Raw genomic sequence first — 115,343 nt, forward strand, 5'->3', positions numbered from 1 at the left:
CGGTGCCCCATCGTTGGAGCTATGGGCTAGAGCATTAAGTTTACAACGTTATTTCAGGAGCGTTCTACTAGTCTGTGCAGCCTCAAAAGGCCTGTAGTGACGGTTACGTCGCCGCAGGCCTTTTGACCTTGTATTACGATTTCTGCGTCCCCTTATGCCGCCACAGAAACAGCAGGCCAAGCAGGGAGACGTTCAGCAGCGCTGCCGACCACAGGCCGCTGTGAAGCGCCAAGGTCAGAAACAGCGATTCCAGCGTGAGCAGCAGCAGCCAAGGGATGGACAGCTCGCTGGCTGTTGAAGCGTGCGCTGGCTCGGCATATTCATCATGCATATAGTTCACGAGACTGACCATCAGCAAGGCAACCAGCCACCAGCAGAAGTAGCTGCCGATTGCGGCTGCAGGACTTGGCAGGTTCGGCCAAAGCGTGGGTGAGCTGTCTGACAAGCCAGTCGGCAGCGGCCTTGAATGCGGCTCCAGCAGCACTTGCATGGAAGCCATCAGACCGGCTGTCCAAAGGGCAGGCAGCCAGAAGCGCCGACGGTTGCGTCTGCTGCGTTCACGCCGCAGACGCGGGAGGTCCGGCGACAGCTTTTCCTGCAGCGTGAGCGCTTGTTGGCCAGGCGGCGGAGGCGCGTGAGGAGCGAACGCTTTCGCGATAACAAGCAGCATGCACCAGGCAAACGGGACGGCCAGCGGAACACCGAGCACGAGTGGTGCGAGTGCGGCACTGTCGAGCGGCGCGCCCAACCAGCGTCCGGCTTGCAGTCCAAGCCACTCAGCCGTATAGGAAAGGCTCGCGCAGATGACAAACAGCAGCAGCGCTTGTCTGGAGCCGAAGCGGCGGGTGTACCAGATCAGCGCTGTTACGCCGCCCAGTACAAGATAGAAGCGGTTTACTGCGGTCAGCCAGTGGGAGCCGTTTGCGACTGGAGCCAGTATCAGGCAGGCTGAAAGCAAAACCCCACACAGCAGCAGCAGGCGGATGAGCCATTTGTTACTCATGGGGCAGCCTCCTTGCCATCGTCGATCATCGCGATCACCTCTTCGATCCGAAGCTATTCTTATGTATATAAGATTTGGGTGCAAATGATACGAAAAATCGGACGAAGTTCCCTCCTGTCCGGCGTGGAGGCGTACTCCTCAGAAAACGGTCGGCAAAATGGTTTGTCTGACGAACGTGTATTCGTGTATAATATCGAATTAGTGGGATAGCGATGCTTGACGGAAAGAAGGAATGAGCGGATGAACCGATTGACCGGCAAGGTAGCTTCGATGAACGAACTGATTGAGCTGGTGCGCAGCACGCCCGAGCTGATGAAGCAAGTGACGTATTGGCATACGATTCCGGCCAGAGCAGGACGTTACGAGCCGTTTCCCGCAGAACTGAACGATCAGCTGCGCGAGGCGCTTGCGTCCAGAGGAATCGGACAATTGTATACGCATCAAGCTCAAGCCTTCCGCGAGGCTGCGGCTGGCCGGCATGTCGTAGCTGTAACGCCTACGGCGTCGGGCAAAACGTTATGCTACAACTTGCCGGTGCTGCAGGGAATTTTACGTGACGACAGCGCCCGGGCGCTGTATTTGTTTCCGACCAAGGCGCTGGCCCAGGACCAGGTGGCCGAGCTGCAGGAGCTGGCAACGGTGATGGGCGCCGATCTCAAAACCCACACCTATGACGGCGATACGCCGCCGACGGTACGTACAGCAATCCGCAATGCGGGTCATATTGTCGTGACCAATCCGGATATGCTGCACGCGGCGATTTTGCCGCATCATACGAAATGGGTCAAGCTTTTTGAAAATATTAAATTTATCGTGATTGATGAGGTGCACACCTATCGGGGCGTGTTTGGCAGCCATGTGGCTAATGTGATCCGCAGGCTGAAGCGAATTTGCCGGTTTTACGGCTCGGACCCGCAGTTTATTTGCGCTTCGGCGACGATCGACAATCCGAGGGAGCATACGGAACGGCTGCTCGGCGAGCCGGTCGCGCTTGTTAATGACAATGGCTCGCCTGCCGGCGAAAAGCACTTCGTTTTCTATAATCCGCCGGTTGTAAATGAACAGCTTGGCATCCGCAAAAGCAGCGTGCTGGAAACACGCAAGCTGGCCGGTCTGCTGCTGAAGCAGGGGATTCAGACGATTGTGTTTGCGCGCAGCCGGGTGAGGGTCGAAATTTTACTGACGTATTTGCAGGAGCTGGTCAAGCATGAGCTTGGACCGAAGTCGATTCGCGGCTACCGTGGCGGCTACCTGCCCAAGCTCCGGCGCGAAATTGAGCGGGGGCTGCGCAACGGAGAAATTCGCGGCGTTGTGAGCACCAATGCGCTGGAGCTTGGCATTGATATCGGGCAATTGCAGGCTTGTGTGCTGAACGGCTATCCCGGCTCCATCGCAAGCACCTGGCAGCAGTCGGGACGCGCGGGGCGGCGGCAGGAAAGCTCGATTACGATTCTTGTCGCCAGCAGCAATCCGCTCGATCAATATGTGATCCAGCATCCGGATTTTTTCATCGAAAAGGCGCCGGAACGGGCGCTGATTGAGCCGGATAATTTGATCATTCTGGTCGACCATGTGAAGTGCGCCGCCTATGAGCTGCCTTTCGAGGAGCATGAGACGTTCGGCGGGGAGTCGTTAGGGGATATTTTGGAGTTTCTGACTGATGAGCGTATTCTGCACCGGGTCAAAAATCGCTGGCACTGGATGGATCAGTCGTTTCCGGCCCATGAAATCAGTCTGCGGTCCGCGGCCCAGGAAAATTTCATTATTATTGACAGGACGGCGGGAGCAAGGGTGCTTGGCGAGGTAGACCGGTTCAGCGCGCCCACGCTGATCCATGAAGAAGCGATTTATTTGCACGAAGGCGTGCAATTTCAGGTCGAGAAGCTGGATTATGAGGAAAAAAAGGCGTATGTACGCGAGGTTAACGTCGATTATTTCACCGATGCGAATCTGGCTGTGCAGCTCAAGGTATTACATGTGATGCGTGAGGAGCAGCAGCAAGGCTTGACCCGGCAATTCGGCGAGGTCACGGTGAATGCCAAGGCGACAATTTTTAAAAAGCTCAAGCTGCATACGCATGAAAATATCGGCTCCGGTCCGATTCATCTGCCGGAGGAGGAGCTGCATACCAGCTCGTACTGGATTACGTTTGATGAGGAGACGGCTGCGCGCATGACGACCAATGACATGCAGTTTGCGCTGCTGGGGCTGTCGAATGTGCTTGTTCATATCGCTCCGTTGTATTTGATGTGTGATCCGCAGGATATTCGCGTCGTTGCCCAGGTCAAGGCGGTTCACAATAAGCAGCCGACGATTTTTTTCTATGACCGGTATCCGGGCGGCGTCGGATTAAGCGAGCGCTTGTATGAGCTGCACGGACAGCTGCTGGCCGAGGCGGCGCAGCTGATCGGAGGCTGCGGCTGTCTCAGCGGCTGTCCGGCTTGTGTCGGGCCCATGGAGGAAGTCGGGTTGACCGGCAAGAAGCTGGCGCTGGAGCTGCTTGACCGACTCAAAGGAGAGGTCCGATGAGCAGGCTGCGGGAGCGGTTGAACCGCCATCTGAAGCCAGGGGCTTCCAAGCATGGCGAGGACGGGAGCGGAAGCGGCGAACGAGACGTTGACGTCGATGGAGGAAGCCAGCGGTCGGGCGTTTCGGCCAGTGATCATGATGCGGACGGCAAAGGGCGTCTGCCGGAAGACGTGGAGACTGCAAGCCTGGAGGCGCAGCAGTGCGCCATTAGGGGCGAGGAGGACGGGAGGGCGAGCCGTCTGAATGGCAGTGACGATGCTGGCGGCATGGAGGGTCCGTTGTGGGATGCCGGTCATGCAGGACACTCGCAGCAGCCGTCGTTTGCCACAGGTGGCATTGTCGATCCCGAAGAGGCGGAATGGGCCAAGCTCGGCGCCGTTTTGCAGCCAGGAGAATGGGGCGATTACGTGGTGCGCCGCCAAGTGTTCGACTCTGAATTTCGGCATGGCTATTACGCGTTAAAGGAGCTGCGCTCGAATGTAGCTGCGCTCAAGCGTCTGCTGCAGCCGCAGAAGCAGCCGGGCAAACGCTCACGCTTTGCGGTTGTGGAGCTGCGGACCGGCGCAGAAGCCGATGAGAAAGTCGATCCGGCATCGAACGGCGGCGAACGCAGTCAAGCAGCCGCCGCACAGCCGGAAGTGATGCTGGAGCGGCTGCTGTTTATTGATACCGAGACGACCGGACTCGGCCAGGGGGCTGGCAACGTTCCGTTTATGATCGGCATCGGCTACTTCCACAACGAACAACTGGTCGTCGAGCAGATGCTGATTCGTCATCCGGGCGAGGAAACGTCGATGCTGGCTTACCTGCAGACCCGGATTGCCGAGCGTCCGATTCTGATTTCGTACAACGGCAAGTCCTTTGATTGGCCGATTGTCAGAAACCGGTTTATTTTGAACCGGATTCGACTGGCTTCAGAGCCGCAGGGGCATATTGATTTCCTGTACCCGTCGCGAAGCTTGTGGCGGACAACGCTTGCTTCCTGCCGGCTGGGGCAGGTGGAGGAGGACCGGCTTGGGGTGCTCCGCGAGGACGATGTGCCCGGTTCACTGGCGCCGGCGTTGTATTTTCAATATTTGGCGGAGCGTGAACCGACCGTTTTGGAAGGTGTATTTCGTCACAATGAATGGGACGTGCTGACGCTAGCCGGGCTGGCGATTCATTTTGGCAAGCTGCTGACGGGAGAAACGGGCTTTGAGGATGTGCGGACGTTCGGACGCGAGGAAGGATTTCGCTACGGACGCTGGATCGAGCGCTGCGGGCTGCATGAAGCGGCAATGCGGACGATGGAAGCGTTGGCTGACGAGCTGACAGCAGGGGAATACAGCGAGACGGCTGTCGAGGAGCTGCCTGAATGTGTGCTTCCGCTTGCACGCTACATGAAAAAATATGAACGGTACGATCAGGCCGTCGCGTTGTGGAAGCTGTACATTCAGCGGCGTGGGCAGGAGCGAACCGTTTTGCTTGAGCCGTTTATTGAGCTGTCCATGTATAGCGAGCATAAGCTCAAGGATGTGGAGCAGGCTTTACGTTATGCCAGAGATGCGCAGGATGCGCTCTGGCGGCGGCAAGCGCTGGAGCGCAGAAGAACGGCCATCCGGCCAGCAGTCTCTGAGCGTGGTAGCTTGAGTGGAGGTTTGTCTGCGTCAGGACAAAACGGGCTGGCAGACACCTCCGCCGATCAGGAGCTGCACAAGCTGCTTAAGCGAATCGAGCGTCTGGAGCGTAAGCGGCAAGCGGCTGCGAAGCGAAAAAGCCAGAGCGGACAAAGCTTGTCCGGGTCCGACCAGACAAAGGTGTCTGCATCCGGGTTAGCTGAAGCTGACGCGGAGAAGGGGCGGGCATCTTCAAGGCAGCCGTCGTCCTTGGCCGCTGGCGATCGGAATCATGAAGCGCGCTCTGGGAAACGGGGTAAGAAAACAGCTGATGTGTCAGGTCAGCAGCAGCTCTTTTAGGCCGGCAAGCGAAGCGGGCCTAGGGTTTTCGCGACCGGCGCGGCGGTTGCCTCCTCTTTCAGACGAAATTCTCGGCATACCGACATGAAGATCATGGGGCATAATTTTTGGCAAATACGGGCATATACAGGAATAACCCAACCAACTTGTCCGAGGAGAATTATGATGCCTGAATTGCCTGAAATGGAAAACTACCGTCGATTGCTGGGACGCCTGCTGGCGGGCAAACGCATTACGGGGACAACGGTCACCCGCGAAAAATCAATTAATGTACAGCCGGAGCGCTTCGAGCAGCTGCTGCGCGGCCAAATGTTTAAACGGATTGACCGGCGGGCAAAGCATCTGTTATTTGAGCTGGAGTCCGGCGAAACGCTGGTGCTGCATTTGATGCTGGGCGGTATCATCTGCTACGGAACGCTGCAGGAGAAGCCGGATCGGACGGTGCAGGTCCAAATTTCATTTGGCCAAACCCATCTATATCTCATTGGTCTCCGTTTAGGTTATTTGCATGTGCTGTCTCCCGAACAGCTGAACGAACGCTTCGCTCAGTTGGGACCGGAGCCGTTTGATCCGCAGCTGACGCAAACGGTATTTGATGAGCTGCTGGCGCAGCGTAAAGGAACACTTAAAAGCAATCTGGTTGATCAAAGCTTTTTATCCGGTATCGGGAACTGCTACAGCGATGAAATTTGCTTTGAAGCCGGACTTCAGCCGGAGCGTAAGCCCGCGTCCCTGCTGCCGGAGGATACGGTTCGGTTATTTCATGCGATACGGCGCGTGCTGGACGAGGCAACACAATGCGGAGGATACATGGAGCTGCCGCTGTACGCAGGGGACAGCTTGACCGGTGGCTTCGATAGCCGCTGCCGCGTCTATGACCGGGAAGGCGAGCCGTGCTTGCGCTGCCGGACGCCGATAGAACGGCGCGAGGTATCCTCCAAGAAATCGTTTTGCTGCCCGTGCTGCCAGTTTTGAAGGGGGGCTGCAAGGAATGAAGTTCGGCTGTCACCTTAGCATCCGCCGCGGGTATCTGGAAGCGGCCCGGATGGCGGTTCGTCTCGGCGCAGAAGCTTTTCAGTATTTTCCGAAAAACCCGCGCAGCCTGTCGGTCAAGCAGCTGGTCCCCGCCGATGCGGAGGCATGTGCAGCGTATTGCCGGGAGCATGAGCTTCGCGCGATGGCCCACACGCCTTACCCGACGAATCCGGCGCTGGACGCCGGCGAGCTGCGGCAGGCAACGATTGCTTCGCTGCGCAACGACCTGTTGATCGCGGATCGGTGCGGCTCTGTCGGGATCATCGTTCATTTCGGCAGCTACCGGGGAAAAGATCCGTTACAAGGTTATAAAAATATTATACAATGTATAAATGAGGTGCTTGCGGATTATTCCGGCAGCACGCTGCTGCTGCTTGAAAATCAGGCAGGTGAAGGCAGCGCGATGGGGACGACGCTAGAGGAGCTTGTCCAGGTGCGGAAGCTGTGCGAACGGCCTGAGCAGGTCGGGTTTTGCTTTGACACCTGCCATGCTTTCGCTTCCGGCTTGTGGCCGTCTGAGGAGGCGGGCGGCTGGGAGCGGCTGCAGCTGGACATGGAGCGTACCGGCTATTGGTCGGCTCTGCAGGCGATTCATTTGAACGATTCCGTGTACCCGCGAGGCGGCGGGAAGGATCGGCATGCGCCGATCGGCCGGGGGACGATGGGAAAAGAACGTTTCATCGCGATGCTCAGCTCGAAGGCGCTGCGGAAGCGGAGCGTGCTGCCCGTCGTGTTGGAAACGCCTGTTGCCGGCGGCGCGACGCATGAAGCTGAAATTCGGTATATACGGGAGCTGAGCTTGGGCGAATGAAGATAGATGTCTATCTCGATGATCTGCGGCCTTGCCCGGCAGGCTTTACGCTGGTTCGACATGCGGAGGAATGCTTGCTGCTGCTGCGTGAATACGAAGTCGGTATCCTGTCGCTGGACTATGATCTGGGCTGGGATGCGTCGAACGGGCTGGATGTCGTGCGAGCACTTATTACATATGGCAAGTATCCGGAGCGCATTTATTTGCATACGTCGAGCGATAAGGGACGCAGGCTGATGTATGAAGCATTGTACGCGCATAAGCCGCCGCAGACGGAGCTGCACGCAGGTCCTGTTCCGTTTGCGCTGCTGGCTGAGCGGGCCAGGCAAGCATGACATGGAATCAAGAAGCTAAAGAATAGGTTGTGGTCGCAAATGACAGCAAGTACAGAAACGAAGAAGCATGTTGAAATTTTGTCGCTGGACGGCATTCATTTTATTCGGGAAAACCGGCATATATTATCGAATGTAGGTTTCCGCATTGAAGCAGGAGAGCATTGGGTTGTGCTGGGCCGCAACGGGTCGGGCAAAACGACTCTGCTGGAGCTGATGAACGGCTACCAGTTCCCGTCAAGCGGGCAAGTGCGGGTACTGGATCATACTTACGGACAATGCGACGTGCGCGAGGTGCGCAAGCGGATCGGCTATATTAGCCAATCGCTGTATGAGAAGCTGAATCCCGCTGATCCGGTGTGGGAAATTGTCGCTACCGGGGAGTTCGGCTTCCTCCGATTTTACGAAGCGATCCCGCAGGGCATCCGTGAAAAGTCGCTGGACAAGCTGCATGAAGTCAATCTGCTGCATATGGCCGATCAGCCGCTTGGTACGCTGTCCCAAGGGGAGCGGAAGAAGGTTATGCTGGCCCGGGCGCTGATGACCAGTCCGACGATTCTGATTATGGACGAGCCGTGCGCAGGCTTGGATTTGTTTGAACGCGAGCGTCTTCTGGAGCAAATCAACAGGCTCAGCGAGCAAAAGATGACGGTCATTTATGTGACCCATCATCTGGAGGAAATCGTCCCGATGTTTACGCACGTGCTGCTGGTGGAGGAAGGCCAAGTGATCGCTTGCGGCGAGAAACGCGAAGTATTGACCGAAGAGAATTTGATCAAGGCGTTCCAGGTTCCTGTTCGCATAGAATGGTTCGGAGACCGTCCATGGATCAAGGTGCTCGGATGAACGGGCTGGTTGCAGTAGGAACTGCGAATCGGGGATATGCGCAGCAGGCGCAGGAGGAGCTGAAGCGGCTGCTCGGGCCGTCGGTCAAGTTTGGCTGGCTGTCTCCCGGCGAAACGTTTTGGCTGGAATCGCCGCTAGGGCGGGAGGAAACCGTTGCTGCCGTGCTAAAGCAAGAGCCTGCTTTTCTGCGGCACTTATTTCCCGCTGATGCGGCCGTCGAATGGGCTGGCACGTCAGAGGCGGCGGTGGGCGTCATTTGCGAGCTGCTCGCCAGGTATGGTGAACAGCTGAAGGGTGGCGCTGCCGTTGCTGTGCAGGTCCGCAAGCCGGAGACTGAAGCTGAGCTGCCCGCTCCGGCGCAGCTGAAGGCTGAGCTGGATGTGCTGCTGGAGCATGAATATGGCGTGATTCCGGTCGTGCGGCAGGCGGACTGGATATTATCCGTGTATATGACGCGCAGCCGTCTGTATGCCGGGCTGAGCCGGCCGGCGCATAATTTGTCTGACTGGTCGGGCGGTGCTGTACGCTTCAAGCGTGAGGAAGGCCAAGTGTCGCGTGCGAAATTCAAGCTGCTGGAGGCCGAGCAGGCGTTTGGACTGGATTTCCGCAGCTACCGTCAGGCGCTGGACATCGGGGCTGCTCCGGGAGGCTGGACGAGCCTGCTGCTGGAGCGCGGTCTTGCAGTCACAGCGGTAGACCCCGCCAAGCTGGATGCTTCGCTGCTCGCCCATCCCCGCCTTACTTACTTGCCTAAAAAAGCGGATGAGGTCAAGCTGGAGTCGGGGCAGTTCGACCTGCTCGTTTGCGATATGAGCTGGAGCCACAGGCAGATGGCCAAGCTGGTGCTGCAGCTTGCTGATGCGGTGCAAACAGGCGGAACGGCGATCATTACGGTCAAGCTGATGCACAAAAAGGCATTCCAGTCGATCCGCGAGGTAGCGGGAGATTTAGCTGAGGTGTTTGCGCTGCAGCAAGCGAAGCAGTTGTTCCACAATCGCGACGAGCTGACTTTGTTTTTCTTGAAGCTGTAAGGCGCGTAAGCAGGCTGTGAAATTCGGTTTGCAACAATTGCATGATCAACAGCTCCGGCAAGAAGGCGCGCTGCTTGGCTTGGGGCTGAAGAGCAGCAGTGGAAGTGTGTGCAAGGCCGAGGGCTGCAGGGTCAGCAGCTCCAACTGCATGTAAAGGAGTGAGCAAGCAGCGTGGCCGAAAAAGAAAAAGTGTCGGAAATGTACTGGGATACGGTGTTCGCCGCTCAGGCTGCCACGGAGCTGCGTTATGATGATTGGCTGGAGCCTTACCTTGCGAAACTGCGGCTGCAGTCTGGCACTGGACTGCCTGTGCTTGATTTGGGCTGCGGAGCGGGCAACAATGCATGGTATTTAGCGGAGCGAGAGGTGCCGGTCATCGCCTGTGACCGTTCGGCGGCGGCGCTTGCGCTGGTGAGCGAGCGGCTGCCGGAGGTGCCGACCGTTCGTCTGGACTTGCTCGAACCGCTGCCCTTCGAGTCAGGCGCAGTGTCGGCTGTAATCGCCGACCTGTGCCTGCATTATTTTCGGTGGACTGAGACGGAGCGGATGGTTGCCGAAATCAGACGTGTGCTCAAGCCTGGCGGGTGGTTTCTCAGCCGGCTTAACTCGGTGCGCGATACGGAATATGGAGCTGGGCAGGGGACTGTCGTTGAGCCTGGCTTGTACGAGCACAACGGCTGCATGAAGCGGTTTTTTGAGCGGGAAACGGTGGAGACTTTGTTTCGCAGCTGGGACATTTGTGCGATAAGTGAGCATAGGATAGATCGTTATGGGCGGCCCAAGATCGCTTGGACAATAGCAGCGCGTTGAGTGCAGCGGCCTAAACAGGTGTTGAAGCACTGGGCGTGAATGTTGCCGACCGGAACGGCAGAAGGAGGTTGGGCTTTTATGGAGACAACTACAATGCTGATGATTGGCGGAGCCATACTGGCTGCTGGGCTGGCCTGGTGGGTTTTAGTCAGGCTGGGACGAAAGCTGCGGGATAAATCAGAAGCCCGTAAAGTGATCAAGATGAGCTTGTATCGGCCTAAGCCTGGCGTGCAGCCGCCTGTCAAAAGCGGGTTGAAGGCCTGTTCATTTTGCAAAAAGAAAAGCCGCCGTCTCGCCTTTTATGCCAATGAGGCCGGGCAGGTGGTGGGCGTCTGCGACGACTGCCGACCGCAGGCAGAGCGGAGAGCTTTGCTGCGGCTTTAGGTTTAAAGAAAACTTATTTTCAGCGTTCACTTGAATTATGGAAATATTTCGTATATAATCCAGTCATAAGCTTTTCACGTTCATCGTATGTTAGCGGAAGCACCGCTGTTTGGGACAGAACGTCCCGGCAGCGCGTGCTTTTTTTGCGTCTACGTACCGTTTGAAGGCTTCCATCGTGCAGATGCTTCAGATGAGATAAGGGAGGGATGTACGATGATGAACCGGTTGCAGCTATTTTTACTCGACTCCGACGATGACTTCGGTCACATGCTGTCAGCTTACTTGCGTTCATCCGCGTATGCGCAGCGTTTCGAATTGCAGCGGTTCCGGAGCCGGGAGGAGGGCAGCGCTTATTTGGCTGAAGCAAAGGAGCCATTTATGACGCTGATCCATGAATCCTGGCTGCCGCTGCCGGACGGGGAGGTCGGGCTGCGGGCAGGCTGCACGCTGATTGTGAGCGAGTCGGAGAGATTCGGCGATGGGAGGGATTATCCGGTCATTTTTAAGTACCAGCCGCTAAATCAATTGTTAGCCGCCGCCGCTTCGCATTACAACGAATTCAGCGCAGATCGGCCGCTTGGCGGCGGCGCAGCGCAGACGCAGGTGATTGCTGTGTATGCAGCGACGGGCGGCACGGGGAAAACGGTGACGGCCGTGCATTTGGCGGCGAAGCTTGCTGCGGACGGGGAACGGGTACTTTGTTTCTCATTGGAGCGCTTACCTTCCTATGCTTGGTACGGCCACGCGGGGGCATTGCCGGAGGAGGACAGCTTTTCTCGGCTGCTGTATTATGCGAAGTCACGGCCTGAGCTGCTGACGGCCAAGCTGGAGCAAGCGAAGCATCGTCATCCGGAGTGGCGCTTCGACTGCCTTCGCCCGCTGCATGATCCTGAGGAGTGGCTGGATATGGAGCCGCTGGATCTGCGGCTGCTGCTGCAGGCGGCGCGGAACTCAGGGCTGTACGACTGGATCATCGTCGATGCGGAATCGTCGCTGGCTCTGGTTGTGCTGGAGCTGCTGCAGCAGGCTGATCTGGTGCTGTGGCCTGTCGCCGATGACTGTGTCCAGCTCAGGAAAACAAGCGACTGCTTGACGGCACTGCGCAAACGAAACGGCGAGGAAGCCAGACGGCTGTTGGAAAAGGTGCGTTTTTTGCATAACCGGCATACGGGTGAGCGCTTGAATGATTTCCGCGCCTGTTCGATTCTGATCAGCGGTCAGCTGCCCTATGTGCCGGAGTGGAAAAGCATGGCCTGCGTGGACGGGATGCTGGTCAGAGGTTTTGCGGATGACGCGGCGGCACTGGTCAGGGGCGTACAACGGGTCAGCAGATGAACCGCATGTTGGAGTACGGTTAAAATGACGGCTTGCCCGCGGGCAGGGCATGTGCCGGGATGTGTTACAGCCGAGCCCGATCCGACGAGAGCAACGTGAGCTGTAGCAGGGTTTGATGGAATTTAGCTTTTATGCGATGCCAGAAAGCCTAAACGTGGCCGAGGAGGAGAAGCGGGTGAACGACGAGCAAAGCTGGCAGGAGCTGCGCGCCGAGCTCAAACGTATCGTGCAGGAGCAGATCGACTATGGCAGCACGTTATCGGATATGGAGCTGCTCGATTTAATTGAAGCGGAGGTGTTCGCGCGTTCCGCGCGCGGACATTTGACGGCAGGCCGAAAAAAACGGCTTGTGCGCGATATTTTTAACTCCTTCCGCGGGTTGGATGTCATCCAGCCGCTCGTTGATGATCCGGATATTACGGAAATTATGATTAACTCGCACGAGCGCATATTTATTGAAACGCGCGGTACTGTGCTGGAAACCGGTCTGGCCTTCGAAAGCCGAGAGAAGCTGGAGGACACGATTCAGGCGGTCGTCGGTCGAGTAAACCGGATTGTCAACGAATCAAGTCCGGTTGTGGATGCCCGGCTGCAGGATGGCTCGCGTGTGCACGTCGTGCTGCCGCCGATTGCACTGAATGGGCCGACGATGACGATTCGGAAGTTTCCCGCCGAGCCGATGACACTTGATGACCTGCAGCGCAAGGAAGCGATTAGCGCGGAGGCGGCCGCCTTTTTGATTCGATTGGTCAAAGCGAAGCTGAATATTTTCATCAGCGGGGGAACCGGCTCAGGTAAAACAACCTTTCTGAACGCTTTGGCGCAGCATATCCCGGCGGATGAACGAATTATTACGATCGAGGATTCCGCCGAGCTGCAAATTCGGGGCGTGCCGAACCTTGTTCGGCTGGAGACGCGCAACGCCAATACGGAGGGACGCGGCGAAATTTCAATCCGGGAGCTGATTCGCGCTTCGCTGCGGATGAGGCCCAACCGGATTATTGTTGGCGAGGTGCGCGGAGCCGAATCGCTGGATATGCTGCAGGCGATGAATACGGGGCATTCGGGGAGCATGTCCACGGGCCATGGAAACTCAACCGCCGATATGCTCAGCCGCCTGGAAACGATGGTGCTGAGCGGAGCAAGCCTGCCGTTGGATGTGGTGCGCAAGCAGTTGGCATCGGCGCTGGATGTGATGGTGCATGTGCAGCGGATGCGTGATCGAAGTCGTCGGGTGACGGAAATCAGCGAAGTGGTCGGGATGACCGGAGGGGAGGTGAGGCTGCAGCCCGTGTACCGGTTCGTGGAGCGAGGGGACGCTCCGGATGGCCGTGTGCTGGGGACGCTGGAGGCAGTGTATCCGGCCATGGCTGAACCGGGCAAGCTGGCGGCAAGCGGCCTGCTGTAAGGCTTGGAGAAACCGGATCGCCAACCGAAAGGAAGCATCAACAAATTACGAAGGATATGCGGGGGAAAATCGGCATGAAGACCGGAGGATGGCCTGGCGTCCAAACTGCATGGCGGAATCGGCAGCGGTCGGGGCCGATGCTGGGGGTAAAAGGCAAAGCTGTCTCCAAGGAGGAGCAAGCGTCGCCGTTGACTGACTACGAGCAACTGGAGCTAAGCTTCAAGCAGAAATGGTGGGCGAGTTTTGCCGGAGCGTTGCTGTGCGGATGTTTGGCCTGGGTGTTTTACCGTCATCCGGCCGCTGTGCTTCTGGCTGCGCCTGGAGGCTTATGGTTTCCGCGCATGCTGCGTCAAAGCTTGCTGGTGCGCCGGAAGGCGCAGCTGAAAATTCAATTTAAGCAGCTTTTGTCTGCGATTTCGACATCGCTTGGTGCAGGAAAATCTATGGAGACGGCTTTTCGCGGTGCGATGCTGGATTTGCGGCTGCTGTATCCCGACTCTTCCACGATGATTATTCGTGAGCTGGAAATTGTTAATCGGCGCCTGGATAACGGAGAAAGCATCGAATCCGCACTGCTTGGCTTTGCTCAGCGTGCGAGGCTGGAGGAAATTGGGCAGTTTGCCGACGTATTTGTCATTTGCAAGCGGACAGGCGGCAATCTTGTGCAGGTGGTGCGGCGGACTTCCATGCTGATTCAGGAAAAGCTGGATATTGAACAGGATCTGGCGGTAACGCTGGCCCAGAAAAAATTTGAAGCAAAGCTGCTATCCGCAGCGCCGGTTGTATTTGTGGCGACGATGACCTGGACCGCTCCTGATTATATGGAACCGCTTTATGAGGGGGCGGGGCGGATCGTCATGACTGGAGCGCTGGCTGTACTGTGGCTGAGCAGGTCATGGATTGCCCAAATCATGAACATAAAGGTGTGAGCCGATGTCCTGGATGCTTGGTTTGCTGCTGCTGCAGGCTTTGGCCTTGCTCGCCGTAGCGTTGTGGTCGCATCGCAGCTATACCGTTTGGCTGGCGGAGCATTGGCAGCTGACGCAGCGCGATGCTTTGTATTGGCTGGCTGCCGCTGCGCTGGCTGTGCTGGAGAAGCTGCACCTGTCGGATAAGCTGAGCGAGCCGCTGCACAAGGTGCATCAGGTGATGCTTGGTCTGCATGGAGCGCGGCAGGCATTGGCGCGTACCCGCTGGTTTACGGTACGGGCGCTGCTTGTGGGCTGCTGCTGCCTAGCGTTTTTTACGGCGCTCGGCGCGCTGATGGACGATGAGCCGGAAATGCTGCTGTACGGCGCATTGTGCGCGGCGGCAGCGCCGTTTGTGCTGTACAAGCAGGAGCAGGTAAAGCTGCTGCGTAAAAAAAGAGCGATGCTGATCGAGCTGCCGGAGGCGCTGAATCAGCTGATGCTGCTCGTCGGCGCCGGGGAGACGGTGCAGCAGGCCATCGTGCGAAACAGCGAACGTACAGCAGGTTCCGTGAATCCGCTTCGGCAGGAGCTGAACGAGGTGGCAAATTCACTGCGGATGAATGGATCATTTGCGAAGGCGCTGGAGGAGTTCAGCAAACGGTGTTCGCTGCAGGAAACGACCTTGTTCACGACAACGCTGCTGCTAAATTACAAGCGCGGCGGCGATGAAATGCTGGTGTCGCTGCGCGAGCTGTCCATGACGTTGTGGGATAAACGCAAGGCACTGGCCAAAACGCTCGGTGAGGAAGCTTCGTCGAAGCTCGTATTCCCGATGGTGCTGATTTTTTTCGTGGTCATGGTCATTGTAGCCGTGCCGGCGCTGATGCTGGCGGGGTAAAGCTTACTGGAGGAGGCTGAAGGCGCATGAGGAAAGACAGCCGGAGACTGGCGACGGGTCAAACCGACTGTCGTGAAGAATCATGCTTACATGAGAACGAAGGAGGAACGCACGCATGAATGCTTTAACGCTATTTACGCGTAGTCATCTGTCAGGTTGGACAACAGAGCTTGTTGGGACAGGACTTTCCGGACACATGCGGACGAGCAATCCGGTGCGCGAGTCGCTGAACGAGCTTATAGATGAAGCTGTGAACAAGCCTGCTGCCCCAACGATCCTGCAGGCATGGCAGCAATTTTGGAATGAGGAGGACGGTTTGGGTACGTTGGAAATATTGCTTATCATTGCCGTTTTAATCATTATTGCAATCGCATTCAGGAAGTGGCTGATCAAATGGATGGGCGATCTGTTCAATAAAGCCGATGCCGAAATCAAGATCGAAAATGACCGCATTCGGGGAGATGGCGATATGTTAAGCCCCCCTGCTGCGAAGCCGTGATCAAAGCCGTCGAGCGGCAGCAGACAGGCGGGGAATCTTATGGCGCGGGCCCAGCCAGCCGGTTCTGGCAGGAGCGCAGCGGGCAGTTTACGCTGGAGGCGGCAATGACGCTGCCCGTTATTTTGCTGGTAACGCTGGTGCTGCTCGTTGTGGCGGCATACAGCTACCAGCAGACCGGCCTGTATGCAAGCGCCGGACGGTCGGCGGAGCGTACCGCGTACATTTGGGATAACAGCAGCAAGGACTATGTCACCGGGGCCGTTCATCCGACAGCAAGCGACGGGCTGTACTGGCGGCTTGCCGCCGATGGCTTATCCCAATGGCTGAACGTCGGCCAGTCGTTTGCGCCGATCCAGGTTCAAGTGCCCGGGGCTCGGGCGGGCGGCGGTGCGGGAGGCGCGGCGGCCGGTTCGGGGGGCGTCTCCGGCAAGCTGCTGCGGGCGGCTGGCGAACTGGATGCCCAATTGCAGGGAGGCTTGTCTTACCGGCATTACGGGTTGTTTCGGATCGTCCGTTCGAGCCTGCTGCGGCCTGTTCAGCAGCCGAATTTCGTCAGGGGCTGGTTTCAAGGCTCGTCCCGGCTGGAAGCCGATGCAGCCTCGCATGTGACCGATCCGGTCGAAATCATTCGATTGACCGATCTTACCCGTACCTTTATTGCCGAAATTCAAGGGCGAATCCAGCCCAAGGCGGCGCTGGCCTTAATGAAAGAGCCGGTGACCGGCTCGGCCAGCCGTCCGCCGATTACGTCGCATGCTTCGGCTGCCCAATATGTGCGTCTGCTCGTCAACGGTACGGAGAAGACGGTGCAGGTGGCCCCTGGCACGAAGCGGGTCATTGATGCGTTGGACGCTTCGGGCGTCGCTCATCAAGCTTATTATACGTTTAATGAAAAAAATTTGCGCGAGGTCCAGCTGCTCAAGGATGCCGAGCTGCTCAAGGCTGGTACACAGGTGAAGGGGGTCGTCTGGCATTTCTTCAAGCTTTCCAGGCAGGAGCAGGTTCAGCTAAAGCAGGCGCTGCAGCGTGAGATCGAACGGCACGGGATCGTCATTGTGCTTCATGAATAGACGGGAAGGTGGGAATTTCACATGGCTTCGGGGCCAGCCAGCCGATTCCGGCGTGAGGATGGGGCTGTATCCGTATATTTGATGCTTATTTTGCTGCCGCTGCTCCTGCTGTTCGGGCTGCTGATTGATGTGCTTCGCTGGCGAACAGCCGACCGGCAGGCTGAGCTGGCGCTGAAGGCGGGCGTCCGGTCTGTGATGGCCGGTTTTTCAAAGCCTTTGCAGCTGTACGGTTTGTTTGCGCTCGAAACGGACGGCGGCGCCGATCTCAACAAAAGGCTCACGGACACCCTAGCCCGTAATTTGACGGTTTCTGACGGTGAGGAGCGATTTGTCTGGATGGAGCAGAAGCTGGAGCCGGAGGCAGGCGTTGTTGGTGTCACCGCGATGTACCCGCTGTCCAATCATGCGATTTTGAAGCGGCACATTTTGGAGGAAATGAAATATCGCGCACCGCTCAGCTATTCGCTGGAGCTGCTGGACAAGTGGAAGAAAAACGGAGTCGCAGCTAATTTGGGGCAAACGCAGCGCTTTGGAGAACGGGCCGTTCGGCTGGAGAAGCTGCTGGAGGAACGGCACAGCCGACTGGAGGAAGCGTGGCAGCAATTTGAGCAGCTGCGCCGTCAGGCTGCGGATAGTACTCCCTTTTACCGTACACAGCTGCGTGATCTGGATGCGCTTAGCGCGAAAATAGGGATACATACGTTGGAAAATGTGCAGGCTTCGCTTCAGCAGACGAAAGCGCAAATCCAGGCCTTGGAGCAGCAGCTGCGCGGCCTGGATGCGTCAATGGCCTCGCTGGTCAAGGCGGGCACAGCTGCCGTTCCTGCCCTCGTTCAGCTGAGTGAAACAAAATCGCGCCTACAGATGGAATACCAGGCGGCGGCGCAGCTGATGGGCGATTACGAGGAGCTGCTGCGCAACTTTGCCCGGTATGCGGAGCTGCTGCTTGTCATCCGTACGAAAACACAGGCCGAGCTGCCGCAGCTTCAGTCGTTGCTGCAATCGTTTCAGCAGAGTCATCGGCTGGCTGTTGAATCCAATGCCGCCGTTGAGCAGGAGCTGGCGCGTATCCGCGGAGCCGGAGACGGTGGGGAAGCTTCGCTATTGAACGCTACCGAAACGCAAACGTATGCCGGTATCCAGATTCTCAGTCGGCAGGAGCTGGATGCGTGGCAGGCGGATGTGGTTGGGGCAGTCGCCCAATTTGCAGGGTTTGACGCGCAGATGAATGACGGCATCTGGTTTACGCAGCAAAAATCCGCCACGACGCTACAGGCGCTGGATGGCTATCAAAGTGCGATTGAAGCGACAGCGGCCCGCATGTCACCGACGGTAACGAGCCAGCAGGCGAGCAGGCGCAAGATCGGGGAAGCCCAGCGTCAGCAGCGCTCCAAGGCAGAAGCTGTATTGCATGAAGTGAAGAAGGGGCTGGGGGCGTGCAGCTTATCTGGCGGGGCCGATCCGTTTGCTGCGATGTATGAGCAGCTGGAGGGAAATCGGAAATTGTCGCCTCCGTCTGCGGGGCTGTTTCGCACCTATATGGAGCGGAATGCAGCAGCGTCGGGAGGCGAGGCGATCCCGGCCGTGCCGCTTGACAAGGCCGAGCAGGCTGGGCTCGGCGCGCTCAAGCTGGCAGCCGGTCTGGAAAACTTGCTGACGGAGCTCCGCGATGAATTTTATGTAGATGAATATGCGGTAACCAAGTTCAGTTATCGGACGCTTGGTCTGGGTATGGATGCAGCCGGCGCACCGCACGTTTCCAAGGAGCTGTCACAGCCAGAGCAGCATCCGCTGACGAACCAGGAGGTGGAATATTTAATTTATGGAGCGGATTCTTGCGCGGGAAATATATCGCTTGCTTACGCGGAAATGTTTGCCTTTCGGCTGGCGGTTGGTATGGCCGAAGCGCTGACAGAGTCGCGCAACGAAGCGCTTGCTGCCGCCGGCTCTCCGCTGCTGGTGCTGCTGGCTGCTGTCAGCGAGGGGGCGATTCGGGCCCAGCTTGACATGTCTAGTCTGGTCGCCGGCGAGGAGGTCGCGGTGTCGCGCAAGCTGAATCCGGGCATTACGATGAACTACAGAGACTATTTGCGCGTTTTTTTACTGCTGCATAGCCAAGAAAGCGTGCTGTTGTCGCGTATACAGGCGCTGATCCATCATAACACCTCCATTGATCTGTCCACCGCTGCGACGTACGCTTCAGCGCAGGCAACCAGTTCATTCCGGTTTTGGTTTATGAGCGGTATTTTGCGCTGGACGGGAGCGGACGGCTTCGGGGGCTGCGGCCGAGAGGCGTCGCGCTGCCTGGTGACGAAGTCGGCGGATTTTCGCTATTAATGCAGGATTAACGGGAGCGGGGAAACGCGAGGCAGCGTGGCGTGATGGCGAAGCGGGTGGAAGGGAGGGAGCGGATCTTGCAGGGAAGGAGAGGTCGTATGTCTACGGAAAGCCTGCCGGTAAACAGGGGCCATGCAGGCTTTATCCAGTCGAAAGAGGGCGGCATCGTGCTTGAGGCGGCGCTGGTGCTGCCGTTGTTTGTGTCGCTGCTGCTGCTGTTTGTGTCCATGCTTCGGCTGGCTCAGTGTGACATGGCGCTGCAGTCGGCAGTGTCCGAGTCGGCTAAAGTCATTGCCGCTGATATGTACCCGGTAGAGCGGCTTGTGCAGGAAGCTCGACAGCGCTGGGCTGCCAGCGGCCCGGCAGGTTGGCTGGATCAGGCCATCGCTCAAGGCAAGAGTGCTCAGGCTGCAGTGGTGGAAGCCGAGTCCTTTGCCCAGGAATACGGCCGGTTTATTCCGGAGCCGATTTTACAGCTTGTCGAATGGGAAAAAAATGTCCGGACCGGGATGGAAGCCGCGGCTGGCGAACAGACTGAGGCCTGGAAGCAGGCGGCGCGGCGTAAAGCGGCAGCGGCCGCTACGCCTGTGATCGCTCAGCTTGCCGGTTCCAGCGTGCTGCGACCGGAAAAGTTTCAGGTCACAGACCTGCAGCTCCCTGATCTGATCAACGGAACATCGGCTGATGTGGTCATAGAGGCGCAATACGAATACACGTTGCTGCTGCCGTTTTACAAGCGATCCATTGTACTGCGGAAGCAGGCCAGAGAGCGTGCCTGGATTGGGGGCTAACGGGATGGAATGGTGGGCGGTCGGTTTGCTGCTGGCGGTTGCTTTTGTGACGGATGTACGCAGGCGAATCATTCCGAATTGGTTGACGGCGACCGGCGCTGCGCTGGGACTGACGGGCCATACCTTGGCGTTTGGCTGGGAAGGACTGGCCGGGTCTGTGGCAGGGCTATTTGCTGGTTTTATCCCGATGCTGCTGCTGTACGTCTGCAAAGGTGTCGGGGCAGGCGATGTGAAGCTGTTTGCTGCTTTGGGGGCCGTCACTGGTGCAGCGTTCGTGTTGTATGCGATGGCCGTGTCGCTTTGCTTCGCAGGGCTGATCGCGTTGGCTGTATTCAGTTGGCGGCATGATCGGGTACGGCGGTTTAAAGGGATCTTTGGCGTGCTGCTGAGATTGTGGCTGTTCCGGGATTTAAAGGTGCTGACGAAGCCTGTGGATGAGCACGAACGGCTCCGTTTTCCGTTTATGTGGGCGGTGCTTCCCGGCTCGGTGTATGCTTTTTTGGCTTGGCAGCACATTTTATGAGCTTTAATTCTGAGCAGGCTGAGATCAGACAGTACGCCGGTAAAGGGTGCAACTGAAACGGGGTGAAGAAGCTTGGCGCAAACGCTGTACGGTCTCAAGGTCGAATTTGTCAGGCAATACAGGCATGAGCTGGCGATCTCGGCTGAAGCCGGGCTCAAGCGGGAAGAATTAGCGGAGCTTCAGCTGCGGATGCTGACGGCCAATCGCATTCCAAGGCTGCTGGAGCTGAAGCTGGGAGCCAGGGATGGACAGTGTACATTGTACTACGATGTATCCGGAAAACGAATGCTGGCCCAGGCGCTGCGCCTGGACCGTATTACGATGCAGCAATATTATTCGCTGCTGCTGCAGGTGGTTGAGGTGCTGGCTGACAGCGCCATGAACATGCTCCAGCCGGAACGGTTTGTGCTGCATGAGGAGTTTATATTTTGCGGAGAAGGGCGGGAGCAGCTTTATTTTACTTATTTGCCTGTCAAACAGCTGGAGGGCAAAAGCAGCGTTGCCGCCGACTTGCAGCTGCTGGCAACCAGATGGCTGCAGCGGGTTCGTGAGCTTCGGGGGGAGGGTTACCCGGAGGTGCTGCGGCTAATGCAGGAGGAGACGTTTCATTTGCCTGAGCTGAAGCAGTTGATTCATCGACAGCTGGAAAAGCTGTCCAGTCCTGGCGACCGGTCAGAAGCGTCAGCCGGATTGCGGGCTGCTGCAGCGGATTACCAGCGCAGCGGTCAGGCAGCGTTCTCCGATCCCATCATCAGAGGAAACCGTTTTCCGTTATCAGGCCAGGTGAGCCAAGTGGAGCCAGCAGCGGGGAGCTCTACTACGGAAGCTGTCGAAGCGGCGGCTTACCGGGCATGGGAGTTGCCGGAGCCGGAGCAGCCGGGTCAAGTGGCAGGCCCCGATGGATGGGGCCGCCATTTCACGGGGCATGGGGTCGAAGCGGGCGGTGTTGTTAGCGGCGGCGGACTGCGAGGGGCGTTTGGAGGGGCTGGCAGGGGCGGCAAAGCACGCTCCCCGCGGCTGCTTGTCGTGCTGGGGATGATCATGACATTAAGCTTGCTGTGGAAGCTGTATGCCGATCGTCCTGAAGAACAACTGCTGTACTTATGTGCTGGTGGCTCGGTTGTCATCGTGGGGATTGGGATGGGAATGCTGCAGCGTATGACACGTGGAGCAGAACCGAAGCAGCTGCGGGACGACGGACAAATGTTGAGTGAGTCGGGACAGCAAGGGAACATGGAGCCGAACGGGTTTGCCGGGGGCGTCAGCGCAGGGACGACGGCGCAAGCATATGCGGGCCAATCGTTGTTCACGCAGCAGCCGGGGTTTGTCGGAGGTATCCGCGTCGGGTCCCCGAATCAGTCGTATGCCGATCAACGGCCAACAACAAGAGCCGGAACCGGCCGGCTGCCGCCGGTTGCGCCGTCGCGTAACCAACCGGACTGGAGCGGGGATGGCCGTTCGTTTTTGGAAAGCGTCGGCTTGTCCGGAGCAGCAGCGCAGACGCTGCAGTCGGGTGATTTGGACGGGCGGACAACCTTGCTGCGTCAGCCTGCCCGGACAGTTGTGCTGTCCCCGGCGCAGTTGTCGGGTAGCAAGGGGGCCAAGGGCGAGGAGTGCCTGGAGACGTATCGGGCCGGAGTATTCAATAAAATTACGCTTGCCAAAGCGAGCTTTCTGATCGGCAGACAAGGTGCTGACGTAGATTATGTGCTGGAGGAAGCAGGAGTGTCTCGTTTGCACGCCGAGTTGATCCGTGAGCAGGAAGGGGTGATGATCAAGGATCTCGGCTCCAGCAACGGCACTCGCGTCAACGGGGAACTGCTGGTTCCATACCAGGCGCGTCGATTGAGCGACGGCGACCTGATTGCCATTGTCACAACTGAGTTTACGTACCGGAGCGGGGAGTGAGCGGTGTTGCAACGTCGTATAGCGAGCAGACGCGCCTGGAAAAACATTGCTTGCACATGAGGCTTACACAGGCTGGAACAGGCTGTCAATTCGCAGATCGTCAGCGAATGCATACAGCACGACAAGCTGGAGGGGAAGAAAGCCAGCCTTAGCGGGGGCATCTGCACGCCACCTCAAGCTGCCCCTCACAGGGAGCAGCCTGGGGTTCGCTTACGAGCCCGCTTACAAGCCTGCCTACAACCCGCTTACGAATCCGTTTAGAAGCCATTTGGACGGTCTGCGAGCCTTCAAGGTCCTCCCGTAAGCTTGAGCTCTGCGGCCGTCACTTCGCGAAGTCCGGTGTCCACATGGACAGGGACATGCTTCGAGCTGGAAGCGAGGAGCAGGCTATCCACCAGGAGCTTGCCCCAATGCTGCTCGTTCTCGGAGATGACCGAGGTGATCTGGCCGTTTTCGAGTGCTTTCTTCACCTCCGGAGTCATCCCCAACGTAAGCAGGTTTCGCTTTAGCCCTTGCGCCTTCCAGACAAGAATCGAAGTGGAGCTGGAGACGATATCCAGAGTAACCAGCGCGTCAAAGTGAGGGTGGGCGTCGATCATCTGCTCCAGATCGGTCAGCGCGCGCTCAGCCTGGCCTTCGTGGTGCCGAACCTCCAGCACTTGCACGCTGCTGCTGTTGGATTTCAAATAGCCGAGAATCGACTGCAGCTCGCGGTTTTTGTGAGCGGAGTTGGAAAGCCCGCTTTCGATGATGATCATCCCTTTGCCTTTTAATTTTCGATCGATAATTTCGCCCATCAGCTTGCCCTTCGCTTCAGGGTCGGCGCCGATGTAGGCAAGCCGCAGGCTTGACGGCGCATCGGTTTCGAAGCAAATGACGGGGATGCCGGCCTCGACAGCTTTATCAATCAGGGGCGTCAGCGCCTCCGGGTCAATCGGACTGATCGCAATGCCGTCCACCTTTTGCTTGATCATCATCTCCATCATCCGCATTTGCTGCTCCAGATTGACCTCGTCCGGAGCTTTGACGACGAGGCTGACGGCCTGCGGGGCGGCCTGGGCCTCCATTGTTTGAGTGATCATTTCATAAAACGGATGTGCCAGCGGATATAAAATGCCGAAGGTCAGCGGCCGAAGCGCTTCCTTGTCCTTGTCTCCGGCTGGCGCAGCGGCGTTCGGCGTTCGGGGGAAGGCGGCTTCCTCCGGAACGGGGGCGTTCTTGCAGCCTGCCGTCAGCAGCACAAGCAACACAAGCAACACAAGCAGCAGTCTGATGACCGTCCTGGCTGGTCTAGGCGTCATTGGCTCCGCCTCCCTCCATCTGGGAGAGAACGTCCTCCATATTCCCGTGTTTCTTGAATTCGCGGGTCGTCATGCCGGTTATGCGCTTGAACAGGTTCGAAAAATAATGGGCGTCATGATAACCGACGTTATAGGCGACCTCATACGATTTGGCCGAAGTCGTTTTGAGCAGCTCCATCGCTTTCCGTATGCGGACATGGGTCAAATATTCAACGAAGGTGCGGTTCATTTCTTGACTGAACACTTTGCTCAGATGACTCGGGCTTACCTTCACAAAGTCCGCCGCATCCTGCAGCGAAATTGTGTCCTTGTCATAGTGGGCTTGGATATAATCCTGCACCTTGAGCAGCATTTCGCCATATTTGTCGTTCGTTTGATTTCGCCAGGTCCAGAACTGGTTCGTCAGCTGCAGCAAATAATCGGTTGCCTCCTGCAGGGAGCGGACTGAGCGAAGCACCTGCTGCAGCAGATGCAGCGCTTCCTCGGGAGCTTCCCGGTGACGGTACATGTCCTTCGCAGAACGGAACACTTCCAAGGTCAGGTCGTTCAGGATGTAGTAGCCGATCGGAGAGGAGGACCAGTTCACGTCCTTGAGCGTCAGCACATAGCCTTGCACAAATGTCTGCAGCTGGGCAGGGGAGCCGACTTTCAGAAAATCCACAAATTTGCTGCGGTCCAGGAACACATAGTGCTCCATCGACGCCGAGGCTGATTCCTGCAAAGTAAGCAGGTTTTGCCGGGACAGCCTCCGCCAGTGCATATCCTCGACGGCTTCCAGGAAGGAAAGATGAACCCCTTGCAGCCGATCCTGGACGCTGCCGATGCCAACGGATGCGGTTACTGACATGTGGGGGTCCGGCTTGGCCGTCAGCGCTTGCAGTTCCTTATACAGCTCCAACTCCTCCTTGAGCTGCTCCAGCGAATTTCCTTGCAGCAGCCAGGCGGTTTCGGACCGGCTTCGCTTGAAGGCCAGCTGGTCGGAACGATTAAGCAACTGCTGGAGCTTATAGGCAAGCGTGCTTTCCGCCTCTGAGCTGCCGGTAGTATCAAGCAGCTGCTGAAGCTTGCGCAGGAGCGCGGTTTCCGCCGGTGTACCGTCCGCAGCGTCCGGCTGCGTCAAAGGCTGCGGAGGCGCCGAAGGCTCCGGATACCGGACATCTGCAACCACAGCAACATAAAACCGCGCCTGCAGCTGGAGGGACAACGAGGCGCTCAAATGAAGAGCTTCGGCTGTTGACATAAATCCGCCGCACAGATCATTCAGCAGCTTCTCACGGGTCAGCTGTACCTTCTCCAGCTCGGACTGCTTCAGCTTGTCGATAGCGGCCTGCATATCGCGTTCCTTGTCGATCGAATCGCTGGCTTTGCGCAGCAGCTCGATGAGATCGCGGGCCCGGATCGGCTTCAGGCAATAGTCGCTGACCCCCATGCGCAGCGCAGCCCGGGCATATTCGAAATCCTCGTGACCGCTTAAAATGATGATTTTCACGTCAGGATAACGGCTGCGAACAACCGAGCTGAGCTCCAGCCCGTTCATGAAGGGCATCATAATATCCGTAATGATAATATCGGGGCGCAATTCCTCGATCATCGGCAGCGCGATTTCCCCGTCCTGAGCGTCTCCGCAGTACAGAAACCCTTCTTCCTCCCAACGAATGCAATCACGCACCATTTCCCGAATCAAAATTTCATCGTCGACGAGCAGCACCTTTTTCATTTGAACCTCACCTCGGTTTTCATCGGAATGCGTATCGTGACTGTCGTGCCTTCCTGAGGCCTGCTTTCCACCTGAACCCCGTAAAGCTCTCCGTAATATAACCGTATCCGCTGATGCACATTGTGCAGGCCGAAGCCGCCCGATACTTCATTGCCTGTTTCCTCGGGAGGATGGGATTCGCACAATGCGCGCCGAACCTGCTCAAGCCGGCTTTCCGGCATGCCGACGCCGTTATCCTCGACTACCCAGGTAATGATCTGGTTATCGTCGGTATAGCAGCGGATGGAGATTCGACCTTGTCCCCGCTTGTTTTTAATTCCGTGATAAATCGCGTTTTCAACGATGGGCTGCAGGGTCATTTTCAGAATGGGAAAGCTTGTAAACCGCTCCTCGACGGAAATGTCGTACGTCAAAATATCCCGATACCGCATTTGCTGGATCGTCAGGTAGCTTTGCAGATGCTCCAGCTCCTTGTCGATCGTGATCCAGTCCCGTCCTTTGCTCAAACTGATTCGGAACAGCTTGGATAAGGACATGACGAGCTGAATGACCTGATCCTTTTTGTTCGCTTCGGCCATCCAGATGATGGACTCCAGCGTGTTATACAAAAAATGCGGATTGATTTGCGCCTGGAGCGCGCGCAGCTCCGCTTTTTTGATCTGCTGCTGCTCCTCGATGCTCCGCTGCAGCAGCGTGCGAATTTGATCAAGCATCGTATTGAAGCTTCTGCCCAAATCGGCAATTTCATCGCGGCCGTCCGGGGTTACCTTGGCTTCGAAAAAGCCGGAGGCGGCATGCTGCATTTTGTTTTTGAGCACATGCAGCGGCCGGGTCAGCCGGGCGGAGACGAAGAAATGCAGCGTAATCGCAAACACGATGCTGAGCGCCACGCTGACAATGATCAATTGCCGGATTGAATTGGCTTCCCGGACAATTTCCTGCAGCGGAACGCTGCCGACAATGCTCCAGCCGGTTTTGTCGGAGGCGGCGGTGAACAGGAAGATCGGCTTGCCGCCCGTATTCAGGATATAGCCGTTGTCCGACGCCTGCAGCTCCTGTAGCAAATGCAGCGTCTTCGGAAACAGCTCTTGCCCCTCCTGATGCGAGGGGACAAAGATGGGGGCTCCTTCCGCGTCGACAACAAAGAAAAAGCCGCTCTCGCCGATGGAGGCATGATCGACAAAGGGCTTGACGATGTTGTCGTCGAGGTCAATGACCATAAATCCGATCACCTCATGCGTAATTCGCTGCTTCACTGTCGCCATGATCGAGATGACATTGCCTTCATAATGAAAGCCGTCCAGCGGAGCCAGCCTGGAGGATGACGAGGGAAGATTCAGCACCGCGTTCGGATGCTGCAGCAAATGCGCAAAGTGGGGATTGCGCAGCGGGTTGCGATCCAGCTGAAATACGCCCTTGCGCTCGCTGATCCCACGGCCGTACAAATTGATCATCGTAATGTTCAGGACGTTTTCATACTGGTACGTTTGCCGGTACGAATCCATTGTCCGCAGCACATCCTTGGCCTCCTCGTACGTATCGCTATTTTGCGAGAAAAGGAATTTCAGCACATGCGGATTTTTTTCCAGCTCCAGCAGCTTGCCTGTATCCTCGAACAACGCGTCCATATTTCTCGCCATCTGCTCGGCGACAATCATTTTGTCCGCTTTGCTGTTGCGCAGCACGGTATCGAATGATTTCTGATAAGAAACAAGCCCTACGATCATTAAGGGGAGACAGGTGAAGACCACAAACATGGTCAGCAGCTTGGCTCTCAGGCTGGAGGAAATGCGTCCGAACAGGTTCATGCGTATTCATTTCCTTTCCATATCATGATCATGTCATGGCTTCTAAATTGGATGATCTGTGAATTGATTATGTACCAACGTAGATGAAAACGCAATCATCGGATAAAATAACACAAAGTTTTTGCAAAAAAACGAACGTTTGCTTGATTTCACCCAAAAATTTATAAAAACGCGACCATAAAACTCCGTATAACTGTTTTTCCGATCCGCTTATAATCAGCTTACACCGACACGAAAAGGTGAATGAAAGGGAGGAACAGACATGAAGCAGAAGAAACTGGGGATGATGGTGGCAGCGGCGATGGTGATGCTGCTCGCAAGCGCTTGCGGTAACGGAGGGGCAACAGGTACAAGCGGAGCAAGCGGCACAAGCGGAGCGGCGCCGGCCGAGAAGGCCAGCGAGTCGAAACCGGCTCCAGCGGCCGACAAAAAAATTACGCTCGGCTTTTCCCAGGTCGGAGCGGAGAGCGGCTGGAGAACGGCCAATACGAAGTCGGTTCAGGATTCGGCGAAGGAAGCGGGCTTCGACTTGAAGTTCTCCGACGCGCAGCAGAAGCAGGAAAACCAGATCAAAGCGATCCGTACCTATATCCAGCAAAAGGTTGACGTCATCGCCTTCTCGCCGGTTGTAGAGTCCGGCTGGGATACGGTGCTGAAGGAAGCGAAGGATGCGAAAATCCCGGTCATTTTGACCGACCGTGCCGTTGATTCGAAGGATACATCCTTGTATGCGACCTTTATCGGCTCGGACTTCGTCGAGGAGGGCCGTCGCGCCGGCAAATGGCTGACTGACAAATATAAGGATGCGAAGGAAACCGTCAACATTGTTGAATTGCAAGGAACGACAGGCTCCGCCCCGGCCAATGACCGCAAAGCGGGCTTCGAGGAAATTATCAAGTCGAACACGAACCTGAAAGTAATCGCTTCGCAGACGGGCGACTTTACACGCGCCAAAGGTAAAGAAGTTATGCAGGCGTTCCTGAAAGCGCACAAAGATATTGATGTGCTGTACGCCCATAACGACGACATGGCGCTCGGCGCGATTCAGGCGATCGAAGCGGCCGGTCTGAAGCCGGGGAAAGACATTATTATCATCTCGGTTGACGGCGTCAAGGACGGCTTTGTAGCGGCCAGCGAAGGAAAAATCAACTTTATCGTCGAGTGTAACCCGCTGCTCGGACCTCAACTGATGCAGGCTGTGAAGGATGTCGTTGCCGGTAAAGAAGTGCCGAAGCGCATCGTGACCAAAGAGGGCGTGTTCACATCGGAGGACGCGAAGCGCGAGCTGCCGAACCGCCAATACTAAACGTTAGCCTCTCGTATTTAGCATGATATACAGAAGGGAAGCCGCTCCTGAACCTGCGCGGGATCGGAGCGGCTTCCGCATGGAGGGAGAGACATGACCGTGAACGCCAATCAACCGATTCTGCAGATGTCGGGAATCCACAAACAGTTTCCGGGAGTCAAGGCGCTCTCGAACGTAAGCTTTCGAATGTTTCCTGGGGAAGTACACGCCCTGATGGGCGAAAACGGCGCCGGAAAATCGACCTTGATCAAGGTGCTGACCGGCGTTCATCCGATTGATCAGGGCAGTGTCGTTCTGGACCGGAAGCCGATTCATATTCATAGTCCGCAGGATGCTCAATCCGCAGGCATCAGCACGGTGTACCAGGAAGTGAACTTGTGTCCCAATTTGTCGGTCGCCGAAAATATGTTCATCGGCCGCGAGCCGCGTCGTTTCGGCCGTATTTTATGGAAGAAAATGAATCAGGAAGCGCAGCTGCTGCTGAAAAAACGCATGAATCTTGATATTGATGTGACACAGCCGTTGAATGCTTATTCGGTCGCTGTTCAGCAGTTGATCGCCATCGCGAGGGCGGTCAATATTTCGGCCAAGGTGCTGATCCTGGACGAACCGACCTCCAGTCTCGACCGCGGAGAAGTCATGCAGCTGTTTGCGGTGATGAGCAGGCTGAAGCAGGAGGGTATGGCGATTCTGTTTGTTACTCACTTTCTGGATCAGGTCTATGAAATTTCGGATCGAATAACCATTCTTCGCAACGGAGAATTTATAGGGGAATATAAGGCCAAGGAGCTGCCCCGCATAGAGCTGGTGTCCAAAATGATCGGCAAGGAGCTGCATCTGCTGGAGGAGCTTCCGAAATCGTCCGGCGGCGTCAAGGCCCGGAAGGAGCTGCTGCTGGAGGCGGTAGCCCTTGGTAAAAAAGGAACGATCGAGCCGATCGACTTGTCGATTGGCAAAGGGGAAATCGTCGGCCTGGCCGGACTGCTCGGTTCCGGGCGCACCGAGCTGGCACGGCTGATTTTTGCGGCAGACCGCGCGGATACCGGGGAATTCAAGCTGGCGGGCGCCAAAGCGACGATTCAGACCCCGCGACAGGCGGTCGACCACGGCATCGCCTTTTGCTCCGAGAACCGGAAGACGGAAGGCATTATCGACGATCTGACCGTCAGGGAAAATATGATTCTCGCCTTGCAGGCCTCGCAGGGCCTGTTCAAGACGATTTCGCGCAAGCGGCAGGATGAAATCGCGGATACGTATATCAAGGCGCTGAATATCAATCCGCCGAATCCTGAGCATCTGATCAAAAACCTGAGCGGAGGCAATCAGCAAAAGGTGCTGCTGGCGCGCTGGCTGCTGACAGAGCCGCAGCTGCTCATTCTGGACGAACCGACGAGAGGCATTGATATCGGCGCGAAGGCCGAGATTCAGAAGCTGGTGCTGTCCTTGGCGCAAAAAGGAATGTCGGTGCTGTTTATTTCCTCCGAGCTGGAGGAAGTGCTGCGGGTTAGCGACCGGATCGCGGTTCTGCGGGACCGCAGGAAGGTGAAGGAGATGTCCGGAGACGAGATGAGTCAAAGCCATGTCATGCAGGCGATTGCGGGAGGATGAGAATGATGCTGAAGCACCACTTGTTTTGGCCTTTGGCGATATTGGGCGCGTTGCTGTTATTTAACTTGATTTATTCACCGGACTTTTTTTCCATCAAGATGAGGGACGGTCATCTGTATGGAAGCTTGATCGACATCCTGAATTTCGGGGCGCCGTTAATGCTGGTGGCCATTGGGATGACGCTGGTAATCGCCACCAAGGGGATCGACTTGTCCGTTGGCTCCGTCGTGTCGATTGCGGGAGCGATATCGTGTCTGATCCTCAGCAAAGGAAGTAACCAGGATGCAATCAGTCTTGTGTTTATGGCCGTGGGGGCCGCACTGCTGCTGTCCATCCTGCTTGGCGTCTGGAACGGCGCTCTGGTTGCAGGCGTCGGCATTCAGCCGATTATCGCCACCTTGATTTTGATGGTAGCCGGTCGCGGCATTGCGCAGCTGATCACAAACGGTCAGATTATTACCGTATCCAGCTCGCCGTTCAAATTTATCGGGGCAGGCTCGGCGGCGACGCTTCCGTTCTCTGTTTTTATCGTGGCTGCCGTGTTTATCGCCGCTGTGCTGCTGACCCGCAAAACGGCGCTCGGCCTGTTTATCGAATCGGTCGGCTGCAAGCCAACGGCAAGCCGTCTGGCCGGCATTCGGTCGAGAACGGTCATGCTGTTTGTGTACATGTTTTGCGGGCTGTGCGCAGGGATCGCCGGGCTGATTTTAAGCTCGAACGTGTCGAGCGCGGACGGCAACAATGCGGGCTTATGGTACGAGCTGGATGCGATTTTGGCCGTTGTCATCGGAGGCACGTCGCTGAACGGCGGCCGGTTTTATTTGACCGGGACGCTGATCGGCGCGTTGATCATCCAGACGCTGACGACGACCATTTATATGATCGGCGTGCCGCCGGAAATTACGCTCGTGGTCAAGGCGTTTGTCGTACTTGCGGTTTGTCTCATTCAATCGGAGCAATTCCGCACAGCCATCATGAATCGCAAGCGCAGCCGTGTCCAAGCGGCCGATCAGCAGGAGGTGAAGCAGCATGCTTAAACGGCAGTATATTCCCATTGTGGTGACAATCGGGTTATTTATTTTGATGGTGGCAGTCGGCTCCTTCCGCTACACCGGTTTTTTCTCGGCCCAGGTCTTTTTAAACTTGCTGATTGACAATGCGTTTCTGTTCATCGTAGCGGCCGGGATGACCTTCGTCATCGTGTCCGGAGGCATTGACTTGTCGGTCGGCTCGATGATTGCGCTGGTGACGATGGTTTCTGCCAGTCTCGTGCAGGCCGGTTGGCCGCCGCTGGTCGTCATTCCGCTTGTGCTGCTGATGGGGGCGGCGTTCGGAACGGTGATGGGAGCGATCATTCATCATTTTAACATTCAGCCGTTTATCGTGACGTTGGCTGGCATGTTTCTGGCTCGCGGGCTCTGTTATGTGATCAGCATCAATACAATTACGATTGACAACCCCTTCTACACCAGCATCGCGCAAACGAAGGTCCAGCTGCCGGGCGGCAACTTCGTCTCGATTAGCGTCATTATTGCGCTGCTCGTGGTGCTGGCTGCCCTGTATATCGCTCACTACACTCGCTTCGGCCGCAACACCTATGCGCTGGGCGGCAGCGAGCAATCCGCATTGCTGATGGGTCTGCCGGTTGGCCGCACGAAAATTATGGTGTATACGTTCAGCGGCTTTTGCTCCGCGCTGGCCGGCGTTGTATTTACGTTCTACATGCTGTCCGGCTACGGCTTGCATGCGATGGGCATGGAGCTGGACGCGATTGCGGCGGTCGTCATCGGAGGCACCTTGCTGACCGGGGGCGTCGGTTATATCGCAGGCACCTTCTTCGGCGTCATGATTCAAGGCATCATTCAGACGATCATCAGCTTTGAGGGCACACTCAGCTCCTGGTGGACAAAAATTGTAATTGGCTTCCTGCTGTTCCTGTTTATTGTACTGCAAAAGGTGCTGAGCGAGCGCCGCTGGGCGCAACGGGGCTAAGCAAGCGAAAGGAGCGGTAAGCGACCGACTTATTGCTTCTTTTGCTTTCCGCCGACGATCGGTTACAATGTCTACGAAGGCAGGTGTTATCGGTGAGAAAGCGGTTAAAAGTTGCGATGCTTCTGTTGCTTTGCTTGCTCGGCTTGCTGGCGGGCTGTGAATCGGCGGTGCAGCAGAAAGCGGACCGGCCCCGTGAACGGGCTGAAGAAACGCTCCCCCAAACGGCGTCCGATACAGCGGGGAACGGCCGGCCGATTGTGCTTGGCTTTTCCCAATTGGGCACGGAAAGCACATGGCGTCTTGCAAATACGCGCTCCATTCAGGAGGCGGCGCAGGAGGCGGGCGTTACGCTGCTGTTTGAGAATGCAGAGCAGTCTCAGGAAAAGCAGTTTGAAGCGATTCGTTCGTTTATCAAGCAGAAGGTCGATGTCATTGCCATTGCGCCTGTGATTGAGCAGGGGTGGGAGTCGATTTTGGAGGAGGTCAAGCGGGCCGGAATTCCGGTCATTATCGTGGATCGCTTGATGGAAATGTCGGACTCGTCGCTATACGTCACCTTTATCGGCTCGGACTTTTACGAGGAAGGCCGCAAGGCGGGCAAGTATGCGCTGGACAAAATGCTGGAAGGCCCGAAGCCGACAGGTATCGTGGAGCTGAAGGGGACGGAGGGGGCGACGCCTTCGATTGGCCGGGGCAACGGCTTCCGCGATATTATTCGGGCGAGACATGATTTAGTCATTCTGGAAAGCGCTTATGCCGACTTTACGCCCCGTCGCGGGAGAGAAGTCATGAAGCAATTTTTGGAAGCTCACGGCCGCGATATTCGTCTCGTATTCAGTCACAATGACGATATGGCGATCGGGGCTATTGAAGCGATTGAGCAATACGGGCTGCAGCCCGGAAAGGATATCGTGATCGTATCGGTGGACGGTACGCGCCACGCGCTGGAGAAGCTGATCGAGGGGAAGCTGAATTTGGTTGTGGAGTGCAGCCCGCTGCTCGGGCCTAATTTGATGCAGGCTGTGAAGGAAGTGATGGAGGGCCGTTCGCTGCCCAAGCGGATCGTGACCCGGGAGACGGTGTTCACCGAGGTGACGGCTGTCGAGGAGGTTAATAACCGATCTTATTAGCATGGAGATTGAAACGGAGTTCAGGGAGGCTGAAGCATCATGACGCTGGAAGAAAAGCTCGCAGAAATAAGGGAGAAGCATGCCTGTATGGTATGGGAGCCGGTCAACGCCCACAATGCGAAAGGGCTTGTGGCCAGCTTGAAAAACCGGCTGCTGCAGGAGCACCATTTGTCCGAGGACGACAACATTTCGTTTACGGCGTACGCGCTTGAAGCGAGTCACGTGCTTGTGCTCGTGGCCGATCAGCGGACAGGCAGCAAGGAAATGTTGAATATACCTTGAATTGGAATCGCTTTCATTTGGCGGAAACGATCGACAAGCCCGCTCTGGCATTAACCGAAGACGTAGGGGGAACACCCGATGAAGGAAGCTACGCAATTGCTGCGCATGCTGCTTCGCAAGCCCAGCCGGTCGTTAGGAACCAAATTGTTTGTTATTTTTTTTTCATTCGTCAGCTTGTCCGCAGCCTCGCTCGGGCTGTATGCGTACGAAACGGCCAAAGAGGCGATGATCGGACAGATGAAGCAAAGCTCGCGCGATTCGATCATCCTTGCGGGCGAGAAGCTGGATATGAAGCAGCAGTTTTACATTGAGCTGTCCAATCAATTGATTCATAACAGCAGCTTTACCGAAAATTTGTTTCACCTGTCCAATGACAGCTTGCGTGAGGATGAGCGAAGCAAGCGGGTCGCGGAGCTGCAAGGGATGATGGATCAGGTGGCGTTGTCGGACCCGGACATCCGCAATATTACCTTGTTCCCTTTGGAGGACGCGCTGCATCCGAATCCGATCAGCACCGAACGCGAGGGAGTCAAGCCGCAGAGCGGGCAGGCCTGGATGGAGACGATCCGCCAGGCGGGAGGCAAAGCGGTTTGGTTGCCCGTCGCTGCCAGCGGGTATGCGATGGAATCGCCCAAGCCCTTGTTTGCCTTCGGCAGACTGCTCGGCAAAAGCAACGTTGGCTCCGATGATTTCGTGCTGCTCGTCCAGGTCGAGGCAACGGTGCTGGAGCGGATGACCGGCGGACTGGAGCTGAGCGAGCATGGGCAAACGGCGCTGCTGTCGCCGGCGGGCGAGCCGATCGTTGGCGCGGCCGGCCAGACCATCGCTCAGCGGGTGCTGGCCGCCATCGCGGAGCAGCCTTCCGGCAGCCTGATTTTGCCGGACAGCCCGGACGGCGAGTGGCTGGCGGCGTTCCGCCGATCGGATGTAAGCGGCTGGACGCTGGCGGGCGCGGCTCCCTTGTCGGAGCTGACCGGCTCGGTGCTGCGCATTCAAACGACGACGTATGCGTTTATTTTCGGCAATATGCTGATCGCGCTGGTTATCGGCCTGTGGATCGTCTGGCTGACCGGCAGGCCGTTAGCGCGCATGCAGGAGCTGATGAGAGAGGCGGCAAACGGCAATTTGACGGGTCGGCTTCCGCTTGACGGCCGACAGGACGAGATCGGTCAGGTCGGCGGCGCTTACAACCAGATGATGGATAGCATCGGGCGGCTCATCAGGGAGGTTCGCGGCTCGGTGCTGGAGGTAGCCGGGTCTAGCAGCCGGATGCTGGAGGCAGCCGGGGAAACGGCGTCATCCGTTCAGGAAATTCGTTCAGCGACCGATCATATCGCCCGCGGGTCGTCTTATCTGGCTCAAAGCTCGGAGGAAGGCCTTACGCAAACGGCTCGCATCGCAAGCCGGTTATCCGAGGCCGTGGCGCTGCAGGACGAAACGGCCGGCTCTGCGCGTGAGGTTGACCGGGCGTGCGGGCAAGGGGGTGACGCCGTCGAACGGCTGATGCGCAAAACGGCGAGCACGGAAGCGTATTTCGAAGGCTTGGCGGACAACATTGTGCAGCTCCAGGAGCGGGCTTACTCCATCGAAACCTTTCTCAAGCTTATGACGGATTTGGCGAAGCAGACGAAAATTTTGTCGCTGAACGCTTCCATTGAAGCGTCCAGGGCCGGACTGCAGGGAGCCGGCTTCAAGGTGATTTCCGATGAGGTCCGTTTGCTTGCTGACCGTTCCCATGCCTCCATCGGGCAAGTCGGTCTATTGACCACGGCTATACAGGAAGAAGTGGAAGCAACCGTTGTGGCGATGAAGCAGGTCATTCCTTTTTTCCAGGATGTGATTCGGGAGGTTCATGACGTGCGTCATGTGTTCGCCCATATTGAGCAGCAGATGGGTGAGCTTTTGCGGAAATCAGGGGCTGTTACGGAGGCGTTGGCCCAACTGGACGGCGTGCAGTATGCGCTAGGCCGAACGATGGGAGACGTGACGGCCGTTGCACAGCAATCCTTGGCAGCTGCGGAGCAAACCACCCTGCTGTCCGGCGCGCAGTATGTGATCGGCCAGCAGCTGATGGATCTGTCCCACTGCATGAATGAGATTTCCCAGCAGCTGGAGGAACATGTGAGCCGCTTCCAGATTGCCTGATTGCGGGACAAAGGCGGACAAAAAAAGATGACAAACGCAATAAAAAAACAAACCATTGGCAGAGGCCGCGCGCGGAAGCTAAAAATATTCCAAGAAAGTGGAGAGGTTACTCCGTTTGAATTGCGCTGTAAGCGTTTTATACTTAACTCCATGAAGCGCATTCTCGCCAGACGATAAAAAAGGGAGTTGGTTTAATTGAAATCCAGATTAGTGTTACTCAGCCTGCTTGTGCTTCTATCTTGCGTCTGGTCGCCGTCTGCGAGCGTTGCAGCGGACGACAGCCCGTCCTTTCGCTTACTGCTCTCCAATGACCGTCCGGTCGTCGGAGACGAGGTGAAGGTGGAGGTGACGGCGCAGCATGTGCAGGATGTATTCGCCTTTGAGCTGAATGTTGCCTTTAACCCCGACCTGTGGGAAACGAGTGATCCCGCTGCGTCGATCCGGTTTCAGCCGGAGCTTGTCGGCTTCGGGGCGAGCGTGAATCCGGAGCTGTGGAGCAGCGGTCATCTGCGGGTGATTTTCACCAAGCTTGGCCGGGCTGCCGGAGAAAGCGGAAACGTGTCGCTCGGCACCATTCGCCTGAAGTCCAAAAAGTCAGGGTCAGACACACTGACGCTCGAACAGATCAAGATTGGGCAGTCCAGCGATACATGGAGCGACTATGCGCCCAAGGTACAAGCGGCGCTTGTCATTCAGCCGAAGCCGACCGATTCGGGCGGAGGCACGGACGGCGGAAGTTCCGGAGAGCCGGGCACAGGCGCTCCTGGCAGCGGCGCAGGTACGGGCACAGGCACTGGCCAGCCGGGAAGCCAGCCGTCAGCGCCGTCCACGGCCAAGGTGGAGCTGACGGCTGCGCCGGATGCAAGCGGCACAGCTCAGGCGAAGGTTGACGCGGGCAAGCTGCAAACGGCGATTGAGCAGGCGCAGCAGGGTATGCTGACCATTGAGGTGCGGCCGGAAGCGGGAACGAAGCGGGTACTCGTCGATGTGCCGACGGAGCAGCTTCGGACTACGCAGGCGCAGCATGTTCGTACAATCGAGATTCAAACGGGTCTTGCGACCGTTTCGTTGCAGCGGGACTTGCTCGGGCCGGAAAATGCGGCATCGTCCAGCCTCCAGTTGTCCGTCTCGCAGGTCGACCCGTCCGGCTTGCCTCAGGAAGTTAGGGAGCAGCTGGGCGACAGCCCGGTTATCTACGACTTTGAGCTGGCGGTGGATGGAAAAAGCCAGCGCACCTTTGACAGAAAGCAAATCACGGTCAAAGTACCGTACACGCTGCAGGCCGGCCAGGCTCCGGGCAAAGCGATCGTCTACTACATTGCGGAAGACGGCAGTCTGCAAGTCGTGAAAAGCAGCAAATATAATGCGGCGGACGGCACGCTGACCTTCAGCCCGCTGCATTTCAGCAAGTACGCTCCGGGTTATGCCCAAGTATCCTTTGCCGACCTGGCGGACGCGGACTGGGCTGGCCCGTACATCGAGGCGCTGGCGGCGCGGGATGCGGTTCACGGAATCGGCGGCGGCTTGTTCGACCCGAACGGAGCGATTACCCGGGCGCAATTTGTTACCATGCTCGTCAATCTGTTCGATCTCTCCGACGCTGGCGCCGCAAGCTCCCTGGCGGACGTAGACAGCCAAGCGTGGTATTACGGTCCGGTTGCGTCGGCTCAAAAGCTCGGAATTGTGGAAGGAAAGGCGGACGGGACATTTGGCGTCAACGATCGGATCAGCAGACAGGATATGGCTGTGATGATGCATCGGACGGCGAAGCTGCTCGGCATCGAGTGGAAAACGACGGGCGCGCCGGTCAAGTTCGAGGATGAAGCGGCGATTGCGGCTTATGCGTCGCAAGCGGTATCCGTGCTGCAGCAAGCGGGCATTGTCAACGGCGTAAGCGACGGCCTCTTCGCCCCGCAAGGCTCGTCGACCCGGGCGCAGGCGGCAGCCATGCTGTACCGCATTCACGAGAAGCAATAACATTCCAACATCAGGAGGGCGTTATGAGACGATATGTTCATCTGTTATTAGCTTTGCTCGTCGCTTTGGGCAGCCTCGCGGGCATTACGCCACGCATATCCTATGCGGCCGGTCAGGATACCGGGGCAGGCTCAGACGGGTCGGTGACCCAATCCGTGTATGAGGCCGTCTATGCAAGCGCTGCGCTGGTGCTCCGCTACGACATGAAGACGACGGCGACGGCCGCCGGGGAAATTAGCATCAAGGACGTCTCCGGCAACGCGCAATTCGACGGCAAGCTGAAAAACGCCGCCAACGGTCAGTTGGTAAGCAATGCGGAGGTTGGCTTCGCGGGCTTCAACGGCGGGGCTACCGCCGCCAACAGCGCGTACATCGAAATTCCGAAAAGCCGGAGCGGAGCCGACGTGCTCACCGGGTTGAACGAAGCGACGGTATCTACCCTGGTCAATTGGGACGATGACGGCGAGAACCGCTGGATTTTTGGCTTCGGGATGGTTCACAGCAATATTGAGACCGGCAACAAATATTTTTTCGCAACTCCGCGCCACGGCGTCAATAATTCGACAAGACCGATCGCGGCCGGCATTTCCAAGGCAGGCTGGCGCAATGAAGCGCTGGTGACGGGACCGTCTACGCTGCCGCCGGGCAAGTGGAAGCTTGTTACGGTCACGTTTTCCGAGGCAAGCAACACGATTACGATTTATGTGGACGGGGCCAAGGTAACGTCTGGCGCGGCCAAGGGCACGAAGCTGTCCGAGCTGATCGACGCGAGCGCCGGCTTCTCGGGATTTATCGGCAAATCCATCTTCCAGAACGACCCGTATCTGAAGGGCAAGGTTTCCGACTTCCGCTTCTATAACCGGGCGTTCAACGAGCAGGAGGTCGCCGCCCTGTATACCGAAGCGTCCGCTGCGATTCCGAAGCTGCAGCAGCTGACGATCGACCATGCGAAGGGCTCCCTTGAGCTGCAGGCTTATTTGGGAGCAGGCGACGCAAGCGCGCGTCAGGTGACGAAAAACTTGACACTGCCATCGAGTCTCGCGAACGGCGTCGCTGTAACCTGGAACTCCAGCAAGCCGACGGTGCTGGCCAATAACGGCAAAGTGACGCGGCCTGCGATCAGCGAGCCCGACGCCGACCTGGAGCTGACGGCCAGCCTGTCGTACGAGGGCTTGACGGCGCAGAAGGTGTTCCCGGTCACGGTGCTCAAGGAGTTTTCCGATGAAAGCGTGACCCAGTTCGATGTATCCAAGCTGACAATTCCGAATATGAGTAACATCAAGGGGAACGTCCGGTTGCCGTCTGCGGGAGCCAATGGCACCGCCATTACGTGGACGTCCAGCCACCCGGCCATTGTGTACGGCACGACGGAGGCCGCAGGACAGGCGTCGCGGCTCGGCAAGGTGGTTCGTCCGGCTGCCGACACGGTCGTCACGTTGACGGCGAAGGCGACGAAGGGAAGCGCTTCCGCGCAAAAGACGTTCGAGCTGACGGTCAAGAAGACGACGGGTCCGCTGACGTACGACGCTTATTTCTTCGCTTATTTTACAGGAGAGTATGAAGGCGGGGAGGAAATCTCCTTCGCTACAGCGCAGGACCCGTTGAAATGGAGAGCCTTGAACAACGGCAAATCGGTGCTGAAATCGACGCTCGGCGAGAAAGGCATCCGCGATCCGTTTATCATCCGTTCGCCGGAGGGCGACAAATTTTACTTGCTGGCGACCGATTTGAAGATGGGCGAAAGCACTAATTTTGATCAGGCGCAAATTACAGGCAGCCACTACATGATGATCTGGGAGTCGGATGACCTCGTCAACTGGAGCGAGCAGCGGATGGTCGAGGTAGCTCCGAAGAAGGGCGGCAATACGTGGGCTCCGGAAGCGTTCTACGACGAGCAGACCGGCGAGTATGTCGTGTTCTGGGCGTCTTCCATGAAAAAGGAGGACACGTACGGCAAATACGCAAACGGCCGTCCGTCCGGGCAGTATAACGTCATGTATTACGCGACGACGCGGGACTTCTACACGTTCTCCGAGCCGAAGGTGTATATCGACGAGGCGTTCCCGACGATTGATACGACGACGATCCAGCATAACGGCTCGATTTATCGCTTTACCAAATCGGAGATCAACTTCCGCCTGTATTACGAGAAGGCGAGCAGCATTTTCTACGACAAGGACGGCATTGCCGATAACGGCTTCCAGTTCGAGCCGATCGCCGGGACTCGCAATGGCAACCAGGGCTTGATCGGTCATGCAGGCAATAATGAAGGGCCGACTGTCTTCAAGGATTTGCACGAAAACAAATGGTATATGTTCCTCGATTCATGGCCGTATCACGTCCGGGTATCGACGAATCTGGATGACGGGGAGCAGTTCAAAAACAACCTGCTGCCAGCTTCCTCCTATGCGCTGCCTCCGGGCCCGCGCCACGGCACGGTTATCCCGATTACAAGCGCGGAATACGCGGCGCTGCAAACGAAGTATGGCGTTGCAGGACCTGCATCATCGGACGCTCCTGTCGTTCACTATACGTTCGACACGCAGGATGTGAGCGGCACGACGGTCAAGGACGTATCGGGCAATGGCTACGATGCTCAATTGAAGGGCGGCGCGCAGCTTAAAACCGAGGATAAGGTAGGTAAAGCCGGCGCTTCGGTGGAGCTGGACGGCTCGACCGGCTATGTGGAGCTGCCGCAAAATTTGATCCAAAAGCTGAACCTGGAGAAGATGACGCTTTCCACCTGGTTCAAGGCGGATCTGAACAAAGCGAACCAGCGGCTGCTCGATTTCTCCTCGCCGACAGGCCGCGCGGTGAATCGGAATACGATGTATGTCAGCACGCAGGGCGATACGGGCAGTCTGGAGTACGCATTGGTGACGCCGTTCACCGAGAAGTTTGCCAATGAAGCCTCGACGCTTGCTTCCGATTACAAATATGCGCTGCGCAGTAAAACACCGGATGCGAAGGCGTGGCATCATGTGGCGATTACGCTGGATGGATTTGACGCGATTTTGTATGTGGACGGCGTAGAAGCCGCCAGAAGCTCGACCTTCAATGTTGAGCCGAGAATGCTGCTGAACACGTCGCTCAACTATATCGGGAAGTCGTGGAACTCAGCGCATAGCTTGTTCGACGGGAAAATCGACGATTTCCGGATTTACAATCGGGCGCTGGGCGCAGCGGATGTTGCGGCGTTGGCCGATGAAACGGTGCCGCCGCCGGACGTTACCGAGCCGACGCAGGCGAATCTGATTTTGCATTACGATATGAAAAATGTGGAAGGAACGACCCTCAAGGATTCGAAGGGCTCGTTCAACGGCACTTGGGTCAATCCGGGCAACGCAGCGCTGCTGCAGCATGGGGAAGTCGGCGCGCTGAGTTTTGGCGGCGGAACGACCAGCTCTTATGTCGAAATTCCGGCAGGCGTGCTGAACGGCTTAACGGACGTTACCGTCTCCTCGCTGGTCAACTGGAAGGGCGCCAATACGAATGAATGGATCGTTGCGCTCGGGCAGGACAGCAACAAATATTTGTTCGTGACGCCGCGAGGCGGCAGCGGGATCACCCGGACCGGACTTGGGGTCACGAGCTGGAATAATGAAGCGGGCGCTGACGCAACCGCAGCTTTGAAGACCAATGAATGGAAGCTTGTGACAGCCGTCGTTTCAGGCAGCGAGCAGAAAATTACGTATTACCTGGATGGCGTGGAGGTCGGCAGCGGCTCGACCAAAGGGTACACGCTGGCGCAAATTCATAACGGAACCGGACGCAGCGGGTATCTTGGACGTTCGTTCTACGGAACCGACCCGTATTTTGGCGGCATGATCGCCGATTTCCAGGTGTACAACGGCGCGCTCACGAGCGCTCAGGTCAGTACGCTCAAGCAGGCGGCTGACGCCAAAATCGGCAAGCTGAACGAGCTGCTGCTGGCCCAGGCGGCCAATAAGCTGGATTATGCGGATTTCATCGGAGCAAATTCAAGCAAGGACAGCATCAAGACGAAGCTTGCGCTGCCTGCGGTCAAGGACGGAGCAGCGATTACGTGGAAGTCGCAGGACGAAGCGGTCATTACGAGCCAAGGGGTCGTGACGCGTCCGGCGTACGAGCAAGGAGACCGGACGGTTGTGCTGACGGCGACCTTGAGCGACGGGACACGCACGATCGACAAGACGTTTACGGTCGTCGTCGCGCGCAAGCCTAAGGATTCGGATGCGGTGCTGTGGGATGCCCAGGCGCTGTCCGTGCATAATGTTCACGATGTGCGCGGCAATTTGACGCTGCCGGGCTCCGGGGCGAACGGCTCGACCATTACGTGGACTTCCGAGCAGCCGGGCGTCATTACGGCCAGCGGAGTCGTATCCAGACCGGCAAACGGCAGCGGCGACAAGCAGGTGAAGCTGACGGCTACGCTGACGCTGAATCAGGTTTCGCTGACGAAGGGCTTCACGGCGACGGTGCGCGAGCTGCCGAAGGCCGAATCGTACCAGGGCTATGCGTTCACCTATTTCACCGGGGAAGGGACAGCGAACGGCGAGCAAATTTACTTTGCACTGAGCCAGGGCAATGATCCGCTGCGCTGGCAGGAGCTGAACGGCGGCAATCCGGCGATCACCTCCAATTTGGGTGAAGCGGGGCTGCGCGATCCGTTTATCATCCGCTCGCCGGAAGGGGATAAATTTTACCTGATCGCCACCGATCTCAAAATTTACGGCAATGGCAACTGGGGCCGGGCGCAGCAGAGCGGAAGCCGCTCGATTATGGTGTGGGAATCGACGGATCTGGTCAACTGGTCGGAGCAGCGGATGGCTGAGGTTTCGCCGCCTGAAGCGGGCAATACATGGGCTCCTGAGGTCATTTACGACAAGCAGCGCGGTGAATATGTCGTCTTCTGGGCATCCAAGATGTTTGCGGACGCTACAAGAACCGGCAATGGCTACCAGCAGATGATTTATGTGACGACGCGTGATTTCCATACCTTCTCGCAGCCTGCGGTGTACATGGACTACGGCTATTCGATTATTGATACGACCATGATCGAGCATGAAGGGAAAATTTATCGGATTACGAAGGATGAGCGAAATAACACGACGTCCTCGCCTAACGGAAAGTTTTTGTTCCAGGAGGTCGGCGACTCGGTGCTTGCCCCGAACTTCACGATGATCAAGGAAGGAATCGGCAAGGGCTCACTGGGCGCAGGGGAAGGTCCGACGATTTTCAAATCCAATGTGGAAAACAAATGGTATTTGTTTATTGACGAATTTGGCGGTCGCGGATATGTGCCGTTTGAGACGACAAATCTCGCTGGCGGCGAATGGACGATGTCCGCTAATTACCAGCTTCCGTCGAAGCCGCGCCACGGTACAGTTATTCCCGTGACGCAGACGGAGTACGCGAAGCTGCTGACGACGGTACCGCGTGTGCAAGCTCCGGGCCAAGGAGTGCGTGTGACGGGCGTCACGCTGGACGCTTCCCAGGCAACGCTGAAGGCCGGGGAGCGCAAGCAGCTCACTGCAGCCGTAGCGCCGGCCAACGCCTCCAATAAGGCTGTCATCTGGAGCAGCAGCAACGAGCAGGTAGCGGTCGTCGATGCCGCCGGTCAAGTGACTGCGCTGACGGCAGGCAAGGCTTCCATCAGTGCCGCTACGGCGGATGGCGCTTTCCTCGCCGTCGCGGAGCTGATCGTAGGCGGGGCCGATTCGAGCACGCTGCTTGAGCTGATCGCTCAGGCGGAGAAGGCTGTGGGCGAGGCGAAGGTCAGCCCGACGCGCTGGGGCCATTACCCGCAATCCGCGGTGGATGCGCTGCAAGCGGCTGTAGCCAAAGCCAAGACGGCAGCAGGCCAGCCGACACCGACGCCGGAGCAGCTGGCAGCGGCAGCGGAGCAGCTCGGAAGCGCGCTGCAAACGTTCCGAGGCTCGGCGAACACGACAGCCAGCATCGGCGATTTGGGGATCATGGCCGCCAACTACGGGGCAACGTCCGCGCAGGCAAACTGGTCTGAGCTGGCGTTGTACGATATCAACAAGGACGGCAAGCTTGATTTGCCGGATCTGTCGGCCTTGGCGAAATGGATTATCGAATAAGTCCGGATGTAAGCTGTAAATCTACGTAAACGTCCGCCCAAGGGCAGTCGCAAGCTCATCGCCGATGACGAAGCGGCTGCCCTTGATTTGCGGCGAAAAGCGGTAGGAACGCTTGGAAATCGACAACGAATGAAAGCGCTTAACAAATGAGCGACGGATGCTAATGAAAGGGAGGTTGAAGCAAAGATGAAGAAAAAAGGGTTGCTAAGCACGCTGCTTGCCGCAAGCTTGTGCCTCGGCTCGTTCGCACTTCCGGCGTCGCCTGCGCAAGCGGAAGCCGTGCCGAACCTGAAGCTGTGGTACCAGTTCGACGAGGCAAGCGGGTCAACCGTTACCGACAAGTCAGGGAATGGGCGAAATGGTACGCTGGCCGGCGGAGCCGCACGTACGGAGGGGGTAAACGGCAGCGCTGCCGTGGCGTTGGCGGGCAATAATACGTCTTACGTCACATTGCCGGACGGCGTACTCAATGGCTCAACGGATTTGACGGTTTCGTCCTTTGTCAACGTCGATCCTGCCAATGGAAACAACACCTGGCTGTATGCGCTGGGCAACAGCAGCTCGGCGGGTTACTTGTTCCTGACGCCGGTCGGGGGCGGCGCGACGACACGCTTCGCGCTGACGAAAACGGATTACACCGGGGAACAGGCGGTCGTACGCTCCGCCGCAGTAGCCAAGGGGGTCTGGAAGCATCTCGTGACCGTGTTCTCCGGCAGTACGGGAACGATGACCTTGTACGAGAATGGCACGGCAATCGCAACGAGGTCGGATGTAACGCTGCGTCTTGCAGACCTGGGCAGTGCTACGAAGGGATACATCGGCCGCTCGTTATACGGGGCTGACCCTTATTTCAAGGGAAAGGTCAGCGACTTCCGCATTTATGACAAGGCGCTGTCTGCTTCCGAGGTAACCGGTCTGGCGGCGCAGTTCGATACGGAGGCCGTGGCGAAGGATCGGGAGGCGCTCAGTCTGGGAGATACAAGCGCGGTCACGTCCCAGCTGACGCTCCCCGCCGCAGGCGCGATGGGCTCGACCATCGGCTGGGCGTCCAGCAATGAATCCGTAGTCGCACGCACCGGAGCGGTTCACCGTCCGTCCAGCAGTCAGGGCAATCAGACGGTCACCTTGACGGCGACGATTGCCAGAGGGACTCAGCAGGCGACGAAAACGTTTACCGTGACGGTGCTCAGCAAGCCAGATGATCAAGCTTCCGTGCAGGAGGCGCAGCAAGCGCTGACCGTCCAGAACATCGGAGCGGTGCGCGGCCATTTATATTTGCCGGCCGCCGGATTGCAGGATACGGTCATTACTTGGAGCTCCGACAAGCCTGCCGTAATCACGGAGACGGGCGTCGTGCGCCGTCCTACCCACGGTCAGGGCAATCAGGCAGTGACGCTCACGGCGGAAGTTCGGAAAAACGCCGCTTCGGTGACCAAGACGTTCCAGGCCGTTGTTCTGGAGCTGCCGAAGGCGGAAGAGCTGTCGGGGTATGTGTTCCCTTATTTCACAGGGGAAGGCACCAGCAACGGCGAGCAAATTTATTTCGCGCTAAGCAAAGGCAATGATCCGCTGCGGTTCCACGAACTGAACGGGGGCAAGCCGGTCATCACCTCGAAGCTGGGCGAGCAGGGGCTGCGCGATCCGTTTATTATCCGTTCGCCGGAGGGCGACAAGTTTTATATGCTGGCGACCGATCTGAAAATTTACGGCAACGGGGACTGGGACCGCTCCCAGCGGAACGGGAGCCGCTCGCTGATGATTTGGGAGTCTACCGATCTCATTCATTGGTCCGATCAGCGCATGGTGGAAATTGCTCCGCCGGAAGCGGGCAACACGTGGGCGCCTGAGGCGTTCTACGATGAAACGACAGGCGAATACGTCGTGTTCTGGTCGTCCAAGATTTACCCGGACGCGAGCCACACGGGCAATACGTACCTGAAAATGATGTATGCGACAACACGTGATTTTTACCACTTTTCGGAGCCCAAGGTGTATGTCGATCTGAATGGCACGCCGCTGCTTGATACGACGATGATCAAGCACGACGGCCGCATTCACCGGATTTCCAAAGCAACCAATATTATTCATGAGGTCGGCTCCTCCGTGCTGGCGACCGACTTCAAGATGGTCAAATCGGGCGTCGAGGTCGGCAAGCTGCAGCAAGGGGAAGGCCCGACCGTGTTCAAGTCGAACACCGAGGAAAAATGGTATCTCTTCATTGACGAATACGGTTTGAGAGGTTACGTTCCGCTTGAAACGACCGACCTGAACTCAGGCAACTGGACGGTATCGCCAAGCTATGATTTGCCGAAAAGCCCCCGTCACGGGACGGTGCTGCCGATCAAGAAATCGGAATATGAGGCGCTGTACCAGCATTATATCGGGGCGCCGCCTGTCACAGGCGTTACGCTCAGCCAGAGCTACATGACGCTCGCCCCAGGAGGAGAGAAGCAGCTGACGGCAACAGTTGCTCCGGATACGGCCCAGAACCGGCAGGTCGTGTGGACGTCCGATGCCGAAGGCATAGCGACGGTCGGGACGGATGGCGTCGTGCGGGCCATTTCGCCGGGGACGGCAAACGTGACGGTCAAAACCGTGGACGGCGGCTTCACCGCCTCCGCGCGCGTTAACGTCATGGAGACGACAAGCGAGTCCGGACTGCTGCTGTGGTACAAATTCGACGAAGCGTCCGGCGCCCAGGCGATTGATTACTCGGGGCGCGGCAATGATGGGACTTATGGCAACACGCCGGCCTTCGGCACAGGAATGTCGGGACGCTCGCTGCAGCTGGCAGGCGGCTCCGGCTCGTCCGCAGCGCCGTATGTGAAGCTCCCCGGCGGGCTGATGAAGGGCAACGACAGCTTGACGATTTCAACCTTCGTGAAGTGGAACGGCGGAGCGGCGAATCAATGGCTGTTCACGCTCGGACAGGACAGCAATCGGTATTTGTTCGCGAATCCGCAGGGCAAGTCGGCCATAACGACCGGCAGCTGGCAGGCGGAGCAGGGCTTCTCCTCGTCGCGCGCGCTGCCGACAGGGACGTGGAAGCATGTGGCGGTCGTGATCAATGCCGCAGACCAGTCGGCCACCCTTTATGTGGATGGGATTAAGGCGGGGCGCAATGCGAACATCACGATCAAGCCGTCCGAGCTGCACAACGCCGCCCTCGATTATTCGGGTTATATCGGCAAATCATTTTATGGCGTCGATCCGTATCTGAGCGGCGAGGTGGACGACTTCCGCATTTACGACCGCGCGCTTTCCCAAGCGGACATTGCGCGGCTTGCAGGCAACACGACCTCGGTGCTTGACGTGCAGGCTGAGCAGCTGAGCGCAGCAGCGATTGTAAATGAGGACAGCTCCAAGGTGCTGCTGATGGTCAAGCCGGACGCCGATCTCGCCAAGCTGGCGCCGAGCTTTGTTTTGCCGCCTGGCTCGGTCATCCAGCCTGGCTCTGGAGTCGTGCAAAACTTCACCAGCCCGGTCACGTACACGATTACCGGCGCGGACGGAGCGAAGCGAACGTGGATCGTGGAAGCGAAGCGCAAGCGCAGTCCGGTTTTGCCGGGCTTGTATGCCGATCCGAATATTGCGGTGTTCGGCAACAAGTTTTACCTGTATCCGACGACGGACGGCTTTCCCGGCTGGTCCGGCACGCAGTTCAAAGCCTTTTCTTCGGATAATCTGGTCGATTGGACGGATCACGGGGTGATTCTCGACCTGCCGAAGGATACCGTCTGGGCGCCGGGCAACGCTTGGGCGCCTGCGGCAGCGGAGAAAAACGGCCGTTATTACTTCTACTTCAGCGGAGCGCAAAATATTGGCGTGGCGGTGGCGGATTCGCCAGCAGGCCCGTTTGCCGATCCGCTGGGCAAGCCGCTTGTCGCCAAGGGACAATACAGCGGACAGATGATCGACCCGGCCGTCTTTACCGATGACGACGGACAGTCCTACCTGTATTTCGGCAACGGCCGGGGATATGTGGCGAAGCTGAACGACGATATGATCTCGTTGAACGGCACAGCCAAGGATATTACCCCGAGCGGGTTCCGCGAAGGCTTCTTCGTCTTCAAGCGGGCGGGCAAATATTACCTCATGTGGTCTGAGAACGATACGCGCGAGGAGGATTACCGTGTTGCCTATGCAATCGGCGATTCGCCGCTGGGGCCGTTTGTGAATCAGGGAATTATTTTGGAAAAGGATTTGTCGCTCGGCATCAAAGGCCCCGGCCACCATTCGGTCGTGCAGGTGCCGGGGAAAGATGACTATTACATCGTCTATCATCGGTTTGCGATTCCGAACGGGGACGGCATGAATCGGGAAGTGACGATAGATAAGCTGGAGTTTCAGGCTGACGGCCTGCTGCGGAAGGTCGTGCCGACGCTGGAAAGCATCGAGCCGGTCACGATTCCCGGCAGCGGTCAGCAGCCGGCTGCTGCGCTTGGCGGCGTCGATGCGATTCGAAGCGGACAGCCGTTTGCCCTGACCTACGGCCTGACTGGAGCACCGGGCAACATTTATGCGCAGGAGCTGCATCTCGCCTATGATCCGGAGCAGGTCGAGTTTGCGGGGGCCGAGTCGCTGTCGGGCAGCCTGCATGTGTTGGCGGTGTCCGATCCGGCTGCTTCTCCAGGCAAGATCAAGCTGATCGCAGCCAGTGTGACGGGTAGCACCGGCAGCCTCGACGAGCTGATCCGGCTCAAGTGGGTCGCCAAATCGGCGGCGCCTGCAACGGCTGCGATCCGCTTGTCCAAAATTGTGCTGGCCAATAACCGTGGCGAGGAGCTTGAGCTGGCTGGCGTCACTCGTCAAGTGGCCATTCAGGTGCTGGACCGCTCTGCGCTTGAAGCGCTGATCAAGCAGGCGCGTTCCAAGCACGAACAGGCGGTGGAAGGGACGCGCGAAGGCGAATACAGGCCGGGAGCCAAAGCGCAGCTGCTGGCTGCCGTGGAGCGCGCCCTGGCGGCCGTCGGCGATTCGGGCGCCGGCGAGCAGCAGCTTGCAGAGGCTGCGGCTGAGCTGAGTGCAGCGCTGCAGCAGTTCGAGGCGGCCCGAAACGTGGCGAAGCCGGGCGATCTGAACGGGGACGGCGTGTTAACCGTCGGCGATCTTTCGCTGATTGTGGCTCGTTACGGCATAACGTCCGCAAGCCCGGATTGGCCTTTGTATGCGAAGGCTGACATCAACCAGGATGGAAAAATTGACATTGTTGATTTGTCGGGTATTGCCCGCTGGATCGTAGATTAGTTCAGGCAGGCATCACACGTTTTCCGCATGATCTCAACCTCCACGATGACGTGGGGGTTGAAGTCGTTTTGTTGCAATTGGGCTAAAAATGATTTAAAATCGTATCAAATGATGTGATTTTATATCAAAAATTAAGCTCAGAGGGTTGATCATGAAAAAAGAAATGTCGCCGATCAAGCAGCTCCGGCTGAACGCCATCCTGGATGCGGCCACTTCGCTGCTCATCGAGAAGCCCGGCGCGTCTATGGCGGAAATTGCGGAGGGCGCTGCGATCGGCATCGCGACCTTGAACCGTTATGTCGAAAGCCGAGAGCAATTGATGGCTTACCTGGGGTTTCGGGCGATCGAGGTGGTCAGTGAAACGATGAACCGGCTTCCCTTGGATGAAGCGAGCTGCGAGGATTACATTCCGAAGCTGATCGAAGCTCTGATTCCGTTGGGGGATAAAGTTTATTTCCTCGCTCACGACGCTTCCGTGCATTACAACAAGGAAATTGAGCAAGCGGATCAAAGGCTGCGCGAGCCGTTGCATCAGGTCATCGGCTTGCTGCAGCAGCGAGGTTACTTTCGCTCGGGAGTCAGCAAGGAATGGGTGTTACATGTGCTTTATTCGCTGCTTTTCCTGACATGGCAGCAGGTTCAGGAAGGTCAACTGGCGAAAAATGCGGCGGCGCCGCTTGTGCTGGAAACCTTTTATTACGGATTTAAAAAGGAGAGGGACACATGATGATACGTAATGTGCTGGGCACCGTTCAAATTTCGCATGATGCCGTATCGAAGGTCATTGGCAAGGCGGTCGAAGCTACGAGCGGGATTGCGTCGATGTCCGCGGGGATGGTGGAAGGCTTGGCGAACATGCTCAGCGGCAAAACCTTGCAAAACGGCATTGAGATCAAGGATGTCGAATCCAGGCTGGACGTTAGTCTGACGATTGTCGTTCATTACGGGGCCCGCATCCATGAGGTCTGCCGCCAGCTGCAGCAAAATGTCAGAGAAGCGGTAGAAAGCATGACCGGCTTGTCCATTCATACGATTAATGTCAACGTGCAGGGGATAACCGGCAAATCCGTTTATCCAGGCTGATACGACGTATATCTGAACACAAGCATGCAGCCGGTCAGCGCGACCGGCTGCATGCTTGCTGCTGCGGGGAGACGCTGTTCGCCAACCGCGCTCGCTGCCGGGACGGCTGCCGTGCCAACCCCAGCTCCTACAAAAAATCCTCCGTTTGCTCCGCCTCCGTATAAATGGAAATCAGCACAAGCGCTACGTCATCGCCGATGTTTTTGACAAAATGCGGCGTACACGCATTCCAGGAAAAGGAATCCCCTTCGGCAAATTCGGCGCAATCCTCGCCTTGCTCGGCGTAAATCCTCCCTTTCAGCACCACATGTATTTCCTGTCCCTCATGCGCATGAGGCGCTTCGCCGGTCGATGCTCCCGGAGGGAATTCGACAAGTCGCAGCTTGGCGTTTTTTGTCGAGCTGAGGTGCTCCACCTTGAGCTGCTCGATGCCGCTGGTCGTCTGCTTTCTTTCCTCCTTGCGCACAATTTGCATCCGCTCCGCCTTTTTCAGCAGTAAATAAGCGAGCGGCACGTCCAATACTTCGGCGATCCGTTCCAGTGTCGAGATGGAGGGGGACGTTTTGTTGGTTTCGATCTGGCTTAGGAAGCCCTGGGACAGGCCGGTTGGTTCGCAGATTTGCGCAATGGTCAGCTTTTTTCGCTTGCGGATGGACCGTATGTTCGAGCCGATATCCACGGGTGCTCACACGCCTTTCACACTTAAATATTAGTAATAACAACTATAAATTAATATTAACAATCTTTCAATTGACAAATTAGCCGCAGCTGCTTTAAATTGTGTATATAGAAAAAACATTTCTATTACAAATATTTCAGGCGGTGATGCATACACTACAGGTGCATGCATACGCACGATGACCTGCAAGGGAGGCAGTCCGATGAATGCTGTTTACGCTTATGATATTCAACTGCCGGAGCCGCTCCAGCCGGGGCAAACGTATCCGGTTTTGTTTACGCTGCACGGGAAAGGCTCGAATGAACAAAACATGTCTAATCTCGTCGCGCCGCTCGGGTCCGAATTTATCAGGATTCATATCCGCGGCAACCTGCCGCTGGGCGCAGGCTACCAATATTATGAGCTGAAAAGCCTCGGCAATCCGATTCGCGAGCTATTCGATCAGGCGGTGCAGCAGCTGGAAGCCTTTATTCAGGAGGCGACGGACACGTATCCGATCGACCCGAACAGGCGGTATGTGCTGGGCTTCAGCCAAGGGGCGATTTTGGCGATGACGCTTGCGCTTACGATGGGCGATCAGCTCAAAGGAATTGTGGCGTTAAACGGGTACGTGCCTGAGTTTGTCAAGCATGAATACAAGCTGAAGCCTGCGGATGACACCGCGGTGTTTGTATCTCACGGCGAGTTCGATTCCGTCTTCCCGATCCGGATCGGACACGAAACGGCTGCCTACTGGCAGCAGATGACGCAGCGGCTGACGTTCCGGACGTACCCGACCGACCACGGCGTGTCGGAGAATAATCAGCGCGATATGCTGGCATGGCTGAAGCAGGATGCAGACAGCCGCCGTCATGCAGAACAGGAAAAGGAGGAGCTGCCGCAATGATACCCGCTTATTTTTTCGCGCACGGCGCGCCGTCGATCGTACTGGAGGATAATGGCTACACCGCTTTATTGAAGGATTTCAGCAAGCGCCACCCCAAGCCGAAGGCCATTGTGCTGTTTTCCGCGCATTGGGAGCAGCCTGTGCAAACGGTCAGCACGACAGAAGCTTACAGCACCATCTATGATTTTTCCGGATTTCAGCCGGAGCTGTACGAGATGACGTATCCGGCCCCGGGGGATCCGCAGCTTGCGTTGCAGGTCCATTCGCTGCTGACCAAGGCAGGCATTCCGTGCGAGGTGAACGGAGAGCGCGGGCTGGATCACGGCGCTTGGGCCGTGCTCAAGCTGATGTATCCGGACGCGGACCTTCCGGTCATTACGCTGTCTGTGAACCGTCATCTGACCAACGAGCAGCAGTATGCGATCGGTCGCTCGCTTGCGGAGCTGCGCGAGCAGGACATTTTGATTGCGGGCAGCGGCGGCACGGTGCACAACCTGCGCAGATTGAACTGGCAGACGCAGCAGGTTGACGCGTGGGCCGAATTATTCGATAATTGGCTGCAGGAAAAGCTGGAGACTTGGGATCTTCCCTCGCTGTTTCAATACAGGGAGCTTGCTCCGTATGCACAGGATGCGGTGCCGACCAACGAGCATTTTATCCCCTTGCTGCTGGCGATGGGCGCCGGAGATGCCCGGCGGCAAGCCAACTTGCTGCACCGCAGCCATCAATACGGAAATTTAAGCTTGAGCTGCTGGCAATTTACTTAACAGGTTAGAAGGCGAATGACATGAAAGCAGCTTTACCGGCTTCGACAGGCCGTATGTTTATCGGGTTACTTGCCCTTGTTTTTATCGCGCAGCAGATCACCCATTGGGCGCCGTTGTCGGCGGTGCTCGGCGGGCTGGCGCTGGTCACCATTTTGCTGCTGCTGCCCCAGCTGCAGGGGGTGTCCAGGTGGCTGACGGTTTTTTTCATGGTCGCCGGGGCGGCATTCCTGCTTACACAGCAGGCGCCGGCTGCTAATTGGTTGCAAGCGGCTGGCATGAACGCCACGCTTGTAACCTTGTTTGTGTTTGCCCCGTTGTTCGGTATTCCGGTCCGGCTGCCCGCTTACGTGGAGGCGCTGAAGCGTTTCTATGAAACAGGACTTCGCAATCGAACCGCCTTGTTCGCCGGCACGCAGGTGCTGACGCAATTGCTGGGCGGATTTATCAACGTCGGCTCGATTCCGGTTGTGTACCACCTTGTTTTTGTCAAGCCGAGATCGGCGAGGATGTCTTTATTGCTGGCGAATGCGATGAATCGCGGGTTCGGGGGAGCGATTGTCTGGTCGCCGTATTTTGCGGCGATGACGCTTGTGACCTCCGCGCTTTCCCTGGGCTGGTCCGCGCTGCTGCCTGACTTGATCGGCCTGGCGCTGCTTGGCTTGCTTGTCAGTGTCGCCGTGGAGTGGAGAGAGCTGCACCGCAAGCCGGACGGAGCGGCCCGTGCGGAAGCGGAGCAGGAGCAGGCGGCAGGCAGCGAGGCGGCAGCTGAACCGCAGAGTCCGGCGACGCACGCGCGGGCGGCTTTTCCGCTGGGACTGGGGCTGTATTTGCTGCTGGCAACGGCCGCTATTTTACTGCTGGAGCAGCTGGTCGACTGGCCGATGGTACTCATCACATGCCTCAGCGCGGTGCTGTTTCCGCTCGTCTGGTGCCTGGCCAAGGGCGCGCTGCCCGTGTTCCGGCAAGGACTGGCAAACCATGCGAACGTCACCTTGCCCGCGCTGCAAAAGGAAATTACGCTGTTTTTGGCGGCCGGCTTTTTCAGCGGCTCGATTAGCGCGACGGGATTTGGCGCCGTCATTCCGGGGCTGCTGAGCCAGCTGCCCTTGCCGCTTTCGTTGTCCTTCTCGCTGTTTACGATTGCTGTTATTGCCGCGACCTCGTTGATCGGGCTTCATCCCATTGTACTTATTACAATTTTGGTCACAAGCATTGATCCGGTTGCTGTGCACATCAGCCCTGTTTATTTTGCGGTGCTGCTGCTGGGCAGCTGGTCGCTGTCCAATCCGATCTCGCCGGCGTCAGCAGTCAACAACCTGCTGGCCGGCTTGTTCGACAAGCCGGTATTCGAGCTGGCGAAGCCGAATTATAAATTTGCGGCCGGCATGGCCGTGTTGCTGCTGGCATATCTGACCTTGCTTTAACAGGCATAAACCGAGCTGCGTTCAGGGAAAGGCATACCCTGAACGCTTTTTTAGTTCTCTGTTCACCATTAAATGATGCCGCAAATGGCAAAAGCAGCCGTCACAGCCGCCAAGAAATATGATAGGATAGAACAGAAAGTAGTCCAGACAGCGGCGTTCGAGCTGACAACATTGATCTTTCGGGGAGCCAGTGAGCCATTGAAAACGACATTTGCAGTACATTGGCACTACGGCGCGGCTACACATAGCGGCTGGCAGCGCGCCTTTAATGATGACCGCTCCTTGCTGCGCATGGGGCTGACGGAGCAAGGTCAGCCGTATGCCGTAGCGGCGCTGGCGGATGGGATGGGCGGTCTGGCCGACGGCGGAAAAGCGGCTGACGAGGCGCTGGACCGGCTGCGGGCCTGGCTGGAGGAGGAACTGCCGCAGCTGCTCGGGCAGCGGAACCGCTGGGACGCGCTGGAGTCGTCCGCGCTGCGGCAAATCGGCCGCATTCAGGAGGCGCTGCGCGGGCAAGGACGCAGCGCCGGACAGAGACAGGGAACAACGCTGACGCTGCTGGTGCTGGTCGATTCGGTATACTGGGTTTTCCATATCGGCGATTGCCGCGTGTACAGGCTGGGCCGCCGGAAGAGCCGCATCTCCCGGCTGACCCGGGATCATAGCTGGGTCGGGCGTCAGGTCAGGCTTGGGCTGATGTCTGCCGCTACGGCAGACCGGCATCCGAAGCGGCATGTGCTGCTCCGGTATCTCGGGATGGCGGGCCGGGTGCGGGTGGACGTCCGCTGCGGCATGTATGATCCGCTGACGTTATTTGTGTTGTCCAGCGACGGGCTGCATGGGCCGCTGACGGAAACGGTCATGTCGCAGCTGCTGCTGGAGGGCAACAACGGCAGCGGCGACGTGCAGACGATCTGCGACAGCTTGCTGTCCATGACGCTGGAAGGCGCTGCGCCCGATAACATCAGCGTCATCGCGCTGCGGCCGCGGGATCGGGGCCAGACAGGGTGGAGCCGCCTGCAGACGCGGCTTGCGTTGATCTCGCACCGGCTGCTCCGCCTGCGGCCGGCGCTGCCCGCCAGCCCGGCCGCAAAGCCGGGCGGGATGAAGAAATAAGCCTGCGCCCTGCGAGGCAAGCTTTGTATTCGGCTGTGCGGACGGGCAGCGACGCAGCTCTTTTTGCGTGCTCTCTGGATTCGCGCAGGCGGGAAATGCTATAATGAATTGTCAATCTTAGCGTAAGTAAGGAGAATCGGAACTTCCATGAGTTTGTTAACGGTTGAGGATTTGAGCCACAGCTTCGGCGGACGCGTGCTTTTCAAAAACGTTTCCTTCCGTTTGCTGCCTGGCGAGCATGTCGGTTTGGTCGGGGCGAACGGTGTCGGCAAGTCGACGCTGATGAACATTTTGACCGGCCAGCTGGTACGGGATTCGGGCAAGGTGGAATGGACGCCCAAGGTTCACTATGGATACTTGGACCAGCACACGAAGCTGACGCCCGGCAAGACGGTGCGCGAGGTGCTGCAGGATGCGTTCCTGCCGCTGTTTGAGCTGGAGAAGGAAATGAACGGGATTGCCGAGCAGATGGGCGACGCCGATCCGGATAAGCTGGAGAAGCTGCTGGAGGAGATGGGCGAAATTCAGGACCGTCTCGAAAACAGCGGATTTTATTTGCTGGATATCAAGGTGGAGGAGATGGCGAACGGTCTCGGGCTTGCTGCGGTCGGGCTGGACCGCGATGTCGCGCAGCTGTCCGGCGGACAGCGGACGAAGGTGCTGCTGGCGAAGCTGCTGCTGGAGCAGCCGACGGTGCTGCTGCTTGACGAGCCGACCAACTACCTCGATGTGGAGCATATCGACTGGCTGACCACCTATTTGCAAAACTATCCGTATGCGTTCATGCTGATCTCGCATGATACGGAATTTATGGATAAAGTCGTCAGCGTCGTCTACCATCTGGAATTTGCCAAGCTGACGCGCTACACGGCCAACTATGAGCGGTTCCTGCAAATGGCGGATATGAACAAGCAGCAGCATATCGACGCCTATGAGAAGCAGCAGGAATTTATCAAGAAGCAGGAAGATTTTATCCAGCGCAACAAGGCGCGGTATTCGACGTCCGGTCGGGCGAAGAGCCGCCAGAAGCAGCTGGAGCGCATCGAGCGCATTGATCGTCCGGAGGAGGCGATGAAGCCGACCTTCGGCTTCAAGGAAGCGCGGGCGAGCGGACGTCTCGTATTTGAAGGTAAGGATTTGGAGATCGGCTACGGGCATGCGCTGCTTCCTGCGATGAATGTAACGGTGGAGCGCGGTGATAAAATTGCGGTTGTCGGCTGCAACGGCGTCGGCAAATCCACGCTGCTCAAGACGATTCTTGGTCTGATTCCGGCGTACAGCGGGAAAACGTATCTCGGCGATTTCCTGTACCCTTCCTACTTCCAGCAGGAGGTCAAAGCGCCGAATTTGACGCCGATCGACGATGTATGGAATGAGTTTTCCCACATGAACCAGCATGAGGTGCGGGCGGCGCTCGCGCGCTGCGGGTTGAAAAACGAGCATATTACACGTCCGATCAGCAGTCTGAGCGGGGGCGAGCAGGCGAAGGTGCGGCTGTGCAAGCTGCAGATGCGCGAGAGCAACTGGATCGCCTTCGATGAGCCGACGAACCATCTGGACGTGGCGGCGAAGGACGAGCTGAAGCGCGCGTTGAGGGAATTTAAAGGAACCGTCATCCTTGTGTGCCACGAACCGGATTTCTACGAGGATTGGGTTACAAAGGTATGGAATGTCGAGGAATGGTCGATTGCCGCGGCAGGCAAATAACACAAGCGAGCCAAGGGAGCTGGAAGCGGATGCTGACTCATGTTGTATTTTTCAAATTAAAGGATCGCAGCCCGGAAGCGATTGAAGCGACAGCGGATGTGCTGCGCAATATGGAAGGCAAAATCGAGGTGCTGCGTCACATTGAGGTCGGGCTGGATGTGCTGCACTCGGAGCGTTCTTACGACATCGCCTTGATTACGCGGTTTGACTCGCTGGCGGACTTGTCCGTCTATGACAACCACCCGGTGCATGTCGAGGTTAAGGCTCATATGAAGCAGGTGCTGGACGGAACAAGTCTGGTGGTTGATTTCGAAAGCTGATGCAGCAGGAGAGGGCAGGGCTGATCCGCAGCTAACCTGCGGGTCAAGCTCCGCCTGACGGCCAGACAGCAAGACAACCAGGCGGCATAAGCCATTCGTCCGCCCAGGCGGCGCGTCCGGCCCCGCCGGTTCCCGGCTGTGGCGCCGTCTACCATAAAGCGGGCTTCATGACCATCAGGCCGAGCATCACAAACAGCACGAGCAAGTACAAATAAAGGGAACGGCTCAGCTTGCGCACAAGGGCAGCCCGGTCGTGGTCCGGCAGGCGAAAGCGGCGGATCGTGGGCGAAAACGCGCGGGCCATAAAGAGCAGCGACGCAAACAGCACGACAAAGGTGCCGAAAATCCAGGGCGTCGTCCACGGATAGCCGCCGATCCACATCAGCAGCAGGCCGGAGGCGACCAGAACGTGACCGGTATGCTTGGACAGACGCACGACAAATGAAAACGAGTCGAGGTACACGTCAAGCCGCTCACCCTCCGCTGTCCGCAGCTTGCGGAGCATAGGCATCAGCACGAAAAAAGGTCCGATGGACACCATCGCGCTGACTACGTGAATATAGACAAGCCAAGTATACATAAGTGCTGTGACCTCCAGAGGAAAATGGGCAGGTGAACAAGTGTAGCGGGCGGGCCGCATCCGCTCCGGCGCGAGCCGGGGCTGGCGGCTTGTCCCGCTGCACTGTTTGCATTTAAGCGACTGCAAAATGCTGACGCTGGTCTACAGGGCGCGGAATTCGTGCACCCATACCTTCATCTGCGGCAGCCAAGGCATCCCCGCGTGCATGGACATGATGTACGTTTTGTACGCCTCCACATTCGGGTAGCCTTCAGACTGGATGTTCTCGTCCGTCAGCTCGCCGAGCGACTGCGGGTATACCCGCGTTACCTCGAAGCGCTGGCCGCGCAGCTCCATAATTTCGCCGGGATCTGCGTAACGGCCGTTGCGGCGGGTTGCGGTTTTGCGACCGCTCAGCACCAGCTCGATATCGGCTTCGACGGTGATCATGCGGTCGATGGTACAGGTTTTGGGCGGCAAGGCATGAGCTTCAGTTGACATGGTTAGTTCCTCCTGGTAAGGGCTGGGAATCGCCCGGATGTAATTCCATTCCACAGCTTACACGAAATCAAACAACGAATCAAATTAGGGAGGTAGCGACGATGGCAGCAACAATGGATGAAGGCTACATGGCGCGGCTGCTGAGCAGGCTGCTTGAAACGCCGAGTCCGACCGGCTATTGCCGGACGATTATGGAGGTGCTGCGCCAGGAGGCGGCAGCGCTTGGATTTCCGCTGGCGCTTACGCCCAAGGGCAACGGCATCCTCCGAGTGAACGGCAGGGAGACGGGACCCGCGATTGGGGTGAGCGCCCATGTCGATACGCTCGGCGCGATGGTGCGGGCAGTCAAGCCGGGCGGCACGCTGCGCTTTACGCTGATCGGCGGCTACATGCTTGGTTCGGTGGAAAATGAATATGTCGTCGTGCACGCCCGGGACGGACGCTCGTTTACCGGGACGATCATGACGACGAAGCCGTCCGTGCATGTGTATGCCGATGCTCGCGAGCTGAAGCGCGAGGAGGCTGTGATGGAGGTGCGGCTGGACGAGCCGGTCAAGTCCGCTGCGGATGTCAGCGCGCTTGGCATCGGGCCGGGCGACTTTATTTCCTTTGACCCGCGGGTGCAGATGCTGACGAACGGATTTATCAAGTCGCGGCATCTGGACGATAAAGCGGGCGTGGCGGCCGTTTTCGGCCTGCTGGAATGGCTGAAGCGCACGGGAACCGTACCGGCCCGGCCGCTGCAGCTCGTATTCAGCACCTACGAGGAGGTCGGCCACGGGGCGGCCTGGCTGCCGGATGAGCTCAGCGAGCTGCTTGCTGTCGATATGGGCGCGATGGGCGACGATTTGTCGTGTACGGAATTTGACGTATCCATCTGCGCCAAGGACTCATCCGGTCCCTATGATTATGCGATGACAACCCGGCTGATCGAGCTGGCGAAGCGGGACGGCTTGTCTTACGCCGTGGATGTATATCCGCAGTATGGCTCAGACGCCTCGGCGGCGCTGCGCGGCGGCCGTAATATCCGGGCTGCGCTGATTGGCCCCGGCGTTCATGCGTCCCATGCGATGGAGCGCACGCACCGGCAGGCGATTGTCCAGACGGCGGCGCTGCTGGCAGCCTACGTTCAGGAGCCCGCGGACCGCTACGCCTGAGCCGCAATCCAATCACAAAGCTGAGCACCCGATGTAGAGAGAGGAGCTGCCCGATGAATATCTTGTCGGTGGAGGATTTGGTTAAAAGCTACGGGGAGAAGGTGCTGTTCGACGGCATCGCCTTCCAGATTAACGAAAGGGAACGCATCGGCCTTGTTGGCGTGAACGGCACGGGGAAATCGACCCTGCTGCGGGTGATGGCCGGTTTGGAGCCGACGGAGCGGGGCAGGCTGACGCACGCCAATCATTTTCATGTTGAATATTTGCCGCAGCAGCCGGAATTTGATCTCGACTCCACCGTGCTGGAACAGGTGTTCCATGGCGACACCCCGCTGATGCAGGCGCTGCGCGACTACGAGGGAGCGCTGGCGGAGCTGCAGCTTGCGCCGGAGGACGAGAAGCGGCAATCCCGCCTGTTTGCGGCGCAGTCGCGGATGGACGCCACCGGCGCCTGGGAGGCGCAGACGACGGCGAAAACCGTGCTGTCAAAGCTCGGCATCCGGGACTTCAGCCAGCGGGTCGGCGAGCTGTCCGGCGGACAGCGCAAACGGGTGGCCATGGCGCGCGTGCTTATCCAGCCAGCCGATCTGCTCATTCTGGATGAGCCGACCAACCATATCGACCATGAGACGGTCGAATGGCTGGAGGGCTTCCTGAGCGCCTGGAAGGGCGCGCTGCTGCTGGTCACGCATGACCGCTACTTCCTCGACCGCGTGACGAACCGGATGTTTGAGCTGGATCACGGGAAGCTGTACAGCTATGACGGCAACTACGCGTCCTTCCTGGAGAAAAAGGCGGAGCGGATGGAGCGCGAGGCGTCGATGGAGGACAAGCGGCAAAATTTGCTGCGCCGGGAGCTGGCCTGGCTCCGCCGCGGCGCGAAGGCTCGTACGACGAAGCAGAAGGCGCGGATCGACCGCGTCACCGAGCTGCGCGACCGCAAGGTAAACGGACCGGCGGGCCAACTGGACATGTCTCTGGGCGCGAGCCGGCTCGGCAAAAAAATTATGGAGCTGGAGGATGTCGGCAAATCGTATGGCGAGCGCCGGCTGATCCGCGATTTCAGCTACATCGTGCTGCCCGAGGACCGGATTGGCATCATTGGTCCGAACGGCTCCGGCAAGTCGACGCTGCTGAACATGCTGGCCGGACGAATAATTCCTGACGAAGGTCAGATCGACGTCGGCACAACGGTCAAGCTCGCTTATTATACGCAGGAAAATGCCGAGATGGATGAGAAGCAGCGGGCCATTGAATACATCAAGGAAGCGGCTGAAGTGATCCGTACAGCGAGCGGCGAGGCAATTACGGCGGCGCAGATGCTGGAGCGCTTTCTGTTTACGCCATCGCAGCAGTGGACGCCGATCGGCAAGCTGTCCGGCGGCGAACGCCGCAGACTGTATTTGCTGCGGACGCTGATGGGCGAACCGAACGTGCTGCTGCTGGACGAGCCGACGAATGATCTGGATATTCAGACGCTGACGATTCTGGAAGAATATTTGGAGGACTTTCCCGGCGTCGTCGTCACGGTATCCCATGACCGCTACTTCCTGGACCGGACGGCGGAGCATCTGTTTGTGTTCGAAGGGGCGGGCCAGGTGCGCAAGTTTCATGGCAACTATACCGAATACCTGGAGAAGGCGAAAATCGAGCGCCAGCAGGAGACGGAGGCGGCAGCCGCAGCCAAGGGCGCGGCGGTGACGGCTGCGGGAAGCCAGGCCGCTGCGGCTCCGGCCGAAAGCAAGCGTCCCCGCAAGCTGTCCTTCAAGGAGCAGAAGGAATGGGACGAAATCGAAGGCCGGATCGCGGCGATGGAGGACAGGCTCGCCGAGATCAAGCGCCAGATTGAGCAGGCAGGCAGCAATTACGGCAAGGTACAGGAGCTGTTCCGCGAGGAGCAAACGCTTGGCGAGCAGCTGGAGCAGGCGATGGAGCGCTGGTCGGAGCTGTCCGAGCTGGTCGAGAGCATCGCCAACGCAAAATAACGCGGCGGCGCTAACATTTCCGTGGGAAACACGCGCTGAATATGCTATAATTAACGTTTGGAAGCGGTTGGATGTTAGAACGCCGCCTCAGTCTATAACTGAAAGTGGGTCAGCACATATGATTACGGTAACCGATGTCACCTTACGATACGGCAAACGGGCGTTGTTCGAGGACGTCAACATCAAGTTTACGCCAGGCAACTGCTACGGCCTGATCGGCGCCAACGGCGCAGGCAAGTCGACCTTCCTGAAAATTTTGGCCGGTGAGCTGGAGCCGAACAAGGGAGAGGTCAGCATCACGCCGGGCGAGCGAATGGCCGTCCTGAAGCAAAACCACTACGAATACGATGAAATTGAAGTGCTCAAAACGGTCATCAAAGGGCATGCGCGTTTGTTCCAGATCATGGAGGAAAAAGATGCGCTGTATGCGAAGGCCGATTTTTCCGAAGAAGACGGGATGAAGGCGGCTGAGCTGGAGGGCGAGTTCCAGGACCTGGACGGCTGGCAGGCGGAGTCGGATGCGGCTGAATTGCTGATCGGGCTTGGCATTGTGAAGGATCAGCATGATCTGAAGATGAAGGAGCTGGACGGCAACGAGAAGGTTCGCGTATTGCTGGCGCAGGCGTTGTTTGGCAATCCGAACATCCTGCTGCTCGATGAGCCGACCAACCATCTGGATATTGAATCGGTGCGCTGGCTGGAAAACTTCCTGTCCCGCTACGAAGGCACGGTTATCGTCGTGTCCCATGACCGTCACTTCCTGAACCAGGTATGTACGCATATCGCGGATATTGATTTCAGCAAGCTGCAGCTGTACGTGGGCAACTACGACTTCTGGTACGAGTCCAGCCAATTGGCGCTCAAGCTCGTACGCGAGCAAAACAAGAAGACCGAGGAGAAGCGCAAGGAGCTGGAGGAATTTATTCGCCGGTTCAGCGCCAACGCCTCCAAGTCAAAGCAGGCGACCTCCCGGAAAAAAACGTTGGAGAAGCTGCAGCTGGAGGATATCAAGCCGTCCACCCGCAAATATCCGTTTATCAAGTTTACGCCGGAGCGTGAAGCAGGCAAGCAATTGCTGACGATCGAGCGGCTGAGCAAAACGATTGACGGACAGAAGGTCATCAACGATATTTCCCTGACGATCAACAAGGGCGACAAGATCGCGCTCGTCGGACCAAACGGCATCGCCAAGACGACCTTGTTCCAGATTTTGATGGGCGAAATCGAAGCCGATTCCGGTGAATTCAGCTGGGGCATTACGACGTCGCAGGCGTATTTCCCGAAAGACAACTCCGCGTACTTCCAGGACGACGTCAGTCTTGTCGATTGGCTGCGTCCGTTCTCGAAGGATCAGGATGAGTCGTACTTGCGCGGCTTCCTGGGCCGGATGCTGTTCTCCGGCGAGGAAGCGCTCAAGAAGGCGAGCGTGCTGTCCGGGGGCGAGAAGGTGCGCTGCATGCTGTCCAAGATGATGATGAGCGGCGCAAACGTGCTGCTGCTTGACGAGCCGACGAACCACTTGGATCTGGAGTCGATTACGGCGCTGAATAACGGGATGATGGACTTCGACGGCACGATGCTGTTTGTATCCCATGACCATCAGTTCGTGCAGACGGTAGCGAACCGCATCATCGAGCTGACGCCGACCGGCTTGATCGACAAGGTCATCAGCTACGACGAGTTTTTGGAAAATGAAGATATCAAGCGCCAGCGGGAGCTTGCGTACGCGTAAGCGCAGCGAGCGACAACGGGGCCGTCTGGCAACAAGAAAAAGGATGAGCGGCTCCCCGTAAGGGAAGCGCTCATCCTTCTTTCGCACCTGCGGCCGATTAGCTTCCACCGGTACGGCGACGCTGATTGTTCGGCTTCTTGTTATTTTGGCTGCGCATGGTTGCATCGCTGCCTGCCCGCAGCTGCGGATTGTTTTTGGCATCGGCTTGCTCCTGCTTCTTCTGAGCGAGCTTTTGCTTCATCGCCTCAGCCAAGCTGATCTTGCGCGGTTGTTCCGGTTGATTCGTCTCTGACATGAATTCACACCTGCCTGTACGTCAATATGGTACCATCATACCGGATTTCTCTACCGGGAAGCAACTACCAATCCATCATGATCCATGCAGAAGGAGGGGCTCCGCTTGAAATTGCCTGAATGGACGGAGCGGGACCTGCTCGGCCATGACCGCTTGCTCAGCTTGAACGAGCATAAGGAGGGCCCGCGGTACGTGCTGCTGTATACGCCGTTTTGCGGAACGTGCCAGGCCGCCAGACGAATGCTGGACATCATCGCGGTTATGGACCCGCAGCTTCGGCTCGGGATCGCGGACATTAATTTATGCCGGGAGCTGACCCGGCAATGGCGCATCGAAAGCGTGCCCTGTCTCGTGGAAACGCGGCACGGCCGTGTATTACGTAAGCGTTACCGCATGGAGGGCGTGCCTGCGCTGCGCGAATGGCTTGCCTCGCGGTGAACGACCATCTACGAAGGAGTGAACCATTTGTCAACCCAAGCATGGAATCCAGGCCAGATCGTCAAGGCGGCCTATAAAACCGGAGAATATATCGGCGAAATTGTCGAGCTGATGAACAGCGGCAAGCTGGCCGTCCGCATTTTGGCTGTAGCCTCGCATCCGACGCAAGGAGACCTGCACAATCCGATGGACCCGGACGTGCCGTTTTTCCACGAACGCAGGGCGCTTGCCTACCAGGAAATCGCCCTGATGCCGCCGCAGACGGTGTCGCCGTATTACGGCGCCGTTCCGGATTACCGCACGTCGCTGCTGCAGGCGCTGGAGGACGAATACGTACGGCTGGACCGGCTGCGCCGCTGGGCGCAGCGCGGCCAGGAGGAGCTGGACAAGCTGCGGGCGGCCTATACCTAGAGACGGAAGTGATCGGTTATGCTCTTTGTGCTCGTTGGCCTATGGACGATAGGCCTGCTGCTGATCGTGACGGATCCGAAGCGGCTGACGACCCGCTGGATCAGCAGCATTGCCTTCACCGGAGGCTCCGGCGGGCTCTCGGCCGTCATTGCGGAGCAAATTAATCCCGCTCTTGCGGAGCAAGGCTGGCTGAGTGATTCGTCCGTGCGGCTGCTGGCTTATGCGGAGCGGGCTGCATCGCTGCTTTGTTATTACGGGCTTCCGTATACGTTTCTGATGTTTGCGCTGGTGTATCACCCGAACTACCCGCTCTGGCGCAGAGGCCGCTGGCTGCCGTGGCTGCTGCTTGCGCCTGTAGCGGGCTCGCTGCTGTTTGACACGAAGCCGGGCGAACCGATTCCTTACGGCTACGTGACCGCATGGGCGACGCCGTACATGCTCGCAGGCATCGGGCTGCTGCTGTCGGTGACGCTGCGGGAGCGCAACTCGTTTTTGCGCCGCAACCGGCTGCTGGTTACTGCGGCAGCGGTGCCGACCTTGCTGTTTGCAACGTTTACGTTGTACTTGCTGCCGACGTTTTTCGGCGTTTACGAGTGGTGGCGGTACAACACCGTGGTTATTGCCTTTACGATTGCCGTGATCGTCGGCTCCAGCTTTCGGTACGGATTTATGGGGCTGCAAATTTCGATCCAGAATCAGAAGCTCGATTATACGCTGCGTGCGATTACATCGGGGACGTCGATCCTGAACCATGCGATTAAAAACGATGTCGGAAAAATTCGGCTGTTCGGCGAAAAGATCAAATCGGATGCGGAGGACGGCTTGACGACTCCGGAGGAGCTAACCCGCGATGTCGAGGTCATTATGCGCGCCTCCCAGCATATTTATGACATGATCTACCGCATTCAGGGGCAAACCCAGGAGGCGGTGCTGCGCATCGAGGAGCTTGAGCCTGCCAGGCTGATGAAGGAATGTCTGGATATGCTGGCGCCTAACTTGCAGCATGTTGCAGTAAGCGAGCGGTACGCCTACGGGGGATTGCTCGCGGGGGACCGCGTCCAGCTTGGCGAGGTGTGGACCAATGTGCTGAAAAATGCGCTGGAAGCGATGCCGCAGGGCGGCGAGCTGGCCGTCGCGATTTCCGAAACGAAGCGCAAAATTGTGGTCGAGATCAAGGACAGCGGACACGGGATGGAGAAGCAGCAGCTCAAGCGGGTGTTTGATCCGTTTTATTCAACCAAAAGCGGCAAAAAAATGAACTTCGGGCTCGGCTTGTCCTATTGCCACACGGTTGTGCAGAAGCATAAGGGGACGATTACGATCCACAGCAAGCCGGGGGCGGGTACAAGTGTATTCATGCAATTTCCAAAGCCCAGGACCGGTACGAGCCGTCAGGCGGATGCGTTCAAGCCAACCGATGAGCAGGCGGAGCAGCCGCCGGAGAGGGGATGAGCAAGTATGGACCAGCAGCAGGCGATCCGCGTGGTGATCGTGGAGGATGACCCGGAATGGCTGGCCGGGCTGAAAAGCTATTTGCGCAGGGAAAAGGACCTGGACATCGTCGGGACCGCCTCCGGCGGCGTTGAAGCGGTACGGCTGCTTGAGCAGCTTGAGGCGGATGTCGTGCTGATGGACATTATGATGTCCGACAATCCCGAGGGCTTGTGGGCGGCGGCCGAAATTGTCAAATGCAGCGGAGCGCGCGTGATTATGCTGTCTTCGATGGAAGAGAAGGAACTGATTTTCGAGGCGTTCAAGGCGGGGGCCGTCGATTATATGGTAAAATCGGATTTCACGGACATCCCGCGGCTGATCCGCAGCGCTTATGCGAATCGCAGCGCCATTCATCCCAGCGTAGCGGAGCAGATGCGCGAGGAATTTCGACGGCTCAAGCAGCTGGAGCAGGACGTTCGGGCACGCGAGCTGCGGGAGCTGCTGACGCCGACCGAAATCCAGGTGCTGGATCTTATTGAGAAAGGATACACCCAGACGCAAATTGCCGAGACGTTTGTCGTATCCATTCGTACGGTCAAGGTGCATGTCGGCAACATCCTCAAGAAGCTCGGCGGCAAGAGCAGCAAGGAAGCGGCGCAGAAAGCAAAAGATATGGGCATTCTCTAGCATCCTGTGCTATAGTTAGGTACGAAATTCAGGCTGTTCAATCCAATTTTGCATCACCAACTGAACGAACGGGGGCAGACGCGATGGCTGCAAATGATCACATTCAAGTCGGCATTATTGGTGCCGGCGGCATCGGCAATGAGCATATCAAAGGATTTCAGGCGGCGGGCGCGGTTGTCGCTGCAGTAACCGACGTGTTTCAGCCGCTGGCGCTGGAGCGGGCGCAGCAGCACGGCATTCCGAAGGTGCATACGACTTATCAAGAGCTGCTGGCTGATCCGCAAATCGACGCGGTCGTCATCGCGGTTCCGAATGACGCCCACGCGCCGATTGCCATCGAAGCGCTGGAGGCGGGCAAGCATGTGCTGCTGGAGAAGCCAATGGCGCTGAATGCGGCGGCGGCCAAGCAAATTGTCAAGGCGCACCTCAAATCCGGCAAGGTGCTGATGATGTCGCATCAATACCGGTGGGAGTCGGTTTACCTGCAAGCGAAGGAGCAGATCGATAAGGGCGCGCTGGGCCATATTTATAACGCCAAGACCGGCTGGCTGCGCCGCAAGGGCATTCCGGGCTGGGGCACCTGGTTTACGCAAATGAATAAGGCGGGCGGCGGTCCGCTGATTGATATCGGGGTACATATGCTGGATCTGACGCTGCACTTTATGGGAAGTCCGAAGCCGGTGTCGGTGTTTGGCTCGACCTACGCGGAGTTTGGGCCGCATAAAAAAGGAATTGGCACCTGGGGCAAGCCGGACTGGAACGGCGTCTACGATGTGGAGGATCTCGCCTCCGCGCTGATCAAGCTGGATAATGGCAGCACCATTACGCTGGATGTGAGCTGGGCGGCGCATACGTCCTTCCTGGACAACGGCCCGTACGTTCATCTGATGGGCACACAGGGCGGCGCCTCGCTGAACCCGCACACAGGGACGCTGCATACGGAGCTGTTTGACCGGACGGCGGATGTGGCGCTGACGACGCCGGCAGGCGATAACGGCGCGCGGCTGCGGATGACGACTCATTTCCTGGAATGCGTCCGCGACAACCGCGAGCCGATGACGTCTGCGATGTCGGGACTGGCGAACAGTCTCGTGCTGGAAGCAATCTACGAATCGTCGCGCACCGGGCAGCTGGTTACGCTGGATTGGAGTTTGGACTAGACGCATGGACGAACTGCTTCAATTGAACTTACAGCTATTCAGCATGATTGGCACCATTGCGTTTGCCATCTCGGGGGCTGTTGTCGCGATGGAAGAAGAGTACGATATTCTCGGCGTGTTCGTCCTGGCCCTCGTCACCGCATTTGGCGGCGGGGTCGTTCGTAATGTATTAATCGGCATCCCGGTTACGACGCTATGGGAGCAAGGCAATTTATTCAAGACCGCGCTGGTCGCTGCATTTCTTGTATTTATCGTGCCGGTCAGCTGGATTCGCCGCTGGAAGACGTGGGAATCCTTGTTTGATGCGATCGGCCTGGCGGCGTTTGCGATTCAGGGGGCCTTGTACGCCAAGCAAATGAATGTGCCGATCTCGGCCGTCATGGTGGCGGCGATGCTGACGGGCATTGGCGGCGGGATGATCCGTGACGTGCTGGCCGGACGTAAGCCGCTTGTGCTGCGCGACGAAATTTACGCCGTCTGGGCGATGCTGGCAGGCTTGCTGATCGGCTTGGGCTGGGTACAAGGCTCCTGGCAGCTGCTGGTGCTGTTTGTCGTCGTCGTCGGGCTGCGGATGCTGTCTGTAGTCCGGAGGTGGAGGCTGCCGCGTCGCGCGCTGAAGCTGACGGACGAGCCGTCGATGGAAAAAAGCTGAGTCGAAGGGAGTCGTGAGCGGTCAATGGAACAGAAAACGGAGCTGTCCTGGACGGCCTGGAAGCGGATCGCTTCCGAGATGATGCAGGAGCGGCTGGAGACGGTCCGGTCGCTGCGCGAGGATGGACTGGAGCTGTATGAAATCGGCAAGGACCGCGTGACCGGCGAGCATTATTTGCATTATGCGTATCTTCATCGCAATGTGAGCGGCATCGGTACGGACGGACAGGAGGAAGTATTCCATCAGCTGCTGCCGCTGGAATCGGACGATGTGCTCGGCATGCTGTTCGGCGAGCAGCCGTATACGTACCCGGAGCATTGGCATAAGCCGTTTTTGCGCAACGGCCCGGATGGCGATTACGTCTGGTTTGATCCGACCTATGCGGAAGCAGAGGGCGACTATGAAGCGCTCGGGCAGCAGATTATGGAAGAGCTGGCCAAGTTTAAAGCGCAGGGGGATTTGTCCGAGGAAGCGGTCGAGCGTCTGCTGCGGCGTCTGGAAGCCGAGTCCGGCGAAAGCTGACGGGCGGAGCGCAAGGAGCGGGAAAACTTCAGGACACGTCATCCTGTCGCGTATAAATTTCCCTCTGTGATTCATCCTAAGCCTGAAGTCTCCTCAGGGCAGGAGCGACAGGAGGAAATGCAGGATGAAGCTTAACGTTTGGGGTCGGATGCTGCAGGGCGCAGGGGCGGCTGTTGCCGCCAGCCTGCTGCTGGCGGGCTGTGCGGGAAGCGGCGGCGCTACAAGCCAGTCGTCTGCCGGAGGCGGGTCCGGACTGCTCGATCATCGCCAGCAGGCGCTGTATGACCGCGATTCGCGCAACAATGAGGACCCTTCGCTTGGCGTCAAGGACCGGTGGATCGCGGAGCAGGAACAGAACAAGGGGCCTGAGCGAACCGGCCGGGTACAGCTGGATATGACGAACCGCCATTTGGCGAACACGATGGCCTTTGACCCGGGTCTGGCCGCCCGTATTGCCGACCTGCCGGGTATTCAGGCTGCACAGGTGCTGCTGACGGACGTCCATGCTTATGTGGCGATCGTCATGGACGGCCACCAGCCGGACCAGGAAGCGAATCCGGACACGAAGCAGCACCGGATCACGGCGCAAGGCGGAGCCGGCCTGTTTGCCGTCGGATCGCCGCTGCGCCTCTCCTGGACGGAGCACGGAGGTCTTGGGCACAGCAAGGCGGATGAAATTCGCAAGCTGGTGCTGTCGCAGGTGACGACCCAGATTCAGGATGTGTACGTGTCGGCCAATCCGAATTTCGTGCAGCGGGTGCGTCTGTACGCGGAGGAGGAGCAGCGGCCCGGCGGCCTGACGCCGTATATGAGCGAATTTAACACGATGATTCAGCATGTTTTTCCCGACAATGCCAATACCCGCAAGTGATCCGGATCAGCAGCGGGCTCCAGCTTCGCGTTAACCGCAGAACGCAATTCCGGTTCAGGCAGTCACAGGCAAATCAAGGCTAACCACTCTTCAGGACTTGCTCCTGAAGAGTTTTTTTAATGGTACAGGGAACCTGACTCCTTATTGCCTGATGGCGCCGGAATGTGCCGGGAATCACGTATCCGCCAGGCAGGCTGACCGTTTTAAACGAATTTTAACTTCCGATCCGCCCGGCTATCGCCTAAAATGTAAGGAACAAAACGCAATCCTATGGACGATGGAGCTGCTGTGAATGAAAACAATTCTGTACATTGAGGACGATCGGGAGATCGGGGAGTGGGTCAAGCATGATCTGGAGAGACGCGGCTATAGCGTGCATTGGCTGACCGCGGGCCAGGGAGCCGTTGAGCTTATCAAGCAGGCGGATGTCGTGATCCTTGATGTGATGCTGCCTGGTCTGGACGGCTTTTCGGTCGGTCAAAGGCTAAAGCGGGAGGCGCCGCGTGTGCCGATCCTGATGCTGTCTGCGCTCAGCGCGGTGGATGACAAGCTGCAGGGCTTGAGTTTTGCTGATGATTATATGACCAAGCCGTTTCATCCGGATGAGCTGGCGGCCCGGCTGGAGGTGCTGCTGCGCAGGTCGGGGGATCGCTTTGGCGAGGAAATCGCGGTCAGGCATCTGACCGTCAGGCCGGTGCATCAGACGGTTGTGGACAACCGGACAGGGGAAGAAATTGCGCTGACGGCGAAGCAGCTGCAAATTTTGCTTTTTTTCCTGAAGCATGGCAATCAGATTGTGACGAAGGAGCAAATTTATGAATCCGTCTGGGGCGAGCCGTATATGGACGGCGACAAAACGGTGATGGTGCATATCCGTTACCTGCGGGAGCGGATTGAGCTGGACCCGAGTGAGCCCACGATCATTGAGACCATCCGCGGCCTCGGTTATCGGGTGCGGCGATGAGGACGAACAGCTCACGCTCAAGTCGCTCGCTGGAGGAAGAGCTGAAAACGCGCCTGGCAGGCCGGATGAAGCTGCGGCTCCGCGGCTCACTGCTGTCAAAATATGTGCTGATCGTCTGCTCGGCTATCGTGCTGCTGCCGCTTGCGTTCATTCTGGTGCCGCTGCTGCTGACCATTTCCGTGCAGACATTCGGGCTTGAGGAGCAATCGGCTGTGCATGAGCGGTATTCGAATGCTTCGGAGCTGGAGCAAATGTGGCATCGGGAGGCGGCCCGGCTCGGCGGCGCTTCCGACGCGGAGGTGGACGCCCGGCTGCAGGAGCTGAAGGGCAGCTATCCGGAGGCGTCGATGTTTTGGGTGGACGGCGGCGGCGCAACCCGGCTGCAGCTGCCGGAGCAGTCGACGCTGCCGCGAAGCTGGTCCGCGGCATATACCGTGCAGTTTATGAAGGAACGGATTGACGGCGATCCGTTTACGGTTGTCGCATTTATCGGCGGCTCAAACGATGCGGGGTTCATCGTGCTGGAATTGCCGCGCGAGCTGATTTTGCCGCCGGGACAACGCTTGTGGAAAGGCTATGGGACGATGATAATTGCCGGAACGCTGCTTATACTGATCGGCTTCCTGTTTGTGTCGTTTGTGTTTTTTATCCAAATCCGGCGCAGGCTCGTCCGGCTGCAGACGGCGATGACGCAATCGTCGGCCAGCGGAATACCGGGGCCTTTGCCGGTGCGGCAGCAGGATGAAATCGGCCGGCTGGAGCTGACCTTTAACGTGATGGTGCAGAAGCTGGAGGACGGCCGCAAGCGAGCGGCTGAGGAGGAGGAGCTGCGGCGCGATCTGATCGCCAAGCTGTCGCATGATTTGCGTACGCCGCTCACGACAATTCAAGGACACGCGTACAGCCTGCGCAGCGAACGGTTGTCCGACAAGGGGATAGAATCGACGCTGCTGATCGAGCGGAAGATCGAGCATGTGAGCCGCCTGATCGAAAACCTGTTTTCGTATTCGCTGCTGTCGGCGGGCAAATATCCGTATCATCCCCGGACAGTCGACATGGTGCGGGCTGTGCGTACGTCGTTTGCAGGCTGGTACCCGGTGTTCGAGCAGGCCGAATTTACGATGGAGCTGGACTTGCCGGAAACGGCGGTGTACTGGGAGGTAGATCCGGCCTGGCTGGAACGGGTGCTGGATAATTACGTGCAAAATGTGCTGCGGCATGCAAAGTCGGGCCGTTACATCGGTCTGCGGGTAACCGGCGAGGCCGGCGGCACGATTGAGCTTACCGATCATGGGCCCGGTCTGCATGTACAGTCCGGTGAGCGCGGCGCAGGTCTGGGTTTGTCGATCATAGCGCTGATGCTCAAGGAAATGAAGCTTGTCAGCCGTGTCGAGCACAGCGACGGCAAGACGATCATCCGACTGACTCCAGCTGCTCTTTTAAACGAAATTTAACCGTTGGCCTGCTGTCGCTTTAACCTTGGGACGCTACGATAGGTCTGAGGTGATGAGCACATGCATACATGGATGGTGCAGACGGAAAAGCTGACGAAAACGTTGGGCGGCAAAGCCGCAGTCAGCGATCTGAACTTGCGGATTGGCCAAGGTGAAATTTACGGATTCCTCGGTCCGAACGGGGCGGGCAAGACAACGACGATTCGCCTGCTGCTCGGGCTAGCGAAGCCTACACACGGGGCGATCCGGATTTTCGGGAAGGAGCTGCGGAGCGAGCGGCTGGCGATCTTGCGCAAGGTCGGTTCACTGGTCGAATACCCTTCGTATTACGGGCACCTGAACGCCCGGGAAAATTTAGAGACGGTCCGCCGTCTGCTGCCGGGTGTGCCGCCTTCCCGGATCGGAGAGGTACTGGACATCGTCCGACTGACAAGCGAGTCCCAGCGTCCGGTCAAAGGCTTCTCGCTCGGGATGAAGCAGCGGCTTGGCATCGCAACGGCTCTGCTCGGCCAGCCGGAGCTGCTTATTCTCGACGAGCCGACCAATGGGCTTGATCCGGCGGGCATTTTGGAAATGCGCGAGCTGATCAAGCGGATGCCCCGCGAGCAAGGGATGACTATCCTTGTCTCCAGCCATCTGCTGTCCGAGATCGAGCAGATGGCTACACAGGTAGGCATCATTACGAAGGGCAAGCTGATCTTCCAGGATTCGATCCACACGCTCCGGCAGCGGGCGCAGACGCGTATCCGGCTCGCTGTCAGCAATCCTGAAGCGGCGTGGCTGCTGCTGCTGTCGGCAGGCTACCAGGCGGACTGGGACCGCCGCCAGCTTACCGTAAGCGGCGCTTCGGAACAGACGGTGGCGTCGATTGTAGCGACCCTCGTCCGCGACGATTACGACATTTACCGCGTGGAGGCGGAGAACGCTTCGCTGGAGAGCATCTTCCTTGATATGACGGGCGGGGAGGGGAGCTTGTGATCGGACGTGTATTGTCGGTGGAGCTGCTGAAAATTCGCCGCAAGCTGATCTGGTTTCTGATCGTGCTGGGCCCGCTGGGCGTGCTAGGCATGCAGGCGGCGAACTTTGGTCTCCGCTATGACTATTTGGTGAAGCGCTATGCGTCGGACCTGTGGGGCGGCCTGATCGGCAACATTGCGATGCTGGCTGTGCCGACCTTGTTTATCGGACTGACGCTGATTGCGTCCATGACCGCAGGCATTGAGCATCAGATGAACGCCTGGAAGCAGACGCTGGCGCTGCCGGTCACGAAGGCCCACGTTTTTCTCGGCAAGTTCCTGCTGACCCTGCTGCTGCTTGGCTGTTCGGCGACGCTGCTCGTCGCCGGGACGGTGGTACTCGGCGGGCTGCTCGGCTTTGCGCTTGCGGACATTCCTTATCGTGAGCTGCTGCAGCTTGTGTATTACCCGTATATGGCGATTGTGCCGTTTATTGCGCTGCAGGTGTGGCTGTCCGTGACGATGGCGAACCAGGCGCTGCCGTTGACCATCGGTATTGCAGGCGTTGTGTTTTCGATGTTTTCGATGCGCTTCGGCGACTGGATGCCTTACAAATGGCCGTATTTGCAAAATGCCGCTGACGATCCGCGTGTCTCCGTTGCTTACGGCCTGCTGGGCGGCCTTGTCCTGCTGCTGCTCGGCCTGGCTGATTACGTACGAAAGGATGTGAGGTAGCATGCTGGCTATGATTCGCTCAGAGTGGCTGAAGCTTCGCCGCACCGTCCTTTGGCTGCTTGCAGCGGCGAGTCCGCTGCTGGCGGCGGCGCTCGGCTTTGCGGGCAACGGGCAGGAGGCTGACGAATCGCTCTGGATGCATACGCTGGCCGTGATGTCGGTGCTGCATGCGATGCTGTTTTTGCCGCTGCTGACCGGCGTGTTCGCGGCGCTCGTATGCCGGTATGAGCATATTGGCGGAGGCTGGAAGCAAATGCTGGCGCTCCCGGTTACCCGCAGCCGGGTGTTTCTGGTCAAGCTTGGCTTTGTCGCGCTGCTGCTCGCGCTGACGCAACTGCTGTTCCTGCTGCTGCTGCTGACCGGCGGTCTGGCGCTGGGGTTTCCGGCGCCCATTCCGTGGGAAGCGCTGCTGCGCTCTGTGCTGGGCGGCTGGCTGGCCTGCCTGCCGCTGGCCGCGCTGCAGCTTGGCGTCTCCATCGCGTGGTCCAGCTTTGCCGCGCCGCTGGCTGTCAACGCTGTCTTCACCATTCCGAATATCCTGATTGCGAATTCGGCGGATTATGGCCCGTATTATCCTTGGGCGCAGCCGATGCTGGCCATGGTGCCGCGTGAAAGCGGCGCATTCGGGGCGTTTAACGTGTCGCTGGAAACGCTGCTTTTCATTATAGCGGGCGGTTTTGCGCTGTTTATGGCCGTTTCGATGACCTACTTTGCTCGAAAAGCGATTTAATCGCGCCGCGATTCCGACAGCAAAAGAAGCCTGCGCTTCCCATGAGTGTCATGAGGAGGGCAGGCTTCTTTTGCTACCGTTTACATGCTGCTGCTGTTACATTTCGAACTTATAGCCGACGCCCCACACCGTTTTGATATGCTTGGGCTCCTTCGGCTCGGCCTCTACCTTTTTACGCAGGTTCGTAATATGCACGTCCACCGACCGCTCGGTGACAAATGAATCAATGCCCCTGATTTTGTTCAGCAATTCCTCGCGCGAGTACACCTTGCCGGGGTGGAGCCAGAAGTTTTTCATAATTTCAAACTCGGAATACGTCGTTTCGATCGGCTGCTTGTGGATGTAAATGCAGCGCTTCTCCATATCCAGCACGATGTCGCGCGTATCCTCTGCCGGCGGCTCGCTTGCGGCAGGCTGGTTCGTTTGCTGGGTCAGGGCGGAGCGGCGCAGCAGCGCCGTCGTTCTGGCGGCCAGCTCGCGCATGCTGAACGGCTTGCACAAGTAATCGTCAGCGCCGTTCATCAAGGCGTTGACCCGTTCGCTGACCTCGTTTTTGGCGGAGACGATCATGACCGGGACCGAGGAGACGGTGCGCAGCTGCTTGCACAGCTCAATGCCGTTCAGATCGGGAAGCATCAGGTCAAGAATGATAACATCGGGCTGATGCAGGTTAAACAACCGGATGCCTTCTTGCCCATCCGCAGCACGGTGAACGGTGTAGCCTTCCTCGCCTAAATAAATGGACATCATATCTGCGATACTATGATCATCTTCAACCAGCAATATTGTAGACAAGATAGCCACCTCAACGATTAAAATATTAGGAATCGGTTAGCAATCTTCATAATTCTTAAATTCCAGACTGCAACTTTTCAAATAATTACCATGTATACTGGACGTAGCAGGTGAAGCAGCAGCTTTACCGCAATCGGAGCCGCACCGTGGTTCGTAACCGCGAACGCCGGCAGCACAGGGGGAAGCTACCTTGATCATAACAAGTGTCCGTTTGCAACGTCAAATTCAAGCCTGTATCGAGGACCTGAATGCGCTTGTCAGCGAACAAGGTCTGCTGCTTACCGATCCCAGTGTGGTCAGCAAAAGCATGGAGCTGGATCAGCTTGTTTTGCGGGCGATGCGGCTGGCTTGCCCGGCGCGCCAAACGTCCCGGAGCGGTTGTTGATCCCGCAGCGCCTCTGATTTCGTCAATTCTGCCAATCGGCAGCCATACTTGCGTATTGCGGCGGGGCTCCCAGGTCCCGTCTTGTTGCCGTTCAGGCTGTCGCCCGGAAACAGCAGGCTTCCGCCGAGCCGGAAAGCCCGGCGAGAGCCTGATCTGCTGATACGGGTGTGGATCAAGAAGAAGGAAGAAGCGCGGTTACTTCTGAATACACCACGATTCTCCCCAATGCTGCACAGCGTCCATGACGGGCTGCAGCGCCTTGCCTTTTTCAGTTAACTGATATTCAATCCGCACCGGCGTCTCCGGATACACATGCCGGCTGATCACGCCGACAGCCTCCAGTTCCTTGAACCGCTCGGCCAGCATACGGTCGCTCATCCCGGGAATCATCTCCGAAATATCCTTAAATCTCCGCGGGCCTTGCAGCAGCGCCCGTACAATGAGTCCCGTCCAGCGTTTTCCCAAAATTTCAAAGGCCGCTTCAAACCTTGGACACATCGTCTGTGGATGGTCTGACATTGCTCTCACCTCTTCTGGAACTATTTTAACATAGTAGCTTCGTTAAAGTAAGATTTTTGTGAGCCGAATGGGGCCAATCGGTGTAGTTTTCGCCCGAAAAAGCCAGTTTACGCAATTTCATGGCATCTTTCAGACATTTCAGGTTGAAAAAACCGGACAAATCCAGTATAAATGCGGTAGGAGTCAGCAACATACCCGACGGGAGGAATTTGGATTCATGTACGGAGCACCCTACACAGGACAAGCCCAGAAGATGCTTCTGCTCGGTTCAGGCGAGCTGGGTAAAGAGGTTGTGCTGGAAGCACAACGGCTCGGAATCGAAACGATCGCGGTGGACCGCTACCCTCACGCCCCGGCGATGCAGGTCGCTCACCGCTCGCATGTCATTGATATGCTCGACGGGGAAGCGCTGCGGCGTGTGATCGAGTCCGAGCGTCCGGATCTGATCGTACCTGAGATCGAAGCGATTGCGACCCAGACGCTGGTCGAGCTGGAGACGGAGGGCTACCGCGTGGTGCCGACGGCTACGGCGGCCCGGCTGACGATGGATCGCGAAGGCATCCGGCGGCTGGCAGCGGAGATTCTCGGCTTGCGGACGGCCCGCTACGCGTTTGCAGACAGCCTGGAGGAGCTGCAGGCGGCAGTCGCTGACATCGGCACGCCTTGTGTCATCAAGCCGATTATGAGCTCGTCAGGCAAAGGCCAGAGCGTTTGCCGCAAGCCGGACGATGTGGAGGCTTCCTGGAATTACGCGATGGAGGGCGGCCGCGCTAAGCGGACAAGGGTGATCGTGGAGGAATTTATCCATTTCGAATCCGAAATTACGCTGTTGACGGTGCGTTCGGTCAGCGGCACGACGTATTGCGCCCCGATCGGGCATATTCAGAAGGACGGCGACTATATCGAGTCCTGGCAGCCTCATGCGATGAGTGCCGCGCAGATCGAGCAGGCGCAGCAAATTGCCGGGGCGATTACGGAAGCGCTGGGCGGCTACGGCACCTACGGGGTGGAGCTGTTCCTTGCGCCGGACAAGGTGTACTTCAGCGAAGTCAGTCCGCGGCCGCATGATACGGGCATGGTGACGATGGTGACGCAGGATTTGTCCGAGTTTGCGCTGCATGTCCGCGCGATTTTGGGCTTCCCCGTCCCGGGCGTGCGGGTGCTGACGCCGGGGGCGTCCTACACGCTGAAGGCGGACCGCGACAGCGCGGATTTCCGCATCGGCGGCCTGGAGGAAGCGCTGGCGCTGCCGGATACGCAGGTGCGCGTGTTCGGCAAGCCGGAGACAAAGCCGGGCCGCCGAATGGCCGTCGCGCTGGCCTCCGCGGAGCAGGTGGACGAAGCGCGGGCGCGCGCCAAGCAAGCGGCGGGCTTGCTGCGTATTACTTATCCAGCAGGGGAGGTTATTCATGAACGCGCATGAGATTGATTACCGGATCGAGGGCTCGGAGATGCAGTATGTCGAAATCGAGCTGGACCCGGGCGAGAGCGTCATTGCCGAAGCCGGCAGCATGATGATGATGGATCAAAATATCGCGATGGAAACCATTTTCGGCGATGGCAGCGATCAGGGCAGGGGGCTTGTCGGCAAGCTGTTCGGCGCAGGCAAGCGGCTGTTGACCGGCGAAAGCCTGTTTATGACGCTATTTACGAATCGCGGTGCGGGTAAGGAGCGCGTCAGCTTCGCTTCGCCGTATCCGGGCCGTATTTTGCCGATGGATTTGTCCGAGCTGAACGGCAAGCTGATTTGTCAGAAGGACGCCTTTCTGTGCGCGGCCAAGGGCGTTTCGATCGGCATCGACTTCCAGCGCAAGCTGGGAGCGGGCTTCTTCGGCGGCGAAGGGTTTATCATGCAGAAGATCGAAGGCGACGGACTGGCGTTTGTCCATGCGGGCGGGGCGATCTGCGAGCGTGTGCTCCAGCCCGGCGAGCTGATTCGCGTCGATACCGGTTGTCTCGTTGCGATGACGCAGGATATTGATTACGATATCGAGTTTGTCAAAGGGGTCAAGACGGCGTTGTTCGGCGGCGAAGGGCTGTTTTTTGCGACGCTGCGGGGTCCGGGCCGGGTATGGATTCAGTCGTTGCCGTTCAGCCGGTTGGCGGACCGGATGATGAGCGCTTCACGGCCGGGCGGACGCAAGGAGGAAGGCGGCTTGCTGGGCGGGTTCGGCAATCTGCTTGACGGCAACCGCTAAGAACGTTATCATTCATAATACAGCGTTTTTGACTCTCAATATGCATAGTGGAAAAGGAGTGCTGAAGATGGCATATAACCCACAGGTCGTCGATGCCAAAATCGTCAGCCACAATCCGAAGAATGGATTGTTCGAGATTGTAGCCCAGCTTAAAGACCGGACGGTGTGCCGCTTGATCTATGGTACGGACGCAACCGGCAGCCCGCAGCCGACTCATATCAACAGGCTTCTCAAGGAGCCTTGCCCGATTTGCCGCAAGGATTTCTTGTGCAACTGCATGTCCAAGTTCAAGGGAACGATCTCGGCGCAAGCGCTGGAGATTGCAGGCAACCCGAGCTGACGTGAGCCGTCAGGTCTGACAGGCAGCAGCGCGAGCCGCATTGCGCAATAGCGCAGCTCGCTATGGAATCGGGAGAAAGAAACCCGCTCGGCCCCACGCCGGCGGGTTTTTTGGCGTGCAGCGAAGGGCTGCCGTGCGGGTGGTACTACATAAAGATAGTACTGGTCGGCCGCCGAAAAGCTGGTAATATGTAACTATAAGCAGCAGGTACTAATAGCTTATCATAAATCATACATCGAAAATCGAAACCAAGAGGAGCGGGACATGATGAGAAAACGGAATACAGGAGCGTTTACATTTCTGGCTTGGGCGTCGTTCGGATTCGCGCTGATTGCGATGTTTGTCGGCATTTATACACTGGAGGAAGTGCTGTCGGTCAAAGGCTATTATGCCGTCAGCGCGCTTTACTTGACGATGGCTTCGTTTGTTCTGCAGAAGACGATCCGCGACAACCAGGACGATGCCGGAGACGGCCGCAAAAGAAACACCGGAGCGTTCACGTTTCTGTCCTGGGCCGCCTTCGGAACGGCGCTGGTCGCGATGTTTATCGGGATCATGAATTTGAATCAGCCGCTCTCCGTTCAAGGGTATTACGCCGTAACCGCGCTGTTCCTTACGATGTCCGCCTTCGTGCTGCAGAAGACGGTGCGGGATAACAAAGAGGATGAGCACGCCCAAGGCCCTTCCGAGCTGACGGAGTGAGGCAGAAGAGAGCAGCAGAGGCAGAAGAGGTATGCGGCAAGCCGAACGAGAAAAGTAGCCCTCGCTGCATGAAGCGTTCGCCCCCGGGCGGCGCTTTTTGTTCTTCAACGGATAATTATGCTAAAATGAAAAACAGAGCGGCAAAGGAGATGAAGCATGCGAATCGGGATCGTGTCGGATACACACTTGGTTGATCATAAGCCCCGGCTTCCGGCCGCCTTGATCGAAGGACTGCGCGGCGTGGACCTCATTCTCCATCTGGGGGACTGGATGGCGGAGTCGGTCGTGGACCAGTTTGCCGCGATTGCTCCGGTGGACGGGGTGGCCGGCAACAATGACGGACCGGAGATCGTCAGCCGGTTTGGCCGACGCAAGGTGCTGGAGCTGGCCGGTTACCGGATCGGCCTCGTGCATGGCGATGGCGGGCGCTCGACGCCGGATACGGCGTACCGGGCATTTTGCGGCGCGGACGGCGAGCCGACGGTCGATATCGTGCTGTTCGGGCATTCGCATAGTCCGTTTTCGGAAATGCGCGGCGGAGTGCTGCTGTTTAACCCCGGCTCGCCGACAGACAAGCGGCGTCAGCCGTTATTTTCATACGGGCTGCTGGAGCTGGCGGATGAAATCTCAGTTCGTCATATGTATTACGCTGACCGCAGCGCGGTCATTTAAATCAGGAGATGGAGGACGGTACAGATGGCTAACTGGAAAGAAATTACAACGAATGAAGAATGGGTGCAGGCGCTCGAAAATAGCGATAAAAAGGCGTTTGTCGTGTTGAAGCACAGCACGGCTTGCCCGGTCAGCTTTAACGCGCTGCAAGAATATGACGCTTACCTTGGCAAAACGCCAAACACAGACGTTGACTACCTGCTGGTGAAGGTCATTGAATCTCGTCCCGTGTCGAATCAGATTGCAGAGGATACGAGCGTGAAGCATGCTTCGCCGCAGGTGCTGTATGTGAAAAATAAAGAGACGGTATGGAACACGTCCCATTGGGCCATCACCGAGGAGCATCTGCACGCCGTGCTGAGTTAAATCGGCCAAGCGGCGAAAGGGGAGATTGCGATGGGCATACGTCCGTTTTCATTTTTTTCCGGCGCGCTGTTCGCCCGGAAGGTGTGTCAGGTGTACGTGCCTGCCAGCTATGACGCAGGAGATGACCGGCGGTATCCGGTCGTGTATTTGCTCCATGGCATGAATGGCGATGAAACGAGCTGGGCGGTCAAGGGGAATGCGGCGTCCACTCTGGATGCGATGATTGCCTCAGGCGAGCTGAGCGAAAGCATCGTGGTGATGCCGAATGACGGAGGCTACGGCCACGGCACGTTTTATATGAATTGGTACGACGGCACTGGAACGTTCGAGGACTACATCCTGTATGATCTGATTCCGGTAATCGACCGTGAATTCCGTACGATCGCGGACCGGACCCGGCGCTCGGTCGTCGGCTTGTCAATGGGCGGCTTTGGCGCTTTTTCGCTCGCTTTGCGCCATCCCGACCTGTTTGGCGCTGCCGCCAGCATCGCGGGAGCCTTGATGTCCGCCCCGCTGCTGACGCCGCAAAATTTGCGCAGCGACGTGCTGCGAATGCTCGGACCTGTACACGGGCCATACGCGAAGCAGTGGGATTTGCATCTGCTCGCAGCCCAGCGCGTTCGCGAGGAGCAGCGTCCGGCACTGCATTTTAACTGTGGACGGGAAGACTTCCTGTTTCCGGCCAACCAGGCGTTTAAGCTGTTGCTTGATCAATTGGGCTATGAGCATGAGTATCTGGAGTTCGAAGGGGAGCATGAGTGGTCCTACTTCGGCGGACATCTGCCGGATGCCTTGCGGTTTGTGGAACGCTCGTTGCCTGCCTAGACCAGCCTGACGCGGTCGCGATGGCGGTGACCGGAGAAACATCAAAAAACAGCCAGTGTGCTCGCCAGTCCGGCCATCGGAACGGAAGCGTGCGACAGGCTGTTTTTTTGTATCAGGACCGGATAGCCGCCAGCCCCGGTCCCTCCCTCAGGAGGATCGGAGCGTCGTTTTCGATTCTCGCAGGTCGGTCGGGTGGTTAAGGTCTTTTTTACGCTTAGGCAAATAGACCGAGAAGGAGGTTCCTTCCTGCGGCTGCGACGCGCATTCGATCCAGCCTCCATAATGCTCGACATAGTTCTGGACGATATGCAAGCCGAGTCCTGAATTGGTGGATTCCGGCTTTGTGGAGTAGCCTTTACTGAAAATTTGCGTGAGCTGCTCCTTCGGAATGAAGGAGCCGGTATTAAATACCGTAATTTTGTACGTGCTCAGCTGCTCCTCCAGCGTCAGCTTCACCGTACGCAGTGCATCCTCCTCGCCGATGGCCTCCACCGCATTTTTCAGCAAATTATGCATGATGCTGGAGAAATAGCTGATCGGCAGCGCCAGCTGCTCGAACGTGCAATCGACATCGCCGCTCACCTGCAGCTCGATTTGTTTGGAAATGCATGTAAGCGACAGGTGGTTCAGCACGGCGCCGAGCACCGGAAATTTAACGGAGCCGATGATCGCCTGGTGGACAATTTCCTTGCACCAGACCGAGATATAGTCTTTGGCCATGTCATATTTGTCCATCACCAGCAGCGCATGAACGGTCTGGATGTTGTTGATCAGCTCATGCTGCGACTTGCGGATGTTCAACATCGTCGACTCGGAGGACTGCACCCAGCGTTCCTTCTCGTTGAGCTGCAGCCGAATCGCCTGCTCCTGTTCCTCCAGCATTTGCAGCTTGCCGTCCTTCATTTCCAGATGATCGCAGAGCTTGGCGTTTTCGATCAGCATCGCAATTTCCGAGGCCAGCAGCCGGAGCGTCTGCAAGCTTTCCTGATGGAAAACATGCGTTGCCAAATTGTTCTCCAGATACAACACGCCGACAAGCTTGCCTGAGCGGGTCAGGGGCACGCTTAATATCGAGCTGGGCCGATGCAGCCGTATGTACGGGTCGCCCGCGAACAGCTCGTCTTGTGCCGCATCATGGAGCAGCACCGTCTCGGCCGAGCGGGCGGCGTATTGGATGACGGATACCGCCGCATGCTGGCAGCTTTCGAGCGGAGCTGCATGCAGCGCTTCAAACGGAGCCCGGATCGCCTTCTCCGCTTCGATGTACAGTCTTCCATCCCGCATAAGCGCCAGCAGTCCGCGCTCTGCGCCCGCACGTTCGAGGGTAATGCCCATGATCATATCAAGCATCTGCTGGAAGACGGCTTCGTTGGAGATGGCTTGAGATGCTTTGATCACGCTCAACAGGTCGATGGAGGCTTCCACTTGTCCCCGATTGACGAGGTAAGGATACCGTTCATCGAGATCGGCCACCTTCCGTACCGCTCCGTTCTGCGCATACAGGGAGCGCGCTTCGACGAGGTAGGATCGGGCAATTTTCAGCTTGCCGCGCTGCAAATAATGGCGGGCCGCGCATTCGCTGGCCAACGCCTCGTAGTTGGTAAACCGATGCTTGCCGGCATAATGAATCGCCTGATCGTACTGCTCCTCGGCCAAGCTGCGATTTCCTGTAATCCGCTGCCATTCCGCCCCCAGCAGCAGCTTCAGATGAAGAAAGTTGTCAGGGGAATGCTGCGCCCATTTGTTCAGCAGCCGCATGCTTGCTTTGATGCGCGCCCGGTACCGTTTTTTCTCCGCAATGGTCGCCTGATCGTACAGAGCCGCAAGCACGAGCGCATAATTGAAATGATGCAAATTCACATGAAGCAGCCCGAACACCGTCAGCAGCGAAGCCTCGGCTTCCTCCAGCAGCTTCTTGGCGTCATGCAGCTGATTGAATATATAATACGTGTGGGCTTGCAGCGCATAATACGTATGAATAACCGCCTTGTTGGTGTAGCCGCTCACCAGCTCCAGCTCCTCGGCTGACATGAAGCATGAGGAACGCGGAGCGTCCGGCGAGGCGAGCAGCGGCGACGGCTCCTTCAGGTCCAGGATGTAGCGCTGCAGGACCGTCAGGATCATGGAGGTGTCCCCGTCCTTCGCTTTCAGGATGAAGTTTTGGTATTGCTCCGTGTCCTTGAACACATCCCCCAGATGATCGCCTTTAAACAGCCGGAGAAAAAAGCTGAAGGTGATCGAGTAGCCCGCGTAAACAAAGTCGCCCGATTCGATTCCGTATTGGTATGCTTTGCGCAGCTGCTCGACATTGGTTGCGACCGGCGCCTTCAGCTGGCTGGCGAATGCCCCGTAGCCAAAGTATACCTTGCACTTGACGGGCAGATCGTTGAAGGAATCGCTCAGCTTGACGCCCAGCATCCCGTAGTCATAGCCGGCTTGCAGACGGCCAAGCAGCGAGCTCATGATGACCCCGTAAGTCGAGTAGGAGAGCGCGCTTGCTTCCGTATGCCCGTTTAACAGCGAGTAATTAAACATCCGCAGCATGAGGTAAATGTACAGTCCTGAGTCCAGGTAATACGCCGGTGCGACCAGATGAAGCAGCAGCCGCATGACGGCCATATGATTCGGCTCGGTAATCGGGGGAATGTCCAGCAGGTCATCGACGCTGCGTGTGCCTTTGCGCAGCTGGGACTTAAACAGCTCCCAGACGATCAACGGCTTGCTGACGGGCGGTCTGATCTTGATTCCGAACAGCTGCAGACCTTCGAGCCCGATCCGGAGCGATTCCTCATGCTCGCCCATGTTCGTGCAGAGCACCATCATCAGCGCGTAGGCGTCAGCCTTCTCCAGCCGTGTCCGGGAGCGGCTGACGGCAAGGGCGAATGAAAGCTTCGCTTCCTCGAAGTAGCCGGACAAATATTCCAGCTCCGCCTTCTCCAGCTGCAGCGCGTAGGCCAGCGTATATTGCGACTCCCAGTGATCCGGCTCCAGCAGGTCGCAGCCGTGCAGCGCGTAACGGAGGCTGGTGTCATAAGCCGAGCTCGTTTTGGCATGCCGGCATGCCTGCAGGTTAAGGGAAGCAAGCTGCTCGCGCTCCTCGCGCGAGGTCAGCAGCGATATCCCCAGATTCAGCTGATTGACGGCCTCGAATAGCTGATTGTTTCCGCCGTCCGTCGTCCCTGAGGTAGTCCGCTGCTCCTCCAGCAGCCGTCCGATCCGCAGGTGGATGCGAGGCTTCTGATCCTTCGGTACAAGCGAGTAGATCGCCTGATAAACTCTGTCGTGCAAAAATTTATAGACGACCGGCTCCTCGGCAGCATCGGCGCGCGCGCTTTTCAACGCATGGATCAAGCCGTCCTTCTCGGCAGCGCCCAGCTCATGCTGCAGGTCAGAGGGAGAGGCGCCGCTGCAGAGCGCCAGCAGGCTCAGGGAAAACTGATGGCCGATGCAAGCGGCTTGCATGAGCAGCACCTGAAGCTGCTCCGGCAGACGTACGATTTTGTTGATCATAAAATCAACCACGTTGTCGGTCATGTGCAGCTCTTGAATTTTCGCTTCATCCCATGTCCAGAGGCAGGTGTCGTAATCAAACCACAGTAGCTGCTGGTCAAAAATGGAACGGAAAAATTGTTTCGTGAAAAACGGATTTCCTTTTGTTTTCTGCATCATCAGCTGCGACAGCTTGCCGGTAGATTGCTCGCTCGGCTGCAAACTGTCTGCCAGCATCCGCTCCAGATGCTCCGGCTGAAGCGGGTCCAGGTGAATTTCGGTATAGGCGATATGCTTGCTGCGCTGGAAGTAGGCCATCATCTGCTGCAGCGGATGCGTGTGGTCCAGCTCGCGTTCACGGCAGGCGGCGACATAGACGCAATGCCGGGCGCTGCTGCCGAGCGTCAAGTCCTTGAGCAGCTGGATCGAGGAGGCATCCGCCCACTGCAGATCGTCCAGAAATACCACAAGCGGCTGCTCCGCGGAAGAGAAGACGGACAAGTAGCTCTGGATCGTCAGCACCATGCGATTGTACATTTCCGCAGGAGGAAGCTTGGGCAGCGGCTGATGCGTACCCAAAATCGGGGCAAGCGCCGGATTCATATCGAGCAGCACCTGGGCGTTTGCGCCGATGAGCTCCAGAATTTGCTGGCGCTTGGCTTCCAGGTCGTCTTGACTCAGCGTCAGCAGATGCTGCACAAGCTGTTTTCCCGCCTGGTGCACGGCGTAATACGGCGTATCCCGCTTGAATTGGTCAAATTTGCCGGTGACAAACAGTCCGCCTTGCTGCACAACCAGCTTCTGAAACTCATGGATCAGGTACGATTTGCCGATGCCGGAGATGCCGGACACAAAGACGACTTCAACGCTGCCTTGGCTTCCCCGCCGGTAAGCCTGCTCCAGCAGCTCCAGCTCGGCTTCCCGGCCGTAAATGGATTCGGATATGATAAATTGATCGGAAATATGGTTGTCGCTGATCGCATAGTCGGCCAGAAAGCCCTCGGTCAGCAGCTTGTCCAGGGCGATGCTCAGATCACGCTTGAGTGCGAAGGCGCTCGAATAACGCTGATCCGGCTGCTTCATCAAGCATTTGCCGATGATATCGGCTATCGGTCTCGGAATATACCGGATGGCAGGCGGCGTCGGTTCAACAGCCACATGCGCATGGACAAGCTCGGAGATGTCCTCACTCTCGAATGGAGGCTTCCCGTACAGCAGCTGGTAGAAGATGATGCCCAGGCTGTACAAATCCGCCCGATGGTCCACCCGGCGGCTTAGCCGCCCGATTCGTTCGGGGGCGGCGTACAGCAGAGCGGTTTTGTTGGTTGCCAGCTCGGCCAGCGCATCATAGCCGGCCTCAGGCACGGAGGCGAAGGGCGTGGTCTGATGCAGCTCGGTCAGCTTGCACATTTTCCGGCCGGGCTCGACAAAGAAGGCGTGCGGCGACAGCGCCAGATGGACATGCTTCAGCTGATGCAGCCTGATGACGGCTTCCGTCATCCCGACGGCCAGATGAAGGAAACGGTTCAGCTCCAGCGGAGCGCCTGTGTGCAGCTCAGCCGTTAGCGGCTGGCCGTCCGCCTGCTGCATCAGAAGGGCGGGAGCGCCGTTCCACTCGCCCGACTGCTCCGGCATCCAGACGTCGGCAGCCGCCAGCTTCCTGGCCTGCTGAAACTCGGCCTGCAGCTGCTGCAGCAGCGGATCAAGCGCTTGTTCAGGCAGCAGCGCCTTGAAATAGCGTACTTGGCCCGTGACCTGCTCCGTGGCGCGAAACAAACCGACTGAGCCGTATTGATCAACCGGTTCAATAGAGGTTTCATTCAAATTCCATACCACTGCTGCGTCCCCCGATGCTAGATGGTCTAATGATGTTTATTTTACTGGCATTATTTGACCGAAGCAACCGTCAGAGCAAATCAATTGCGCGCCGGGAAGGCTATTTCGCATCGCAGCTGTTATGGGTTATAATGTAGGGCATAATCGGGTTCATGGAATCAGGCGGAGGAATAGACATGAAGGTAGCCATTACCGGGGGAACCGGGTTTATCGGCAAACATTTAATTCAATATTTTATTGCGCAGAAGACGAGTTTGATTGTGGTGACGCGCCGCAAGCCGAAGCAAAGCCATGCGCTCGTTCGTTATGTAACTTGGGAGGAATTGGACAAAAACGCCCAATTGCTGGACGGCGTGGATGCGATCGTCAACCTTGCGGGCGAAACGATCAACCAGCGCTGGACGGCTGAGGCCAAGAAGCGGATCTTGCAGTCCCGGCTTGATGCGGTGGCCCATGTCCGGAAATGGATCGAGCGGGCGGAGACGAAGCCTGCGCTGATCAACGCATCGGCGGTTGCAATCTACGGCGTGTCCGAGACGGAGTCGTTTATTGAAGAGAGCGAGTGGAAGAAGGACGATTTCCTCTCCAGCGTTGTGGACGAGTGGGAATCGGCCGCCGAGCAAATTCCCGATGCCCGTGTCGTGCTGCTGCGGCTTGGGGTTGTGCTGGGCAAAGACGGAGGCGCTTTTCCCAAGATGACGGCCCCCTTCAAGTTCGGGATGGGCGGGCGGATCGGCACCGGTCGTCAGCAGCTGTCGTGGATTCATATCGACGATCTGTGCCGACTGATCGACTTCTGTATCGGGCAGGACGATCTGGAGGGCCCGGTGAATGCGACGAGTCCCGTGGGACTCAGCAATGATGAGTTTGGCCGGCAGATTGCGCAGCGGATGAACAAGCCGTATCGGTTTCCTGTACCGGCATTTATGATGAAGCTGCTGTTTGGCGAGATGAGCATGCTGCTGCTGCAGGGTCAGCGCGTGCTGCCGAAGGTTGCGCTGGAGCGTCATTTTCATTTTAACTACCCGGTGCTGGAGCTGGCGTTAATGGAGCTGCTGCCGGAGCAGAAGTAGGGGGAACGGAAGATGCTGACGTATGGAAGTGTGGAGATCACGGAGCTGCAATTCGTCGCGATGACCCATATGGTGGACGTGCGCGATTCGCATTGGTTTGATATCCAAATCCGGTTCGAGGTGGCGGATGCTTCGCTTGTGCCGGATTCGGTGACCGATCTAGGGGCGCTGCTCGTAGCAACGTCGGACGGCTTGCTGATGGACATCGCGGTTCAGGATGAAGGGCGCGACTGCGAGTACCAGTTCACCGAGTCGGAAAAGGAGCAGCTGCGGCGTTATTATGAGCAGCAGGTGCGGCCCATGCTGCCGGTGGCGCGTTAGCAGGCTGCAAGCGTTAGCAGGCTGCAAGCGAGAAAACAGATCGTGTACAGCACGGGGCCTGGCCGCTCCCAAGCGGCTAGGCCTGGTTAATAACGACCTTAACCTCCACGGTGAAGTGGAGGTTAAGGTCGTTCGCATGCTCAGGCCAGCCCGAAATTTCGGGCTGGCCTGACTTTGTGCGGGCAGCTTCGTTATTTTTTCTTCTCCATGGCGGCGCGCAGCGCCTCCTCCAGGCTGGAGCCCATCGGCGATTTGTCGCTGTATTGCTCGGCCAGCTTGCTCTGCTCGCGCTTGGCATTGCGTCCGCCCCGGCCGCCACCCGGCGAATCGCCAAGCATTTCAATCACATTGCAGGGCTTGCACTGGGCGTATTTGCCGGCCTTGCCGTCATGCAGCTCCATTTTTTTGCGGCATTGCGGGCAGCGCTTGTTCAGCAGCGGAGCTTCGGCATTGCGTCGATAGCTGCACTCGCGATTGCTGCAGACAAGCCGCTTGCCGTGCTTGCCCTTGATTTCCTGCAGCAGCTCGCTGCATTCCGGACAACGCGATCCTGTCAGGTTATGCGGCTTGTAGGTGGCGCTGCTGACCTTCACCTCGCGGACAAGCGTCTCCGTCTGCTGGCGGATGCGGCTCATGAAGGCGTCGGCGTCCCCGTGTCCGGTTGAGATGCGCTGCAGCTCCTGCTCCCAGGCGGCGGTCAGCTCGGCCGAACGGAGGTCGGCGGAGACGAGACTGAGCAGCTGGGCGCCTTTGCCTGTAGGCTGCAAGGTATTCATTCGGCGCTCAATCGTATCGGTCTGCAGCAGCTTCTCAATAATATCGGCGCGTGTCGCCGGAGTGCCGAGGCCGTGCTTTTCCATAACGGTCAGCAGCGCTGCTTCCGTGTACCGGCCGGGCGGGCGGGTCATCTGCTTGTGCAGCGACAGACGGCGCGTGTCGAGCTTCTGTCCTTGCGTCAACGGCGGCAGCGGCTGGGCGGCTCCGCCGGTTTCCGCGGACGAGCTGTCCGGCTCGTCGTTGTCGGTCTCTGCCCATACAGCTTCCGTGTACAGCTGACGCCAGCCCAGGTCGCGGACGACTCGGCCCTTGGCGTGAAAAGCTTCACCGCCGAGCTGGACCATGACGGCTGTCTCATCATACCGGTGCGGGGGATAAAACAGCGCCAGAAACCGTTTGACAATCAGGTCGTACAGCTTGCGCTCATCCGCGCCGAGCAGGTGGAGGGCCGGTCGCTCATCGGTCGGAATGATCGCGTGATGGTCGGTTACCTTGCTGTCATCGGCGATGCGCTTGGTGACGGTCAGCGGCGCGGCCAGCAGCGGCTTGATCAGGCTGGCATACGGCGCCACCTGAAGCGCCCGAAGCCGTCCGGCCAGCGTCGGCACGATATCGGTAGACAAGTAGCGGGAATCGGTGCGCGGATATGTGACCAGCTTATATTGCTCATACAGCCGCTGCAGGACGTTGGACGTTTGCTTGGCGGTGAATCCGTACCGCTTGTTCGCATCGCGCTGCAGCTCCGTCAGATCGTAGGCGAGCGGGTGCGGCTCCTGCTTTTCGGTTCGCTTGAGCTGCGCTACCTGAGCGGTCGCCGCGCGTTCAAGCTTGGCCGCCAGCGCTTCCGCCGCCGTGCGATCGAACAGGCGGCCGTCCGGCACGGCCCCGCTGCGCCATTGGCCCTGGAAGGAGCCGAAGTCGCAGCGCAGCAGCCAGTAGTCTTTGGACTGAAATGATTGAATATGCTGCTCGCGCTCCATTAGGGTAGCCAAAGTCGGGGTTTGCACGCGTCCGGCGGCGAGCTGCGCGCCATGCTTGCAGGTCAGCGCCCTCGTCAAATTCAGACCGATCAGCCAGTCAGCCTCGGCGCGGCAAACGGCGGCGCGGTACAGCCGGTCGTAATCACGGCCGGGTTTGAGCGCGGCGAAGCCGTCGCGGATCGCTTTGTCCGTCTGCGACGAAATCCACAGCCGCTTGAACGGCTTGCGCCATTGCACCAGCTCCATAATCCAGCGGGCGACCAGCTCGCCTTCCCGCCCGGCATCCGTGGCGATGATCAGCTCCTTCAGATCACTGCGCTTGGCGAGCGCGGAGATCGCCTTGAACTGCGGCGTCGTTTCGCGGATGACTTTGAGCTTCATGCGGGCAGGGACAAGCGGCAGATCCTCCAGCCGCCATTCCTTGTAGGTCGGGTTGTAGTCCTCCGGCTCCGCGAGGGTGACGAGATGGCCGAGAGCCCAGGTGACGACATAACCCGGCCCTTCGAAGTGATGCTTCTGCTTCTGGCTGCAGCCGAGCACGCGGGCGATTTCTTTGGCCACACTCGGTTTTTCGGCTAATACAAGCGATTTCATTGGAATAAGTGCTCCTTTTCTTGGTCCTGCTGATCAGGCGTTGTCTAACCCTTGTTGTACCATATTTTTGCGTCAGGCGCTAATGATGACAACTTTTGTCTTAGTAACGGGGTATAACTAAACAAAAATGAACGGTCTGCTGCAAAGGAGCCGGAAGAACGCGCGAGCAGAAATGGAGCGGTACAGAGATGAGCAAATCGAAGCGGTTGCTGGAATTGATGATTGCGGTAAATAAAAAGCGGAAATTTACGGTGCGGGAGCTGGCTGAGGAGTTTCAGGTGTCGAAGCGCACCATTATGCGGGATTTGCAGGTGCTGGATGAGCTGGGGCTGCCGCTGTATGCGGAATACGGTCCGCATGGCGGCTACCGGGTGCTGAACGAGCGGCTGCTGCCGCCGATTATGTTTTCGGAGCAGGAGGCGGTGGCGATGTTTTTCGCGTACCAGTCCTTGCAGCATTACGGAGCGCTGCCGTTTGATCAGGAGGCGGTAACCGCCCTCAACAAATTTTACTATTACTTGCCCGAGGATACGAAGCTGAAAATTGATGCGATGAAGCAGCGAATCGTGTTCTGGTCGCCTCAGCGGCCGGTGACGATGCCGTTTTTGAGCCTGCTGCTGGATGCGGCGATGCAGCAGCGCCCGCTGCGGGTTACGTACGATTCCAAGGATGGAGCGAAGGATCGGGTCATTCAGCCGATTGGCGTTTATTCCCATAACGGGTTCTGGTATGCTCCGGCGTTTTGCTTTCTCAAGGAGCGGACGCAGCTGTTCCGGGCGGATCGGCTGCTGGAGGCGGACTGGGCCGAGGAGGGGCATCCGGTGATGGAGCAGGGCGGCTGGTCGGTCAGCCAATGGCTGAAGTCGCCCGGCCAGCTGCCCGGCACGCCGGACCCGCAGGAAGGCGGCTCCACGAAGCTGGAGCTGGAGTTGCGTCTGACGGCGGAGGGTGTCCGCAAGCTGCGCTGGGAAAGCGGGTTTGATCAGGCGCTGCAGGTGGACGACCAAGGGGCGGGCCGGCTGCGGTTGAGCATTGATGCAAGCGAGACGGATTTTTATGTGCGGTATTTCACCGGGCTTGGTTCGGATGTCGTGATCGTCAAGCCGGAATCGGTGGTCGCGGAGGTTCGCAGCTGGCTGCGCGAGCTGAGGGGAGCGTACGGGGATTAAGGGGGAAACAGGGGCGTATAGCGGTGAAATAGGCGGGGGATAGGTCATGGCATGGGGAATAAAGGGGGCTGCACGGCGAATAGCCGCCCGAACGGGCGGCTTATGCAGCGATGCGGGTTGTTCTGCAGCTTACCGCACCGGTTACGTAGTGCAGGGTGTCCATCGGCTTGTCGCCCGGCTGGTCGGCTAACGAGATGCCGAGCGTAATGCCGCGGAAGCCTTGAATGTCGCCGATTCGCTGCATAAATGCGGCCCACTGCGGAGGGATGGTCGGCATAGGACCGCCTGGCTGGAAGGCGTGCTTCTGTGCAACACCGACGACAAGCAGCTCGTCAAACGTGCGGATAACGGGCGGTTGGAAATAAATGGTCGCAGAATCAGCTCCTCTGGGAATCTGGGATCAACGACTTCAGCCAGTATTGCATCTAATGGTGACAAGTTCTGGAGTCATTGGACAAAAATCATTCTTTTTCGTGCGTTCATATTGTCATTTTGGAAGAAAAAAACTATAATGGAATTAATAATTGTGGTTAATTGTTCTAATGTTATAAGAAATTGAGAGATTTACATTGTTACTGGATCTTTCCTTCCTGGGGCGAATCATTCGTGCTAGAGGTAATCAGGATGCCGGGCAAACAGGTAAGAAATTTTGGGTACGGGACAGGGGTGTGGTTAATCGCTCGGGAATTGGATACAGGAATACTTGTAACCCTTTCAGCGATGTTATCCTTTTAGAAAGAGAACAAAAGGATAGCATAGAATCGTCTGTTCGGGTTATTTTTTGTGAGGCGGACGGAATTTATTCCGTTTGTGCCTGGAGCGAATCGAACGAAAGGAATGGATATAACGATGCAAGAGCAGGTCGGCGTGAACCAAGAGCAGCGTAATCGAAAAGTTTCTTTTTTTAGCAGGATATCCGTAAAATTAACGACTATCGTGGTGACTCTGGTTATTTTACTTTGCGTCGCCTTTGCAGGAGTGGAGAGTGATACTAGCAGTAAGCTGGTCAGACAGCTGGAGCAGCAGATTACATTAAGACTGAACGTAGGCATTCAGGAGGTAAGTACGGCTTTAGCTTCTGTTTCGGGGAACGCAAGTACAATTGATAGCGCCAAGCATCCGGCTTACGCTCAAATTGAAGCGCAGTTTGAGCGGACCAAGCGTGAAAATGGTTTTGAAAATGTCTTTATTCTGGGACGACTGCAAAACAAGGAGCAAGTTATTTACGCATCCGTTGCGGAATATGGCACCGAATATGCATTTACGCCATTCATGAAGGAGGCGATGGAAACCGGAGCAACCGTTTTCAGTCCAATTTATAGCGATGAATACGGCACTTTCAAATCGGTGTTTATACCTGTGAAGGATAGCAGCGGACAAGTTTTTGGCGTGGCGGGTATTGATATTGACGCATCGGTTGTCGAACAGGTCAAAGCGGATGTTTTGCGGGCAACGTTGATCCTCATTGCGGTAGCGGCGGTGTTGGGTATACTGGTCGCTTATTTGTTGAGCCGCAGTATAACGAAACCCATTCTAACGCTTATGCGCGAGATGGAAAGGGTTGCTGCCGGCGATTTGTCGCAGCAAACGGAAATCCGGCGTAAGGATGAGCTGGGCAAGTTGGGTGAAGCGTTTTCGGACATGCGCAGCAATCTGGATGTGTTGATTCGGAAAATTTCCGAATCGGCGGTTACCGTAAAGGGAACCAGCGGGCAGCTTTACCATTCCGCCACGGATATGAGCGCAAGCTCGCAGCAGGTTGCTGCATCAATGAACAGCATGAATGAGGGCACCGCCGAGGTGGCGGCATCAATTGTCGACAGCACGTCTTCAATTGCTGAGGTAAGCGCCGATTTGAGCAAGGTGGCGTCCGAGGTGCAGACGATGCAGCAGCTGGCGGCTACGATGTCCGAGCATTCAAAAAGCGGGCAGCGACTGGTTGAAAATACGCTGGGACAGATGGGCGAGGTTCAGCAAAAAATGAGAGATTCTCAGGAAGCCGCTGTCCGGCTTGGCTCCCGCTCCAAGGAAATCGGAGATATTATTGATATGATTACCGGCATTGCAACGCAAACCAATTTGCTTGCGCTGAACGCTTCAATTGAGGCAGCCAGAGTTGGCGAGCAGGGCAAGGGCTTTGCTGTGGTGGCGGGCGAGGTAAGGAAGCTTGCCGAGGAATCGTCGCGGGCGGCCGGCTCCATCGCGGGGCTGATTTCCAGCACGCAGCTGGAGAGTGCGCGTGTGCTGGAGAGCATTGAGCAGGGCAATCATGCAATGGAAAATGGACAAAGCTGGATCCAGGAAATGCAAGGAAATTTCCAGCTGATCTTTAACGGAATCGCTTCGTTTTCTGCCCCTATGACGGGGTTGAGTCAGGCGATTAAAAAGGCGGAGCATTCGTTTGAAAGCATTTCCGGCAGGATGCAGCAAATTTCGGGCATTACAGAGGAGCAGTCTGCCGGATATGAGGAGATTGCAGCAGCGGTGCAGGAGCAAAGTGCAACGATGCAGCAGATCACGGCGTCCTTTCGCAGCCTGTCAGATATGGCAAGCGAATTGCAGCAAACCGTCCAGAAATTCAAGCTTTAGCGCATAACGCCGCCTTAGCTGAATTTTTGCGTACTTGGCCGGGCCATTTGTTCGTAATCACGCACTACACAAAACCGATGAGGAGAATAGAAGATGACATCCTACAACGATTACCCGCCAGTACCCGGTATTGATACCAAGCTGTTCGAACTCGGAGAACAGGCGCTGCCTGCCGTCCAATTTAATGAAGCGTTGGGTCAATTGAAGGCGTATACTCAGCTCTACAAATCCAATTTCTTGGGCTATCAGGCCAATCAGGCGTTAAATTATAAGGACGATCTTGCCGACTACCTCAACATGCATTTGAATAATATCGGAGATCCGTTCCAATCGGGCAATTTCATGCTGAATACCAAATGGATCGAGCGGGCGGTGCTGGACTATTTTGCCAAGCTGTGGAATGCCAAATCGCCGCATAATGACAAGGATGGCGACTCTTACTGGGGTTATGTTGTCTCCATGGGAGGCACGGAGGGCAATCTTTACGGCTTAAGAAATGCAAGAGACTATTTGTCGGGCAAGCTGCTCGCATCCGATATTGCAAATCCGAATGCCGACGGCGAATTGCAGCGGGACGATCAGCCCGTTCAGCTTCGCAGCAAGCTGTATCAAGGTCGGTTTTTGAAGCGGCAGGAGGCGAGGGCTGAAGGCGGCCAGACTGCTGAGCCGAATGGCAGTGTGTCTGGAGAAGAGCTGCATGAGGACAACCCCAACGCCTACATTCCGATCTTGTTTTATTCGGAGGATACGCACTATTCCATTGACAAAATCAAGGATTTGCTGCTGCTGCCCACCTTCTCGGAATATGGAAATGCACATTACCCGAAGGAATCTCCCGTTGGCGGCGATTGGCCGGAGAAGGTTCCGTCCAACGATGACGGCTCCGTCAATCTGGATGCGCTCAAGGAGCTCGTAGCGTTTTTTGCTGCCAAAGGCCATCCCATCGTTGTCAATTTTAATTTCGGCACAACGTTCAAGGGTGAGTACGATCAGGTGGAAAAAGCTGTGAATGAGTTACTGCCGATTCTGAAGGCCAATCATTTGTTTGAGCGTGATCTGCACGTCGTGGTTGGAGACAAAACGGTCAGCAGCCGACGCAACGGTTTCTGGTTCCATGTGGACGGAGCGCTTGGCGCCGCTTATATGCCTTTTCTGGAAATGGCCAAGAGGCAAGGACGATATTCCGGAGATGTGCCTGTTTTTGATTTCCGAACTTACGTCCATTCGATTTCCGTTAGCGGACATAAGGAAATTGGAGCGCCGTGGCCAACGGGCGTCTATATGAGCAAAACAAAATATTTGCTTAACTTTGTCGATGTCAGCTATGTCGGGGCTCGCGATTCCACCTTGTCGGGATCACGTAACGGATTTTCCGCCTTGCTGCTGTGGCATTATTTTGCCAAGCACTCCTATGCCGATCAGGTGGACAAAGCGATTCGGCTGGAAAATTTGGCGCAAAGAGCCTACGAAGAGCTGCAGCTTTTGCAACAGACCGTATGGCGCGAACTGGATTTGCATATAGGTCGTTCGCCAGGTGCGCTGACCGTAAGGTTTTTGAAGCCGAATCCGTCTATTGTCACCCGCTTTTCCTTGTCAACCGAGCAGTTGGACGGGGTTAGCTACGCTCATATTTTTACAATGGAGCATGTGACAGATCAGTTGATTTTAACGCTGATGGATGCTCTCAAGGCAAGCGATGCCTTCGATCAGCCGAAGACCATCGGAGACGTCTTTACCCATGAACAGGGATTGGGCTTTAAATAAGCCGACAGCTTATATTTTGGTATTTCAGCTTTCATCCGTTGGGCCCGCGGCGTTTGCCGTTGGGCCTTTTCGGCCTGCACGTGCGGATATCCGGCGCAAAAATCAGGTGAAGGCGTGGAGCCGGACGACCGAATCATGCTATAATACCGTACAACGCCTTGAATTGGAAGAGAGTGAGCGGGGGCATGAATCCTAGAGAGCAGTTCGGACTTATCGATATTTACTTGTTCGATCAGTTATTGAAGGGCCGGATTGCGCCTGGCATGCAGGTCCTGGATGCAGGATGCGGAGAAGGCCGCAATCTTCGTTATTTTATACGGGAGCATTACGACGTATATGGCGTTGACCGCTCTGCGGAGGCGATTGAGGCTGTGCGCCGCATGGCCGGGGAAATTGGCTTGCCGCCCGAGCAGCTGGAGGAACGGTTCCGGGTGGAGCCGCTAGAGAAGCTTAGCTTCGCCAACGACACCTTTGATGTCGTGATTGCCTGCGCGGTTCTGCATTTTGCCGAACACGACGAGCAATTCAGGCAAATGCTGACCGAGCTGTGGCGCGTGCTGAAGCCGGGAGGGCTGCTATTTGTACGTCTGGCCTCGACAATCGGGCTGGAGCAGCAGGCTGTACCGCTCGGCAATCGGCGGTTTGCGCTGCCCGACGGCAGCGAGCGATATTTGGCTGATCTGGACATGCTGCGCAAATGGACGGAAAAGCTGCACGGGCTGCTGCTGGAGCCGATCAAAACGGTTCAGGTCGAGCAGCTGCGCTCAATGACGACGTGGTGCGTGAAGAAGCCGCGCCTGTTATTTTTCGACCCGATTGCCGAACAGACGGGGGAGTATGGAGAACAAGGAGAGAGACAAGAACCATGAAGATGAGAGTTTCGGCGGTACAATATCATTTGCATACCGTGGCAAGCTTCGAGGAGTTTGCCGATCAGGTTGAGCATTACGTCAAGACGGCAGCTGAGTTTGAAGCCGACTTTGTGCTGTTTCCGGAGCTGTTCACGACACAGCTGCTGTCGATCGGCACGCCGGATAATCGCAAGGTCGGACTGCCGATTACGGCGCTGCCCGGCTTTACGGAGGATTACGAGGCGCTGTTCCGGCGGCTGGCGACGACGACAGGGATGCACCTGATCGGCGGCACCCACATCGTGGAGGAGGGCGGGACGCTGTATAATGCGGCGTACCTGTTTTATCCGGACGGCCGGATCGCAACGCAGCGCAAGCTGCATATTACGCCGTCCGAGGTCAAGGAGTGGCGGATGGGCGCGGGTGATTCGCTGGCCGTTTTCGATACGGATAAAGGGAAAATTGCTTTGCTGATTTGCTACGACATTGAATTTCCAGAAATTGTGCGGATGGCAAAGGCACGCGGAGCGGACGTTATTTTTTGCCCGTCGTGCACGGATGACCGGCATGGCTTCCACCGGGTGCGTTATACGTGTCACGCTCGCGCGATTGAAAATCAGGTGTATGTGGTCACGACCGGCACAGTCGGTTCGCTGCCGACCGTTGACTTTATGCGGGGCAATTACGGGCAGGCAGCCCTTATCACGCCGAATGATGTGCCGTTTCCGCCGGCTGGCATCATGACCGCAGGCGAAATCAACGGGGATATGATCATCACCGGCGATCTGGACCTGCATCTGCTGTACCAGGTGCGGGAGAAAGGCTCCGTGACCACGTGGCGGGATCGTCGCACCGATTTGTATACCGACTGGAGCTAGGAGGGAGCAGGCATGCACAGGTTCAGCTACCGCAAGGAACTGTACGTGATGGACGGCGACCATCCGGTGAAGGCGGTGATCCGCCCGTATACGAAGGCCGACTTTGCCGGCATGATTCGCATTCAGCAGGAATGCTTCCCGCCGCCGTTTCCTGCGGAGCTGTGGTGGAATGAGGAGCAGTTGGGCAATCATGTGAGCCTGTTTCCGGAAGGAGCATTATGCGTCGAAATCGAAGGCGAGCTGGTCGCCTCCATGACCGGTCTGCTGGTGAATTACGAGCCGGGCGACCCGGACCACAACTGGGTGGAAATGACGGATGCCGGATATATTTCCAACCATCGGGCTGACGGCAACACGTTATACGTCGTCGATATCGGGGCCAGACCCGCCTATCGCAAGCTGGGGCTGGGCAAATGGCTGATGCTGTCGATGTACGAGGTCGTTGTGCGCTTGAACCTGGATCGGCTGCTGGGCGGCGGGCGGCTTCCGGGCTACGACCGGGTTGCCGCTGACATGAAGGCGGAAGCTTATGTGCAGGCTGTACTGGCAGGGCAGCTGAAGGACCCGGTCATGACGTTTTTGCTCAAATGCGGCCGGACGCCCGTCAAGCTGGTGGCGAATTATCTTGAAGATGAGGAATCGCACAATTACGCGATGCTGATGGAGTGGCGCAACCCGTTCCGCGCCGGGTAGCAGCAAGCTGCTTGCAAGGCAGAGCCATGCTGATTGTAATGTCCGAAGTTTCGCTCAGAAAGGTTGGGGGAGCGGTCGAGAGACCCGTTTCCTCCGGCTTATTTGGCAATTCCGCTAAACCGCGAAGGCAGCTTCGCCGAATTGGCCTCGTGTAGAAGCTTCCCTGATTGCGTGCGGCTTCGCACAAAAACTTAATATACTTTTTTGTTGACTAAGTCTGTCATCGGCGTGATAATAGAACGAGTACAGGCAAACCCATGCTCCCGGAGAGAAGACGGAAGCGGCGCAAAGCAAGCCGGGATCGCTTGGAAAGCGCAGGAGACAGGAGCCAGGAACGAAGAAAGCAAATGCGAGCCAGGAAGCAGCATTTGACCAGACTGAGAACGAAAGAAGGAAAAACGTATGAACGACCCTACTCACCCGCAGCAGGCTCAAGCCGGAGAGAAGCTGCTCCGCGTACTGGTTTTCACCTTGATTTTATCCGTGATGAACGCCTCGATGTTTAACGTCGTTTTGCCGGAAATCAGCCGGCAGTTTCAATTGAACGCCTCGCAGGTCAGCTGGATTGTAACGAGCTATATGATTGTATATGCAATCGGCTCGATGACCTTCGGCAAGCTGGCGGACAAGTACAAGCTGAAGGACTTGCTGACGATCGGCTTGATTTTTTTCGCGCTTGGCTCGATTGTCGGGCTGGCGGCGACGCAGTTCTGGATGGTTATCGCTGGACGGGTGCTGCAGGCGGCAGGCGCTTCGGTCATTCCGGCGACGGCGATGATTATCCCGATCCGCTATTTTTCGCCGGAAAAACGGGGCCGGGCGTTGGGAACGACGGCTATCGGCTTGTCGCTTGGAGCGGCGCTTGGTCCGATTGTTGCCGGCTTCGTGACGAGCTTCGCCAGCTGGAGGCTGTTGTTTGCGTTGTCGATTTTGGCGCTGCTGACGCTGCCGTTTTACCGCAAATATTTGGATGATGAGCGTGGAAGCGCGGGCCGGATCGACTTTGCCGGCGGAGGGCTGCTGGCAGCTGCCGTCGCTTCACTGCTGCTTGCCATTACGTTGTCCTCGCTGGCGCTGGTCGGCGCGGGCGTCATCCTGTTTGTTTTGTTTATGCTTCGAATCCGGACGGCGGCTGAGCCCTTTGTCCAGCCTGCGCTATTCCGCAACAAAGCGTATGTAAGCGGCTTGCTGATCGCTTTTCTGGCTACGAGCTTCAGCTTCGGCATCGCCTTCACCATTCCGCAGCTGCTTGCCAATGTGAACCACGTCAGCCCGGCCGCGATCGGTTTTCTGATGTTTCCGGCGGCCATTTCCTCTGCGCTGCTGGGGAAGAAGGGCGGCAAGCTTGCTGATGACAAAGGCAATTCGTTTCTGGCGTACGCCGCGTCCTTTCTGCTGCTGGGCTGCTTTCTGGCGTTGTCTACGGTAGCCGGACTGTCGCCGTACTGGGTTGCGCTGTTTCTGATTATCGGGTATATCGGGCAAATTTTTATGCAAATTGCGATGTCCAACACGGTTTCCCGCACGTTGGCCAAGGAGCAGGCGGGAATTGGCATGGGGCTGTTTTCCATGCTGAATTTTATTGCGGGAGCAGCAGCTACAGCCGTGCTCGGCAAGACGCTTGATTTGGGCACGCCTGCCTTCCAGCTGAATCCGCTGTTTACCGCACAGGATGGACTGATCTTCAGTAACATTTTCCTGATTTTGGGTCTGCTGCTGGTCGGAGTGATTGTGCTGTACCGAAGCCTGTTTGGTCAAAGGCTGAAGCCAGACGCCAGCCAGGCCAGGACGTCTCCGCTTCGTTAAACCGGTAAGCTGGGTCGGGCTGTGGGATCGGGTTGGGATCGCGCGCAGCGCACAGGCTTCGCACAGGTTTAAAGCGGCTTTTCTCCGGCAACACTGGACGTAAAGCCGTGGATGCCAAAGGAGGAGAAGATACCTATGCGTATGCTGACGCACAAACGAAGTCTGGCCGGAGCGGCGGCGCTGTCGCTGCTGCTGCTCTCAGGCTGCGATAACAGTCTGTTGACCTGGATAAAAACCGATGCGAAGACGAAGCCGGGCTACGATGCGCCGCATGGCGAAGGCAGCACGGCGGTGATGGCGGCAGAGAGCCGGGACGCATCCGTGCGAGTGAAGCTGCTTGACGCGAAGGGGCAGGCGGCTGGAGAGGTTGTCTTGACGCAAACCCCGGAGGGCGTGCGGCTGGAAGGAGAAGCCCGCGGCTTGACGGCCGGGGAGCATGGCTTCCATGTGCATGAGCGGGGAAACTGTCTGGCGCCTGATTTTCAGTCGGCAGGCGGTCATTTTAACCCGGGCGGCCATGCCCACGGCACCCATAACGCAGACGGCGGCCACGCAGGCGATCTGCTCAATGTGACGGCGGATGCGCAAGGCGTTGCGCCGATCCGGTTTGTGGCGTCCGGAGTGACGCTGGAGCCGGGCAAGCCAAATACGCTGCTGAGGCAAGACGGAACGGCGCTGGTCATTCATGAGAAGGCGGATGATTACAAGTCCGCGCCTGCCGGCAATGCCGGGGCGCGAGTTGCTTGCGGCGAAATTAAGCAGGGCTGATGACAGACGGCCGTTTGCACAGATTGAGACGTACAGAAAAAGACGTGTTCATTCCCATTCGGATGGTGATGAACACGTCTTTTTCAGTTAAGCGCTTGGCTGTAGAGCAAGCGGCTCTTCGTGCTTGCCCGCCCGGTTCGCGCCGAGCCGCTTGCGACTTCAACGACGATGCTTAGCTTACGCTTCGTAGATCTGATTTAACAGCGCGCGCTGCTCCTCGATCAGCCGCAGCGGCTTCTGCAAGCTGTCCGCATAGGGGAACTGGGCGGACAGCAGATGGTAGAGCTGCGCAGCGTCGCCGAATTTGCCGACGGAGCGGGCGATATCGGCGATGGAGGCATCGGCCTTCCAGCGACCGATCTCATAATCCGGGCTGACGGCGCCGCGGTACGTAGAGAAGCCTTGCTTCGCCTGCCTGAGGCTTGCTTCGGCTTCGCGGTACAGCGCGTAGCCTTGCTTGAGCTTGGCCAGCGCAAGATAGAAGAGCGCATCCGGGAAATCAGGATGCAGCTCAAGCGCCTGCCGACAGCTTGCCTCGACGGCGGACCAATCGGCGTCGGCCGCGCGAATTTTGGCCGTCAGCATATGCACATCCAGCATACGCGCGAAGACGGGGACATGACGGGCGGCCGCAGCCGCTTGCTCCAAGCTGTCCAGCGCTTGTGCGCGCAAGCCAAGCGCCAGCGATTCGCGCGCATGGTAGAGCCACCAGCCGGGATGCTCCGGCTGCTCGCGCACCATCAGCTCCAGCAGGTGCAGGTTGCGCTGCAGCTTGTGCTTGGCGGCAACGATGGTCGGCTCGTAGCCGTCATGCAGCAGCCGGATTCGTACCGGCTGCCGGTAAGCGGCAAAGTCAGCGAGCAATCCTGCTTCCGGCCCGATCTGCTCATGCACGCGGCCGTGATAGCGAAATCCCCGGCGCAAAGGGAAAAACCGCGCCTGGGAAAATTCATGCATGATCGCGCCGCTGACCTGGTTAACCTGCCAAATCGAAAGGATCGGCGGAAGCGGCAGCTCATCGAATAGCCCGGCGGCCTCCCGTACAGCTGCCAGATCGTCCTCATGTAAATATTCGTCGGCATCGACCCACAGCACCCAATCGGCGTTGAAATGCCGCAAGCCTTCGTTGCGCAGCTCGGCAAAGCTGTCCTGCCAAGTCGTACGTACGATCCGCACCTGCGGAAAGCTGGCGGCGATGTCCAGCGTCCGGTCGGTTGAGCCGCTGTCAATCAGGACGATTTCGTCAACGGCTTCGACGAGGCTGGACAGGCAGCGGGCGATCGTACGTTCCTCGTTGCGGGCGATAATGCCCGCAGCGACGGATACTTGCTTCGGACGGAGCAGCTCGCGCACGTCCTCGCGGGATGGACCCGGCGGGATGTGCTGCAAGCGGCGGGTCACCTGATCCATCCAATCCGCTTGCGGATCAAGCAGCCAGGCTCGATCGAACGCCTGCCGGGCTGCAGCGCCGAAGCCCTGATGCATCAGGGCTTCGCCAAGCAGACACCAGCTTTGCGCCGCAAGCGGCACGCTGCGCAAAGCGGCGGCGGCGGCTTGCTGAGCCTCTGCATACTGCTGCTGCTGCAAATACGCGATAATCGGCGCGAACACCGTGTCGGGCGGCTGAGCGGGAGCGGCTACCCGGTCATGTTGAGCGCTGTTCATACGTTCGGAAAGTAGGGAATTTCATAGATCATTCCCACGCTGCCGTCAGGCAGTGTCGTTTTTAAGGTAAAGGTGACCATCCCCATGTTCATATTTTCGAACGTAATGACGAATTTGATCTTGCCCGCATCGGAATCCGGGGATAGCGTCGCCGTATACGCCTCATTGCTCGACTCGATCTGGGTGCCGTTAGCGACGACATCAATGCCGAACGGATTAAGCACTTCATAAGGGCTGCCCAGCGGCGAAGGCGTAGCAATTTTTACAATAAACTGATCAATGAAGCCGATTGTTCCGTCCTCGGACGTCGCGATGACCGTCACTTTGGCAGGCTCCTCGGTTGGCGTGTTCGCAGCCAAGGTCAGATGCTGGCTGTCTTCGGACATGCTGACGTCGAGCGCCGGGCTTTCGGTGTACGCCTTGAAGGTATAGGAGCCGATTAGTCCATAGTGCTGCTTCAGATTTTTCAGCGTGAAGGTGCTGCTGGTCGCCATCTGTGTGTCCGGCAGCTGTTGAAGAGCTTCGCTGGCCTTGCGCATCATGACCGTTTGCGTCGTGGTCTGGTTGTGATTGTCTGTCGCAGTGAACACAACGGACGCTGTCGTGTTCGCAGACGCATTGTGATTTGCCACAGAAATGATCTGACCGTACATGCTCATCGTCGTACCCAGCCAATTGGCCGGGTTGCCTTCATACGGAATGGACGTGTTCACCGTGAAGTCATCTTCATCCGGGTCGGCAAACAGCTTTTTGGAAATCAGCTTCTCAATGTCCGGCGCAACGTCAACCGTTGACGGCAGCAGGCTTGACGGCGGTTGATTGAGCATAAAGCGGAAGGTCGCCTCGGCGTAGCCCTGCGCATCATGGGCGCGCACTCTGACTGGAACGACAAGCGCTTCCTCCGTGACGGCATCCGTTTTGCGCAGCTGCAGCTGCATCTGACCAGACGGATAAAAAAAGCGCGCTTCATACCCAGGCAGCGGATGCTCATCGACAAGCTCCCAGTACAACTCATCATCATCCCGGTCTGAAAAGTTGCTAGCGACATTGGCAGAGGCAACCACGCCCGGCGGCTTGTCTTTCAGGTAGCTGACGGGAACAATGGCGCGGTTAACGGCAGGCACTTCGTTGACACGTCCTTGCAGCGTAAAATTAAACACGCCGCCCTTGCCGTCGAGCGCCGTCAGGTATACGTACAGGCTGGTATAGCTGCCCTCTTGTTCCGTGACTTCCCCTGCGAACTTCAACTCATTGCCGCTAACATAAATATTTTCTAGCCCTGCGTAGTTGGAGGCGACCTGATCGCCCCAGTGCTCTGCGGAATCCAGCACAAACGTCAGCGCATCACCGTCCTCGTCCTTAACGAGCGAGTTCAGATTCACGTTATGCGCCTGGCCTTCGTGATTGACGAATATGTAGTGCTGTGCGTTCGGATTAAATCTAGGCTTGTGATTGCCCAACAGATAGAGGGTGAGGGAAACCGACTCTCCGTCCGGATCGGTAGCTTTCAGAACAAATTCCGCCCTGGCGTCCGCTTGCTCCGGAACCCCCTTAATCGACAACTGCTTGTCCGATGATTCGTCGTTATTGATAAGCTGAGCCGTCAGTCCGTTCGATTGAACCGGTATGACCTCGTACGTCAGCAGATCGTTGTTAGCATCCGTGAACAGCGTCGACAACGGCTCGCTTGTATAGGCGATCCCCTCGCCCGTCAGCAGGTAATAGTCCGTAACCTCCGACATTTCAACAGTAGGAGCATTGTTCACTGCATAAAGCGTGACCTCGGCGGTTGCCGACAAAGCAGGCTTGCCGTCGCTTCGCTCCTCGGTCGCCGTCACCAGGTAGCTGGCGTTGGCCGTGATCGGGCTGGTGAACATCAGGAGATTGCCTGATACCATCATCTGCAAAGTGCCGGATTCAATCGTCTCCACCTGGTAGCTCAGCGTGTCGCCGTCCTCTTCGGTGAACAGGCTTGACAAGGTAATGTATGGCACGTAGGTGTTTCGACTAATCTCCCTGGTGTAAGGAACACCGACCGGCGCGCGGTTCACAACCGTGAGGGTGAACGTTGTCTCGGTCGAAAGTCCGCGCTTGTCGGTCGCTTTGACGGTGATATCCGTCGAAGCGGCAATGTCGCCGGTAAATGCCAGCATAGCGCCCTCGATGAAGGCAGAAAGACCTTGATTCGGCATGGAGGTGATTTCGTAGGTCAAAACCTCTTCATCCGGATCGCTAAAGTAGCTGTTCAGGTCAATTGCGGCCGGCGTATCCCCCTTGTATAAATTGAAGCTGCCCGCTGTGCCGACCGGCGGCTGGTTCACCTCGATGACCGTATACAGCACGGTTTTGGCCGCGCCCATCGGGTCAGTTGCGGTCACCTCGAACTCGGCCTGACCGGTTTGATAGCCAGTGAAGCTCAGCTGATTGCCGTTGATGTGAGCCGCCAGCCCGCCGTCCGCGACGGCGGAAACGGTGAATACCAGGGAATCGCCATCGACATCCTGAAAATTGGCCGACAGGTCGACCGCAGCTGGCGTTGTGTTGTGTGCGCCGTTGATCGTCTGCGGCTCGGCGGTCGGCGCGTTATTGACCGGCACGAGCTTGTAGACGGCGCTGACGAAACGGTTGCGTCCGTCCGTTGCGGTCACGGTAAAGCTGATGGTGTCCGTCGGCACGCCGGTGATGATCAGCTCGCTGCCGATGATCGAAGCCTGGACCGTGCCGTAATCCGACGGGTCGACCGTATACGTCAGCGCATCGCCATCCGCATCGGAGAAATTGTCGGCGAGCTGGATCGGGTTGACCTTGTTGTGGACCTCCAACGTCAATTCGCTCTGTGCGGCAACCGGCGCGCGGTTGACGACCGTGAAGGTGAACGTAGCCTTGGTCGAAAGTCCGCGCTTGTCAGTCGCTTCGATGGTGAAATCCGTCGAACCGGTAATAGATCCGGTAAAGGTGAGCAGCTGGCCGTTGATGCGGGCCGAAAGACCTCGACCTGGCTCGGCCGTGACCTCGTAGGTCAAAACCTCTTCCTCAGGATCGCTAAAGTAGTAGCTCAGGTCAATCGCGGCCGGCGTATCGCCCTTGTAGACGTTGAAGCTGCCCGCAGCGCCGACCGGCGGCTGGTTGATCTCGACGACGGTATACAGCACCGTTTTGGTGGCGCCCTTCGGGTCGGTTGCCGTTACCTCGAACTCGGCCTGGCCGGTTTGCTTGCCGGTGAAGATCAGTTCATTGCCGCTGATCCGGGCCTCCAAGCCGCCGTCTGCGATGGCGGAGACGGTGAACACTAGGGAATCGTCGTCGGCATCCTGGAAATTGGCGGTCAGATCGACAGCGGCTGGCGTCGTGTTGCGTGCGCCGTTAATCGTCTGCGGCTCGGCGGTCGGCGCGCGGTTCACGACGGTAAGCGTGAAGGTTGCTTTCGTTGAAAGTCCGCGCTTGTCAGTCGCTTCGATGATGAAGTCCGCCGAGCCGGTAATGGCCCCGGTAAATGTCAGCATATGGCCTTCGACAACAGCAGAGAGGCCCTGGCCAGGTCCGGTCGTAAGCTCGTAAGTCAAAGCCTCTTCATCCGGATCGCTAAAGTAGTGGCCCAGGTCAATCGCGGCCGGCGTATCGCCCTTGTATAAATTGAAGCTGCCCGCAGTACCGACCGGCGGCCGGTTGACCTCAATAACGGTGTACTGCACGGTAACCGTTGCGCCCATCGGGTCGGTTGCCGTTACTTCAAACACGGCCTGGCTCGTTTGCAAACCTGTAAAGGTCAGCTGATTGCCGTTGATGTGAGCCGCCAGCCCGCCGTCCGCGACCGTGGAAACGGTGAATACCAGGGAATCGCCATCGGCATCCTGAAAATTGGCCGACAGGTCGACCGCAGCTGGCGTTGTGTTGTGAGCGCCGTTAATCGTCTGCGGCAAGGCGGTTGGCGCGTTATTGACCGGCACCAGCTTGTACACGGTGCTGGCGGAAGCGTTGTGGCTGTCGGTCGCCGTGACCGTGAAGCTGACCGTATCCGTCGGCATGCCGGCAATGATCAGCTCACTGCCGACAATCGAAGCCTGAACCGTGCCATGGACAGGCGGGTCGACCGTATACGTCAGCGCATCGCCATCCGCATCGGAGAAATTGGCGGCGAGCTGGATCGGATTGACTTTGTTATGTACCTCGACCGTCAGCTCGCTGTGCTCCGCGACCGGAGCGCTGTTAACCAGCAAAATCGTGTAGACGACCGTTGTCCGGCCGCCCATCGGGTCAACAGCGGTGATCTCAAACGACGCTTCGCTCGTTTGCTGGCCGCTGAATCTCAGCTCGTTGCCCTTGAGCATCGCTTGGAGTCCGCCGCTTGTGGCCGAAGTCACGCTGAACACAAGCGGGTCGCCTTCCGCATCCTTGAAGTTATCGGTCAAATCAATTGCGTTAGGCGTTGTGTTGCGCGCGCCGTTGATCGTCTGCGCTTCCGCCGTCGGCGCCGTATTGGCCGGGGTAAACTGGTAGACGGCTTGCACGGAAGCCTGGTGGCTGTCGGCAGCCGTGACGGTAAAGCTGACCGGCTGCGACAAGTCGCCGGTGACGATCAAATATTTGCCTTCGATCCTTGCGTGGACGGACGTGACCTCCAGCGGCTCGACGGTAAAGGTCAGCGGTTCGTCATCCGGATCGCTGAAATTGTCCAGCAGCGAGATGACCGGAAACTGATTGTTGTGTACATTGGAGCCGATCCACGTCAGCGCGGCGACGGGCGTGCGGTTGCTGACCGTGTAAACGAATTCGGATTCGACATAATGACCGTCCGTGTCGGTGGCCCGCACGGTGAACCGGCTGGAAGCCGTGATGCTGCCGGTAAACAGCAGGCGGCCATCGACAATTTTCGCCGTAATGCCGTTCAGCGCTTCGGGCGAGCCCGGCGTGACCGTGTAGGTCAGCTCATCGCCGTCCGGATCTGCGAAATAGGCAGCCAGCTCAATCGGCGCAAGCTCGTCCCGTATGGATACCGGCACGCTTGGCGGCGTCAGCAGCCGGATTGGCGCGCGGTTCTGCGGAGTAAAGCTGACGAGAGCGCTGCCGCTGCCTCCGCGGTTATCGGAGGCGGTGACCGTGAAGGTTGCTTGGCTTGTAAGTTTGCCGTTAAAGGTCAGGACGCCGCTCTGAATCGTTGCCGTGATGCCGCCGGAGGACGACGGGGACAAGCTGTACGACAGCGCATCGCCATCCGGGTCCGTAAACATCGTAGATAAAGACAGGCTCGACAGGGAGCTGTTTTTATAAACGGACTGGCTGACCGAGGCGCCTACCGGCGGCCGGTTCGCTTGCACATACCGATACGTAAAGACGGCGTTGTCTGTAGCGCCGAGCGGGTCCCGGGCGATGACGGTAAACGAAGCGTCGCCCGTCAACTGGCCGGCGAAGGTCAGCTTTCCGTCAAGGATCGTCGCCAGCAAGCCGCCGGAGCTTTGCGGTGTGACGGAATACGTCAGCGGATCGCCGTCCGGATCGTCAAAGTAAGTGGCCATCGTCACCGAAGCCGGCGTTGTGCCTCCCGGCGTATCCGCGGAAAACGATCTGCCGACCGGGGGCCGATTCGTGGTTGCCGCCACAGGGCTAAGCACGAGATGAAACGGACTTGATTCATACAGCCCGTCGCTGGCGACCAGTGAAATTTCCGTGCGGCCGGCGAGCTGTCCGCTAAAACGCAGGAGGTCTTGCTCGACATACGGAGTCAGCGGAGCGAGTGCTCCCGTATACGTGGCATCCGTCACGGCGGTACCGGTGATCCGATACGTAAGCGCATCGCGATCGAGATCGGTGAAGTAAGAGCTGAGCGGAATCGGCTGAGGCTGCGTGTACACCACCGCCTGCACCGTGACGCTGTCCGCAACCGGTGTCGGCGCTGCATTCGGGAGCAGCTTGATCGAAGCAAACGCGCCCTTCGGATCGGACGCATACACGGTAAACGCAGTGCGCGCCGTCTGCGTGCCGCTCAAGGTCAGCCGGCTGCCGTTCATCGACGCCTGTACGCCGTTCATGGATGCCGGGAGGACGAAGTAATCCAGCGGATCGCCGTCAGGGTCTGCGAAAAAGCCGGCCATTTCCAGAGAGAAGTCCGAGCTGTAGCGCAGCGTATACGTCGCCTGGGTGACGGTTGGCGTCTGGTTGGTGATGACCTCGCCCGGAGCAATGGTTTGCAGGTAGGTGGACACGGACGCGCGGTCTGTAAATTTGGACGGATTGGCGCCCATATAACGCACGAGATCGCCGATATCCATCTGGCCGTCATCGCCCGCATCCAGTACGTTGACGGCTACCTCGCGGGAGGCGCCGTTGAGCGTAACGGTAAATGTAGCCTGACCGGGCTGACGGAAAAACAATTGCAGGTCGTCGGCCTGCTTGTCGTAGGAGACAACATCGCCGTTGCTGCTGTCGGTAATCTGGAAAGCGCCCGCGTTGCCGTCAAACAAATCCTTGAGCTGCAGCTTCATCTGCTCGCCGGGCAGCGCCACGATATCATGGACGGGCTGCGGGGTGAGCGCTGCATGGACGGGGGCAGCGGGATAAACGACAGGAGCTATAAGCAATGAGGCGGCCAACAGCGCTTTCCAGGCTTTGGTTGGAGCCGAAGAGGATGAATTGGGTAAGTTGGACATGTGGAACCTCATTTCGTCAAATCTATATGCCTATTCTACCATGAATAAAGTGGGAAATAGAATCAACCTTTCGTTAAATTTCGGGCAAACGTGATAAATTTCACGGAAAGCCGCCACAGCAGACCGGGGCAGGAGCCTGCCAGCGGTTTGGGGCTAGGAGGGGAGCGCCGGCTGTTGTATACTAAAACGATCATTTCCTGACAGAGTCATAGAATCGGACTCGGCAGGACGGAAAGAGGGGACAACTGTGAAGTTTGATGTTGACTATATCTCATTTTTTGTCATCCAGGTGGATGGGGAGGAGGGACAGGGCGGCAAGCGCAGCAAGCATTTTCAGACGATGGACGGCGAGGACTACGCGGACAGCGAGCTGAGCGGGTTTTTGGACGGGGAATTTTCGAAGACGGCCAAGCGCAAGGCGGAGCGCCATCCGAAGGCGGAGCAGGTGCCGACGAAGATCGGGCATTTTATCGTGGAGCCGGGGTACGAGCTGGACAGCAACCCGAACTATAACTTGTTCGCACGGCTGCGCACAGCCGGATCGGCCGCTGAATTTATGGGGCACGCCGACGAGCTGGTGACCGCTTATATGGATGCGAGCGCCATCCGGGGCGGGGCGATGTTTATCGTGCGCGCCAAGCTGAATGAGCTGTTTGACGAGCCGTTTTTGTTTGTGTTCAAATGCGATTTCGAGCAGAAAATTGCCCGCGTCACCGACGAGCGAAGCTTGTTGAACCGGGTCGAGATGGCGATCAACGCCAAAAATCTCAAGTCGATCATGTATCCGCATATGCCGGAGCCCGGGATGCTGGAGCCGGGCGAGCTGAAAATTCATCAGGCGTCGCATGCGCGGTATTTTGAGGATTTTCTCAAATTTGTCGATTACGAGAAATCTGTTCCGGAGCTGATGAATGAGCAGGTGCTTGGCTTCGTGCAGCAATATGTCGAGCAGGTGTATGAGGAGAATACGGAGGCGAAGGAGCGCGAGCTGGAGGAGATGGAGTTGTGGGCGCACAGCGACAAACGCGAGCTGCAGGAAAAGTGGGAGCCGGCGCAGGTGATCGAAGCGACATCCATCATGGTGGAGCAAAAGCCGGACCTGGACATGAAAATCGACCTGGGCGGCCACATGAGCGTGCGCGCGCTGCTCGCGGATTATGGAGACCGGCTGCATATCGCCAAGCTCGGCGGCCGCTATGTCGTCGTGATGGAGGCGGAGACGCTGCAATTCGACCGCGGCATCTCGCCGATTGAGCTGCTGCTGCCGGAATCGCTGGAAACGCTGGTCGAGCGGCTGCGCGACAAGGTCCGGGCTGAGGGCAGCGAGGCGGCGCTGCCGTATTGACGGGGGCTTGCGGCTCGTTGGCGTCGGCCGCATAAACGAAAAACGTATTTAGGAACCAGCATATTGGGGAGGAAAATCAATGAGCAACCTGAGCCTGCAATTTCAAAAGCCTGCTGTACATTGGACGGAAGCTTTGCCTGTCGGAAACGGCAGACTTGGCGCGATGATATTCGGGGGAATCGAGCGGGAGCGGATCGGGCTGAATGAAGATACGCTTTGGTCCGGCTATCCCAAGGCATGGAACAATGCTGCCGCGAAGCAGCGGCTGCCGGAAGTACGCAGTCTGATTGAGCAGGAGCGTTATGCGGAAGCGGAGCTGCTCACCAGGGAGATGCTGGGACCTTATACCCAGTCGTACCTGCCTTTTGGCGACTTGAACCTGACGATGGAGCATGGAAATCTGGCGCGGGACTACAAGCGGTCGTTGGATCTGGCCACAGGAATCGTCACGGTCCGTTATCGGATCGGGGACGTTGCGTATACCCGTGAAGTTTTTGCTTCGTATCCCGATCAGGTCATTGTGGTCCGGTTGACGTCAAGCGCAGAGGGGATGCTCCGTTTGCGGGCCAGGCTGGACAGTCCGCTCCGGGCGGTCTCGTTTACGGAATCCGGCCAATATGGATTGTCCGGTCAAGCTCCGGAGCATGTGTCGCCCAATTACTGCGATGTTCAGGACCCTGTTCAGTATGGCGAGGCCGGGGCTTCCAGAGGGCTCCGCTTCAACGGGCGTCTGGCGGTCGCCTATGACGGAGGGACGTGCAGTGCGGATGCAGACGGCCTGCACCTGGTTGGCGCAACAAGGGCGGTCTTATACGTGGCTGCAGCAACGTCGTTTGATCCGGCGCTTGCTGCTTCAAGCCCTGAGCGGAAACCGGAGTCGGTTACGGCGGAGGCTATCGAAGCCGCGCTTCAATGGAGCGAAGAGGAGCTTGTGAATCGTCATATTGAAGATCATGCGCGTTTGTTTGAGCGTGTCAAGCTGCATCTCGGGGAAAGCATCGCCCCTGCGGAGCTGCCCACGGATCGCCGGATTGCCGAGTATGGCAGCCGTGACCCCGGCTTGGTGGAGCTCCTGTTTCATTACGGACGGTACTTATTAATTGCCTGCTCCCGCCCCGGAACGCAGCCGGCCAATCTGCAGGGCATCTGGAATCAGGATACGCGCGCTCCGTGGAGCAGCAATTACACTCTTAATATTAATACGGAAATGAACTACTGGCCCGCCGAGGTTTGTAATATGGCCGAGCTGCACGAGCCGCTGTTTGATTTTATCGGCAGGCTGGCGGTGAACGGGAAGCAGACGGCTGAAACCAATTATGGCGCAAGAGGCTGGGTCGCCCATCATAATTCCGACCTGTGGGGTCAAAGCGGACCCGTAGGCGATTACGGGCATGGTGATCCGGTGTGGGCTTTTTGGCCGATGGGCGGCGCATGGCTGACCCAGCATCTGTGGGAGCATTATATGTACAGCGGAGACAAGGGTTTTCTGCGGGACAAGGCTTACCCGATCATGAAGGAGGCTGCGCTTTTCTGTCTCGATTGGCTGGTTCCAAATGAGGATGGGCTGCTGGTCACCTCACCCTCCACCTCGCCTGAGCATAAATTTCGGATCGGGGACAAGGTTCATGCGGTAAGCGCGGCTGCCGCGATGGACTTGATCTTGATCGAAGAACTGTTTGACAACTGCATGCTGTCAGCCCAAGCGCTCGGGACGGATGAAGCGTTTGTCCTGACGCTGCAGGAGGCCAAGCGCAAGCTGTTTCCGGTTCAAATCGGCAAAAACGGACAGCTGCAGGAGTGGTTCAAGGATTTTGAGGATGAACAGGTCCATCACCGTCACGTATCGCATCTTGTCGGCGTGTATCCGGGACGGGTGATTACAGAGCGTTCCAAGCCGGAGCTGTTCGAAGCGGCGAAAACATCGCTTGCGATCCGGGGCGACGAGGGGACCGGGTGGAGTCTTGGCTGGAAAATTGGATTGTGGGCCCGCTTCAAGGATGGAAATCGCGCAGAACGATTGATTTCCAACCTGCTCAACCTCGTCAAGGAGGGAGAAACGGTCAGTCAAAAGGGCGGGGTTTACGCAAATCTGTTCGATGCGCACCCTCCTTTCCAAATAGATGGAAATTTCGCGGCAACAGCAGGGATTGCCGAAATGCTTCTGCAGTCCCATCAGGGCTATTTGGAGCTGTTGCCTTCGCTGCCCGACGCGTGGAGGGATGGCTATGTGCAGGGGCTCCGCGGCAGAGGCGGATATGAAATCGACATTCGCTGGAAAAACGGGTCTTTGTGCGAAGCTGCGATTACGGCTAAAGCGGCCGCAGCCTGCGAAATTTTTGTTCATGCGCCTGTCCGTATTTTTTGCGAGGGTGAGGAAATGGACGTTGCCACGTCGAAGGATGGAAGGCTCTTGCTTCACTTGGAGGGCGGAAAACGTTACGTTTTGTCAGCGCAATCAAGGTTCGGCCTCTGACACAAGGTGACGGGCAAGCAGTCTCCTGAATACAGAGGACCGGCGTCAGTCTGAGCGTGAGCATTCTGAACCGGGGCGGGGGGATTCATCCCTCAGCCAACTGTCGCCGGCCGCTCTTTATTTCCTCGCCAGCAGCCTGAACGTTTGCACGGGGCTGCACGCATCGGGCAGCTGCGGAATACGCTGTGTCAGCGGCTCGTGAGCAGCTTAGTGACGGAGGGGATCAAGGTGACGAAGGTACGAGGGCGGACATCTCCTGACCGGGGTGAGAAGCTGATTACGAAGGGCTTGCAGTTTCGCGGGAGGCCATACCGCTTGGGCGCAAAGTCCAACAGCACCAAGATGTTCGACTGCAGCTCGCTTACCCAGTATTTATTCCGCCATTTGCAGATCGAGCTGCCCCGGACATCCCGCCAGCAAAGCAAGCTGGGAACCCTTGTGCAGCGCAGACGCATCCGCCGGGGAGACCTTCTGTTTTTTACGAACCGGGCACGCAAGCGTGAACGGGGCATTAAGAAGATCGGCCATGTCGGAATTGCCGTGGGGAAACATAAGATGCTGCATTCCTGCATAAAGGACGGCGTTACGATTACGAGGCTCAAGGAGAAGGTGTCTGCGCGGCAAACGACACGCTGGATCGACTATTTGTTGTTTGCGAAGCGGCTGTAGCGGCGAGCGAGGAGAAGGCGCGGCCGGCCGATGGCGGCCGCGCTTGGATGAAGCGGCAAGAAGCCTCCCCGGTGCAGGGAGGCTTCTTGCCGTAGATCGAGCCTGCAGGCAGCGGCTGATGCGGCCGCTGCCTGCAGGCTCAGGCTCGCGCCGCCGGGGCTGGGCGGCGCGGTCAAGCCTGTGGCAGCCCCGCCGGGCCGGGCTGCCGGGAGCTAGCGGCGGCCGCGCGGCCGGGCCGCCTGCTTCTCGCTGCCGGGCGCGCGCCGCGGCTCCGGCCGGAGCACGTCCAGCAGCAGATCATGCTGCTGCTGGGTTTCCCAGGTGGCGGCGAAGCGCACCTGGTGGGAGACGCCCGGCAGATCGTAGCGCTGCGCCAGATGCTGCCGGGCGGAGCCGACAATGAGCGTGTGCAGCCGCACGCGCCGGGTTTGTCCGAGCGCGGCGAGCGCCTCGCGCACAGGCGGGGAGACCGCTCCGACGCCATCGGTCACCATGACAAAGTCCGCGTCGCGGTAGCGCGGCTCCGCGTCGACCAGCTCGATGCCGCGGCGCAGCGGCGCGTCGAAATGCGTGCCGCCGCCGAAGGCAAGCTGCGAGAGCGCGTAAAACGCGGCCCAGTCCGGCTTGCGCCAGGCGAGCGGCCGCTCCAGCAGCTCGCCGCGCGCGCCGAAGAGCAGCAGCAGGAAGTCGCGTTTCTCCAGCATGCTGTAGGCGGCGAAGGTGGCGACAAATACTTGCGCCAGCCGCAGCTTGGCTCCGCGCATCGAATGCGACGTGTCCAGCATGCAAATGACCGGACCGCGCTCCGGCTCACGGTCCCAGCCGGCGAGCGTATAGCTGAGCAGCTTGCGCTCCATCCATTTGACGAAGAAATAATCCTCGTAAGCCGGATCGGCGAGCAAGCTGGCTTCGCTCGGCAGCATATGGCCGATATCGCCGGATTGGCGCAGCTCGTCGTAGCTTTCCGGGACATGCGGCACGCGCACCCGTTTGCGGGCAGCCTTGAGCTGCTGCAGCTGCCGTCCGACCTCCTGCAGGAAGCCGAGCAGGTCGGGATAACGCTTGAGCTTCTCGGCCCATTCCAGGTAATGCGCGTACTGCTGCCGGTGCAGACGGCCGAGGTCGCTGCCCCAACGGCGGTTGGCGATCTGCTGGCTCGCCTTCAGCAGCTCGGCGAGGTCGGTTTCCTCGCGGACTTCGCGGGCGAGCGATTCGGCGAGCGCCCGGCCGATCCAGTCGCCGAGCTGCTCATCCAGCTGGCGGAACGTTTCCTGCTCCTTGCGCCGCAGCCGCTCCGCCTGCTTCTCCGCATCCTTCAGCTCCTGCTCCGCGCGGGCCAGCTTCTGCCGCAGCTTGTCCCGCCGCTGGAAATCGGTGCGCATCTCCTCCTGCAGCGAGCGAATGCGTTCCTTCAGCGCCTGAACCTCCGCAGCGGCAAGCGGACGCGCATCCAGCGCCGCCTGCTTGTCCTCCACGCGCTGCTTGCCTTGCTGCAGCGTGTAGCCGACGAGCCGCAGCCGCTCGATTTGCTTGTCCGACAGATGCTCCTGCACGGTCGGCGCGTCCTGCTCCTGGCGGCCCTGCTGGCGCTCGCGTTCGCTGAGACCGATCGTGCGCAGCTGCGCGGCTTCCTGCTTACGCCGCTTCACCTCCTCCTCGAAGGTAGCCGTCAGCCACATCAGCGCCTTGAGCGCCGTGCGGAAGGACGCGTTCGCCTGCCCGATCGTTAGCGGATGAAGCTGGCGGTAGAAGTGCTGTCTGCGCAGCTCGCGCACCATCCAGCGATGGAAGGGCTCGGCGTAGGCCGCAGACTCCTCTTCGGGCCGCGCCAAATAAAAGCAATGATAGAAGTCGGCGAACAGCTCGACCGTAAACCAGGCGGTGCGCGCCTGCACGTCCCGCATCCACTCCTGGGCG

Annotated in this window: 90 protein-coding genes and 1 pseudogene (1 of these 91 running past the window's edge); 75 read left to right on the forward strand and 16 right to left on the reverse strand. The window is 57.8% G+C overall.

Annotation, left to right across the window (positions count from 1 at the left end):
- Positions 1-133 precede the first annotated feature (133 nt).
- Positions 134-1,003: a carotenoid biosynthesis protein gene (locus tag AC6ROY_RS10045; RefSeq protein WP_500100189.1), complete on the reverse strand. Its 870-nt coding sequence runs from the start codon at positions 1,001-1,003 to the stop codon at positions 134-136.
- Between the two features lie 240 nt (positions 1,004-1,243).
- Here AC6ROY_RS10045 and AC6ROY_RS10050 point away from each other — a divergent pair, with 240 nt between their 5' ends.
- The 19 genes from AC6ROY_RS10050 to AC6ROY_RS10140 all read left to right on the forward strand — a co-directional run bounded on the left by AC6ROY_RS10050 (position 1,244) and on the right by AC6ROY_RS10140 (position 22,416).
- Positions 1,244-3,532 carry a DEAD/DEAH box helicase gene (locus tag AC6ROY_RS10050; protein WP_500100191.1) on the forward strand — a complete coding sequence of 763 codons (2,289 nt, stop codon included), beginning with the start codon at positions 1,244-1,246 and terminating at the stop codon, positions 3,530-3,532.
- The gene (locus AC6ROY_RS10055; RefSeq protein WP_500100192.1) at positions 3,529-5,487 is read left to right on the forward strand and encodes a ribonuclease H-like domain-containing protein; all 1,959 of its coding nucleotides are present in this window, start codon (positions 3,529-3,531) and stop codon (positions 5,485-5,487) included. The genes AC6ROY_RS10050 and AC6ROY_RS10055 overlap by 4 nt, the downstream gene beginning before the upstream one ends.
- 165 nt (positions 5,488-5,652) lie before the next feature.
- Positions 5,653-6,462 (forward strand): Fpg/Nei family DNA glycosylase, encoded by an 810-nt coding sequence (locus AC6ROY_RS10060; protein ID WP_500100194.1) that lies wholly within the window; start codon positions 5,653-5,655, stop codon positions 6,460-6,462.
- A 16-nt stretch (positions 6,463-6,478) separates the two neighbouring features.
- Complete coding sequence (locus AC6ROY_RS10065; protein ID WP_500100195.1) at positions 6,479-7,333, forward strand: deoxyribonuclease IV; 855 nt, start codon at positions 6,479-6,481, stop codon at positions 7,331-7,333.
- The gene (locus AC6ROY_RS10070; RefSeq protein WP_500100196.1) at positions 7,330-7,668 is read left to right on the forward strand and encodes a cyclic-phosphate processing receiver domain-containing protein; all 339 of its coding nucleotides are present in this window, start codon (positions 7,330-7,332) and stop codon (positions 7,666-7,668) included. The genes AC6ROY_RS10065 and AC6ROY_RS10070 overlap by 4 nt, the downstream gene beginning before the upstream one ends.
- Positions 7,669-7,707: 39 nt before the next feature.
- Positions 7,708-8,511: an ABC transporter ATP-binding protein gene (locus AC6ROY_RS10075; RefSeq protein WP_500100198.1), complete on the forward strand. Its 804-nt coding sequence runs from the start codon at positions 7,708-7,710 to the stop codon at positions 8,509-8,511.
- Positions 8,490-9,542, forward strand: a complete 1,053-nt coding sequence (locus AC6ROY_RS10080; protein WP_500100199.1) for an SAM-dependent methyltransferase — start codon at positions 8,490-8,492, stop codon at positions 9,540-9,542. The genes AC6ROY_RS10075 and AC6ROY_RS10080 overlap by 22 nt, the downstream gene beginning before the upstream one ends.
- A 171-nt stretch (positions 9,543-9,713) precedes the next feature.
- Positions 9,714-10,352, forward strand: a complete 639-nt coding sequence (locus tag AC6ROY_RS10085; RefSeq protein ID WP_500100200.1) for a class I SAM-dependent methyltransferase — start codon at positions 9,714-9,716, stop codon at positions 10,350-10,352.
- A gap of 78 nt (positions 10,353-10,430) precedes the next feature.
- Positions 10,431-10,736 carry a hypothetical protein gene (locus AC6ROY_RS10090; RefSeq protein ID WP_500100202.1) on the forward strand — a complete coding sequence of 102 codons (306 nt, stop codon included), beginning with the start codon at positions 10,431-10,433 and terminating at the stop codon, positions 10,734-10,736.
- A 213-nt stretch (positions 10,737-10,949) separates the two neighbouring features.
- A complete protein-coding gene (locus AC6ROY_RS10095; protein ID WP_500100203.1) occupies positions 10,950-12,071 on the forward strand; it encodes a nucleotide-binding protein in 1,122 nt (373 codons plus the stop codon).
- A gap of 115 nt (positions 12,072-12,186) precedes the next feature.
- Complete coding sequence (locus AC6ROY_RS10100) at positions 12,187-13,479, forward strand: TadA family conjugal transfer-associated ATPase (RefSeq protein WP_500100204.1); 1,293 nt, start codon at positions 12,187-12,189, stop codon at positions 13,477-13,479.
- A 74-nt stretch (positions 13,480-13,553) separates the two neighbouring features.
- Positions 13,554-14,408 (forward strand): type II secretion system F family protein, encoded by an 855-nt coding sequence (locus tag AC6ROY_RS10105; protein ID WP_500100205.1) that lies wholly within the window; start codon positions 13,554-13,556, stop codon positions 14,406-14,408.
- A 4-nt stretch (positions 14,409-14,412) separates the two neighbouring features.
- A complete protein-coding gene (locus tag AC6ROY_RS10110; RefSeq protein WP_500100206.1) occupies positions 14,413-15,288 on the forward strand; it encodes a type II secretion system F family protein in 876 nt (291 codons plus the stop codon).
- A gap of 115 nt (positions 15,289-15,403) precedes the next feature.
- On the forward strand, positions 15,404-15,787 hold the full coding sequence (locus AC6ROY_RS10115) for a Flp1 family type IVb pilin (protein ID WP_500100207.1): 384 nt from the start codon (positions 15,404-15,406) through the stop codon (positions 15,785-15,787).
- Positions 15,784-16,857, forward strand: a complete 1,074-nt coding sequence (locus AC6ROY_RS10120; protein ID WP_500100209.1) for a hypothetical protein — start codon at positions 15,784-15,786, stop codon at positions 16,855-16,857. Before AC6ROY_RS10115 ends, AC6ROY_RS10120 begins: the two co-directional genes overlap by 4 nt.
- A 21-nt stretch (positions 16,858-16,878) precedes the next feature.
- Positions 16,879-19,194, forward strand: coding sequence for a hypothetical protein (locus AC6ROY_RS10125; protein ID WP_500100210.1), 2,316 nt, complete (start codon positions 16,879-16,881; stop codon positions 19,192-19,194).
- A gap of 98 nt (positions 19,195-19,292) precedes the next feature.
- Complete coding sequence (locus AC6ROY_RS10130) at positions 19,293-19,985, forward strand: TadE/TadG family type IV pilus assembly protein (protein ID WP_500100212.1); 693 nt, start codon at positions 19,293-19,295, stop codon at positions 19,983-19,985.
- Between the two features lie 4 nt (positions 19,986-19,989).
- Positions 19,990-20,508, forward strand: coding sequence for an A24 family peptidase (locus tag AC6ROY_RS10135; RefSeq protein ID WP_500100214.1), 519 nt, complete (start codon positions 19,990-19,992; stop codon positions 20,506-20,508).
- Positions 20,509-20,580: 72 nt separating this feature from the next.
- Complete coding sequence (locus AC6ROY_RS10140; protein WP_500100216.1) at positions 20,581-22,416, forward strand: DUF6382 domain-containing protein; 1,836 nt, start codon at positions 20,581-20,583, stop codon at positions 22,414-22,416.
- 287 nt (positions 22,417-22,703) lie between these two features.
- Here the strand turns inward: AC6ROY_RS10140 and AC6ROY_RS10145 are convergent, their stop codons facing one another.
- The 3 genes from AC6ROY_RS10145 to AC6ROY_RS10155 are packed head-to-tail and all read right to left on the reverse strand — an operon-like array spanning position 22,704 to position 27,242.
- Positions 22,704-23,717 carry a sugar ABC transporter substrate-binding protein gene (locus AC6ROY_RS10145; RefSeq protein WP_500100217.1) on the reverse strand — a complete coding sequence of 338 codons (1,014 nt, stop codon included), beginning with the start codon at positions 23,715-23,717 and terminating at the stop codon, positions 22,704-22,706.
- A complete protein-coding gene (locus tag AC6ROY_RS10150; protein WP_500100218.1) occupies positions 23,707-25,434 on the reverse strand; it encodes a response regulator transcription factor in 1,728 nt (575 codons plus the stop codon). The genes AC6ROY_RS10145 and AC6ROY_RS10150 overlap by 11 nt, the downstream gene beginning before the upstream one ends.
- Complete coding sequence (locus AC6ROY_RS10155) at positions 25,431-27,242, reverse strand: sensor histidine kinase (RefSeq protein ID WP_500100220.1); 1,812 nt, start codon at positions 27,240-27,242, stop codon at positions 25,431-25,433. Before AC6ROY_RS10155 ends, AC6ROY_RS10150 begins: the two co-directional genes overlap by 4 nt.
- 262 nt (positions 27,243-27,504) lie before the next feature.
- Between AC6ROY_RS10155 and AC6ROY_RS10160 the strand changes: the two genes are divergently transcribed.
- From AC6ROY_RS10160 to AC6ROY_RS10215, 12 genes are all read left to right on the forward strand, one after another.
- On the forward strand, positions 27,505-28,548 hold the full coding sequence (locus AC6ROY_RS10160; protein WP_500100222.1) for an ABC transporter substrate-binding protein: 1,044 nt from the start codon (positions 27,505-27,507) through the stop codon (positions 28,546-28,548).
- Between the two features lie 93 nt (positions 28,549-28,641).
- The gene (locus AC6ROY_RS10165) at positions 28,642-30,156 is read left to right on the forward strand and encodes a sugar ABC transporter ATP-binding protein (RefSeq protein ID WP_500100223.1); all 1,515 of its coding nucleotides are present in this window, start codon (positions 28,642-28,644) and stop codon (positions 30,154-30,156) included.
- A 2-nt stretch (positions 30,157-30,158) separates the two neighbouring features.
- Positions 30,159-31,193, forward strand: a complete 1,035-nt coding sequence (locus tag AC6ROY_RS10170; RefSeq protein WP_500100224.1) for an ABC transporter permease — start codon at positions 30,159-30,161, stop codon at positions 31,191-31,193.
- Positions 31,186-32,148 carry a galactofuranose ABC transporter, permease protein YjfF gene (gene yjfF / locus AC6ROY_RS10175; RefSeq protein WP_500100226.1) on the forward strand — a complete coding sequence of 321 codons (963 nt, stop codon included), beginning with the start codon at positions 31,186-31,188 and terminating at the stop codon, positions 32,146-32,148. The genes AC6ROY_RS10170 and yjfF overlap by 8 nt, the downstream gene beginning before the upstream one ends.
- A 92-nt stretch (positions 32,149-32,240) precedes the next feature.
- Complete coding sequence (locus AC6ROY_RS10180) at positions 32,241-33,278, forward strand: ABC transporter substrate-binding protein (RefSeq protein ID WP_500100227.1); 1,038 nt, start codon at positions 32,241-32,243, stop codon at positions 33,276-33,278.
- A gap of 39 nt (positions 33,279-33,317) precedes the next feature.
- Positions 33,318-33,560, forward strand: coding sequence for a hypothetical protein (locus AC6ROY_RS10185; RefSeq protein WP_500100228.1), 243 nt, complete (start codon positions 33,318-33,320; stop codon positions 33,558-33,560).
- Between the two features lie 78 nt (positions 33,561-33,638).
- Complete coding sequence (locus AC6ROY_RS10190) at positions 33,639-35,705, forward strand: methyl-accepting chemotaxis protein (RefSeq protein WP_500100229.1); 2,067 nt, start codon at positions 33,639-33,641, stop codon at positions 35,703-35,705.
- A gap of 195 nt (positions 35,706-35,900) precedes the next feature.
- Positions 35,901-37,682, forward strand: a complete 1,782-nt coding sequence (locus tag AC6ROY_RS10195; protein WP_500100231.1) for an S-layer homology domain-containing protein — start codon at positions 35,901-35,903, stop codon at positions 37,680-37,682.
- A gap of 23 nt (positions 37,683-37,705) precedes the next feature.
- Positions 37,706-43,768, forward strand: coding sequence for an immunoglobulin-like domain-containing protein (locus AC6ROY_RS10200; protein WP_500100233.1), 6,063 nt, complete (start codon positions 37,706-37,708; stop codon positions 43,766-43,768).
- Between the two features lie 186 nt (positions 43,769-43,954).
- Entirely contained in the window at positions 43,955-49,015 is a 5,061-nt protein-coding gene (locus AC6ROY_RS10205) for a family 43 glycosylhydrolase (RefSeq protein WP_500100234.1), read from the forward strand.
- 151 nt (positions 49,016-49,166) lie between these two features.
- Complete coding sequence (locus AC6ROY_RS10210; RefSeq protein ID WP_500100235.1) at positions 49,167-49,742, forward strand: TetR/AcrR family transcriptional regulator; 576 nt, start codon at positions 49,167-49,169, stop codon at positions 49,740-49,742.
- Positions 49,739-50,098: an Asp23/Gls24 family envelope stress response protein gene (locus AC6ROY_RS10215; RefSeq protein WP_500100236.1), complete on the forward strand. Its 360-nt coding sequence runs from the start codon at positions 49,739-49,741 to the stop codon at positions 50,096-50,098. Before AC6ROY_RS10210 ends, AC6ROY_RS10215 begins: the two co-directional genes overlap by 4 nt.
- A 127-nt stretch (positions 50,099-50,225) precedes the next feature.
- Here the strand turns inward: AC6ROY_RS10215 and AC6ROY_RS10220 are convergent, their stop codons facing one another.
- Positions 50,226-50,777: a helix-turn-helix domain-containing protein gene (locus AC6ROY_RS10220; RefSeq protein WP_500100238.1), complete on the reverse strand. Its 552-nt coding sequence runs from the start codon at positions 50,775-50,777 to the stop codon at positions 50,226-50,228.
- A gap of 202 nt (positions 50,778-50,979) precedes the next feature.
- On the opposite strand from AC6ROY_RS10220, the gene AC6ROY_RS10225 reads away from it, so the two are divergent.
- From AC6ROY_RS10225 to AC6ROY_RS10250, 6 genes are all read left to right on the forward strand, one after another.
- Positions 50,980-51,663 (forward strand): alpha/beta hydrolase, encoded by a 684-nt coding sequence (locus AC6ROY_RS10225; protein WP_500100240.1) that lies wholly within the window; start codon positions 50,980-50,982, stop codon positions 51,661-51,663.
- A complete protein-coding gene (locus tag AC6ROY_RS10230) occupies positions 51,660-52,430 on the forward strand; it encodes a DODA-type extradiol aromatic ring-opening family dioxygenase (protein ID WP_500100241.1) in 771 nt (256 codons plus the stop codon). Before AC6ROY_RS10225 ends, AC6ROY_RS10230 begins: the two co-directional genes overlap by 4 nt.
- 20 nt (positions 52,431-52,450) lie before the next feature.
- On the forward strand, positions 52,451-53,854 hold the full coding sequence (locus tag AC6ROY_RS10235; RefSeq protein ID WP_500100242.1) for a hypothetical protein: 1,404 nt from the start codon (positions 52,451-52,453) through the stop codon (positions 53,852-53,854).
- A gap of 198 nt (positions 53,855-54,052) precedes the next feature.
- The gene (locus AC6ROY_RS10240; protein ID WP_500100243.1) at positions 54,053-54,970 is read left to right on the forward strand and encodes a PP2C family protein-serine/threonine phosphatase; all 918 of its coding nucleotides are present in this window, start codon (positions 54,053-54,055) and stop codon (positions 54,968-54,970) included.
- A 147-nt stretch (positions 54,971-55,117) separates the two neighbouring features.
- Positions 55,118-56,677, forward strand: coding sequence for an ABC-F family ATP-binding cassette domain-containing protein (locus tag AC6ROY_RS10245; protein WP_500100244.1), 1,560 nt, complete (start codon positions 55,118-55,120; stop codon positions 56,675-56,677).
- Between the two features lie 29 nt (positions 56,678-56,706).
- Positions 56,707-56,997 (forward strand): Dabb family protein, encoded by a 291-nt coding sequence (locus AC6ROY_RS10250; protein WP_500100245.1) that lies wholly within the window; start codon positions 56,707-56,709, stop codon positions 56,995-56,997.
- A 148-nt stretch (positions 56,998-57,145) separates the two neighbouring features.
- Here the strand turns inward: AC6ROY_RS10250 and AC6ROY_RS10255 are convergent, their stop codons facing one another.
- Together AC6ROY_RS10255 and AC6ROY_RS10260 are read right to left on the reverse strand one after the other, a co-directional pair.
- A complete protein-coding gene (locus tag AC6ROY_RS10255; RefSeq protein ID WP_500100246.1) occupies positions 57,146-57,577 on the reverse strand; it encodes a hypothetical protein in 432 nt (143 codons plus the stop codon).
- Between the two features lie 141 nt (positions 57,578-57,718).
- Positions 57,719-58,057, reverse strand: coding sequence for an ASCH domain-containing protein (locus AC6ROY_RS10260; protein WP_500100247.1), 339 nt, complete (start codon positions 58,055-58,057; stop codon positions 57,719-57,721).
- Positions 58,058-58,158: 101 nt separating this feature from the next.
- Here AC6ROY_RS10260 and AC6ROY_RS10265 point away from each other — a divergent pair, with 101 nt between their 5' ends.
- From AC6ROY_RS10265 to AC6ROY_RS10275, 3 genes are all read left to right on the forward strand, one after another.
- On the forward strand, positions 58,159-59,214 hold the full coding sequence (locus AC6ROY_RS10265) for a M42 family metallopeptidase (protein WP_500100248.1): 1,056 nt from the start codon (positions 58,159-58,161) through the stop codon (positions 59,212-59,214).
- 53 nt (positions 59,215-59,267) lie between these two features.
- The gene (locus tag AC6ROY_RS10270) at positions 59,268-61,199 is read left to right on the forward strand and encodes an ABC-F family ATP-binding cassette domain-containing protein (RefSeq protein WP_500100249.1); all 1,932 of its coding nucleotides are present in this window, start codon (positions 59,268-59,270) and stop codon (positions 61,197-61,199) included.
- Between the two features lie 118 nt (positions 61,200-61,317).
- Positions 61,318-62,931, forward strand: coding sequence for an ABC-F family ATP-binding cassette domain-containing protein (locus AC6ROY_RS10275; protein WP_500100250.1), 1,614 nt, complete (start codon positions 61,318-61,320; stop codon positions 62,929-62,931).
- Positions 62,932-63,028: 97 nt separating this feature from the next.
- Here the strand turns inward: AC6ROY_RS10275 and AC6ROY_RS10280 are convergent, their stop codons facing one another.
- Positions 63,029-63,226, reverse strand: a complete 198-nt coding sequence (locus tag AC6ROY_RS10280; RefSeq protein ID WP_500100251.1) for a hypothetical protein — start codon at positions 63,224-63,226, stop codon at positions 63,029-63,031.
- A gap of 105 nt (positions 63,227-63,331) precedes the next feature.
- Between AC6ROY_RS10280 and AC6ROY_RS10285 the strand changes: the two genes are divergently transcribed.
- The 13 genes from AC6ROY_RS10285 to AC6ROY_RS10345 all read left to right on the forward strand — a co-directional run bounded on the left by AC6ROY_RS10285 (position 63,332) and on the right by AC6ROY_RS10345 (position 74,240).
- Entirely contained in the window at positions 63,332-63,664 is a 333-nt protein-coding gene (locus tag AC6ROY_RS10285; protein ID WP_500100253.1) for a thioredoxin family protein, read from the forward strand.
- A gap of 27 nt (positions 63,665-63,691) precedes the next feature.
- Positions 63,692-64,075 carry a sporulation phosphorelay system protein KapB gene (gene kapB / locus AC6ROY_RS10290; RefSeq protein WP_500100254.1) on the forward strand — a complete coding sequence of 128 codons (384 nt, stop codon included), beginning with the start codon at positions 63,692-63,694 and terminating at the stop codon, positions 64,073-64,075.
- Between the two features lie 18 nt (positions 64,076-64,093).
- On the forward strand, positions 64,094-65,527 hold the full coding sequence (locus AC6ROY_RS10295; protein ID WP_500100255.1) for a sensor histidine kinase: 1,434 nt from the start codon (positions 64,094-64,096) through the stop codon (positions 65,525-65,527).
- Positions 65,528-65,533: 6 nt separating this feature from the next.
- Positions 65,534-66,196: a response regulator gene (locus AC6ROY_RS10300; protein WP_500100256.1), complete on the forward strand. Its 663-nt coding sequence runs from the start codon at positions 65,534-65,536 to the stop codon at positions 66,194-66,196.
- Between the two features lie 83 nt (positions 66,197-66,279).
- On the forward strand, positions 66,280-67,356 hold the full coding sequence (locus AC6ROY_RS10305; RefSeq protein ID WP_500100260.1) for a Gfo/Idh/MocA family protein: 1,077 nt from the start codon (positions 66,280-66,282) through the stop codon (positions 67,354-67,356).
- A gap of 4 nt (positions 67,357-67,360) precedes the next feature.
- Positions 67,361-68,008, forward strand: a complete 648-nt coding sequence (locus tag AC6ROY_RS10310) for a trimeric intracellular cation channel family protein (protein ID WP_500100262.1) — start codon at positions 67,361-67,363, stop codon at positions 68,006-68,008.
- A gap of 24 nt (positions 68,009-68,032) precedes the next feature.
- On the forward strand, positions 68,033-68,530 hold the full coding sequence (locus AC6ROY_RS10315; protein WP_500100263.1) for a hypothetical protein: 498 nt from the start codon (positions 68,033-68,035) through the stop codon (positions 68,528-68,530).
- Between the two features lie 124 nt (positions 68,531-68,654).
- Positions 68,655-69,401, forward strand: a complete 747-nt coding sequence (locus tag AC6ROY_RS10320; RefSeq protein WP_500100264.1) for a YhcN/YlaJ family sporulation lipoprotein — start codon at positions 68,655-68,657, stop codon at positions 69,399-69,401.
- 292 nt (positions 69,402-69,693) lie between these two features.
- Entirely contained in the window at positions 69,694-70,365 is a 672-nt protein-coding gene (locus tag AC6ROY_RS10325; RefSeq protein WP_500100266.1) for a response regulator transcription factor, read from the forward strand.
- Positions 70,362-71,819 (forward strand): sensor histidine kinase, encoded by a 1,458-nt coding sequence (locus AC6ROY_RS10330; RefSeq protein ID WP_500100267.1) that lies wholly within the window; start codon positions 70,362-70,364, stop codon positions 71,817-71,819. Before AC6ROY_RS10325 ends, AC6ROY_RS10330 begins: the two co-directional genes overlap by 4 nt.
- Positions 71,820-71,879: 60 nt before the next feature.
- Positions 71,880-72,797 (forward strand): ABC transporter ATP-binding protein, encoded by a 918-nt coding sequence (locus tag AC6ROY_RS10335; RefSeq protein WP_500100269.1) that lies wholly within the window; start codon positions 71,880-71,882, stop codon positions 72,795-72,797.
- A complete protein-coding gene (locus AC6ROY_RS10340) occupies positions 72,794-73,510 on the forward strand; it encodes an ABC transporter permease (RefSeq protein WP_500100270.1) in 717 nt (238 codons plus the stop codon). The genes AC6ROY_RS10335 and AC6ROY_RS10340 overlap by 4 nt, the downstream gene beginning before the upstream one ends.
- Before the next feature lies 1 nt (position 73,511).
- The gene (locus AC6ROY_RS10345; protein ID WP_500100271.1) at positions 73,512-74,240 is read left to right on the forward strand and encodes an ABC transporter permease; all 729 of its coding nucleotides are present in this window, start codon (positions 73,512-73,514) and stop codon (positions 74,238-74,240) included.
- Positions 74,241-74,336: 96 nt separating this feature from the next.
- On the opposite strand, the gene AC6ROY_RS10350 is transcribed toward AC6ROY_RS10345, so the two are convergent.
- The gene (locus AC6ROY_RS10350; RefSeq protein ID WP_500100272.1) at positions 74,337-75,035 is read right to left on the reverse strand and encodes a response regulator transcription factor; all 699 of its coding nucleotides are present in this window, start codon (positions 75,033-75,035) and stop codon (positions 74,337-74,339) included.
- Between the two features lie 190 nt (positions 75,036-75,225).
- Between AC6ROY_RS10350 and AC6ROY_RS10355 the strand changes: the two genes are divergently transcribed.
- Complete coding sequence (locus AC6ROY_RS10355) at positions 75,226-75,420, forward strand: Spo0E family sporulation regulatory protein-aspartic acid phosphatase (protein WP_500100273.1); 195 nt, start codon at positions 75,226-75,228, stop codon at positions 75,418-75,420.
- Between the two features lie 195 nt (positions 75,421-75,615).
- On the opposite strand, the gene AC6ROY_RS10360 is transcribed toward AC6ROY_RS10355, so the two are convergent.
- On the reverse strand, positions 75,616-75,939 hold the full coding sequence (locus AC6ROY_RS10360; RefSeq protein WP_500100274.1) for a winged helix-turn-helix transcriptional regulator: 324 nt from the start codon (positions 75,937-75,939) through the stop codon (positions 75,616-75,618).
- A 217-nt stretch (positions 75,940-76,156) separates the two neighbouring features.
- Between AC6ROY_RS10360 and purT the strand changes: the two genes are divergently transcribed.
- The 8 genes and pseudogenes from purT to AC6ROY_RS10400 all read left to right on the forward strand — a co-directional run bounded on the left by purT (position 76,157) and on the right by AC6ROY_RS10400 (position 81,042).
- Positions 76,157-77,362: a formate-dependent phosphoribosylglycinamide formyltransferase gene (purT, locus tag AC6ROY_RS10365; RefSeq protein WP_500100275.1), complete on the forward strand. Its 1,206-nt coding sequence runs from the start codon at positions 76,157-76,159 to the stop codon at positions 77,360-77,362.
- The gene (locus AC6ROY_RS10370) at positions 77,349-78,137 is read left to right on the forward strand and encodes a TIGR00266 family protein (protein ID WP_500100276.1); all 789 of its coding nucleotides are present in this window, start codon (positions 77,349-77,351) and stop codon (positions 78,135-78,137) included. Before purT ends, AC6ROY_RS10370 begins: the two co-directional genes overlap by 14 nt.
- 67 nt (positions 78,138-78,204) lie before the next feature.
- Complete coding sequence (locus AC6ROY_RS10375; protein ID WP_500100277.1) at positions 78,205-78,477, forward strand: hypothetical protein; 273 nt, start codon at positions 78,205-78,207, stop codon at positions 78,475-78,477.
- A gap of 267 nt (positions 78,478-78,744) precedes the next feature.
- Positions 78,745-78,939 (forward strand): annotated as a pseudogene (locus AC6ROY_RS10380) (YiaA/YiaB family inner membrane protein); the annotation flags it as partial.
- Positions 78,940-78,981: 42 nt separating this feature from the next.
- On the forward strand, positions 78,982-79,179 hold the full coding sequence (locus AC6ROY_RS10385) for a YiaA/YiaB family inner membrane protein (protein WP_500100432.1): 198 nt from the start codon (positions 78,982-78,984) through the stop codon (positions 79,177-79,179).
- Between the two features lie 156 nt (positions 79,180-79,335).
- The gene (locus AC6ROY_RS10390) at positions 79,336-79,851 is read left to right on the forward strand and encodes a metallophosphoesterase family protein (RefSeq protein WP_500100278.1); all 516 of its coding nucleotides are present in this window, start codon (positions 79,336-79,338) and stop codon (positions 79,849-79,851) included.
- Positions 79,852-79,875: 24 nt separating this feature from the next.
- A complete protein-coding gene (gene ytxJ, locus AC6ROY_RS10395) occupies positions 79,876-80,217 on the forward strand; it encodes a bacillithiol system redox-active protein YtxJ (protein ID WP_500100279.1) in 342 nt (113 codons plus the stop codon).
- 30 nt (positions 80,218-80,247) lie between these two features.
- Positions 80,248-81,042 carry an alpha/beta hydrolase gene (locus tag AC6ROY_RS10400; protein WP_500100280.1) on the forward strand — a complete coding sequence of 265 codons (795 nt, stop codon included), beginning with the start codon at positions 80,248-80,250 and terminating at the stop codon, positions 81,040-81,042.
- Positions 81,043-81,189: 147 nt separating this feature from the next.
- Here the strand turns inward: AC6ROY_RS10400 and AC6ROY_RS10405 are convergent, their stop codons facing one another.
- Positions 81,190-86,367 (reverse strand): AAA family ATPase, encoded by a 5,178-nt coding sequence (locus AC6ROY_RS10405; protein ID WP_500100281.1) that lies wholly within the window; start codon positions 86,365-86,367, stop codon positions 81,190-81,192.
- Positions 86,368-86,543: 176 nt separating this feature from the next.
- Between AC6ROY_RS10405 and AC6ROY_RS10410 the strand changes: the two genes are divergently transcribed.
- Positions 86,544-87,440 carry a TIGR01777 family oxidoreductase gene (locus tag AC6ROY_RS10410; protein WP_500100282.1) on the forward strand — a complete coding sequence of 299 codons (897 nt, stop codon included), beginning with the start codon at positions 86,544-86,546 and terminating at the stop codon, positions 87,438-87,440.
- A gap of 12 nt (positions 87,441-87,452) precedes the next feature.
- The gene (locus AC6ROY_RS10415) at positions 87,453-87,761 is read left to right on the forward strand and encodes a hypothetical protein (RefSeq protein ID WP_500100283.1); all 309 of its coding nucleotides are present in this window, start codon (positions 87,453-87,455) and stop codon (positions 87,759-87,761) included.
- Positions 87,762-87,952: 191 nt separating this feature from the next.
- Here AC6ROY_RS10415 and AC6ROY_RS10420 read toward each other — a convergent pair whose 3' ends face one another.
- Positions 87,953-90,112, reverse strand: coding sequence for a DNA topoisomerase III (locus AC6ROY_RS10420; protein WP_500100284.1), 2,160 nt, complete (start codon positions 90,110-90,112; stop codon positions 87,953-87,955).
- A 188-nt stretch (positions 90,113-90,300) separates the two neighbouring features.
- On the opposite strand from AC6ROY_RS10420, the gene AC6ROY_RS10425 reads away from it, so the two are divergent.
- Positions 90,301-91,281 carry a helix-turn-helix transcriptional regulator gene (locus tag AC6ROY_RS10425; protein ID WP_500100285.1) on the forward strand — a complete coding sequence of 327 codons (981 nt, stop codon included), beginning with the start codon at positions 90,301-90,303 and terminating at the stop codon, positions 91,279-91,281.
- A 100-nt stretch (positions 91,282-91,381) separates the two neighbouring features.
- Here the strand turns inward: AC6ROY_RS10425 and AC6ROY_RS10430 are convergent, their stop codons facing one another.
- Positions 91,382-91,558, reverse strand: coding sequence for a hypothetical protein (locus AC6ROY_RS10430; RefSeq protein WP_500100286.1), 177 nt, complete (start codon positions 91,556-91,558; stop codon positions 91,382-91,384).
- A 701-nt stretch (positions 91,559-92,259) separates the two neighbouring features.
- Between AC6ROY_RS10430 and AC6ROY_RS10435 the strand changes: the two genes are divergently transcribed.
- The 7 genes from AC6ROY_RS10435 (at position 92,260) to AC6ROY_RS10465 (ending at position 100,630) form a co-directional block, all read left to right on the forward strand.
- Entirely contained in the window at positions 92,260-93,870 is a 1,611-nt protein-coding gene (locus AC6ROY_RS10435; RefSeq protein ID WP_500100287.1) for a methyl-accepting chemotaxis protein, read from the forward strand.
- A gap of 93 nt (positions 93,871-93,963) precedes the next feature.
- Positions 93,964-95,634 carry a pyridoxal-dependent decarboxylase gene (locus tag AC6ROY_RS10440; RefSeq protein ID WP_500100288.1) on the forward strand — a complete coding sequence of 557 codons (1,671 nt, stop codon included), beginning with the start codon at positions 93,964-93,966 and terminating at the stop codon, positions 95,632-95,634.
- Between the two features lie 185 nt (positions 95,635-95,819).
- The gene (locus AC6ROY_RS10445; RefSeq protein WP_500100289.1) at positions 95,820-96,503 is read left to right on the forward strand and encodes a class I SAM-dependent methyltransferase; all 684 of its coding nucleotides are present in this window, start codon (positions 95,820-95,822) and stop codon (positions 96,501-96,503) included.
- On the forward strand, positions 96,500-97,363 hold the full coding sequence (locus AC6ROY_RS10450) for a carbon-nitrogen hydrolase family protein (RefSeq protein ID WP_500100290.1): 864 nt from the start codon (positions 96,500-96,502) through the stop codon (positions 97,361-97,363). Before AC6ROY_RS10445 ends, AC6ROY_RS10450 begins: the two co-directional genes overlap by 4 nt.
- 12 nt (positions 97,364-97,375) lie before the next feature.
- Entirely contained in the window at positions 97,376-98,056 is a 681-nt protein-coding gene (locus tag AC6ROY_RS10455; RefSeq protein WP_500100291.1) for a GNAT family N-acetyltransferase, read from the forward strand.
- Positions 98,057-98,458: 402 nt separating this feature from the next.
- A complete protein-coding gene (locus AC6ROY_RS10460) occupies positions 98,459-99,862 on the forward strand; it encodes an MFS transporter (protein WP_500100292.1) in 1,404 nt (467 codons plus the stop codon).
- A gap of 135 nt (positions 99,863-99,997) precedes the next feature.
- Positions 99,998-100,630, forward strand: coding sequence for a superoxide dismutase family protein (locus tag AC6ROY_RS10465; protein ID WP_500100293.1), 633 nt, complete (start codon positions 99,998-100,000; stop codon positions 100,628-100,630).
- A 177-nt stretch (positions 100,631-100,807) separates the two neighbouring features.
- Here the strand turns inward: AC6ROY_RS10465 and AC6ROY_RS10470 are convergent, their stop codons facing one another.
- A complete protein-coding gene (locus AC6ROY_RS10470; RefSeq protein ID WP_500100294.1) occupies positions 100,808-102,295 on the reverse strand; it encodes a glycosyltransferase family 2 protein in 1,488 nt (495 codons plus the stop codon).
- On the reverse strand, positions 102,292-108,939 hold the full coding sequence (locus tag AC6ROY_RS10475) for an Ig-like domain-containing protein (protein ID WP_500100295.1): 6,648 nt from the start codon (positions 108,937-108,939) through the stop codon (positions 102,292-102,294). Before AC6ROY_RS10475 ends, AC6ROY_RS10470 begins: the two co-directional genes overlap by 4 nt.
- A gap of 247 nt (positions 108,940-109,186) precedes the next feature.
- Between AC6ROY_RS10475 and AC6ROY_RS10480 the strand changes: the two genes are divergently transcribed.
- The 3 genes from AC6ROY_RS10480 to AC6ROY_RS10490 all read left to right on the forward strand — a co-directional run bounded on the left by AC6ROY_RS10480 (position 109,187) and on the right by AC6ROY_RS10490 (position 113,426).
- Positions 109,187-110,284, forward strand: a complete 1,098-nt coding sequence (locus AC6ROY_RS10480; RefSeq protein WP_500100296.1) for a DUF3900 domain-containing protein — start codon at positions 109,187-109,189, stop codon at positions 110,282-110,284.
- A gap of 79 nt (positions 110,285-110,363) precedes the next feature.
- The gene (locus AC6ROY_RS10485) at positions 110,364-112,757 is read left to right on the forward strand and encodes a glycoside hydrolase family 95 protein (RefSeq protein ID WP_500100297.1); all 2,394 of its coding nucleotides are present in this window, start codon (positions 110,364-110,366) and stop codon (positions 112,755-112,757) included.
- Positions 112,758-112,985: 228 nt separating this feature from the next.
- Positions 112,986-113,426: a C40 family peptidase gene (locus tag AC6ROY_RS10490; RefSeq protein ID WP_500100298.1), complete on the forward strand. Its 441-nt coding sequence runs from the start codon at positions 112,986-112,988 to the stop codon at positions 113,424-113,426.
- Between the two features lie 212 nt (positions 113,427-113,638).
- Here AC6ROY_RS10490 and AC6ROY_RS10495 read toward each other — a convergent pair whose 3' ends face one another.
- Positions 113,639-115,343: the 3' portion of a vWA domain-containing protein gene (locus AC6ROY_RS10495; protein WP_500100299.1), read on the reverse strand. It continues 65 nt past the right edge of the window; the window shows 1,705 of its 1,770 coding nt (coding positions 66-1,770); its start codon lies beyond the right edge, outside the window; its stop codon occupies positions 113,639-113,641.

Source organism: Paenibacillus sp. sg306046 (assembly GCF_059821225.1).

Bases quoted from the DNA above. Each gene is read 5' to 3' on its own strand.
- AC6ROY_RS10045 (WP_500100189.1), bottom strand. From the start codon at position 1,003: ATGAGTAACAAATGGCTCATCCGCCTGCTGCTGCTGTGTGGGGTTTTG.
- AC6ROY_RS10050 (WP_500100191.1), top strand. From the start codon at position 1,244: ATGAACCGATTGACCGGCAAGGTAGCTTCGATGAACGAACTGATTGAG.
- AC6ROY_RS10055 (WP_500100192.1), top strand. From the start codon at position 3,529: ATGAGCAGGCTGCGGGAGCGGTTGAACCGCCATCTGAAGCCAGGGGCT.
- AC6ROY_RS10060 (WP_500100194.1), top strand. From the start codon at position 5,653: ATGCCTGAATTGCCTGAAATGGAAAACTACCGTCGATTGCTGGGACGC.
- AC6ROY_RS10065 (WP_500100195.1), top strand. From the start codon at position 6,479: ATGAAGTTCGGCTGTCACCTTAGCATCCGCCGCGGGTATCTGGAAGCG.
- AC6ROY_RS10070 (WP_500100196.1), top strand. From the start codon at position 7,330: ATGAAGATAGATGTCTATCTCGATGATCTGCGGCCTTGCCCGGCAGGC.
- AC6ROY_RS10075 (WP_500100198.1), top strand. From the start codon at position 7,708: ATGACAGCAAGTACAGAAACGAAGAAGCATGTTGAAATTTTGTCGCTG.
- AC6ROY_RS10080 (WP_500100199.1), top strand. From the start codon at position 8,490: ATGGATCAAGGTGCTCGGATGAACGGGCTGGTTGCAGTAGGAACTGCG.
- AC6ROY_RS10090 (WP_500100202.1), top strand. From the start codon at position 10,431: ATGGAGACAACTACAATGCTGATGATTGGCGGAGCCATACTGGCTGCT.
- AC6ROY_RS10095 (WP_500100203.1), top strand. From the start codon at position 10,950: ATGATGAACCGGTTGCAGCTATTTTTACTCGACTCCGACGATGACTTC.
- AC6ROY_RS10100 (WP_500100204.1), top strand. From the start codon at position 12,187: ATGGAATTTAGCTTTTATGCGATGCCAGAAAGCCTAAACGTGGCCGAG.
- AC6ROY_RS10105 (WP_500100205.1), top strand. From the start codon at position 13,554: ATGAAGACCGGAGGATGGCCTGGCGTCCAAACTGCATGGCGGAATCGG.
- AC6ROY_RS10110 (WP_500100206.1), top strand. From the start codon at position 14,413: ATGTCCTGGATGCTTGGTTTGCTGCTGCTGCAGGCTTTGGCCTTGCTC.
- AC6ROY_RS10115 (WP_500100207.1), top strand. From the start codon at position 15,404: ATGAATGCTTTAACGCTATTTACGCGTAGTCATCTGTCAGGTTGGACA.
- AC6ROY_RS10125 (WP_500100210.1), top strand. From the start codon at position 16,879: ATGGCTTCGGGGCCAGCCAGCCGATTCCGGCGTGAGGATGGGGCTGTA.
- AC6ROY_RS10130 (WP_500100212.1), top strand. From the start codon at position 19,293: ATGTCTACGGAAAGCCTGCCGGTAAACAGGGGCCATGCAGGCTTTATC.
- AC6ROY_RS10135 (WP_500100214.1), top strand. From the start codon at position 19,990: ATGGAATGGTGGGCGGTCGGTTTGCTGCTGGCGGTTGCTTTTGTGACG.
- AC6ROY_RS10145 (WP_500100217.1), bottom strand. From the start codon at position 23,717: ATGACGCCTAGACCAGCCAGGACGGTCATCAGACTGCTGCTTGTGTTG.
- AC6ROY_RS10150 (WP_500100218.1), bottom strand. From the start codon at position 25,434: ATGAAAAAGGTGCTGCTCGTCGACGATGAAATTTTGATTCGGGAAATG.
- AC6ROY_RS10155 (WP_500100220.1), bottom strand. From the start codon at position 27,242: ATGAACCTGTTCGGACGCATTTCCTCCAGCCTGAGAGCCAAGCTGCTG.
- AC6ROY_RS10160 (WP_500100222.1), top strand. From the start codon at position 27,505: ATGAAGCAGAAGAAACTGGGGATGATGGTGGCAGCGGCGATGGTGATG.
- AC6ROY_RS10165 (WP_500100223.1), top strand. From the start codon at position 28,642: ATGACCGTGAACGCCAATCAACCGATTCTGCAGATGTCGGGAATCCAC.
- AC6ROY_RS10170 (WP_500100224.1), top strand. From the start codon at position 30,159: ATGATGCTGAAGCACCACTTGTTTTGGCCTTTGGCGATATTGGGCGCG.
- yjfF (WP_500100226.1), top strand. From the start codon at position 31,186: ATGCTTAAACGGCAGTATATTCCCATTGTGGTGACAATCGGGTTATTT.
- AC6ROY_RS10185 (WP_500100228.1), top strand. From the start codon at position 33,318: ATGACGCTGGAAGAAAAGCTCGCAGAAATAAGGGAGAAGCATGCCTGT.
- AC6ROY_RS10190 (WP_500100229.1), top strand. From the start codon at position 33,639: ATGAAGGAAGCTACGCAATTGCTGCGCATGCTGCTTCGCAAGCCCAGC.
- AC6ROY_RS10200 (WP_500100233.1), top strand. From the start codon at position 37,706: ATGAGACGATATGTTCATCTGTTATTAGCTTTGCTCGTCGCTTTGGGC.
- AC6ROY_RS10205 (WP_500100234.1), top strand. From the start codon at position 43,955: ATGAAGAAAAAAGGGTTGCTAAGCACGCTGCTTGCCGCAAGCTTGTGC.
- AC6ROY_RS10210 (WP_500100235.1), top strand. From the start codon at position 49,167: ATGAAAAAAGAAATGTCGCCGATCAAGCAGCTCCGGCTGAACGCCATC.
- AC6ROY_RS10215 (WP_500100236.1), top strand. From the start codon at position 49,739: ATGATGATACGTAATGTGCTGGGCACCGTTCAAATTTCGCATGATGCC.
- AC6ROY_RS10225 (WP_500100240.1), top strand. From the start codon at position 50,980: ATGAATGCTGTTTACGCTTATGATATTCAACTGCCGGAGCCGCTCCAG.
- AC6ROY_RS10230 (WP_500100241.1), top strand. From the start codon at position 51,660: ATGATACCCGCTTATTTTTTCGCGCACGGCGCGCCGTCGATCGTACTG.
- AC6ROY_RS10235 (WP_500100242.1), top strand. From the start codon at position 52,451: ATGAAAGCAGCTTTACCGGCTTCGACAGGCCGTATGTTTATCGGGTTA.
- AC6ROY_RS10245 (WP_500100244.1), top strand. From the start codon at position 55,118: ATGAGTTTGTTAACGGTTGAGGATTTGAGCCACAGCTTCGGCGGACGC.
- AC6ROY_RS10250 (WP_500100245.1), top strand. From the start codon at position 56,707: ATGCTGACTCATGTTGTATTTTTCAAATTAAAGGATCGCAGCCCGGAA.
- AC6ROY_RS10255 (WP_500100246.1), bottom strand. From the start codon at position 57,577: ATGTATACTTGGCTTGTCTATATTCACGTAGTCAGCGCGATGGTGTCC.
- AC6ROY_RS10260 (WP_500100247.1), bottom strand. From the start codon at position 58,057: ATGTCAACTGAAGCTCATGCCTTGCCGCCCAAAACCTGTACCATCGAC.
- AC6ROY_RS10265 (WP_500100248.1), top strand. From the start codon at position 58,159: ATGGCAGCAACAATGGATGAAGGCTACATGGCGCGGCTGCTGAGCAGG.
- AC6ROY_RS10270 (WP_500100249.1), top strand. From the start codon at position 59,268: ATGAATATCTTGTCGGTGGAGGATTTGGTTAAAAGCTACGGGGAGAAG.
- AC6ROY_RS10275 (WP_500100250.1), top strand. From the start codon at position 61,318: ATGATTACGGTAACCGATGTCACCTTACGATACGGCAAACGGGCGTTG.
- AC6ROY_RS10280 (WP_500100251.1), bottom strand. From the start codon at position 63,226: ATGTCAGAGACGAATCAACCGGAACAACCGCGCAAGATCAGCTTGGCT.
- AC6ROY_RS10295 (WP_500100255.1), top strand. From the start codon at position 64,094: ATGCTCTTTGTGCTCGTTGGCCTATGGACGATAGGCCTGCTGCTGATC.
- AC6ROY_RS10300 (WP_500100256.1), top strand. From the start codon at position 65,534: ATGGACCAGCAGCAGGCGATCCGCGTGGTGATCGTGGAGGATGACCCG.
- AC6ROY_RS10305 (WP_500100260.1), top strand. From the start codon at position 66,280: ATGGCTGCAAATGATCACATTCAAGTCGGCATTATTGGTGCCGGCGGC.
- AC6ROY_RS10310 (WP_500100262.1), top strand. From the start codon at position 67,361: ATGGACGAACTGCTTCAATTGAACTTACAGCTATTCAGCATGATTGGC.
- AC6ROY_RS10315 (WP_500100263.1), top strand. From the start codon at position 68,033: ATGGAACAGAAAACGGAGCTGTCCTGGACGGCCTGGAAGCGGATCGCT.
- AC6ROY_RS10320 (WP_500100264.1), top strand. From the start codon at position 68,655: ATGAAGCTTAACGTTTGGGGTCGGATGCTGCAGGGCGCAGGGGCGGCT.
- AC6ROY_RS10325 (WP_500100266.1), top strand. From the start codon at position 69,694: ATGAAAACAATTCTGTACATTGAGGACGATCGGGAGATCGGGGAGTGG.
- AC6ROY_RS10330 (WP_500100267.1), top strand. From the start codon at position 70,362: ATGAGGACGAACAGCTCACGCTCAAGTCGCTCGCTGGAGGAAGAGCTG.
- AC6ROY_RS10335 (WP_500100269.1), top strand. From the start codon at position 71,880: ATGCATACATGGATGGTGCAGACGGAAAAGCTGACGAAAACGTTGGGC.
- AC6ROY_RS10345 (WP_500100271.1), top strand. From the start codon at position 73,512: ATGCTGGCTATGATTCGCTCAGAGTGGCTGAAGCTTCGCCGCACCGTC.
- AC6ROY_RS10360 (WP_500100274.1), bottom strand. From the start codon at position 75,939: ATGTCAGACCATCCACAGACGATGTGTCCAAGGTTTGAAGCGGCCTTT.
- purT (WP_500100275.1), top strand. From the start codon at position 76,157: ATGTACGGAGCACCCTACACAGGACAAGCCCAGAAGATGCTTCTGCTC.
- AC6ROY_RS10370 (WP_500100276.1), top strand. From the start codon at position 77,349: ATGAACGCGCATGAGATTGATTACCGGATCGAGGGCTCGGAGATGCAG.
- AC6ROY_RS10375 (WP_500100277.1), top strand. From the start codon at position 78,205: ATGGCATATAACCCACAGGTCGTCGATGCCAAAATCGTCAGCCACAAT.
- AC6ROY_RS10390 (WP_500100278.1), top strand. From the start codon at position 79,336: ATGCGAATCGGGATCGTGTCGGATACACACTTGGTTGATCATAAGCCC.
- ytxJ (WP_500100279.1), top strand. From the start codon at position 79,876: ATGGCTAACTGGAAAGAAATTACAACGAATGAAGAATGGGTGCAGGCG.
- AC6ROY_RS10400 (WP_500100280.1), top strand. From the start codon at position 80,248: ATGGGCATACGTCCGTTTTCATTTTTTTCCGGCGCGCTGTTCGCCCGG.
- AC6ROY_RS10410 (WP_500100282.1), top strand. From the start codon at position 86,544: ATGAAGGTAGCCATTACCGGGGGAACCGGGTTTATCGGCAAACATTTA.
- AC6ROY_RS10415 (WP_500100283.1), top strand. From the start codon at position 87,453: ATGCTGACGTATGGAAGTGTGGAGATCACGGAGCTGCAATTCGTCGCG.
- AC6ROY_RS10420 (WP_500100284.1), bottom strand. From the start codon at position 90,112: ATGAAATCGCTTGTATTAGCCGAAAAACCGAGTGTGGCCAAAGAAATC.
- AC6ROY_RS10425 (WP_500100285.1), top strand. From the start codon at position 90,301: ATGAGCAAATCGAAGCGGTTGCTGGAATTGATGATTGCGGTAAATAAA.
- AC6ROY_RS10430 (WP_500100286.1), bottom strand. From the start codon at position 91,558: ATGCCGACCATCCCTCCGCAGTGGGCCGCATTTATGCAGCGAATCGGC.
- AC6ROY_RS10440 (WP_500100288.1), top strand. From the start codon at position 93,964: ATGACATCCTACAACGATTACCCGCCAGTACCCGGTATTGATACCAAG.
- AC6ROY_RS10445 (WP_500100289.1), top strand. From the start codon at position 95,820: ATGAATCCTAGAGAGCAGTTCGGACTTATCGATATTTACTTGTTCGAT.
- AC6ROY_RS10450 (WP_500100290.1), top strand. From the start codon at position 96,500: ATGAAGATGAGAGTTTCGGCGGTACAATATCATTTGCATACCGTGGCA.
- AC6ROY_RS10455 (WP_500100291.1), top strand. From the start codon at position 97,376: ATGCACAGGTTCAGCTACCGCAAGGAACTGTACGTGATGGACGGCGAC.
- AC6ROY_RS10460 (WP_500100292.1), top strand. From the start codon at position 98,459: ATGAACGACCCTACTCACCCGCAGCAGGCTCAAGCCGGAGAGAAGCTG.
- AC6ROY_RS10465 (WP_500100293.1), top strand. From the start codon at position 99,998: ATGCGTATGCTGACGCACAAACGAAGTCTGGCCGGAGCGGCGGCGCTG.
- AC6ROY_RS10470 (WP_500100294.1), bottom strand. From the start codon at position 102,295: ATGAACAGCGCTCAACATGACCGGGTAGCCGCTCCCGCTCAGCCGCCC.
- AC6ROY_RS10475 (WP_500100295.1), bottom strand. From the start codon at position 108,939: ATGTCCAACTTACCCAATTCATCCTCTTCGGCTCCAACCAAAGCCTGG.
- AC6ROY_RS10485 (WP_500100297.1), top strand. From the start codon at position 110,364: ATGAGCAACCTGAGCCTGCAATTTCAAAAGCCTGCTGTACATTGGACG.